Raw genomic sequence first — 93,796 nt, forward strand, 5'->3', positions numbered from 1 at the left:
GCGGTGGACTCGTAACGGCCGTTGTTGAAGACCTGCGTGTTCTTGTGGACGCTGTCGCCTTCGGTTTCGAGGAGGTGGCGGATGCGTTCGGCTTTCCGCTGGCGGGTATCGACGCTCATCTATCTGTCCTCCAGGAGAACGACGGTGACTTCCACCGGACCGTGCGCACCCTTCACGAGCGCGCCCATGTCCGCCGTAGCGCTCGGTCCGGTCGCGATGATGGCTTGCCCGGCGCCGCTACGAATATCCTCGGCGAGCCGATCGAACGTCGCGTCCATGTCCGGGAGGACGTCGCTGCCGGCGACGACGGCGACGTGTTCGTCGGCGTAGAGGCTCGCCGGTTCCTCGCCGTCGGGGCCGCCCTGGATAATCACGGACCCGTAGTCGGCGATACCGTATCCGGCGACGGTGACGCCGGTTTTGGCGGCCTCGAGTTCCGCTACCTCCGGATCGGTCTCTACGGCGTCCGGTAGCGAGACGTTCTCGAACGGGAGCGGAGCGCCGACTGCGGGTGCGTCGAGAAGCGGCGTCAGCGCGGACTCGAACTGATCCGCACTCGTCCGGACGAGTTCGACCCCGACTTCGTCGAGAGACGATTCGAAGGTCGCGATTGGCTCGGCTGACATAGAACAACAGTTTCTGAAACAGTCTAATGGGTGTTTCCATCCATGCACTTTTTCGAATTCACACATCACTAATATTAGTCGATATTGCTGAACATTCGAGACCTCAGGCCGGCGGCGTTTTGGAGAGCCGTCTATTCGATACCGGTTGACGACGACACCCGCTATCGGTCGTCTTCTGGTGCTCGGCCCCGTCGACTCGACGTAACCGGCACGTGGTTCGCAGGAGAGCGATCGAACGCGGAAAACGCGTTTTTGACCTCCTCGCGACGAGCGGTTCGCACCGCTACGCGACGCTCACCGGTTTGGTACTGCAAAAGCACCGAGAGATTTGAACCACGGTCGTTTCGCTCGCTGGGCTCGCTTCACTCCCTGATTCAAATCCCATCGTCGTTTTCCGCTCGCGGGTGTCGAGCACACGCTACGTGGTGCTCGACGACGTAGTTCGCGGAAAAGCGCCGAGAGGGAGATTTGAACCACGCGAAGACGGTCATCCTCTCTTCGCGGATGCTGCGTCTTCTCTCGTTCAAACTCCCTTGTATCGTTTTCAGCAGCACGGACGACTCGCTACGCTCGCCGTTTTGTGCTGCTGAAAAGCGCCGAGAGGGAGATTTGAACTCCCGAGTCCGTGAGGACAGCAGATTTCGAATCTGCCGCCTTGGCCGGGCTAGGCTATCTCGGCTCAGCTCAACCTACCGCGGTGACGTTTTTATCGGTTTCGAATCGTCGTTCGGTCTGGGAAGCGATCCCGCACTGCCGCGACAACCCGACTCGAAGCGTTACACTCGAGCCGTCGAGGCCGACGCAGGACGGTACCCACGAACCGCGCGGGAGGCTGTTATCCCGTATTCTTCATCCCCGCGGCGATCCCCTTCACCGTCAGCCGCAGGGTTCGCTCCTCGATGTCGGTGCGGTGAGTGCGATCGAGCAGGTAGACCTGCAGCAGGTTCAGCGGATCGACGTAGGGGTTCCGTCGCTCGAGGTTCTCGCCGAGCCAGTCGCGGGTGTGGAGCTCCTCGCGCTGGCCGATGGTCTTGACGAGCTTCGCGGCCCGCTCGTACTCCTCGCTGACCCGCGGGAAGAACCGCTCGCGGAGGTCGGCGTCGGCCATCCCCGCGTAGGTCTCGGCGATCTCGAGTTCGGTCCGGGACAGCGAGAGCGCGGCGTTGTCCAGCGTCGATCGGAAGAACGCCCACTCGTCGTACATCTCCTGGAGGGTTTCCGTCGAGCCGCCGTCCTCGAGGTAGGCGTCGATCCCGCTGGCCAGGGCGTACCAGCCCGGCAGGATACACCGCGACTGGGTCCAGGAGAACACCCACGGGATCGCCCGCAGGTCCTCGACGGTGCGCTCGCCCGACCGCGAGGCGGGCCGGGAGCCCAGATCGAGGTCCTCGATGACGGTGATCGGCGTCGCCTGCTCGAAGTACCGGACGAACCCCTCGCTCTCGAGCAGATCGCGGTACTCCCGGCGGGCGGCGTCGGCCATCGTCTCCATCGCCTCGACCCACTCCTCGTCGACGTCCTCCTCCGGCTGGTCCTCGGCGTAGAGTCGGGCCCGAAGCTGGGCGTTCAGCATCTGCTCGATGTTGCGCTCGGCGATGCGGGGGTTGCCGTACTTCTCGGCGATCGCCTCGCCCTGCTCGGTGAACTTCACCTGGCCCGTGACGGTGGAGTTTGGCAAGGCGAGCAGCGCCTGGTTCATCGGGCCGCCGCCACGCGAGATCGAGCCCCCGCGGCCGTGGAACAGCCGCATCGTCACGTCGTGGTCGTCGCAGATCTCGCCCAGCCGGCGCTGGTTCTTGTACAGCGACCAGTTCGCCGCGAGGAAGCCGTTCTCCTTGTTCGAGTCGGAGTACCCCAGCATGATCTCCTGGGTGTCGTCGCGGGCAGCGAGCGCCTGCGCGTAGGCCTCGTTCTCGAACAGCGTCCCCATGATCCGGCGGGCCCCCGAGAGGGCGTACTCGGTCTCGAGCAGCGGGACGATGTCGATCCCGCAGTGTTCGGGCAGGGAGACGACGTCGGCCTGGTCGGCGAGGAACAGCACCTCGAGGACGTGGCTGGGCTCCTCGGTCATCGAGATCGCGTAGGTGTCGATCGCCTCGACGCCGTACTCGGTCTGCCAGTCGCCGAGCTCGTCGAACAGCGTTAGCACGCGGGCCGAATCCTCCGAGAGTCCCTCGGTGTCGGCGAGGTCGATCACGGGCTCGTCCTGGAGGACTGCGTCGGTCAGGAGTTCGACGCGTTCGTCCTCGCTCAGGCCGTGGTAGTCGATCCCCTCCCGCTCCAGCGCCGCGGCGATGGCGTCGGTGTGTTTCTGCTGGTGGTCCCGCAGGTCCATGCTCGCGAGCGAGAAGCCGAAGGTGGCGACCTGACGACGGATCGGATCGACGTGGGCGTCGACGACGCTCTCGGCGCCGTTGTTCCGCAGGCTCTTGGCGACGACCTCGAGGTCGTCGAGCAGCTCGTCGACCTCGTCGTAGCCGCCGGGGCGGACGTCGCCGACCCGCGCGAGGCGCTCGCGCATCAGCTTGAGCTTCTGGCGGTAGGGCTCGCCCGGATAGCGGTTCTCGGCGGTGCGGGCGCTGCCGGGCAGCAGCTCCCGGTCGTCCTCGAGTCCGGCCTCGAACTCCGGACCGACGTCGATCCGGCTGCCGTCCTGGCTCAGCACGCCCGAGAGGCGTTTGAGCTGGGTACGGTACTGCTCTAAGACGACCTCCCGCTGGCGCTCGAGGGTGTTCGCGGTCACCTCCGGGGTGACGTAGGGGTTGCCGTCCCGGTCGCTGCCGGCCCACGAGCGGAACTCGAACAGCTTCGGGATCTCGAGGCTGTGACCGACCTCCTCGTCGATGGCGTCTGCGAGCTCGTCGTAGACCTCGCCGACGACGTCGAACAGCGTGTTCTCCAAGTACCACTGGACGTTGCGGGCCTCGTCGGCGACCTCCGGCTGGCGCTTGCGGACCTGGGGGGTCTGCCAGAGGCTCGTCACCTCGGCGTCGACGTCCCGCCAGACCTGGTCGCGCTCCTTGTCGGTCAGCAGTCGCTCGTCGAGGGTCTCGAGGTGGGTCGCGATCGTTCGCAGCTTCGATTTGACCGTCTTGCGCCGGGCCTCCGTCGGGTGGGCGGTGAACGTCGGCTCGATCAGGACGTCCTCGAGGACCTGCTGGACCGTCTCGACGTCGGTCTCGGCGAGTTCGGCCGCGGCCGTCTCGAGGCTGTCCTCGAGGGTCCCCTCCTGGGAACCGGTTCGAATCGAGCGTACGCGCTCGCGCTCCTCGGCGAGATTGATGAGCTCGAAGTACGTCGTGAAAGCCCTGGCGACGACCCGCTGCTGGTGGGGCGAGAGGTTGTTGAGCTCGGTCGCGAGCGGGTCGCGGGACTCCAGCTCGCCCGAGCGGTAGTCGATCGCCGTCGTCCGGCAGGACTCGACCGTCTCGAACGCCCGTCGCGAGGTCTGGTCCTCGAGGACGTCGCCGAGGAGCGCGCCCAGCTCGCGGACGTCCTGGCGGACCGTTCTGTTATGCAGTGTCATACGACCCCGTACGCACTACGGATTAAAAAGGTCCGTACAGCCCCGAAGCCTTGCCTCACACATCTTTTTCCCTGATAGTCCGGGCGCGATTCCGATCCGACGATCGGCGTCCGCGGCTCGTCGGTCGCCCCCTCGCGCTCCGCCCGCGACCGAGAACGCTCGGGTTTCCTACGGGTTGCGGATCGGACGGCGGACCCGCGACGTGAACCGAGCGTCGGTCCTCGGCGACCGTCCGCTCGGCGCGGACGGTCAGTCGGCCTCCCGGAGCGCGTCGTTCAGCGCCGGCACGACCTCGTGGAGGTCGCCGATCACGGCCCAGTCGGCCTTCTGGATGATCGCGGCCTCGGGATCGGTGTTGATCGCGAGCAGCGTCTCCGCACCCTTGCAGCCGACCATGTGCTGGACGGCGCCGCTGATCCCGCAGGCGATGTAGATGTCCGGACTGATCTTCGCACCTGTCTGACCGACCTGGTCGTCGTGGGGGCGCCACCCCTCGTTGACCGCGGCCCGGGAGGCGCCGACGGTTCCGCCCAGCAGCTCCGCCAGCTCCTCGAGCTGGTCGTAGTCCGCGGCGCTGCCGACACCTCGGCCGCCGCCGACGACGACCCGGGCCTCGCCCAGCGGGATCCCCTCCTCGTCGCCCGTCTCGACGCGGTCGACCCGTACTTCGAGGTCGTCGTCCTCGAGGTCGGGTTCGAACGCGGAGACGGTCGGTTCCGTCGGTGACGGGGCGGGCTCGGCGGGAAACTCGTGTTCCGCCGCCGTCAGCAGCTTGTGCTCGCCCTCGAGGCGGGCGTGCTCGATCAGGCTGCCGCCCCAGCGGTTCCGCCGCAGCTCGTAGGCGCCGTCCGCGGCGACGTCGACCCCGAGACAGTCCGTCGCCAGCGGCGCGTCGAGTTTCGCGCCGACCCGTGCGAGGACGTCGCGCCCGCGGTCCGTGCCCGGCCCCGTGATCGTCGTCGCCCCGCGCTCGTCGGCGAGCTGCACGATCCCCTCGGCCCAGGCGTCGGGCGCGTAGCGCTCGAGGCGGTTGTGAGTGACGCGGTGGACCGCCTCGACGCCGTGGTCGCCGAGGATATCAGTCAGCTCGTCGGCCTCGTCGCCGACGGCGACGGCCTCAAGCGAGTCCCCCTCGGCGGTCGCCAGCTCGCGGGCCATCGCGACTCCCTCGAGCGACGCCTCGTCGGGCATTCCCTCGTCGTGCTCGACCAGCGCGAGGATCATCGCACCTCGACCTCCTCCTCGAGCACGTCGACGATCTCGGGCACCGCTTCCGGCCCCTCGCCCAGGATCTCCGCGGGCGAGTCGTCGGTCTCGGGCGCCTCGAGACGGACCTTCTCGAGTCCGCCTCCCCTCGTCTCGGCCCGTGGCTCCACGCTCTCGATCTCCTGCTGGCGGGCCTGCATCTTGGCCCGCATCGAGGCGTAGCGGGGCTCGTTGAGCCCCTCCTTGACGGTGACGACGGCCGGCAGGTCGACCTCGTACACCTCCTCGCCGCCGGAGATTTCGCGTCTCGCGACCGCGGTGCCGTCCTCAACCTCGAGGTCCTTGATCCCGGTGACGCAGGGGTAGCCGAGTTCGCTCGCGACGCGGACCCCGACCTGGTAGTTGGCCGCGTCGGCGGACTCGTTGCCGAACAGCAGCAGGTCGAACCCCTCGTCGTCGGCGAGGCGCTCGATTCCGTCCGTGAGCGCATCGGCGGTCGCCCGCGGCGACCACTCCTCGCCGTCGGTCTCGAGCAGCGTCGCCTCGTCGGCCTGCATGGCCAGCCCGGTCCGGAGCTGCTCGTCCGCTTCGGGCGGGCCGAGGGTGAGCAGGTGCGCGGAGCCGCCGTGGGTCTCGACCTGCGCGACGGCCTCCTCGATCGCACACTCTTCGTGGGGACTCATCGTAAACCCCAGCCCGCTCGTGTCGATCCGCTGCTCGTCCTCCGTGAGGACGATCCTGGCGCCCGTGTTCGGGACGCGTTTGAGACAGGCGAGTACCTTCATGGTTAGCTCCGGATGCGGTCGTTCTCGGGGTCGAACAGCGGTTCGCTGCCGACGACCTCGACCTCGACGGGGTACCGCTGGCCCATGTACTCGACCGCGAGCTCGCGGCCCTCCTCGGCGTGTTCGGGTGGGAGATAGGCCATCAGCAGGTGCTTGCCGACCGTCGGGCCGGTTCCCGCGCTGGTGACGTAGGACTCCCGGCCCTCCCCGTCGACGATCACCTCGCCGTCGTCGTCCAGTACGGGCTCGCCGCCCAGCATGAACCGGGGCTCGCCCCCCTCGGGGGCGTGGTCGGCCACGGAGAGGGTACACAGCGTCGCCGCGTCCTCGGTCTCGAGGGCCTCCGCGTACGCTTCCTTCCCGACGAAGTCGGCGTCCTTGACCCCGTGGAAGGTCAGGCCCGCCTCCGAGGGATCGTACTCGAGTTCGAGCTCGTGGCCGTAGAGGCGGTACCCCTTCTCCATGCGGCCGGTGGTGCCGTAGACGCCCATCCCGGCCGGGCGAATATCGTGGTCCTTGCCGGCCTCCTCGAGCAGTTCCCAGAGCCGTCGGCCCTGGCCCATCGGGGCGTAGAGCTCCCAGCCTCGTTCGCCGACGTAGGAGAGCCGCATCGCCCAAGCGTCGACCTCGCCGACGGTGAGCTCCTGAGCGGTATAGGGAGGAAAGGCCTCGTGGGAGACGTCCTCCTCGGCGACCGACTCGAGGACCTCGCGGGCCGCTGGCCCCCAGACGCCGAGCGTACACAGCGACTCGGAGTTGTCGATCATTGTCACGTCGGCGTCCTCGGGGAGGTGTCCCTTGAACCAGGCTCGGTCCGAGCCCGCGGCCGCCCCGCCCGTGATCAACCGGAAGCGCTCGGGGCCGGGGCGGGCGATCGTCAGGTCGGAGACGAAGCCGCCGTTTTCCGCCAGGATCGGCGTGTACACCGTCTTCCCGACGTCGACGTCGATCTGACCGACGGCCATCCCCTCGAGGAACTCGCGGGCGTCCGCACCCACGAAATCGAAGATGCCGAAGCCCATGTCGCCGACCATCGCCACGTTGTCGCGCATGTGGAGGTGTTCGGCCAGGATTATCGGGGACCACCACCGCGAGTCCCACTCGTTGGGTCGCTCGAGCCCCTCGAGTTCGTCGTCGTAGCGCTCGAGGAGGTCCTCGTTGGAGTCGTACCACTGGGGTCGTTCCCAGCCCGCGGCCTCGAAAAACTGCGCGTCGAGGTCGTCCTGGCGGTCGTAGAACGGACTCGTGCGCAGCGGCCGCGAACTCTGCCACTGCTCGTGGGGGTGGACGATGCCGTAGATCTTCTGGAACCCCTCGCGGGCGCGGTTCTCGACGAACCGTCTGGAGTTGCCGTACTCGTAGAAGCGGTTGACGTTCGAGCCGTGGAGGTCGATGTCGGACCAGCCGCGGGTCATCCACTGGGCGACGGCCTCGCCGACGGCGGGGGCCTCCTTGATCCAGACCGCGGCACAGGACCACAGTCCATCGACGTCCTGCAGCGGCCCCAGCAGGGGCGCGCCGTCGGGGGTCACCGACAGCAGCCCGTCGATCTCGTGGCGAACCCCGGCCTCGGGGTCGTCCAGCAGGTCGGGCACCATCTCGAGGGCGTCGCGCATCGACTGCTCGAAGGCGTCGTCGGTCAGCGGCGGCTGGGTCGGCGACAGCGGCGCCTCGTCGATCGAGGGGATCTCCTCGACGTCCCAGAGGATCGGGCGGTGCTGGTAGGAGCCGACCTCGAGGTCGTTGCCGTGCTGGCGCTCGTACATCTGGGTGTCCATGTCCCGGACGACGGGGAAGGAGATCTCGCCCTCGTAGTCCTCGAAAAAGGAGATCGGGCCGACGCTGACCATCTGGTGGACCGCCGGCGTCAGGGGGATCTCGACGCCGGCCATCGCGGCGATCTTCGGGCTCCACAGGCCGCAGGCGATCGCGACCTCGTCGGCCTCGACGGTTCCGCGATCGGTCTCGACCGCACTGATCGCGCCGTCCTCGAGGTGGAGGTCCAGCACCGTCGTGTTCGGCGACACCGTTAGCCCGCCGTCGGTGTACTCGTCGGCGCGGGCCCGCATCACCTCGCCGGCACGCAGCGGGTCGCAGGTTCCCGCACCCGGGCTGTAGAAGCCGCCCCTGATCAGATCGGTGTTGACGTAGGGGACCATCTCTTCGACCTCCTCGACCGAGAGCATGCGTCCGGGCTCCCCCCAGGCCTTCGCGGACTGGACGCGCCGTCTCAGCTCCGCCATCCGTTCGTCGGTCCGGGCCACCTCGATCCCGCCGCTGTTGGTGAAGGTGTCCATGTCCTCGTACTGCTCGATGCTCCGGCGGGTGAGGTGGGTCATCTCCTTGGAGTGCTCGACCGGCATCAGGAAGTTCGACGCGTGACCCGTCGAACCGCCGGGATCCGGCAGCGGTCCCTTGTCGAGCAACAGGATGTCCTCCCGGCCCTGCTCCGCGAGGTGGTACGCGAGGCTGTTGCCGACGATCCCCGCCCCGATGACGACGGTGCCCGCACTCGAGGGGAACGCGTCGCTCATCCGCGATCGCCTCCCTCGAGACCGTCCCTCGGACTCTTGTTCGGATACTGCCCGTTCGGCACGTGAATGTTGTTATCTATCATACTACGTCCTAGTATCCTGTCAACGATACCCAGGATATTAAATTCCCGTAGTAGGCGCGAGTACGCCGAGTTACGGGCGAACCGATTCGGTCGGCACCCCCACGATTAAGTAGTGAGCGGCAGGTCGCCGCGTCGGCCGACCCCGGTTCGGGTCGGGACCTCGTCGTATCCGGAACGCTATAGGTGAGCTAACACTTATCACTGTTTCGGGAAAACGGACACTAGATGACGGGTTCGAATCAGGACGGGTCGATTCCGACCGACTACGAGATCGCACAGGATGCCGAGAAGCGTCCGATCGCCGACGTCGTCGAGCCGTTCGGGCTCGCGGCCGACGACCTCGAGCCGATCGGCGACTACAAGGCGAAGGTCTCCTTCGACGCGATCGAGCGCCTGCGGGGCGAGCGCTCCGAGGACGGAAAGCTGATCCTCGTCACCGGGATGACGCCGACGCCGCTGGGCGAGGGGAAGACGGTGACGACGGTCGGGCTCGGCCAGGCGTTCAACCGGATCGATCGGGACGCGCTGGTCGCGATCCGGGAGCCGTCGCTGGGACCGGTCTTCGGCGTGAAAGGCGGCGCCGCGGGCGGGGGCTACTCCCAGGTGCTCCCGATGGAGGACATCAACCTCCACTTCACGGGCGACCTGCACGCGCTGACCTCGGCGCACAACCTGATCTCGACGATGCTCGACAACCACATCAAGCAGGGCAACGAGCTCGATATCGCGGTCAACTGGGTGAACTGGCCCCGCGCGATCGACATGAACGACCGGGTCCTCCGGGAGACGGTGGTCGGCCTGGGCGGCGAGGTCACCGGGGTTCCACGGGAGGACGGGTTCATCCTGACGGCGGCCTCCGAGATGATGGCGGTGCTCTGTCTTGCCGACAGCCTCGAGGACCTCAAGGCCCGCATCGGGCGGATCATCGTCGCCTACGCCGAGGACGGCGAGCCGGTCACGGTCGACGACATCGGCGCGACCGACGCGGCCGCGATCCTGCTGAAGGACGCGCTCAAGCCAAACGTCGTCCAGACGCTCGAGGGGACGCCCGCGTTCGTTCACGGCGGTCCGTTCGCCAACATCGCCCACGGCACCAACTCGCTGATCGCCGACGAGGTCGCGGCCCACCTCTCGGAGTACCTCGTCACCGAGGCCGGCTTCGGCTCCGATCTGGGCGCCGAGAAGTTCATGAACATCGTCTGTCGGTTCGGCGAGATGGAGCCCGACGCGGTCACGCTCGTGGCGTCGGTGCGGGCGCTGAAGTACCACGGCCAAGACATGTGGCCGCCGAACCTCGACGAGTTGGAAGACGAGGACGTCGCGGCCGTCGAGCGCGGCCTCGAGAACCTCGACAAACACGCCGAGAACCTCCGGAAGTTCGGCGTCCCCGTCGTCGTCGCGCTCAATCGGTTCCCCGACGACACCGACGCCGAGGTCGAGGCGGTCCTCGAGCACTGCCGGGAGGAACTGGAGGTGCGGGTCGCCGAATCGACGGTGTTCAGCGACGGCGGCGAGGGCGGGGTCGCCCTCGCCAAGAACCTCGTCGACGCGGCCGAAACCGAGTCGTCGTTCGAGCCGCTGTACGACCTCGAGATGTCGATCGAAGAGAAGATCGAGGTCGTCGCGACCGAGATCTACGGGGCCGAGGGCGTCGAGTACCACAGCGACGCCCAGAGCGACATCGAACGGCTCACCGAGCACGGGTTCGACGACGTGCCGATCTGCATGTCCAAGACGTTCCACTCGCTGAGCGACGACGCGAGCCGCAAGGGCGTCCCCGAGGACTGGACCCTCGAGGTCAACGAGGTCTACCCCTCCGCAGGCGCGGGCTTTCTCGTCGTGTTGACCGCCGACGTCCTCACCCTGCCCGGCCTCCCCGAGGAGCCCGCGGCCGCGAACATGGAGCTGCGGCCGGACGGGAGCATCGACGGGCTGTTCTGAGCCCGCTCACGGCCCGCCTTCGGATCGGTGGCCCAGCAGCCACAGCGCCCGGTAGCAGTCCCAGAGATCGCGGTCACACCGCCGCGCGAGCTCGCGACAGCGCTCGAGGTAGCGCTCGTAGTCCTCGACGGTCGGTTCGTCCGGATAGGTTTCTTCGAGTTCCCCCTGTTCGCGCAACACGCCCCACTCGCGGGCGCTCATGGCCAGGTACCGCTCTGGCTCGAGGAACTGCAGGAACGCCGTCCCGACCGAGCGGTCGACCCCCGCGAGCGTCATCAGCGCCTCGAGTTTCGCGCGTGTCGTCTCGGCCTCGAGCGCGCCGTCGATCGCCGTCTCGAGGGCCTCGTACTCGTTGTCGCTGAAGCGCTCCTCGACGGCCCGTCGCTCGGCGTCGGGGTACCGACCGAGGAGGCGCCGGAAGTACCACTGGACGATCCACTCGACGTCGCGCCGGCCGTACGCTCCCTTCCGGAGGGTCGCAGGCAACAGCTCGCGGTGTTCGTCCTCGACGGCCGCGAGGGGTTGTTCGTCGGGGTACTCGTCGGCGAGGGTCGCGACCGTGTCCGGGGCGAGCGCCATCGTCGGTCGGTTGGACGCCCGGTACTGTGAACGTTTCTCCCACCGTTTCGAACGGGACGGGAGAAACGTTCATACCTCGTCGGGTGAAACGCTACGGTATACCATGGCCACACTCCGCACAGGTGATTCCGATGGCGACTGAGGAATCCGAGCCCGTCAAGACGATCTGTCCGTACTGCGGCGTCGGCTGCGGAATTCAGGTCAATCAGGGCGAGGAACCCGGCGACGTCCAGTTCATGCCGTGGGGCGACGCCCCGGTCAACGAGGGCCGAATCTGCATCAAGGGCGGCGCGGCGACGGAGGTCGTCGACCACGAGGACCGACTCACCGAGCCGCTGATCAAGGAAGACGGCGAGTTCCGCGAGGCGACGTGGGAGGAGGCCTACGACCGCATCGTCGACGAACTCAAGCGCATCCGCGAGGAGTACGAGGCCGACGCGATGGGCTTTTTCGGCTCCTCGAAGACGATGAACGAGGAGAACTACCTCCTCCAGAAGCTCGCGCGCCGGTACGGCACCAACAACGTCGACAACTGCACCCGGATGTGTCACGCCTCGACGGTGTGGGCGCTGCGGACCAGCCTCGGCGCGGGCGCGATGACCAACAGCATGGCCGACTTAGAGGAGTCGGCCGACGTCTTCTGGATCCAGGGGGCAAACCCCGGCGAACAGCACCCGATCGCCAACAGCCAGTACTTCCGCCAGGCCGTCCTCGAGGGGGCGACGGTGATCCAGGTCGATCCCCACGCCAACAAGACGACCTCGTCGTTCCAGATCGACGAGACCGATCGCCACCAGCACCTCCAGCTCGAGCCGGGGACCGACATCCCGCTGTTGAACGTCGTCATCAAGACGATCCTCGAGAACCACGAGGAAGAGCCCGACGCGGGCTGGATCGACGAGGAGTTCATCGAGGAGCGCACGGAAGGGTTCGACCACCTGAAGGAAACGCTCGAGGACTTCGACAAGGAGGAGGCCGCCGAGCAGTGTGGCGTCCCGCTCGAGGAGATCGAAATGGCCGCCGAGAAGTACGCGATGGCGAACAACGCGGCCATCTTCACCGGGATGGGGATGAGCCAGCACACCTGCGGGGTCGACAACGTTCAAAACGAGATCAACCTCGCGCTGATCACGGGCAACCTCGGCAAGCCGGGAACGGGCGTCAACCCGCTTCGCGGCCAGAACAACGTCCAGGGGACCTGCGACGTCGGCGCGATGCCGAACGTCCTGCCGGGCTACCAGCTGGTCGACGACGACGAGGCCCGCCAGTCCGTCGAGGAGGAGTGGGGCTTCGAGGTGCCCGACGAGCCCGGACTGACAAACGTCGAGCTCTCCCACGAGTTCGGCAACTCGGTCAAGGGGCTGTACGTGATGGGCGAGAACCCGGTCGTGAGCGAACCCGACGCTAACCGGGTTATCGAGCGGATCCAGGACCTCGAGTTCATGGTCGCCCAGGACATCTTCATGACCGAGACGGCCGAGTACGCCGACGTCGTCCTCCCGGCGACGACCTGGGCCGAACGCGGCGGCACCGTCACCAACACCGACCGCCGGGTTCAACGGATGCGCGGCGTCGAGAAGGTTCACGAGAACACGAAACACGACCTCGAGATCCTCATGGAGGTCGGCAGCCGGCTGTTCAGCGAGGAGAAGTTCCGCTTCGAGGACGAGGAGGCCGTCTTCGAGGAGCTCCGGCAGGTCTGTCCGAGCTACTACGGGATGACCTACGACATCCTCGGCGAGGAGGGGATCCAGTGGCCCTGCTACGAACTCGGTGACGAGGGCGACCGGTTCCTCTACGAGGACAGCTTTGACACCGACAACGGTCTCGGACGGATCGAGGGCGTGACTCACCAGCCGCCCAGGGAGACCCCCGACGAGGAGTACCCGCTAATCTTGACGACCGCCCGGCTCGAGGAACACTACAACACGGGGACGATGAGCCGTCGGTCGCCGACGCTGAACCGCCAGACCCCCGAGAACTTCGTCGACGTCCACCCCGACGACGCCGAGCGCTACGGGGTCGAGGACGGTCAGGACGTCGTGCTCAAATCCCGACGGGGCGAGATCACCGTCGAGGCCCAGGTCACCGACGCGATCAAGGAGGGATCGGTGTGGACGACGCCGCACTTCGCGGCCGCCTCCGCCAACCGGCTGACCAACGACGTCCTCGACGAACGCGCGAAGATCCCCGAGTACAAGGCCGCCGCGACCGAGATCGAGGTCGGCCTCGAGCCCGCCGACGCCGAGACGCCGGCAGACGACTGACGACCCGGTTCGGTTTCGGCTCGTCGCTCTCAGTTCCCTCGCGTCCCCGGTATCGCCGCCCAGCCGTGAGCGCGCGGTACCGACGAGTCATCGGTGCCCGCGCTCGTGGCGGCCCAGTGTCGCGACGGAAGCCGACCAGCGCGATCAGGACGAGGACGGCGAGGGGAGCGCTGGTCAGCACGGCCGTCGCCTGCAACGCCTCGGCGCTGTCGGTGAGCACCACCGCGACGGCTCCGGGACCGTGTCGTGTGGTAACAAAAGCAAGGACTATATGAGTGACCCGCCATGTTTCGGACGGGAGAGGACGAGTACACATGTACGACAACGTTCTGATCGCGACGGACGGGAGCGACGAGGCCGAGGGGTGTATCGAACACGGTCTCGACGTCGCCGAAGCGGTGGGTGCGAGGGTACACGTGCTATACGTGGTCGAGACCAAGGCGAACTACATCCTGACGGTCGGCCTCACCGACGACGAGCTCCGCTCCTACAGGGAGTACGGCGAGGAGGTCGTCAGCGAGGTCGTCGACCGCATCTCCGAGCGCGGCCTCAGCGGCGAGGGCGCGATCAGAACCGGTCGTCCGGCCGAGGAGATCGTCGACTACGCCGCGGAGAACGACGCCGACCTCGTCGTGATGGGAAAGCAGGGCCACGGGGCGGTCGAGCGCCACCTCGGGAGCACCTCCGAGAAGGTCATTCGGATGATCGACGCGCCGGTGACCGTCGTCGCCGGCCCCCAGTGGACGAGCTGATCGGTCTCATCGGCGTTCGCTCGTCCTCGAGCCGACGGGAATAAGTCGCGTCCTCGCGGTAACTCGGTATGTCCAGACGCGTCGCGCTCGCCGCCACGATCCTCGCGGTGGTGCTGGCTCTCGCCAGCGTCGGTCTCTTGCTGGCGGGGCGACACTTCGTCGCCGGCACGCTGCTGACGTTCGTCGCGTTCTCGATCTACGTCCGGGAGATCAACGCCCCGTGAGCCGTCCGACGGTGGCTCGACCCCGCCGCCGTGAGCGTGGCCCAAACTATTTGCGCGAGTCCGCCGAATCCCGGCGTGAACGGGTATGCTAGACCGGATACTGATCGCGACGGACGGGAGCCGGAAAGCCGAGGCCGCGGTCGAGCACGGGCTGGAGCTGGCGGCGACGTTCGACGCCGAGGTCCACGCTCTCTACGTCGTCGAGACGAAGGGGTCGTACGTCCGCAGCGTCGGCGCGAGCGAGGCGGGACTCGAGGAGTACCGCCAGTACGGCCACGGGGTCGTCGACGAGGTCGTCGATCGGGCCGAGGATCGGGGGCTCGAGGCCGTCGGCGCGGTCGAGTCGGGAGCGGTCGCCGGAGCGATCGTCGACTACGCCGACGCCGCGTCGATCGACGCGGTCGTCGTGGCCGAACGCGGCCGGGGAACCCTCGAGAAGTACCTCGGGTCCAACGTCGAGAAGGTCCTTCGGCGGTGTCCGCAGCCGGTGACCGTCGTCCGCTCGTAGGCGATCAGTCGTCGCCGACGTCGACGACGGTGCCGTCCCTGGTTCTGACGTGCGTGACGAGGTCGCCGGTCCGACTCCTGACGACGATCTCGTCGTCCTCCTGGAGGTCCTCGATCAGCTCGGTAAACTCGTCGGACTGGAGCGTCCTGTACTCCCGTCTGAGCCCCGTCAGTACGGCGTACATCATAAACAGCAGGATGAGGGTGAACGGAAGCCCGCTGGCGATAGCCGCCGCCTGCAGCGACTCGACGGCCGCGTCGCCGCCGGCGATCAGGAGCGTGGCGGCGACGAGCCCTTCCGAGACCGCCCAGAAGACCCGGCCGGCCGGGGGTGTCTCGTGTTTGCCGCCGGTGCTCAGGTGCTCGAGGACGAGCGATCCGGAGTCCGAGGAGGTCACGAAGAACGTCGTCACGAGAACGATCGCGAGCACCGAGAGGACCACCGTCCCCGGCATCAGTTCGAACATCGCGAACATCGCGACCTCCTCGCCGGTTTCGAAGACGGGGCCGCTGATGGTGCCCGCGGTCGCCTCGTTCAGCTCGAAGTTCAGCGCGCTCCCGCCCATCGTGGCGAACCAGGCGAACGAGAAGATGACGGGGATCAGGAGGACGCCGCCGACGAACTCCCGGACGGACCGTCCCTTCGAGATCCGCGCGATGAACATGCCGACGAACGGCGACCAGGAGATCCACCAGGCCCAGTAGAACACCGTCCAGTCGACGAGGAAGTTCCCCTCCCCCTCACCGCCGGGTCCGTAGAACTCCGAGCCCTGGAAGTAGTGGCTGTCGAAGGCGCCGCCGAAAAAGGACAGTTCGAAGAAGTTGCCGAGGTAGCCGCCGATCCCTTGGGGCAGGGCGCCGAGGATGAACAGCGTCGGTCCGAGGACGAACACCGAGCCGAGCAGGATCATCATCAGCGTGAGGTTGAGGTTGCTGAGCCGTCGGATCCCCTTATCGAGGCCGAGGTAGACGGAGATAGTCGCCAGCCCCGTGACGACCGCGATGATCGCGACGGCCACCCAGGTCGCGTCGGGGACGGCGGGGAACGCGGCGATCTCGTCGCCGACGAACGTCAACCCGGCGTTGATCTGTAGCGCGCCCAGTCCCAGCGAGGTGACGAGACCGAACAGCGTCGCGAAGATGGTGAAGACGTCGATGACGTGGCCCGGCCAGCCGTAGATCCGGTCTCCGAGCACCGGGTAGAACACCGATCGGAAGGTGAGCGGAAGTCCGCGGTTGAACGAGAAGAAGGCGAGTCCGAGCGCGACCAGCGCGTAGATCGCCCACGGGTGAAAGCCCCAGTGGAACAGCGACACCGCCATCGCCACCTCGCCGGCGCCGTCGGTTCCCGCCTCCGCGCCCAGGTGCGGATCGAAGAGGTGGAACACCGGCTCGGCGACGCCGAAGAACATGAGGCCGATCCCCATCCCGGCGCTGAACAGCATCGCGATCCAGGAGATGTCGCTGAACTCCTTCTCGCCGTCGACCCCGCCCAGCCGGATCGAACCGTACTTGCTGATGGCGAGGTAGACCATGAAGATGATGAAGGTGTTCGCCGCCAGGATGAACAGCCAGTCGAAGTAGTCCGACACCGCGACCCGGGTTTCCTGGTACGCCGTTCCCGCCTGGTCGGGAAACGCCAGCGAGAGCACGATAAACAGCACGATCAGCCCGCCTGCGGTGAGGAATACGGGTGGATTGATGTCGAACCCGTACCCCTGCCAGTTTCTGTCGCCCGGTTCTCGGTCGGTCTCCGCGTGGAAGAGTTGTCCCTGGATACCGCGCTTATCTTCGTCTGCCATAGTTTCCCTCCGTGTTCGTGTCGCCGTTGTCGCTCCGTCCGAAGTCGTCGATCGACCCTGTTTCGAGGTGACCGTTCGTGACACACCGTCTGGCCGATCGGGCCGCCCCCTCGGCTCCGACCGTTCGAGCCGCCGTTACGACGACCCGGGGTGGGAACGAATCACGAATGATACTCCCTGTCAATCACAGTATGTGGTTTGCCTGCAGTTCGGCATATAGTTTTGGTAACGATCCGTGTAGTTACCCGAGGCACACACCGCCGGATAGACCTTTCGACCTGCAGCGGGGCCGTCCCGACGGCGTCGCCGATTCAGGGCCGCACGAACAGGAATCCGAGCCGGGACGGCGTCGCGAGAAACGAAACCGCGAACGTCGCGACGGCGAGCCCGAACGAGACGGCCGCGAGCGCGAGGAGAACCGGCGCCAGTCCCGTCAGCAGGGGGATCGAGAGCGCGGTCATCGAACAGACGACGATCAGGAGAAACCCCATCGAGACGCGCAGCCCGATCTGGCGGGGATTGAACCCACAGCCGGGACAGCCCGCCTCGTCGCCCTCGAGTTCGTACCCGCAGCGCTCACAGCGGGGACTTACCCCCGTACCCGGTCGCATGGACCTCCCTCTCCGCTCGAGCCACTAAAAACCGCAGTCGCGTCGATCCCCCGACGGTTCCGGATCGGACCACCGCCGCACCGGCCCGACCGCTTCCACGACGTTCTCGAGAGTCGTCACGTTGCGGTTCGAACCCCCCTCGTCGTTCGATTTATGTGTTCTCGAGCGGACCTGTCTGATAATGTCTGCCAACCACGTGCGCTCCGGGCGACGCCCACACTCGCGATCGATCGACGGCGGGAGCCGCGCCAGGTGAACGAACCGACCCATGTCCAGTGACATCCAATCGATGCCGACCGCCGAGGGGATGGTCGAACTGCTCGAGAAGCCCCGCTTCGAGCTGATGCCGTTCGAGAGCATCGACGAGCAGCTCGGCCACCTCCCCGAGGGATCCGAGATCGCCATCACCACCTCCCCGACGCTGGGGCTCGAGGCGACGATCGAGTGGAGCGAACGGGCCAGCGAGCGCGGTTACGAGATCGTCCCCCACGTCGCCGCCCGCTACGTCGAGGACCGGGACCACCTCGCGGAGATCGCCCGCCGGCTCACCGACGCGGGCGTTACGGACGTCTTCGTGCCGGGTGGGGACCGCGAGGAACCGGCCGGGGAGTTCGAGTCCGCCTACGAGCTGCTGGTCGCCCTCGAGGAGCTTCCCTACGAGTTCGCGGAGGTCGGCATCACGGGGTACCCCGAGGGCCACGCCTTCCTCGACGACGAGACGCTGGCCGAGTCGATGGCCGCGAAAGAGCCCTACGCCACCTACATCGTGACCCAGCTGTGTTACGATCCCGACGCCGTCCTCGAGTGGATCGAGGAGATCCGCGACCGCGGCGTCGAGCTCCCCGTCGAGATCGGAATCCCGGGTGTGATGAAGTACCAGCGGCTGCTCGGTATCTCGCAGAAGGTCGGCGTCGGCGACTCCGTTCGCTTCCTCAAAAAGACCAGCGGGATCGTCGGCTTCGTTCGTCAGCTCGTCGGCTCCAGGGGCACGTACTCGCCGGACACGCTGCTCGAGGGGCTCGCCCCCTACGCGACCGACCCCTACTACGACATTCGCGGGGTTCACATCTACGCGTTCAACCAGGTGCCCGATCTCGAGTCCTGGCGGGCCGAAACGCTCGAGAAGCACCGCTGACGGCTCACCCGTTTCGCTTTCGCTCCTGCTCGGGGTGTTCGGAGACGAACACGCTCGTCTGGTCCGGGATGTCCTCCGTTACCCAGGAGTTAGCGCCGATGCTGACGTGGTCGCCGACGGTGATCGCGCCCAGTACCTTCGTGCCCGCGCCGATCACGACGTTGTCGCCGATGTCGGGGTGGCGCTTGTACCCCTTCTTCAGCGCCTTCTCGTCGTCCTCGGCCTCCTCGAAGTGCAACGCTCCCAGCGTCACGTCCTGGTAGAGCCGGACCCAGTCGCCGATCGTCGCCGTCTCCCCGATGACGACCCCGGTGCCGTGGTCGACGAAGAAGTAGTCGCCGATCCGGGCCCCCGGATGGATGTCGATCCCCGTGACCGACTTCGCGTACTCGGTCAGCTCCCTGGCGTACTCGGGGGCGCCGGCCTCGTAGAGACAGTGTGCGACCCGCTGCATCGTGATCGCCTGCAGCCCGGGATAGGACCGAACGACCTCGATGACCGACCGCGCGGCCGGATCGCCCTTGTAGGCGGCCTCGACGTCCTTCTCGAGCGTGCGGCGCAGCTCCGGCAGCCGATCGAGCACGTCGGTCGTCGTCGCCGCGGGGTCGGACCCCCCGTAGGCTCTGATCCCCCGCTCGTAGTGCGAGCCCAGTTCGGTGAGCGTCTCCCGGAGCGCCGCCTCGTCGGTCAGCAACTCGGCGGCGTTCCAGCAGCCCGGAAAGAGGAGCCGTCGCAGCAGGGACAGCTCCGGGCGCCTGTCGTCCCGCGGGAACTGCGACGACGCCGCGCCCGTCGCGGCGTCGGTGTCGTACGTCTCGAGCAGCCGTTCGGCGCCGTCCTCCGCGTACTCGTATGCCATGGTCGGGCTATCGAACGGGACGACCAAATGCTTTCCAGCCGTCCGGGCCCTCGACCCGAGGCGGCGAACCCTACAAGTCCTCGGTCGACGAAGGGAGGACGTGTCGCCAGAACTGCTCCGCGGGGATCCGGTCGCGACGCCGATCCTCGAGCGCGCCGGCGAGCGGGTCGAGCGTCTCCGAGAGGAGGGGACGGTGCCGACGCTCGGAACGGTGCTGATGAGCGACGACCCGGCCGACGAGCGGTTCGTCGAACTGAAACACGAGACGTGCGCCGACGTCGGGATCGCCACCCGCGACGTCCGCCTCGAGCCCGACGCGCCGGCCGAGCGACTGTACCGGGAGATCGAACGCCTGTCCGACGATTCCGGGGTCGACGCCGTCTTCGTCCAGGCGCCGCTCCCCGACCACGTCCCGCTGTCGGCGGCGCGGCGCCGGCTCGATCCCGCCGCGGACGTCGACTGCCTCCACCCGACGAATCTCGGACGGCTCGTCGCCGGGGAGCCGCGGTTCGTCCCGGCTACGACCGCGGCGGTGGATCGGCTGCTGTCGGCGTACGAGATCTCGGTCGCGGGCGCCGACGTCGTCGTCGTCGGCCGCTCGGGCGCGATCGGGCGACCGCTGGCCAATCGACTCCTGCAGGATCGTTCCGGGGGCAACGCGACGGTCACGGTCTGTCACTCGAAGACGGCCGACCTCGAGGCCCACACCCGCCGCGCGGACATCGTCGTTACCGCCGCGGGCGTCCCGGAGCTGGTCGACGGCTCGATGCTCGCCCCCGAGGCCGTCGTCGTCGACGTCAGCGCGAACCGCCGACCCGACGGGACGGTCGTCGGCGACGTCGACTTCGAGAGCGCGAGCGAACGAGTCCGCGCGATCACGCCCGTTCCCGGCGGGGTCGGTCCGGTGACGCTCGCGGCGCTCGTCGAGAACGTCGTTCGAGCCGCCGACCGGAGCGAGAGCGACTGACGCGTCGACCGAGGGCTACCGGTTCGGCTCCTCGAGCGTTCGGTCCGCCCGGATCCGCCCTCCGCTCGGAGTAGCCAACAGGTATTTGTACGGCCGAGTGTTGCACCCAGGAAAACGGTGCTCGACGTGATTCCGACAGTTCATCGCTCAAAACAGCGGTTACTCGCCGTCTCGCTCGTTCTCTTTGCCGGTGCCGGCGCGGCGACTGCGGGTGACGTGGGGCCCGCGACGACCGTCGGCGCGACCGCGCTCGCCGTCGGCGGCGTCTACTGCGTCGCGCAGTACGCCGATCGGGTGTCCCGCCCGGAGCTCGCTCGGCTCTCGCTCGGGCTCTGGATCGGCTTTCTCGGCGTCGCCGGACTCCACCTCGTCGGCCTCGAGACGGTCGCCGGCGCCGCCCCCGGAACGACGGCCGCCGGGGTTCGCTCGCTGTCGGCGCTGACGTGGACGGCGCTGTTGCTCTCCTGTTCGGCTACCGTCTTTCTCGGATTTCGGGAGTACGCCAGTGCGGGCGCCGACGTCGCCGAGGAGCAGGTCCTCGAGGGCGAGTCCGACTACTCCACGCGGTAGCTCACCGCGATCCCCTCGCCAAGCGGGAGCACGACCGTCTCGAAGGCCGGATCCCGAGTCACGCGCTCGAGGTAGGCCGCGATCCCGCGGGTGTGCTCGTTGGCCGACTCCGGGATCGACCACTCGCCGTCCCCGCCGGCCTCGCGCTCTGCGACCTCGAGCAGCGTCTCGAACTCGATCGGTCCGGCAGTGATCGCGTTGTCGGCGACGACGACGCCGCCGACGGGCACCTTCGACCGGACGGCCTCGAGGGCGTCGACGTAGCGGTCCTTCTGGTGGTCGATCAACACCACGTCGAACGGCCCCGCGTACCCCTCGATCGTCTCGAGGGCGTCGCCGAGTTCGTACCGGGCTACGGCGTCGTGACCGCCCGCGGCCATGTACTCGCGGGCCAGCTCGAGTTCGTCCGCGTCGACCTCGGTGAGGACGATCTCGCCGTCGGCGGGGAGTGCGTCGGCGAACCAGTACGCCGAGTAGCCGTAGCCCGAACCGAACTCGAAGATCCGCTCGGCGTCGACGGCGCGGGCGAGAAACCGCAGGAATCCGCCCACCTCGGGACCGACGTGGGGAAAGCCCGCCGAGTCCGCGTACTCGTCCATCTCACGGAGCGTCTCGTCGGGCGCCGGCCCGACCGCGCGAACGAACCTCGCCATCTCCTCGCTGAGGACGTCGACCATACCGAATCCTCGGGGAGGCGCCACCAAAGCCTTCGGGGAGTCCCCTCGAGCGGCATATTTTTTGCCGCTCGGGACCGTCGGTTCGACCGATATGAGCGACGACCACCCGCTCGCAAATGCCGTCGACAACCTGGTGTACCAGCCGACGCAGGTCCACGATCGCGGAATCGACCTGACGGTGAGCGCGATCTACGCGGTCGCCGCTCCCGGCAGCCTCGACTTCGGCGGGGACGAGCTGGCCGACGCCGACCTCGAGCCCGTCGAGACGACCCGCCGCGACCCCGACGACGAGTACGGCTGGTGGAACCTCGAGGGCGGCCGCTACGTCGTCCAGCACAACGAGTTCCTCACCGACCTCGAGGAGCCGCTGTTGCTCCAGCCGAACAACGAGCTGCTGGCCCGCGGGGGCGCTCACCCGACGGTCCAGGTCGACTCCCACCTCCCGTTGCTCCCGCTGTCGATCCCCGACGGGGGACTCGAGATCAAGGAGAACGCCCGGATCTCGACGCTCGCGCCCGTCGGCGGCTCGCTCGAGGAGGCCGGGTTCGAGGAGCCGTAGGCCCGAAGACACTTGCTTCGGCGTGGAGCGTATCGGCTATGAACCGACGGACGATCCTCGCTTCGCTCGGATCCGGTGTCGGCGTCGCCACCGCCGGCTGCGCCGCGGTTTTCGACGAGCAGGGTAAGAACGTCCACCTGGGTCGGGTCGTTCTCACGAACCAGACCGACCGGGAGCGAACCGCTCGCGTCGCGGTGTACCGCGGCGGGGACCGCGTGTTCTCGACGACCGAGACGGTCGCGGCGTACGATGACGGTGAGGGGGTCGTTCCGGGGACGGACGTCGACTGCGGGTGGCCGTCGGCGCCCGGACGGTACCGCGTCGACGTTCGATTCGACGGCCACGAGACGGCGTCGATCCGGGTGTCCGAGCCGGACTCGGCCAGGGACGCCGACGGGGAGGAGGAACGGTCGGACGACCGAGACGGCGCTCGAGGGGTCGACTGTTACGCCGCGGTCGCCGACCTGTTGCCGTACGACGAGCCGCGGACGTGGTTCGCGCGCTGTCGGTCGACGACCTCCGATCCGGAGGCGGAGCTGTGTCCGCTCGAGTCGGACGGTCCCGAGAAACGGTAGCGCGGATCCCGTTGTCGATCGCACCCTCGGCTCGGCTCGCTCAGTCGTCGGCGATCGGATCGGAGGCTGCGCCCCCGCCGCGGGACGGCCCGTACCCCTCGCCCGTTCCGACTCGAGCGCGCTCGACGGTCGGCTCCTCGAGGACGTACTCGTTGCCCCGGACCCGAACGGTTTCGGCCGCGGACGGACGGTGCTGCGGGCCGGGGAGGCCCCGAACGAGCCGCCAGAGGGGACGGATCTGACAGAGGGCGAACCCGACGGCGATGAGTCCGAAGCCGAGCACCATCGCACTCGTGATCGGCTCGCCGAGCACCGCGGCGCCGAACCCCGCCGCGACGATCGGCGTCGCGTAGCTGACGAGGCTCGCGTCGGTCGGCCCGACGCCCTCGAGCAGGCGGAAGTACAGCAGGAACCCGCCGACGCTGCAGACGATCCCGAGGTAGGCGATCGCCGCGAGCGCCCCGCCGTTCCAGTCGACCCTCGAGAGCGCTTCCGTCGGGTGAACGAGGCTGAGGGCGTGGAGGATCCCGGCGCCGACGAGCATCGACCAGGCCTGCAGCGAGACCAGCGGCAGGGTCCGCGAGAACCGACGGGTGAGGACGGAACCGAGTGCGAACGCGACAGCCGCCCCGGACAGGAGCGCGACGCCCGCGAGCCGACCGCCGAGCGAACCGCCGGCGGCGGCGATGGCGGCGACGCCGACGAATCCGACCAGCAGGCCGAGCACGTCCGTCGCCCGGACCTGGTGGGACGGCAGCGCCGCGAGCGCGATCGCGGGCGTGACGATCGGTGCGAAGCTCAGGACGATCGCCGCGACGGCGCTCGAGACGTAGTTCTGCCCGAGAAACAGCAGGGCGAAGTGGACGCCGATCAGGAAGACGCCCGTCGTCAGGATCAGTCGAACGTCGTCGCGAGTCCGCGGACGCAGCCGGGCGCCGCTCGCGACGACCAGCGCGAAGAAGACGAGCGCGGCGGCGTCGAAGCGAAACGCCGCGAACAGCACCGGCGGCAGTGACTCCAACCCGATCTCGATCGCAGTAAAGCCCGATCCCCACACGATAGCCAGCAGTCCGAATACGAGTACGTCTCTTGTGTTCGTCATTTGCACCTCGCGCCCACCCGCAGGAAAGGCGACGTACTACCTACCCGGTGATAAAATAAATGACTTTCGGGGTGCGTGATATCACCTCCCACCTGTTCGCGCGGATCGGTGTCGCGCTTCGACGGCAGGGTTCGAGCGTGAGCCCTCGAGGCGGCTACTCGGCGGCCGCCTCCTCGCGCTCGCGGAGCTTGAACTTCTGGACCTTCCCGGTAGTCGTCCGGGGGAGTTCCTCGACGAACTTGACCTCGCGGGGGTGTTTGTACTCGGCGAGGTTCGTCAGGCAGTACTCCCTGATCTCGTCGGGCGTGACGTCGGCCTCGGGAGTCAACACGAGGTAGGCCTTGACGGTCTCCCCGCGGCGCTCGTCGGGGATGCCGACGACGGCGGCATCGGCGACGGCCTCGTGTTCGAAGAGCAACTCCTCGACCTCGCGCGGGTAGACGTTGTACCCGCCCGTGACGATCGTGTGTTTCTCCCGGTCGACGACGTAGAAGAAGCCGTCCGCGTCGCGGTATCCCAGGTCGCCGGTGTGGAACCACGTCTTGCCGTCGGCCTCGGTGAACGCCTCCGCGGTCGCCTCGGGCAGCCCGTAGTACCCCTTCATCACGTTCGGCCCGGCGACGACGATCTCGCCGGTGACCTCGTCGAGGTCGGCCTCGTCCTCGTCGAGCGGCCCCTCCTCGACGGGCGGAATCTCCTCGAAGTCCCCGTCGACGACCCGGGAGTCGACGCCGGGCAGGGACTTGCCGATGCTGCCGACGCGCCGGCCCTCGGTCGGACTGTTGAAGTGGGTGACCGGGCTCGTCTCGGTCAGCCCGTACCCCTCGTAGACCCGCACGTCGTACAGCTCCTCGAACCGCCGGAGGACCTCGACGGGGATCCCGGAGCCCCCGACGCCACAGAGACGCAGCGAGGAGAGGTCGAACGACTCGGCGTCGGGCTGGTTGATGACGTCGTTGTACATCGCCGGCACGCCGTGCATCAGCGTCAGCTCCTCCTCCTCGACGAGCGAGACGGCCTCCTGGGCGTCCCACTGGGGCACCGCGTAGTAGGTCCCCCCGCTGAACAGCGTCGCGTTCATGACGACGGTCATCCCGTAGATGTGAAACAGCGGGAGGACGCCGAGCTGTTTGTCCTCCGGGCGGATCCCCTCCGGAACGAGCTCGTTCGCCATCCGGGCGTTAGACTCGAGGTTGCGGTGGGTGAGCTCGACGCCCTTCGGTTGCCCCGTCGTCCCGCTGGTGTAGGGCTGGACGGCGACGTCGTCGTCGTCGCGCTCGACGACCTCGGGGGCGCCCGGCTCGAGGAACTCCTCGAACGGAATCGCCCCGTCGGCCTCCCCCTCGCCGACGCCGACGACGTGCTCGACGTCGGTCTCGTCGCGTACCTCCTCGACGAACGGGACGAGGTCGGTCAGCGCGACGACGACCTCGGCCCCGCTGTCGGCGAGCAGGTGACCGATCTCGCGGGCCTTGTACTGTGGGTTCATCGGCACGACGACGCCGCCCGCCCGCAACGTCCCGTGGAACGCGACCAGAAACGGCGGGACGTTCGGCAGGTAGATCGCGACCCGGTCGTCCTCGCCGACCCCGCGCTCGGCGAGCGCGGCGGCGAACGCTCCCGTCTGTTCCCAGAACTCCTCGTAACTGGTCTCGTTCCCCCGGAACCCGACGGCCGCGGCGTCGCCGTGCTCGCGGGCGGTCTCCGCGACGGCGTTGACAAGGTTTGCCATGTCTCACGACAACGTTTTCGCCCGTAGTAAAAAGCGTTTACACTGTTCGTCGGAGACCTGTCACTCTTACAGACGCTAAACCGTGTCGGGCAGGGGAACCGCTCGGTCCGAGCGCCGGCCCGAGGTATTTACTCTCACCGCCCCAACCTCGAGACGATGTACCAGCACGTCCTCGTGCCGACCGACGGGAGCGACGGAACGCGACGAGCGATCGCCCATGCGTTGACGATCGCGAACCGATTCGACGCGACGGTACACGCGCTGTCGGTCGTCCCCGAGGGACCGCTGGGAGCCCTCGAGAACCGGGCGGACGCGACCGCGGGGGCCCGTCGGGCCGTCGAGCGCGTCGAGCGCGAGGCCGCGCGCGACGGTGTCCCGGTACGGACCGCCGTCGAGAGCGGCGTTCCCCACGAGGCGATCCTCGAGTACGTCGACGAGGAGGGGATCGACATGCTCGTCATGGGGACCCAGGGCCGAACGGGGCTGGATCGGGTGCTGGTTGGGAGCGTAGCCGAGCGGGTCGTTCGCCTGGCGGACGTCCCCGTCGTCACGGTCCGGCTGACCGACGAGATCGAGATCGAGGACTCGGCCGAGGCGGAACGGCTGGCCCGCGAGCGGGCGGCGACGGAGGGGTACGCGGAGCTCTCGCTCCGGGAGCCACCCTACCGAACCAGCGGCACCTGGACCGTGACCCTCGAGAGCGATCGCGGACCCGTCGCGGTCGACGTCGACGCGGTCACGGGCGCCGTTCGAATCGTCGAATGAAACCGAGCGGCGCCGTATCCGCCCTGCTCGCGCCGAGAGCCTCGCCGAGGAAGGGGATTCGCACCGTACTGTAGATACCGGAGAGACACACCCACCCGTCGTTCTCGAGCCTACTCCCCGGACCGAAGGAGCGACGGGACGCCCTCCGAGTCGAGCCCCAGCGCGAGCCGGGCGGTGGCGACCGTCCCGAGAACGAACCCGGGGAACGCGACCGCGCCGAGGGCGATCGCCAGCGGGAGGCTGGTCGCGGCGGCGCCGACCGCGGCGTAGGCGCCGATCGCCGAGGCCAACAGCAGGCTCGCGCTCGCCGCTGCGCGGACCGCGTCGGGCCGTTCCGCGGCGCCGCCGTCGGCCTCGCCGACGCCGGAGAGCTCGAGGTACGGCCGAAAGAGCTCGAGTTTCTCGGTCGGTCGAACGATCCCGCGGGACTTGTTGTACTCGATGATCCCCTCCGAGTCGAGCTTCGGGAGGTGGGACTGGTACAGCGGGATGTAAACGCGCTGGCGCTCCGTGGAGGTCAGTTTCGCGACTGAGGTATCGTTCTCGATCGCGGCGACGTATTCGGCGACGTCGCGCATCCGGACCGGTTCGTCCTGCTCGAGGAGGTATCGGATCGCGTCCCGGCGACGGTTCGTCTGCAGGATGTGGAACACGTCGTCGTCGGAGAGTGACGCCGCCTCCGTCTCGGCGTCGTTCGCGGGGCGTGGTGGGTGGTCTGTCTGGAGGGACATCGTCTGCACTCAGACACAGCGATTATCGGTACATAGTCTTTTTCTTCCTTCTCCTAGGCTAAAATACTGTTCATTACTTATTGACTGGCGGATGACCGTCAGAATTTTTGTAAAAACAGTCATACGGAAGCCGGGTCGATCCGCCTGGGGCGGCGACATCGTTCGGGGCGGACGACCGCGTCGGGAATCCTGGGCCGAACTTGTTCGGGACCGACCGTTTGTCTGCTCGGCCCGTCGAGTCGGCTATGACAGCGCAGACTACTGCCGCGGCCGACCAGCAGGTAGGAGTGACGACCGTCGACGTTCGCTGTACCGGCCACGTTCGCGACGCCGTCGGCGCCTACGCCCTCGAGTTCGCGTTCGAGGGGACGACGCTTCGGGAGTTCCTCGAGGCCTTCTTCGAGGAGTACGACGTCGAGGAGATGCTCATCGCCGAAACCGAGGCCGACGCGACCGCCCACGGGTGGGCCCCCGTCCCCGACGAACTGCCGGGCACCTGGCGGAAGAACCCCGAGGGCGACCAGACCCGTCCCTACGCCCGCGTCTGTATCAACGGCCGGTTCAACGAGCACTTCGAGGGGTTCGAGACCGAACTCGAGGACGGCGACCGGGTGGCGATGATCTACCCGTTCATGTTCTGTTGTTGAGACGGGACGCGGTTCCGGGTCGTGACCGACGGCGATCCGTCCGCGCCGTCCGTCAGCGCTCGCGCACCCGGGGTGTTCCCTCGGTCTCCTCGTAGACCCGCGGCTCCGTCCCGCCGCGTTCTCCGGGGACGGTATCGTCTCCGCCCGCCTCGGCCTCACGCCCCCGCGCCGAGTACCGCACGACGTCGGCGGCCGGACAGAGCCAGACGTCGACCGCGTACCAGCCGAACAGCCGCGAGGCGCGCTCGTGGGCGGTCTCCTCGTCGGGCGCGACCACGGTGCCGACGTAGCTCAGCGGCTCGGTCTCCGCGTCGCGAACGAACACCTCCCACCGGGGTGTCGCAGTCGTTCGCTTTGCTCCTTCGACCTTCGAACGGATCGTCTTCTCGACCATACGCAAGCGCTCCGGGGGAACCCCGAAGGTCGTTTCGTCCGTTCTCGGGATTCTGGAACACCGCTCGCGGAGGCGAACGTGTTCCGCCGAGTTCTCGGGTTCCGAGAACGGGCTGGAAGGAATTTGCCCCGGCCGACGGCAGATCCAGCCGATGTACCACGTCGACACCTCGGAGCGACCGGTCGTGCTCATCTGGGAAGTGACGCAGGCTTGTGACCTCTCCTGTGACCACTGCCGGGCCGACGCACAGCCCGACCGTCACCCCGACGAGCTCACGACCGCCGAGGGGAAGCGCCTGCTCGAGGACGCGGCCGCGTTCGGGGAGGGACAGCTCGTGGTCCTCTCGGGCGGGGACCCGCTCGTCAGGGACGATATCGCGGAGCTGGTAGCCTACGGAGACGAGCTGGGGCTGCGGATGACGATGACGCCGAGCGGGACCCGCTCGCTGTCGGCCGAGCGGATCGAAGCGCTCGCCGACGCGGGGCTCAGGCGACTCGCGGTCAGCCTCGACGGAGCGTCCGCCGAGAGCCACGACGCCTTCCGCGGGGAGACGGGCAGCTTCGCGGAGACGATCCGGGCCGTCGAGGACGCGCGCAACGTCGGGATTCCGGTCCAGGTCAACACGACCGTCTGCCGGGAGACCGTCGGCGAGCTCCCCGCGATCCGCACCCTGTTGACCGAACTCGGCGCCGTGATGTGGAGTGTCTTCTTCCTCGTCCCGATCGGTCGGGGACGGGTCCTCGAGCCGATCGACCCCGCCGAGGCCGACGCCGTGATGCGGTGGCTCGCCGCCGTCGCCGAGGAGGAGCCGTTCGGGCTCAAGACGACCGAGGCGCCCCACTACCGCCGCGTGCTCGCGCAGCGCAGCGCGGACGACGACTCGGACGCGGGCGGACGGGCGGGCGTCATCGCGGGCGACGGCTTCGCGTTCGTCAGCCACGCGGGCGAGGTCTTCCCCTCGGGCTTTCTCCCGCGGTCGGTCGGCTCCGTCCGGGAGCGGCCCGTCCACGAGCTGTACCGCGAGGCGCCCCTGTTCGGCAAGTTACGGGACCGCGAGGCCCTCGAGGGGAAGTGCGGCGCCTGCCCCTACCGAACGATCTGCGGCGGCAGCCGCTCGCGAGCGTACACTCACACCGGAAACCCGCTGGCGAGCGACCCGCTCTGTCCGTACGTTCCCGAGGGGTACGACGGCCCGCTCCCCTGGGAACGCGAGTCGCCCAACCCGACCGCGTAAGGTGAAAGGCATGTCCGTCTCCGGGCCCTCGCGACGGTATGGATCGACGAACCGACGTCCTCGTGGTCGGCGGGGGCGCCACCGGCACCGGAATCGCCAGGGACCTCGCGCTTCGGGGCGTCGACGTCACCCTCGCCGAGCGCGGCGGGCTCTCGGCGGGCACCTCGGGACGCTCCCACGGCCTGCTCCACAGCGGCGCCCGCTACGCCGAGGCCGACGGGCCCGAGGCCCGAGCCTGCCTCGAGGAGAACCGCACGCTCGCCGAGATCGCGGGCGCCTGCATCAGGGAGACAGGCGGCCTGTTCGTCCAGTTGAGCGAGGACGATCCGGCCTACTTCGAGGCCAAACGCGAGGCCTGTAAGGAGGTCGGCATCCCGACGGAGGTCGTCGACGGCGATACCGCGCGGGAGGTGGTTCCGGACCTGAGCGAGGACGTCGAACGGGCGCTGCGGGTTCCCGACGGCGTCGTCTACCCCTCGCGGCTGGTCGCGGCGAACGCGGCCGACGCCCGCGAACACGGCGCCGACGTGTTGACCCACGCGCCCGTGACGGATATGCGACGCGAGGGCGGGCGGATCACCGAGGTCGAACTCGGCGGCGAGGTCGACGGAACGATCGAGCCGACGTACGTCGTCAACGCCGCGGGGCCCTACGCGTCGTCGATCGCCGAGCTGGTCGGCGCGACCGTCGAGCTCCAGCCCACGCGGGGCGTGATGGTCTCGGTCGACTACGACCGCCTCGAGCCGGTTCTCAACCGCTGTCGCGATCCCGACGACGGCGACATCGTCGTCCCCCACGACGACGAGGTCGTCCTCGGGACGACCAGCGTCCCCGTCGACGACCCCGAGGAGTACGAGCGAGCCGACTGGGAGGTCGAACGTTCCGTCGAGGAGTGTGCGAAGATGCTGCCCGCGGTCGCCGACGCCGCCCACCTGCGGACCTGGTGGGGCGTTCGTCCCCTCTACGAGCCCGAGGAGGCCGCGATCGACGCGCGGGGGATCTCGAGGGGCTTTCACCTGCTCGAGCACGGCGAGGAGGGCGTCGACAACCTCGCGACGATCGTCGGCGGAAAGCTGACGACCTACCGGAAGATGGCCGAGGCGACGGCCGACCTGGTCTGTGCGGACCTCGGCGTCGACGCGGACTGCGAGACCGCGACCCGGCGGCTCACCGTCGCGGACGATCCCGCCCGTCTCGACGACCTGGTCGCCGAGTTCGACGGCCAGGGGCCGACCGACGAGGACGTCGTCGGGAGCTGAGCGCTCACCCGTCGAAAAGACGCCTCGAACCGCTACTCGAGGACGACCAGCGTATCGCCCATGTCGACGCTCTCGCCTTCCTCGACGGCGATCTGGGAAACGGTGCCGCCACGGGAGGCGACGACGTCGTTTTCCATCTTCATCGCCTCGAGGACGACCAGCACGTCGCCGGCGGCGACCTCGTCGCCGACCTCGACCTCGACGCCGAGGATCGTCCCCTGCATCTCGGCGTCGACGGTCTCGCCGTCGCCCTCGATCTCGGTTTCGCCGTCGTCGCTTCCGCCCGCCGGTTCGGGCGGGCCGCCGGCCTGGGGCTGGGCCTGGGCGCCGCCGTCGCCGGCTGCGATCGCGGGCGCGCCGTGTTCCTCGAGGTTGACCTCGAAGCGCTTGCCGTTGACCTCGACGGTGAACTCCCGTTCGACGGCGTCCTCCTCACCGTCGGCGTCGGCGCTCTCGGATCCCCACTGCTCCTGGGCCTCGGCGATCCGGCTCTCGTCGAGCTCCTCGTCCAAGTACTTCGTCGTGTGGGTGCTCTCGACGAACCGCTCGTCGGTGAGCATCAGCCGGTGGAACGGGACGATCGTCGGGATCCCCTCGATCTCGTACTCGCGCAGGGCCCGCAGCGAGCGCTCGATGCACTCGTCCCGGTCCTCGCCCCAGACGACCAGCTTCGCGATCATCGAGTCGTAGTCGGTGACGAGCTCGTCGCCCTGCCGGAGCGCGTCGTCCATGCGGACGCCGATCCCGCCCGGCGGGTCGTACGTCGTCAGCGTGCCGCCTGTCGCGGGCGCGAAGTCGTTCGCGGCGTTCTCGGCGTTGATCCGGAACTCGATGGCGTGACCGTCGATGTCGACGTCGTCCTGGTCGAAGTCGATCGTCTGGCCCGCGGCGATCCGGATCTGGCGCTTGACGATGTCGATCCCCGTGATCTCCTCGGTGACGGTGTGTTCGACCTGGATCCGGGTGTTGACCTCGAGGAAATAGAAGTTCGCGTCCGGCCCCAGGGGTTCGTCCCGGCCGAGCTCCTCCTCGACGAGGAACTCGACGGTGCCGGCGTTGGTGTAGTCGGCCGCCGAAACGCCGCGGCGGGCGGCCTCGCCGATCTTCTCGCGGAGCGCGTCGGTCAGCGCGGCGGAGGGACCCTCCTCGATGACCTTCTGGTGACGGCGCTGGAGCGAGCAGTCCCGCTCGCCGAGGTGGCGGACGTTGCCCTCGCCGTCGGCGAGGATCTGGACCTCGATGTGGCGGGGGTTCTCGAGGTAGCGCTCGAGGTAGACCGAGTCGTTGTCGAAGTAGGCCTCGCCCTCGCGTTTGGCGCTCTCGAGTTGGTCCTCGACCTCGCTTTCGTCCCAGACGACCTTCATCCCGCGGCCGCCGCCGCCGCCCTCAGCCTTGATGGCGATCGGATAGCCGTGCTCCTCGCCGAAAGCCTTGACCTCCTCGGGGTCGGTGACGGGGTCGGTCGTCCCGGGAACGATCGGCACGTCGGCCTCGCTCATGATCGAGCGGGCCTTGGTCTTCTCGCCCAGCGACTCCATGGCCGAACTCGACGGTCCGATCCAGGTGATCCCCTCGGCGTCCTCGACCTTGCTCGCGAACTCGGCGTTCTCCGCGAGGAAGCCGTACCCAGGATGGATCGCGTCGGCGTCGGCCTTGCGGGCGGCCTCGATGACCGCCTCGTGATCGAGGTAGGAGTCCGCGGCGCGGGCCGGGCCGACGTTGTAGGCCTCGTCGGCGTACCGGACGTGCCCCGAGTCCTTGTCGGCCTCAGAGTAGATCGCGACGGTTCCGACGTTCAACTCCTCGCAGGCCCGCATCACCCGAACGGCGATCTCCCCGCGGTTCGCGACGAGAACCTTCCTGAACATTTCTGTCAGAACCGTCACGGGGTGCCTACCTTACTTTTTCGCAACGAATCGGTTAACCGACGGGTCGGGGTCGGTTTACAGCCGTCGCTGGGAGCGGCCCTACGCGCCATCGGTCCGACGCCGGGGGCGACCGACCCTGACTGCGGAGCGTGCGATCGGCGTCGCGGGGTCGGGCCGCCGATCGTCCCGCGACGGGCAGCCTCCTCGCCGACGAGCCTGACCGCGAACGGAGCGAGCTCGAGCGCCGCTCAGAAGCGGTCCGTCCGTCCGGCGGCCGACCAGGGATCGGTCGGCGCGTCCAGCGGGACGCGGACGTCGCGGTGCTGCTGGGTGCGCACGCGGCCGGCGAACGCCCAGCGGCGGTCCTGCCAGGTCGCCTCCTCGTCGGCCGCAGCGGCTGCGGCGGCGAGCGCCTGGTCGTGGAGGTGGGCGCCGATAGCGGCGACGATGGCCGCGGCCTCCTCGCTGTCGGCATCGTCGGGCAACTCGAGGTCGACGCCCTCCGGAAGCGCGCTCAGCGGGTCGCCGGCGGCCGCCGGTTGGTGCTGTGCGGTCATCTCAGAGCGGGATGTTTCCGTGTTTCTTGTCGGGGTTGTCCTCGCGTTTCGTCTCGAGCATCTCGAGGTCGTCGATCAGCCGCGGGCGCGTCTCGGTCGGGAGGATGACGTCGTCGAGAAAGCCCTTGTCCGTCGCCGTGTAGGGGTTGGCGAACTCCTCGCGGTACTCCTCGATGAGCTCGTCCCGGAGCTCGTCGGGATTCTCGGCCTCGGCGAGCTCCTCGCGGTAGAGGATATTGACCGCGCCCTGGGGACCCATGACCGCGATCTCGGCGGTCGGCCAGGCGTAGTTGACGTCGGCGCCGAGATTTTTGGAGGCCATCACGCAGTAGGCGCCGCCGTAGGCCTTGCGCGTGATAACCGTCAGCAGCGGCACGCTCGCCTCGGAGTAGGCGTACAGCAGCTTCGCGCCGTGACGGATGATCCCGCGGTGTTCCTGGTCGGTCCCGGGCATGTAGCCGGGAACGTCGACGAAGGTGACGATCGGGATGTTAAAGGAATCGCAAAAGCGGACGAATCGCGAGCCCTTCATCGAGGCATCGACGGTGAGCGTGCCGGCGTTGACGCGGGGCTGGTTCGCCACGAGACCCACGGAGCGGCCGTCGAGTCGGCCGAAGCCGACGACGATGTTCTTCGCGAAGTTCTCCGCGACCTCGAAGAACGAACCCTCGTCGACCACGCTGTCGATGACGTCGGTCATGTCGTAGGGCTTCTGTGGGCTGTCGGGGACGATCGACTCGAGGGCCTCGTCGCGCCGATCCGGGTCGTCCCAGGGGTCGACCCGCGGCGGATCCTCGACGTTGTTCTGTGGGAGGTAGGAGAGCAGGCGCTTGATGTCGTCCAAGGCCTGCTCCTCGCTCTCGCAGGCGAACTCGGCGACTCCGGTCTTGTCGGCGTGGGTCATCGCCCCGCCGAGTTCCTCGTGGGTGACGTCCTCCCCGGTGACGGTCTTGGTGACGCCGGGGCCGGTGATGTACATGTGGCTCGTGTCCTTCACCATGAAGATGAAGTCGGTGATCGACGGAGAGTAGACCGCGCCGCCGGCGCAGGGGCCCATGATCCCCGAGACCTGGGGGACGACGCCGCTGGCCTCCTGGTTGCGCCGGAAGATCTCGGTAAAGCCCGCCAGGCTCTTGACGCCCTCCTGGATGCGGGCGCCCGCGGAGTCGTTGAGCCCGACGATGGGGGCGCCGACCTCCATCGCCATGTCCATCACCTTGCAGATCTTCTCGGCGAAGACCTCGCCCAGCGAGCCGCCGAAGACAGTGAAGTCGTGGGCGAAGACGAAGACGGTTCGGCCGTTGACCTCGCCGTACCCCGTGACGACGCCGTCGCCCGGAACCTTCTTCTCCTCCATCCCGAACTGGCTGGTCTGGTGGGTCCGGAGCTGGTCGAACTCCGTGAACGTGCCCTCGTCGAGGAAGTAGTCGATCCGCTCGCGGGCGGTCATCTTTCCTTTCTCGTGTTGCTTCTCGATGCGCTCCTCGCCGCCGCCCTTCCGGGCTTCCTCGCGGAACTCCTCGAGCTCCTCGATGCGATCCTCCATCGTCATGCCGAGAGCACCTCCGTCGGTTGCATACGCGGTTGTGTGACGACCATTATGAAAAGAATTCCGTAACCTGCCACAATTGATCGGGAACGAATGCCCGAGAGCGGCATTCTACAAAAGTTATATATAGCCGTCTTTTAAATAGTGACCCATGGTACAACGCGAAACATGGGCCACGAGAACGGGGTTCATCCTCGCCGCCGTCGGGAGCGCGGTGGGGTTGGGGAACATCTGGCGGTTCCCGTTCGTCACGGGCGAAGGCGGGGGTGCAGCCTTCCTGATCGTTTACTTGCTGTTCGTCGCGCTCGTCGGATTCCCGGCGATCCTCGTCGAGTTCGTCGTCGGACGGCGCACCGAGCGGAACCCGGTCGGCGCCCTGATGCAACTGGGGGGGAACGTCTGGAAGTACGTCGGCGGCGTGTTCATCGTCACCGGGTTCGTCATCCTGTCGTACTACAGCGTCGTCGCCGGCTGGTTCGTTCGGTACTTCCTCGAGGGCTTTCGCGACAGCTACGCCGGGCACCTCGCGGGCTACGAGAGCGCGGCAGCGGAGGCCGGCGAGCCCGCGGCCGCGATCATGTTCGCCGACTTCTCGACCGGAACCGGCGCGTTCCTGTTTCACACGCTGATCATGGCGCTTTCGATCGTGATCATCGCGCTCGGCATCCGTCGCGGGATCGAACTCGCGGTGAAGGCGATGGTGCCGGCGATCCTGCTGCTCCTCGGCGGGATGGCCGTCTGGGCGTTCACGCTTCCGGGCTCCGGGGCGGGGTACCAGTACTACCTGTCGCCGGATTTCGGCGTCATCCTCGAGAACTGGCAGAGCCTGCTGCCCGCGGCGGCCGGCCAGGCGTTCTTCACGCTCTCGCTCGGGATGGGCGTGATGATCACCTACGCGTCCTACCTCGGCGAGGATCGTAGTCTGACCAGAGACGCCGCCACCATCGTCGGGTTCGACACCGGAATCGCGTTCCTGGCCGGACTGGTCGTCTTCCCCGTCTTCTTCGCGGGCGGTATCACCGAACCCGGGGCAGGCGGCGCCGGCGCGATCTTCGTCTCGATGACGGACGCGTTCGCGGGCCTCCCGGGCGGTCGCCTCCTCGGGATCCTGTTTTTCGGAACCGTCGCCATCGCGGCGCTCTCGAGCGCGATCTCGCTGCTCGAGGTCGTGACCGCCTACGTCATCGACGAGAAGGGCGTCGAACGGTGGAAGGCCGCCCTCGGGATGGGGACGGTCGTCTACCTGCTCGGGGTGCCGGTGACCTTCGACCTGATCTTCCTGGACCTGCTGGATCTCTTCGCGAACGGGATCCTGCTGGTGTTCGGCGCGCTCGTCCTGATGGTGCTGGTCGGCTGGATCACCCCGTCGTTCGCCGTCGAGGAGCTCTCGAAGGGGATCGGCGACCTCGGGGTGTGGGGCCAGGCGTGGATCTGGGCGGTTCGCGTCCCGATCATCGTCGTCCTCGTCGTGACGCTGTACCTCGGGGTGACGGACTACGTCGACTTCCTGACCCAGGACTTCGCCGGCTGGATCGGCGAGAACCTCTAGCCGGTCGGCGCCGACTCGTTTTCTGCGAACGGACGTCGGTCGTCCCGGCTCCGGAGGCGACTCGGGATCGACCGCGCTAGGCCTCGCCGTAGACGGGGATCGCCGCGCCGCTCGTTACCGCAGCGCCGTCGCTACAGAGAAACGCCAGCACGTCGGCGATCTCGCCCGGATCGACCCACTTCTCGTGGTCGGCGTCGGGCATCATCTCCCGGTTCATCGGAGTGTCGATCACGCTGGGCATCACGCAGTTTGCCCGGACGATCCCCTCGTTTTCGGCCGCCAGCGTCTCCGTGAGCAGCCTGATCCCCGCCTTGGTGATCCGGTAGGGGCCGTCGCCCTCGCCACCCTCGAGCGACGAGCGGGCGCTGATACTGACGATCGACCCCTCCGAGTCCTGCAGGTGGGGCAGGGCGTGTTTCGAGGCCAGAAACGCCGTTTTCAGGTTGACGTCCACCAGGAGTTCGAACTCCTCGAGGTCGGTATCCTCGATCGGCTGCCCGCCCCGCCAGGTCCCCGCGACGTTACAGAGGTGATCGAGTCGTCCGTGGTCGTCGATCACCTCGTCGACGAGCCCCGAGACCGCCGCCTCGTCCGTCAGGTCCGTCTCGTAGAAGTGGGTTCGGTCGTCGGGCTCGAGCAGGCTGTCCTCGTCGTCGGGTTCGACGACGTCAACGGCACAGACGGTCGCGCCGGCGCTCCGGAAGCGATCGACGACCGCGCTGCCCAGGGCCCCGCTCGCGCCGGTGACGATCGCGACCGTGTCGGTGAACTCGACCTCGAACGACGTTTGCGGACACATGTCACCTCCCTCCACGCCCACGTAGATCAATCCCCCGCCGGAAGCGCCCGAGCGCGGTTCAGAACTCGCGGGGAGGGAGCGAAACCCGCCGAAACCAGAACTGCTCGATCGCGCTCGCGACCCGCTCGAACTCGCCGGGATCCGACGGCTTCGCCAGGTAGGCGTTCGCGGCCCGCCGGTAGCTCTCGGCGATGTCGTCGGTGGCGCTCGAGTCGGTCAACACGAGCACCGGGATTCGGACCAGCGCCTCGTCGCCGCGGACCGCCTCGAGGAACTCGAACCCGTCGACCGCCGGCAGATCCAGCGCCAGCAAGACGAGATCCGGGGCCGGCTTCGATCCGTCGGCTCGCTCCTCGAGGTACGCAAGCGCCGCCTCGCCGTCCGTCCGAACCTCGATCGTCGTGGTCGTCGAAACCGACTCGAACGCCTCCTGCGCTCGCCGAGCGTCGTTCGGGTCGTTCTCGATCAGCAACACCCGGACGCTCTCCTCGGAGCCGACCCCGTGTGTCGACCGTTTCAGCGCCGTGGACTTCCGGGCCGAGAACTGTTTACTCTCCATAACTTCAAACTATACTGACAGTATGCACAGTCCACCCATATAAGCTTGTATACCATTCAGACATAATATATAGTATACATTTATGAAATAATCTCTGAGCCCCGGTTCCAGCCGAACGGAAGCCGATCGTTCGAGCGGCGGACGTCCGCGAACCCGACCGCGGGTCGATCCGGTTCGAGACCGCTACGAGAGCTTTCCACAGGCCCACGCCGCTCGGTCCCGGACGGTCGACTCGGGGTCTCCGGTCGCGAGCGTCGAAAGCCGTTCGCGGGCCTCGGTGACGTTCCCGTGCCCGAGTGCAGTGCAGGCGCTCGCGCGAACGTACGGGTGGTCGTCCTCGAGCAGCGCGAACAGCCGCGAGCGCACGGGCTCGACGACCGACGGCTCGGCGGCGGCGACGCGGCCGAACGTCACCGCCGCGTTCGCGCGGGTCTCGGGGTCGTCGCTCTCGAGAGCCGGGTGGATCCGCCGACAGACCGGTTCGACGGCCTCCGGCCGTCGGTGGGCGACGTCGGCCAGACAGCCGACCGCGTTGCGCCGGAGCTTCGGGCCGTCGCGGTCGGCGAGGTCGACGGCGTGGTCGACGAACGCGAGCGAGGACAGGTCGGCCTCCGAGCGCCCGAGACGACCCAGCGCGGACAGCGCGGAGACGGCCCCGTCGTCGGGTTCGGGCGCCACCGTTTCGGTCAGCAGCCCGAGGGCAGGCTCGAGGGCTTCCGGGCGTGCCCGTGCGACGTGTGCCAGCGTTCTGATCCCCCGGACGTCGCCGTCCCGGGCTCGGGTCACGTCGACGATCGCGGGGACGTGCTCGGCGACCGCGGTCGGCCGCTCCTCGGCCACGGCGGCGAGACTCCGCAACAGCTCCCCCGTCGCCGACGTTCGCTCGTCGTCGACCGCGGCCGCGACGATCGCGTCGATCGACGGGGCGACGTCGGACGGGGCCTCGACGGCCAGCTCCGCCAGGGAGTACGCGACTTCCTCCCGCAGTTCGAATTCGGGATCGTCGAGCAGTTCCCGGAGCTTCGGTACCGTCGGCACGTACGTACACGGCACCTCGTCGACGCCGTCCCGAACCCGCAGGACGGCGTCCCGTCTGGTTTCCGGATCCGTAGCATCGAGCTGGCTCAACACCAGCGGCAGATCTACCGCATCGGATCGCCGTCGCTGTTCGACGGCGGGTCCCCCATCCCGATCCATCTCGTCTACCCTATCTCTGAAAATCAATAAAAGCGTTACGACTGTCCGCCGCTCGAGAGAGAGTTCTCAGGCGAGCCACTCCTCGGGTTTGGTGTCGTAGTCGACGTCGTCTGCTGCGAGGTGTTCGACCTCCTCCCAGGGGACGTCCTCGATCGTCGCCTCGTCGCCGTCGTAGCGGATGAGCTTTCCGCGCTCTTCGGGTTCCGGCTCGCGGTTGCGCCGCTTCGCGACCTCGACGTCGTGTTCGTCGACCTCTTTGACGATCGTCAGCAGGTTCACGGGCCGTCCCCAGAGTTCGAAGACCCGCTTGAGCGTCTCGCGGGCCTGCCCCAGATCGAGCACGACGCCGTTGTACTGGTGGCCCAACAGCAGTTCGTTGGCGTTGTTGTAGTTGCCGTCATAGACCGCAATCGTCGGCTTCCCGAAGTTGGTGAACTGCAACAGGAGCTTCTTTTTGACGTCCTCGGCGGCGTCGCTGGCGACGTGGAACTGGCCCGTCGCCTGGGAGTGCTCGTAGGTGAAGTAGTTGTTCTCCGTGATGAACTCCTGGGTGAGGAACTCGTCCAAGAAGGTGACGTCGTTGTGGCTCTCCCGGACGTCGTACATCCGATCCCAGCCCGCAGTGAAGTCGACGTCGGCCAGCGCCTCCTCGACCGAGGCGTAGCGGGCGTCGTCGAAGAGGTAGCGACCGATCCGCTCGAGTTCGTTCTGGTTCACGCGAGCGAGGAAGCCGCGGTGCTGGCGCTTGACCAGCGAGTAGTGCCGGCGAGCCAGCCCCTCGTAGGTGAGCAGCTTCCAGGGGTAGTTCTCCACGTCGACCTCGCCCGCGCGGGCGCGCTCGAGCGCCTCGCGGTCGACCCACTCCTCGGGCAGCTCGGCGAGCTCGTCGAGCCCGTCGGCGTCGACGCTCGCCAGCGCCGCGGGCGGCTCGAGGAACTCGAGCACCGCCTCGAAGTCGACGACGTCGGTCAGATTCCGCCAGGTGATCCCCTCGACCCGGAGCAACCGCTCGAGGACCTCCCGGCGGTTGGTCGTGTTCTCGACGTACTCCCACAGCTCCAGTCCGAGGCTGTAGGGGTTGAGCCCGCCCGAGGCGAGCACCTTCGCCATATGGTCGGCGTAGTTGACGAACTCGTCGTCGCCGGCGAACCCCTCGTCGGTCATCATCGCCGACTCCCAGTAGGCGGCCCACCCCTCGTTCATCACCTTCGTCATCTTCTGGGCGGCGAAGTAGTACGCCTCCGCCCGCATCATATCCAGCACGTCCCGTTGCCAGGGCACCATCTCGACGGCCCGCTCGGCGTCCTCGTCGTACTGCTTGCCGTGCTCGCGGACGAACGAGAGCAGGTCCTTCTGGGGTTCCTCGGGGAAGTTCGAGGGGACGTCCTCGCCCTCGAGTTTCTCGAGCCACTCCTCGTCGAACACCTCGCCTTTGATCTCCTCGGAGAGTCCCAGCTCGTCGAGCTTCGCGGCCACGTCCTCGTCGATCTCCTCGACGGGGCCGTCGCCGTCCAGCCGCCGGGTGAACACTTGGTGTTGGTCGATGTTGTCCTCCAGGGAGAGACAGTGGTCGATCCACTTCTCGACCTCGGCCCGGTCGATCTCGGGGTCGGACATGTACTCGTCGATCGCCCGGGCGTGGCGCTCGAGCATGGCCGCGGCGTCGACCTCCTCCTGGTCGGAGCGTCCGCTCGTAAAGAGGCCGAACCACTCGTTGTTCGCGAAGAAGTCGGAGTGGGCCTCGACGTGGGTGATGACGGCCTTCTGGTCGGCCAGCGTGTTCGACTCCTGGAGGAACGCGTGGGCCGGGTTGTCGTTGTTGACGATCTCGAAGGCCTTTCCGCCGCCGTACTGGCCCTGCTTTCGTTGCTTGTCGTACTGCATCCCCCACCGCCAGTGGGGGTATCGCGACTGGAACCCGCCGTAGGCGATGAGCTCGTTCATCTCGTCGTAGTCGACGATCCAGTAGTTGACCGGGTACGGCTCGAGGCCGAGCTTCCGGGCGAGGTTCCGGGCCTCGGTCACGGGCTCCTCGAGGTCGGTCGCGATCGCCTGCTTGCGGAATCTGTCGGCGTTCGAGTTCGAGTTACTCATTCGTATCGTCCTCCGTGCTGAGGATCTCGTAGATCGCGTCGGTCACGTCGTCGGCACCGTTGACGTACGCCACCGCGACGTCCTCGGCGTCGGTCCCGAAGTGACGCTCGAGCTCCTCGGCGTGGGTCGCGTTGATCGCGTTGCCCGACGGCTGGGTCTCGACGTAGGCGTGGAGGTTCGCCGGAATCGACTCCATCAGCGGGATCACCCGCTCCTCGGTGTCGTTCGAGGAGTTCTCGGAGTCGCCCGCGGCGAAGACGTAGCGGTTCCAGTCGCTCCAGGGGTACTCCTCGAGCAGCTCCTGGGCCAGTTCGTACGCGCTCGAAATCTTCGTCCCGCCGCCGGAGCGAATGCCGAAGAACTCCTCGCGCTCGACCGCCCAGGCCTCGGCGTCGTGGGCGATGTAGACGAACTCGGCGTTGTCGTACTTGCCCGTGAGATACCAGTCCAGCGGGGTGAAGGTGCGCTCGACGAGCTCGCGTTTCTTCTCGCGCATCGAGCCCGAGACGTCCCGGATGTTGACGACGACGACGTTCTTCTCTTTCTCCTCGATGATCTCGGGGTGGCGGTAGCGCTCGTCCTCCCGGCGGAACGGGACGTGTTTGATCCCCTCCCGGCGGATCTTCGCCTGGACGCTCTCGCGTTCGACCTCGTCCTCGAGTTCCTCGATCGAGGCCCACACGCCGCGTTCGGCCGGCGGGATGTCGTCGTAGGCGTCTTCGATCCAGGCCATCGACACCGGGATACGCTCGCCGCGGGCCCACTCGAAGACGTCCCGGGGACCGAAGCCGTCGACCTTGCAGACCTCCCGCAGAAAGTCCTCGTCGAAGTCCATCGCGAGCTTGCGCTTGAGCCCCTCCTTGAACATCCGCTCGAAGTCGAGCGTGCTGTCGGGACCGGTGCGCGTGAGGTCGGTGAACGGACCCTCCTTCTCCTCGACGACCTTCTTACCCTTCGGCTCGAGATCGAGCCCCAGCTCCTCGTCTAACTCCTGGGCGAACTCCTCGGGGTCCATCTCGTAGTACTCGTGGTCGCCGCCGTCCTCGCCGGGCTCGTCGCCGTCGCCGTCGTCGTCGCCCTCTCCCGGCTGGGGCTGGGGCTGGCCGACCGGTTGCCCGACGTCGGGCGTGTCGCCGTCGCCCTGGCCGACCCCGCCCTGATCGCGCTGATCGTACTCGAACTCCGGCAGCGAGACGATCTTGACGGGGATCTGGATCCGTCCGCGCCCGCCCGCGAGGTCGCCGTACTTGATGAAATCCGCCAGGTCCTCGCGGCGCTGTTCGCCCACCTCCCGGAACCGCTCGAGGTCGTCTCTCAGTCCCATCGGTAGCTCACCTGTCCCATGACGTGCCTGCTGGTCAGTTCGGCCGACGCCTCGGAGTAGTCGAAGCGGTCGACCATCGTCGCGATCGTCCGCCGCTTGATCGAGTCGGTCTCCGTGCCGCCGGGCGGATCGTCCCACTGGCGGGGATCGAAGTCCTCGAAGGTTCGCTCGACGTCGTCCCAGTCGTGGCTCTCGAGGACCGACTTGATCACCGGAATCGCGGTGAGGTCGACGTCCTGGACCGAGAAGTCCTCGTCGCGGTGTTCCCACGCGTGGCGGTTCAGCGACGTGATCACCTTCTCGCGCCGGAAGTCGCGGACGCTCTCCCGGGGCTCGTTGCCCTCGTACTCGGCCTCCGAGAAGCGTCCCAGGTGTTCGACCTCGAACAGCTTCATCTTCAGCGGGTCCGGCTCGACGCGCTCGCCCCGTTCGTTTTGCAGGGGCTCGTCCGTCTCCCAGGCGTAGACGTGTTCGACGTACTCGGCGACGGTCTCCTCGTCGACGCGTTTCTCGTGCATGATCGCCTCGATGACGTCGCTCTCCTGTCGGTCGAAGACGTAGTTCTTCACCGGGACGACTCGGTTCTCGAACTCCGAGCGCTCGCCCGCCGAGAACACCGGCGCCTCGGAGAGCCCCTCGGCCATCGCGTTGAGCACGTCCCGGGGCATGACGACGTCCTCGACGGCTAAGTCGGCGTGGTGGCGGTCGCGGTCGGTCTGGAGCAACTCGGCGAGGGTGTCCCGCGTGTAGGTGACGGGGATCCCGCCGTCGCCGTCGTCGCCGTCGTCGGCGAAGTCGAACTCCTCTTTCTCGCGTCGGGTGTCGCCCTCCTGGAGGTAGCCCTGATCGAAGATCAGGGCCTTGTCGACGAGGTCTAACCCGTTGGGGAGGTCCTCCTCGTCGAGCCGAGTGACGACCGCGTACAGCGCCGCGGCCTCGATCGCGTGCGGGGCAAACTCCCGCCGTCGGGGGTCGCCGTCGCGGTCCTTGACCGTCGCCGTCACCGGCTCGCGGATGCGATCGGCCAGATCGAGGTAGTTCTCCGCCTCCCAGACCGACGTCTCCGCGGTCAGCTCCCGGCGGATCAGCTCCGTCTCGAGGCTCAGATTCGTCAGGTAGCCGAACTGGTGGCGGTCGAGCCGGCGTTTGAGCGCCTTCAGCGGGTCCATCCCGTTGCGATCGGCGTGCTGGTTGAGCTGGGCCTCCAGATCGGGGTTCGAGATGATCAGCATCTGGGTGTCGAGGTCCATCCCGATCCCCTGGTCGAGTTTCACCGACTGCTCATCGGGGACGTTCAGCAGCTTCTGGAGCAGGTCGGCGTGCTGGGCCGCGTCCTCGACAATCGAGAGGACGCCGTTGCCCTGCGAGAGGACGCCGTCGTAGCTGAACGCCTGCGGGTTCTTCCGCCCTCTGGAGTCCAGCTCCTGGAGCATCCCGTGCATCCACGAGCCGACGAGTCGCTCCTTCGGCCGACCGTCGTCCTCGCTGTGGAGGACGCCGACGCCCTGGCCGACGTCGACGACGTAGTTTTTCACGCGGAGGTGCTGCTCGTCGGCGATCGCCGAGAACAGCTCGTCTTTCCCCTCGCGGCGGTAGTGCTCCTCGAGGTAGTCGTAGGCCTCCCGGGAGAACGGATCGAGTTCGGCGTCGACCCGGACGGGGACGTGGTCATCGAGGCCGTCGTTCAACTCCTCGAGCAGCGCCTCTCGAACCGCGTCGGGAAACACCGACAGCGGGTGGGCCTGGACCGGACTCTCGTACCAGTGGCTGTCGTCGGTCGTCGTCGGATCGGCGCCGTAGCTCAGCCCGCGCTCCTCGACGTCGGCGGTGGTGACGTTCCACTCGACGGTGTAGCGCCGGCCCTCGGGCGTCTTCGAGTACTCGCGCAGCCCGTTGACCAGACAGCGCTTGAGTTCGGACTTGCCCGTCGCCGTGGGTCCCTCGAACCAGATGATCTTCTCGTCTTTCGCCCGCCCCGCGGCGATCGCCCGGAGATCGTCGACGAACCGATTCAGGACCTCCGTGTTGCCCAGAATTGCGTGCTCGCCGTCGTTGTGCGGGTCGTCGAAGAAGCGGTAGCGCTCCTTCTCCTCGCCCTCCTCGACCACGGTGCGAGTGCCGGCCGCCTCGATGGCCTCGAGCAGGTACTTCGAGGCGTGGGAGGCGATCGTCGGGTTCTCGAAGACCCGGTCGACGTAGGTCTCGAGACCCATCGGCTCCTCGTAGGTCTCCTCGAGGGTGCGGTCGGCCGCGCTGACGTAGTCGCGTTCGGTCATGTTAGTCTTCCATCTCGGCTTTGGCGACCTCCGCGCCGGCGAACTCGAGCACTTCCTTGGCTCCCTCCTCGGAGTAGCCCTGTTCCATCAGCGCGTCGATCCAGGCCGAGCGCTCGTCGTCGTCGAACTCGTTGGCGCTGACAAGCGCGGAGAAGTTGATGTTGTGTTTCTTGTCCTCCCAGAGCTTGCGTTCCAGGGCGCGGCGCAGCCGCTCGTTGTCCTGGGGGTTGAAGGCCTCGCCCTCGCGGGCCCGCCGGGAGACCCAGTTCGAGACCTCCTGGCGGAACGACTCCTTGCGGTCCTCGGGAATGTCGAGTTTCTCCTCGACGCCCCGCAGGAAGGTTTCGTCGGGTTCCTGCTCGCGGCCCGTGAGTTCGTCCTCGATCGTGTCGTCGTCGATGTAGGCCATCACGTGGTCCATGTACTTCTCGCCCTGGCGCTGGATCTCGTCGATGTCGTAGGCTAAGGCGTGGCGGACGTCCTCGATGGCCCGCTCGCGGTACTCCTCGCGGACCGTCTCGAGGTAGCGGTAGTACGTCTCGAAGTTGTCCTCGGGGATCGAGCCGTGGTGTTCCAGGTTCTCCTCGAAGAAGTTGAACACCGTCAGCGGCGAGAGAAAGCCCCGCGAGCGGTGCTTGCTGTCCATGATCGCCTCGGCGATCTCGTCGCCGATAAAGCGCGGCGAGACGCCGACCATCCCCTCCCCGATCTCGGCTTTCCCCTCCGCCTCCTCGCGGAGCTTCTTGACGTCGATGTCGTCGCCCTCGTCGATCTCGCCGTTGTACGCCTTGGCCTTCGAGAGCAGGTCGACGGTCTCGGTGTCGGGCTCCTCGATCCGGGTGAGCACGCCGAACAGCCCCGCCATCTCGAGGGTGTGGGGCTCGACGTTGATGTCGGGAACGTCGGCGTTGTGCAGCATCTTCTCGTAGATCTGGGCCTCGTCCTCGTAGCTGAGGACGTACGGAAAGTCGATCCGCTTGGTGCGGTCGTTGAAGGCCTCCATCTTCTCGTCGCCCTTCTTGTCCTTGTACTCGGGCATGTTCGTCCGCCCGACGATCACCTGGTCGATGTCGATCCGCGGGTTGCTCTTGGGTTTGATCGTCTGCTCCTGGGTGGCGTGCAGGAAGTCGTAGAGGAATTCCCGCTGGAGTTTGAGCAGTTCCTCGCCGGAGAACACCCCGCGGTTGGCGTTACAGAACGCCCCGGAGTAGTCGAACGCGCGCGGGTCCGACTCGCCGTAGATGGCGATCTTCGAGTAGTTGACGTCGCCCGTGAGTTCGGTCTCGTCCTGGTTTTTCTTGTCCTTGGGCTCGAACGTCTCCAGCGCCTGGCGCTTGTTCTCGTCGGCGACCAGCCGGATCACCTCGACGTGGTTCTCTAAGACCTGCTGGAGGTCGTCCTCGTAGTACGCCAGCAGCTTGTCCATGTAGAACTCGCTTTCGGGATCCAGCGCCTGCTCGTTCTGGATGGTGTAGGGCGCCTCGAGCCCCTCGTTCAGGTCGTCGATCACCCGCTGGCGCTGCTCTACGGGCAGGAGGACCAGCGGGTCCTGGTTCATCGGCGAGCGGACGATGTCGTCGGCCGGATCCTGGTCCTGAACGACGTCACAGAGGTTCGTCCAGCGGAACGTGTACATCCGCCCCTCCTCGCGCAGCGTGTAGTCCTCGAAGTACTTGCGCACCTGTTTGTCGAAGTGGGACTTCCCCGACCCCACCGGGCCGAGCAGGAGCTTGATCCGTCGCTCCGGACCGAGCCGGCGAGCGCCCGATTTCACCTTGTTGACGAACTCGTGGATCGACTGGTGGATCACCTTCCCGTAGAAGGTGTTCTCGCCGTCGCCGAGCGGGTCCTCGGAGGCGAGTTTGTACTCCACGACGCCCTCGGTCTCGTCGTAGGTGGTACCGTAGTAGTCGAACATGTCCGCGACCCGCTGGTGGGCGTTGCGCGCGATCTTCGGATCCCTGTAACACTCCTCGAGGTACCAGCCGAAGGACTTGGTCTCCCGCAGGTCCGCGGGCATCGATTCCTTGTAATCCGTACTGAGCTTTTCGAGCGTCTCGATGTCACCGTTCATGGTATCATTGCCAGTTTCGGTCTCCCCCGTCGGTCGTCTCGGAATGGGCGTCGTTCGACCAACCCGTATCGTCGTGCAGCCGGACCACCGCTACCCGCCGTCTCGAGTCCGTTCGACGCCTCGCGGTCGAACCGCTCCGCGACGCGGCGTGCGGAGGGCGCGAACCGGTGTGAACGGCGGCGGTTCGTCGTGGCATGTGTGAGCTATCACCACCCCTCGCCGCCGAGGACCGCTGTTTCGGTCTCGGACGACGGCGCGCCGGGGACGGACGCGAAGTGGATCGGTCCGCCGATCGGATACCGATAGTATTTAATGAGTGAGCAATCCATCTACTTAAGCTTAGCCCCAAAAGGTATTTACCAGTAGATGGTTTCCGTATAGAGTCGCTGGAAAGTATGGGTGGTCGACGATACCACTTACCAAGGTAAGGCGGTATCGGCATAACGGCTATCCTTGCGACTGACGGGGACGACGGCGCGCGAACGTTCACGGCGACGACGAGGTCTCCCGGACGACGACCATTTACGGCGATCGCTCGTACCGCCGGTATGAGCGAACTCGAGTCGCTGCCCGAGGCCTGGGAGGTCTGGTCGGCCGGGGACGACGGACGGGTCGTGCTCGCGTACCGACCCGATGTCTTCGACGGCGAGGAGTTTCCCCCGGCCTGCATGCCGACGCTGTATCTGACACACGGGAGACGAACGCGCAGAACGGGCGCCAACCCGACGGACCGGTCGGGCGCGACCGACTGGTTCGTGACCTTCTACCTCGAGCCCGACGTCTCCCTGGACGAATCCGACCGGTTCGAGACGCGCGCCCAGGGCCTCGAGCACGCCGTCGAGCTCGCCCGCCGGTTCGACGACGGCGAGATCGACTACCGGGACCCGTACCAGGTTCCCCGCGAGGCGTACTTCGAACGGCTCGACGCGCTCGTCGGCGACGCCGACGATCGGTCGTCCGGACGCGGACGTGAGGCTTAACCGCCGTCCGCGACTACCGATCGGTATGTCCACCGTCACCCTCATCGGCTCCCGTCTGGCCGAGCCGGGAACCGAGTTCGTCTACGAGGGCGAGGCCGACGGCTGCGCGGGCTGTCCGTACCGCAGCCAGTGTCTCAACCTCTCGCGCGACACCAGATACCGCGTCACGTCGGTCCGCGAGAACGCACAGACCCTCGAGTGCGCGATGCACGACGAGGGGGTCCGCGCCGTCGAGGTCGAACCCGTTCCCGTGCGCGCGAACGTACCCTCGAAGGGCGCGTTCGCCGGCAGCAAGGCGAGCCTCCAGGGTCCGTGCCCGTACGTCGAGTGTCCGAGCCACGAGTTCTGCGAGCCCGACGGCGTCGAGTTCGACGAGGAGTACCGGGTCCGGAAGATCGTCGGCGATCCGCCCCACGACGTCTGTCACCTCGACCGATCCCTCCAGCTGGTCGAGCTCGAGACCGACGAGTGAGCTACGCGTCGACGGCCTCGCCCTCGAGCCAGCTGTCGGCCCAGCAGGAGATCTCCTCGAAGACCGGTTCGAGCGACTCGCCCTTCTCGGTCAGGCTGTAGTAGGTCGCGATCGGCGCGTCCTCCTCGAGGCGACGTTCGACGAAGCCCGTCTCGCCCAGGTCGTCGAGGACCCGCGAGAGGGTGCGGGCGTTGGCCCCGGTCTCGCGTTTGAGCTCGTTGAAGCGGTGTTCGCCCTCCAGTAGCGTGTGGAGGACCGCGAGCCGCCACTGGGAGCCGATCTGTTCGATCGACGCGACGACCGGACAGGCTTCCTCCTGCCGTTCGATCGAGTTCTGCGATTGGGGGGTTACCATCGTCGCTTCGTACGCGTCCCCGCAGTATAGGGGTTCGGATCCGAACCAGCTAACTCGAGGATACCGCGACGCGAGGCTACGGGGTCGGGACCTCGTCCTCGAGAACGGCCTCGATGCGCTCGAGGGCGCGCAGACAGACGGGTGCGTAGCCCGCCCCGCTCAGCGGGAGTTCGAAGGCGACCCGACAGCGGTTCTCGGCGAGCTCGTCGACCCGGTGGCCGGTCGCGGATATTCGGGCCACGCGCCACGTCCACCGGCGGTCCGTACAGTCGACGACCTCGAACGGCAGCCAGGCACCCGGAACTCGTACCTGACCCGTCGTTCCCGACCGAACGCGCGCGTCGGTCGCGTCGACACCGCTGATCAGCGGCGACCACTCCGGCCACCGTCGGGTGTCGACGAGCAGTTCCCAGGCCGCCGCCGGCGGGACCGCGAGGACGTGAGAGGCCTCGAGCCGACGGCCGTCCGGCGTCGATGCGAACTGGAGTCGTGTCATACTCGAAAGAGGCGAGCCAGTGACAAGGACGTTCTGCCCGGAGAATCGTTCGGGGTCCGATTCGGCGACCCCTCAGCGGTGCCGTCGGGTACCGACGCTGACAGTTATGGCGGTAGCACCGAATCGTGAACTCGTGCCATCCTCCACCACGCGCCGCGGGCTCCTTGCCGGCGCCCTCGCCGCCGGCGTCGGCGGACTCACGCTGACCGGGGCTCGAGAGCTACTCGAGGCGTTCGCCCCGCTCTCGGGAACCGCCTGGGACACGGCCGACAGGTCCCTCTCCGAGCGCGTCGCGAGTCCCCACGGCGAGGCGACGGTTCGGTACGACGAGAACGGCGTGCCCAGCATCGCCGCCGACACCGAGCCCGCGGCCTATTTCGCCGTCGGCTACGTCCAGGCGTTCGATCGCCTCGCCCAGCTCGACCTGCAGCGACGGGTCATGCGCGGGCGGGTGTCGGAGCTGGCCGGCGAGGGATCCCTCGAGGACGACGAGTTCCACGTCGCGATGGACTTCGCGGGCGCGGCCGAGGCGACCTGGGGGCACGTCGCGGAGACGCCTGCGGGACCGCTCGTCGAGGCCTACGCCGACGGCGTCAACGCGGCCATCGAGCGCGAGGGGCTGCCCCTCGAGTTCGAGCTGCTGGGGTACGAGCCCGAGCCCTGGACGCCCGTCGACTCGATGCTGATGGAAAAGCAGATCTCTTGGGACCTGACGGGGAACTTCGGCGAGCTCCGCCGCGCACTGGTCGCCGACCGACTCGGCGAGGACGTCACAGCGGAGCTGTTCCCCGAGCGACTGGACCACGACGTGCCGATCCTCCGGGAGTCCCTCGAGGATGCCGCGGACGTCGGCTCCGTCGCCGGCGCGGACGCCGTCGGGACCGCCCTGATCGACTGGCTCTCGCGGTTCGAGTCCCCGCCCGGCGTCGGCTCGAACAGCTGGGTCGTCTCGGGCGAGCACACCGAGAGCGGACTGCCGATCGTCGCCTACGAACCCCACCTAACGCTGATGGTGCCCCCGCTGTGGTACGAACAGCACGTCGAGACCCCCGAGGCCTCGGTTCGGGGCGCGACGTTTCCCGGCGTCCCGTTCGTCATCGCCGGCGCGAACGACCGGGGAGCGTGGTCCTTTACGAACGTCGGCGCGGACGTGCTGGACTGTTACACCTACGAGATCGACGCCGACGGCGAGCGCTACCGCTACGACGGGGAGTGGCGCGAGTTCGATCGCGAGGAGCGAGAGATCGCCGTCGCTGGCGGCGACGATCGGACCCTCGAGGTGAGAAAGACCGTCCACGGACCGGTTCTCGAGCGCGAGGACCGAACGGTCGGCGTCGCCTGGACGGGCCACACGGCTACGCGGACGACGGAGGCGATCTACGAGTTCGAGCGCAGCGACGGGCTCGAGGAGCTGCTCGAGGCCACCCGGAAGTTCGACCTGCCGACCCAGAACCTCGTCTACGCCGACGCCGACGGACGGACGCTGTACTACGCGACGGGGAAGCTCCCGATCCGCGAGGTAGACGGCGTGGCGGTCCCCGGAAATCGCATCTTCGACGGCTCCGCGGGCGAGGGCGAGTGGGAGGGGTTCGAGCCGTTCGGCGAATCGTCCTGGGAGGGGTTCGTCCCCTTCGCGGAGAAACCCCACGCGATCGACCCCGACGTCCTCGCGACGGCGAACCAGCGGGTCGTCGACGATCCCGACCACTATATCGGCGTCGCGTACGCGACCCCCTACCGCGGCGCGCGGATCTACGACCGCCTCGACGAGCGGATCGAGTCGGGCGAGCCCACCGACCTCGAGTTTCACCGGGAGCTACAGAACGACACCCACGACGGGCGGGCCGAACAACTGGTGCCGGAGCTGCTCGAGGCCCTCGAGGACCGAATCGAAGGCGGAGACGAATCCGAGGGCGGGAGTGACCTCGAGGACGCCCGCGAGACCCTCGCCGACTGGGAGTACGGGATGGACGCCGACTCTCGGGGTGCGCTCGTCTTCGCCCGCTGGATGGACCGCTTCCGCGAGCTCGTCGTCGAACCCGCGTTCGAGGAGGCGGGTCTCGACGAGTCGTACTACCCCGACGACTGGGTGATCGCGACGCTTTCCGCCGACAGCCGGTTCTTCGCGGACCGCTCGCGGGCCGAAACGATGGTCGCGGCCCTCGAGGACGCCCTCGCCGAGATCAACGAGGCGGGGTGGGAGACCTACGGCGACTGGAACTCGACGCGCGCGATCGACCACCCCTTCGGCGCCGAGGCGCCGTTCCTGAACTACCCCGAGCTGCCGGCCGACGGCTCGCGAGCGACGGTGAAAAACTACCGCGTCGAGTCGGCGGTCGGCTCGAGCTGGCGGATGGTCGTCGAGCCCGGTGGCGAAGCGACGGCGGTGCTTCCCGGCGGGAACTCGGGCGACTACTTCTCGGCCCACTACGACGACCAGCTCGAGGGCTGGCTCGCGAACGATCAGACGCCGATGGATCGAACGCTCGAGGGCGAGCCCGACGTCGTCTTCGAGGAGGGGGCGCCGTGACCGCGAGCGATCGGAGCGACGAGGACGCGAGCGGCGACCCCGGAATCGACGCCGCGCTCGAGCGCGTGCGCACCGAACCGCGGGCCCACTGGATCGCCGTCCTCGTCGTCGTTCCCGTCGGCCTGGTTCTGGCCTGGCTCCACTGGCTCGGACTGGTCGTCGCCGGCGCGCTCGTCGGATTCGTCTCGCCGACGGTGCGGCGCGGGCTCGCTGGCGCCCTCGGCTTCGGCGTTCTGGTTCTGGTGGCGTTCGCTGTCGGGCTCGGCGAGTCGGTCTGGCGCGTCCTCGAGATGACCCCCGCCGTCTACGTCACCGTCGCGAGCGCGCTCGGGTTGCCGGCGCTTGGCGCGCTCGCCCGCGGGCTGGTCTGACTCGAGCGCCGACGAACCCTCCCCCCCGCGGTTCCCACGTCGCTTGCCGATCCACGTACTGTTTTTTCGTCCCCCCGCGTACGGCCGGTATGGAGTACACGACCCTCGGTTCGACCGGGATGGAGGTCAGCCGACTCTGCCTGGGCTGTATGAGCTTCGGCTCGAGCGACTGGCGCGAGTGGGTCCTCGAAGAGGAGGAGAGCCGCGAGATCATCGACCGCGCGATCGATCTGGGGATCAACTTCTTCGACACGGCCAACATGTACTCGAAGGGCGAGTCCGAGCGCGTTCTCGGGAACGCGCTCGAGGGACGCCGGGGGGAGTCCGTCGTCGCGACGAAGGGCTACTTCCAGATGCGCGAGGACGATCCGAACTCCGGCGGCCTGTCCCGGAAGGCGATCGAGCAGGAGCTTTCGGCCAGCCGCGAACGGCTGGGGATGGAGACGATCGACCTCTACCAGATCCACCGCTGGGATTACGACACGCCGATCGAGACGACGATGCGAGCCCTCGACGACGCCGTCCGCCGGGGTCACGCCCGCCACGTCGGCGCCTCCTCGATGTGGACCCACCAGTTCGCCGACGCCTTACACACGAGCGATCGGTTGGGCCTCGAGCGCTTCGCGACGATGCAAAACCACTACAACCTCGTCTACCGCGAGGAGGAACGCGAGATGCTGCCCTTCTGCGAGCGGGAGGACGTCGGCGTGATGCCGTGGTCGCCGCTGGCGCGGGGCTACCTTACCCGCCCCCACGAGGAGATCGACGCGACGAAACGCGGCGAGGCGGAGGAACACATGTACGACCACCCCTACCGCGAGGGCGGCGGGCGGGAGGTGAACGAGCGCGTCGCCGAGATCGCCGCCCAGGAGGGCGCCACGATGGCCCAGATCGCGCTCGCGTGGCTCCTCCACAAGGAGTGGGTCGACGCCCCAATCGTCGGCACCACGAGCGTCGAACACTTAGAGCAGGCCGTCGAGGCCCTCGAGATATCGCTGTCGGCCTCGGATATCGCCTACCTCGAGGAGCCCTACGAGCCGGTTCCGGTGTCGGGACACAGCTGAGCGGGGTTCGGGAGTAACACGAGTTCTGTAGTTGGATTTGAGCGGAAGTCGTGGTACGTATAGGTCAAGAACAGATCGAAGGGGTGTTCGTCGGTCTTACCGATGATCCATAATAAGGGGAGATCTATCTTTTTTCGAGGAGAGAATCCCGCCGTGAACGGCGGGAGTGAATCCGACAATTCCACCAGAGACCTCGTTCTGACGCTAATACGGATATTTAAGTAAATACGTGTAGTAGCATGACGTACACCCGAGGCGATTCGTCGCCACCTCAAATGCACAACATCGGGACTCCGAGAACCAGAACGTTCGAGACACCCATCTCGAACCGCTGTGGTGTCTCGGCCAACAAGATAACTCCGAGTCCCCTTGCCGGGGATAGGAGTAACGGCGGCGTGACCCCGCCATCGGCCTGTCATGCCGACAGGCCGTCAACCAGCAAATATCCCAAATCAGCGGTGCGGTGCCGTGGGAAGCCCCGTCGTTTACGACGGGGAGGTGGTCACTTCAGCGTTTTAGATTTGACCAAGAAGTTTCGCAACGGTTTCTGGATCTTCCCATAGAACAACGTCACCATTGCGATGGTCGTAATCGACCAACATACCTTCATCAAGTTTGGGCAGATGATGATAGTGAAGTTCGGCTTCGAGGCGTTCTGCATCAGTATCTTGGATTGAATCGTCCTCAGAAAGTATCTCTGCTAGCCGTTCTCTCCGCATATTGTCATATTCAAGAAGTAATGACATTACTCGACGGCGGGTGACGTGTGCGAGTGCACCGACAGAGTGTAACGCAGAAGCAACTGCTTCATCAATTAGCGTGACGAAGGTAATAGTCTCCCCAATTAGCGTACATACGACCATATCTACCCATTATTCTACACTAATATAAGATATTTTCCCCATTATCTAGACACTCGTTACACTTGTTTCGACACACGAAGAGCGAAAATCGGCAGCAGTGAACGATCGGTAAAGGAGTGCACTCGCTGGTTACCGTCGCGTTCGTCGCTGTCGCTTCGATCTACCGTCGCTTAATTTCTTACCTCATTGCCACTGCTAAACCAGTATTAGATCGATACTCACGTCACCGAAATAGCCGTTAGATAGGCACGTTCTACGTAACGAATCGGCCGTCTCAGATCCAACAGCGGATCGAATAGTGGAACCGCGGTATCAACCACTGCTGCGCTGCCTGTAATGCCGATATCGGGGTTGCTCTGGATAAACTCGTCAGCGCTCGCGGGAATCGCGTCTTGGTCTACTGAGGCAGCGCTGTAGTTTGCTATCCGGAATCGCGACCAGCGTCTGCACGACGAGAACGAAGTTCAGAAAGGCCTCTCTACCTTGTGGCCAGAACTACCGAAAGAGCGAGCAGTGTGGACTCCGACTCAACCATGCAGTCGATTCGATCTCGAACCATCGTCGTTGAACTCGCGAACCGCTGCTCAGAGCAGTGACGAGTAACCGAACTTCGAGAAAATGACTCCCTGCTATATCTCTACCTTGTAGCCAGAAGCACTTAAATAGAACTCCCGAGTTCGAACAGCCCGAAACTGCGCTCAGCTCATAAACAGCCGGCGGCCGGCCCGTTCGTGACGCATGCCCATGATTTCGGCCATCGGCGCGAACGACGTCATCGCGGCGATGTCGTCGTCGACGTGGCGCTCGCAGACGGCTTCGATCACGGGCTGTACCTCGGCGAGGACGGTCTGAATCTCGGTATGGCCGAACCGACCGAGGCGCTGGGCCGCACCCAGCAACCCCGTGACGAACGAGTAGGCGTGGGTGAGACAGGCCTCGAGTCGCGACAGGCCGCGGTCGCCGGCGACGACGCCGAAGACGACCGGGTAGTGCCCCGGCGTCGCTCCCCGGTCGACCGCGTCGGCGACTGCCGTGGCGAATCCGTCGCAGTCCGCATCGGTGGGGTCATCGACCGGTTCGCCCACCTCGCGTTCGGCGCCGAGCAACAGCTCGCAGAGCTTCGCCCCCGCCTTCGTCGAACTCTCACGGAACTCGCGGGGCATCGTCACGGCGTGCAGACGCTCGTCGACGGCGAGCAGGCGACCGAGGTCGCCGTTCTGTCGAGCCTCGTAGGCGTTCGCCAGCGCGACGGTTTCACAGGGACCGACCACCCGTCGGAGATAGGCGTCGAGCAACGTTCGAAGGTCGTCACCGTCGTCGATCCGATCCTCGTTGAGGTACTGTTCGAGACCGTAGGAGGCCGTGTAGCCGCCGACGGGGAGGAACGAGTCTCCGAGTCGGAGAGCGGTCAGAAACGCGTCCGGGTCAGTTTCCATGGTCGTGGCCGTGTTCGTGATCGTGCCCGTGACTGTGGTGGTCGTGGTCGTGGCTGTGACCGTGGTCGTGACCGCCGTGGGGGTGGGCATGGTCGTGGTCGTCGTGGCCGTGGCCCGCCTCACCGTCTCGCCGATCGGGAACGAACAGATCCGCCTCGACGGTCGTCGCCTCGATCTCGGCGCCGGGGACGACGTCGTCGACGACGCGCTCGACGATGTGGCGGTCGGCCGCGAGCGGGACGTAGACGACGCCGTCCTCGATGGCGAGGTCCCAGTGCTGGTTGCCGACGCGGTGGCCGAGTTCGACCGCCGTCTCGAGCGTCGCGGGGGTCGCCTCGGGGAGTTTGACCGCCAGCGCCTCGCGGGGCTCGAAGGCGACGAGGACCATGCGCTCGTCCTCGACGAGCAGTACGTCCCCGACCGAGACAGCGGGCCGATCGAGGACGACGCCGACGTCGGTTCCCGCGTCGGTGGTCGCCCGGAACCGCGACCGTCGACGGTCGACGCCGTCGATCACGACCCGCTCGAGGGTGCCGTTCTCCCGGTGCTCGTCCCGCAGCGCCGCGAGTTCGTCGTCCGCGTGGACGTTGCCGACGACGCCGTCGATTCGCTCCATCAGTACCGGCGGTCGGCTGGCGCGCCGACCCCCAGAAGCTCCCGCCTCGTCTCGTCCCACGCCGCCCGGAGCATGCCCGTGACGTCGGCCTCGCGGTGGCCGAGCAGGCGGACGATGGCGCCGGCGTCGCGAGGGAGCGCCGAGACGCCGGCCTGTACTGATCGCCCCTCCTCGGTCTCGCTCTCGAGTGTCGCGAGCCGCTCGTGGACCGTCTCGACGAGCGTCTCGGTCGCGTTCTCGTCGCTTCTATCGTCCCGAGCGCGTCCGTCACCGCTGTCAGGAGCGAAGACGTACAGCGAGCCGACGGCGCCGTACTCGCCGACGCTGGCCGGGTCCCGCGGATCACGTTCCTCGGGCCGCAGATCGACCGCGTCCGCACAGATCAGTCGGCCGTCGTGGCGGGCCTCGATCCGCGAGTGGTAGTGGTCGAAGCTAAACGGCTCGTGGTCGCTCAGCCCGTCGGGAACGAGGACGTCCGCGACGATCGCCACCGCGCCGTCCGCGAGGTCGACTGACACCGTCTGCAGGCAGCGGGCGTCCTCGTTGACGATCGTCGGGCCGGGAACGGACTCGAGGAAACTTCCCGCTTCGGCGGTCAGCGATGCGTCGAGGTGGGCGTAGTTGGCGTCCATACTGTGGACCTTCGTCGCGCTCTGGGTCGTCACGTGCGCGCGGGCACCCGCTCGAGCCTCGAGGACCATCCGGTGGCGGTCGCCTTGGGCGACCCCGCCGGTGGGCTCCTGGGCGACCAGCGTCGCGAGGCCGGGCGCGGGGTCGGTGTCGAGGGTGCCGGTGTGGTGGTAGGGAACCTCCGTCCGATCGCGAACGAGCCGCGTCGGCCCCTCGCCCGCGCGAGCGAACGTCGCCTCGAGCAGTCCGTTCTTGCCCGGTCCCGCGGCGGGCGCCTGGGCCAGCGGTTCGCCCGCGTACTCCTCGAAGGCGGGCGGCAGTCGCGCCACCTCCTCGGTCGCGGCGTGGTCCACGCTCACGCGAACAGCACCTCCCGCTCGACGTGTGCGAGCACTTCCTCGACCCCGGTGCCGTCCTTGCAGTTGGTGAAGACGAACGGATCCTCGCCCCGCACGTCGCCCGCGTCGGCCTCGATCACCTCGAGGTCGGCGTCGACGTGGGGCGCGAGGTCGGTCTTGTTGACAACCAGCAGGTCGGCCTGGGTGACCCCGGGACCCCGTTTTCGGGGGATGTCCTCGCCCTCCGCGACGGAGATGACGAACAGGAAGTAGTCCGCCAGTTCGGGGTTGAAGGTGGCAGCGAGGTTGTCCCCGCCGCTCTCGACGAGGACGACGTCGAGTTCGGGATGACGTTCGGTGAACTCGTCGATCGCCGCGAGGTTCATCGAGGGGTCCTCGCGGATCCCCGTGTGTGGGCAGGCGCCGGTCTCGACGCCCTCGACGAGGTCCGCGGGCAGGAGGTCGGCAAAGGACTCCCGGAAGACGTCGGCGTCCTCCTGGGTCATGATGTCGTTGGCGATAACGCCGACCTCGTACCCCTCCGCGACGAGTTCGGGGACCAGCCGCTTCACGAGCGCCGTCTTCCCGGAGCCGACGGGACCGCCGAGGCCGACCTTCGCGACGTCGCGGTACCCCATCAGTCGTCACCCTCCGTGGGTTCCGGCCCCGCACCGCTTCCGCGGGCCTCGGCGTCCTCGCTCTCGCCCGGCTGGCCCGCCTCGTCGACCGCGAGCTCCTCGCCCGGCCCGGGGTCGACGGTCTCGAGCTGCTCCCGGCTGTCGGCTCGGATCGGGTCGTGAACGGTCACGAGCTTGGTACCGTCGGGAAAGACGGGCTCGACCTGGATCATCTCGACCAGTTCTGGAACGCCGTCCATCACGTCCTCGCGGGTGAGCAGCTGCGTCGCCTCCGAGCGGATCCGCGAGACGGACTTCCCCTCGCGGGCGGCCTCGCAACACCAGTCGGAGACGTACGCGACCGTCTCGGGGTGGTTGAGTTTCACGCCTCGATCCTTCCGCCGGCGAGCGAGTTCGGCGGCCATGAAGACCGTCAGCCGTTCCATCTCCTTCGGCGAGAGGTTCACTCGGGGGTCACCCCCGGTTCGACGGCGGGTGCGGTGTCGTTCGGTTCTCGAGTCGGTTCGGCGCGTGTCGTCGTCGTGGTTCGTTCGTACATGGGTTCAGAGCAGGTATCGCTGTGCGAGCGGGATCTCGTCGGCCGGCTCGCAGGTGACGTGTTCGCCCTCGACCTCGACCTCGAAGGTCTGGGCGTCGATCTCGATGTCGTCGGGACAGTGGTCGTTGTGCAGCATGTCGGACTTCCGCACCGATCGGGTGCCGCTGACGGGTCGAACGGGCGTTTTCAGATCGTAGGCGTCGCCGACCCCGTTCTCGGAGGCGGCCTCGCTGACGAAGCTGACCGAGAGGCCGTGTTTTGCCCGGCCCTGGGCGCCGGCTCGCTCGCGGCCGATCACCGGCTCGCAGGTCATCAGCGAGCCGTTTGCCTCGCCCATCTGGGACCAGACCGGGAACCCGCCCTTGATCACCGCCCGGGGCTTGATCCCGAAGAAGCCGGGATCCCACAGCGCGATGTCGGCGAGTTTTCCGGGCTCGAGCGAGCCGACGTAGTCGTCGATTCCGGCCGTGATCGCGGGGTTGATCGTGTACTTGGCGACGTAGCGCTCGATGCGGGAGTTGTCCGCGTCGGTCCCCTCGTCGGCCTCAAGGGGGCCCCGCTGGGCCTTCATCTTGTGGGCGGTCTGCCAGGTCCGGCTGATCACCTCAGCCATGCGTCCCATCGCCTGGGAGTCCGAGGTCATCATCGAGATCGCGCCCGTGTCGTGGAGGACGTCCTCGGCGCCCAGCGTCTCCGCGCGGATGCGCGACTCGGCGAAGGCGACGTCCTCGGGGACGTCGGGGTTGAGGTGGTGACAGACCATCACCATGTCGAGGTGCTCGTCGAACGTGTTCTCGGTGTAGGGCATCGACGGGTTCGTCGAGGAGGGGAGCATGTGCTCGTGGCCGATCAGCTCGAGGACGTCGGGCGCGTGGCCGCCGCCGGCGCCCTCGATGTGAAAGGTGTGGATCGCCCGCCCGTCGATGGCGTCGAAGGTGTCTTCGACGAACCCCGACTCGTTGAGCGTGTCGGTGTGGATACAGACCTGAACGTCCTCCTCGTCGGCCAACTCGAGGCAGGTGTCGATCGTCGCGGGGGTCGACCCCCAGTCCTCGTGGAGCTTGAGACCGCAGGCGCCGGCCTCGACCTGCTCGCGGAGCGCCTCGGGTCGACTGCTGTTGCCCTTCCCGTAGAAGCCGACGTTGACGGGCCAGTCCTCGGCGGCCTGCAGGAACCGCTTGATGTTCTCCGGACCCGGGGTACAGGTCGTCGCCCCGCCGCCGAACCCGCCGCCGAGCATCGTCGTAACCCCCGAGCCGAGCGCGTGCTCGACCAGCTGGGGACTGTTGAAGTGAACGTGGATGTCCAGCGCCCCGGGCGTCGCGATCAGGCCGTCGGCGGGGATCGTGTCGGTACTCGGTCCGATCACCATATCGACGCCGTCCATCGTATCGGGGTTGCCAGCCTTCCCGACGCCGACGATCCGTCCGTTCCGGACGCCGATGTCGCCCTTGCAAACGCCTAGCACGGGGTCGACGATCACGACGTTGGTAAAGACCCAGTCCAAGGCTCCCTCGGCCCGGGTGGTTCCCGACTGCATCCCCATCCCGTCGCGCATCGTCTTCCCGCCGCCGAAGACGGCCTCCTCGCCGGGCGTCCCGTAGTCGGTCTCGATCTTCGCCAGGAGGTTCGTGTCGCCCAGTCGGACCCGATCGCCCTCGGTCGCGCCGAACAGGTCGGTATACTCGCGTCGGGAGAGTTCCCGGGTCATCGCTCGTTCCCTCCAACCGCCGACTCCTCGGCGTCGATCCCGAGGAATCCCCGTTCGCGAGCCCGCTCCGTGGATCGCTCCCGAACCTCCTCGTCGTCCAGCGGTCCCTCGACCAGCCCGCTCATGCCGCGGACGATCCGATCGCCGCCGATCGCCACCAGTTCGACCTCGCGTTTCTGGCCAGGCTCGAACCGGACCGCCGTTCCGGCCGGCACGTTCAGCCGGAAGCCGTACGCTCGTTCCCGGTCGAAGCGCAGCCCGGGGTTGATCTCGAAGAAGTGGAAGTGCGACCCGACCTGTACCGGCCGATCCCCGGTGTTCTCGACCGTAACTGTCGTCGTCTCCCGTCCCCCGTTGATCCGAACCGGCTCGTCGGCCGGCAGCAACTCGCCCGGGACGATCCCGCTCATCGATCGATCACCGCGACGCTCGAGCGTTCGTTCATTACGCCGCCCTTCGAAAGGCGATGTCCTAATGGACGCTGTTACAACAATATTTGCAGTAATGAGTTATTCGAGGTAAACTCGAGTATATATCACTCCATTCGTTCCCCATATTGCCGACTATCGAAGCAAAACTTGACAATCATGAACGCGTCGGCCTCGGCGATCTCGGGAACGAAGTCGGCGGCGACTCTCAGACGTGGCCGTGTCGCCGTCGGGGACGGCGTTCTCGACCGTCGTCTCGTCGTCGGCGACCCCGTCGGTGAACTCCGCGAACGTCATCGACCCACGACTGAAGTCGTGGGCTTGTCCGTGGACTCCCGGTCTTCCTCCGTAGTGGAGTAGGCGGTGTAATCGCCGTTCCCGTTCAGCGTCCCGGACTTGAGGGCGAGATGACCGTCGCCCAACCCAGAGGGACGTTTGCCCTCCGGTAAAGTTAGCAGTTTCAGGCCGATGTTCTTCGAGGCGTTGTAGTCGCCATCAATCGAGTACCCACAGTCGTTACACTCGAACCATCCATCCGAGTTGCGGTTCGTGCTGGACTGATGCCCGCACCGCGAACAGGTCTGCGAGGTAAACGCGGGCGGTATCTGCTCGACACGAATACCGTACTCGCTGGCCTTGTACGCCAACATCTCTTGGAGTTCACGGAACGCCCAGTTGTGCATCTGACGTTTCACTTGGTCGTTGTTGTTGTCCATCCGCTCGCGGATGTGGGTCAATCGTTCGACGGCGATATACGAACAATCGTGGGCGTCTGCTTCCTCCACTATGCGTCGAGAAATCGTGTGCAGGCGATTCAGCACGAAGCGGTTTTCTCGCCCCGACAGTCGCCGGAGTACCTGCTTGGCGGAGCGAGTGCCTTTGTGCTGAAGGCTTCGGCGCACGCGGAAATAGTGGTTCTGACCCCACAACAGTTCGCCACCATCGTAGAACGACCCCGTACTGGTCACGGCGACGTTCTTCAGGTTCAAATCCACGCCCAGTACCTTGTTTCCGTCACGTTCTTCGACCTCTTTTTTGATGACAATGTGGAGGTAGAACGCTTCTTTGTCTTCGCGGTAGTGGAGCGTCCCCATCCGCTTCTCGTAGTCGTCATCATCGAGGTAGGATTTCTGATAGTCGCCGAGAATGTAGTCCACGGCGACTCGCCCGTTGATGGTTGAGAGAGTGGCCGACCTGTCCTTGATGGTCAACGTTCGTTTGTCGTAGACTGCGGACGGTTCGTTGAATCGTGGGAGTGGTCGGCTGTTGCCCTTCTTCCAGTCTGCAACGGTGGACTTCATCGCTTCGACTGCTTTCGAGTACGCTCGAACGCAGAGGTTCGCGGGTAAGTCTGTCTCATCTCTCAGGTCGTGGTACACTTTGTCGTGTATGGTGGACTTGTTGAGGATGAGGTAGCCGTCGTCGTTCCTACCGTTCTGGACGGAGTAGTTGCAGGCGCGGTTGAACTGTTCGATGGTCTGATGGAGGTCGTCCTCTCGGTCGGTTGGAACTGAGAGTTTGACTGGAATGCTTCGTTTAACCTCCATCTTCGACTTCACATACATGGTAGCGTTTTATAAATTCTACGACTGACGTTGGGGAGTCGGATTGCTATCGCTCGTGGATTGATACGAGGATTGTCGGATTCCTCCCACGAGTAAACTCGTGGGCTTCCTCCTTGCGTCTATGTGACGATCCTCACGCTCGTCGTCGCGCTGGTGTTGTACACCTTCATGGAGCCAGACCGCGGGCGGCGAGTGGGCGATCGGAGACGCCCGGCTGGGCGGCTTCAACGGCATGAGCGGAGTGCCCGATCTCGCGATCGGTGTCGGCTCGACCGGGGTCGAGATCGGACCGCTCGGCCACTACTACGTGACGCTGGGTGCGCTCGTGGCGACCTACCTCGGGCTGCGCGCGCTCGTCAACAGTCGGTTCGGCTACGCAATGGTCGCGACCCGCGAGGACGAGGATCGGACGGCGATGTTCGGCTACGACACGACGTTCATCAAGCTCGTCGTCTTTACGATCGGTGGCGCCATCGCCGGCCTCGGCGGCGTGCTCTTTACCACGCAGAACAACTACGTCGATCCGAGCGTCTTCGGCATCACCGCAGCGGCGCTGCCTGTCGTCTGGGCCAGCGTCGGCGGCCGGACCTCGCTGCTCGGCACCGTCGGTGCTGCGCTCGCGATCCAGTTCGTCGACTACCGCCTCGCGCTCTCGGGCAGCGAGTGGGCGCTGGTGTTGATCGGCTCGCTGCTGGTGTTCGTCGTGCTCGTGATGCCTGAAGGGGTCGCCCCGCGGCTCCACGAGTACGTCCTCGAGTACCGCGAGGACGCCGATCCGTCGCCCGTTCCACGGGACTCGCCCGCGGCCACCGAGGAGGTGAGCGACTGATGGCGACGAGCGACCCCACCGTCAAGACCACGGCGGCGGTCGACGAGACCGGTCTGGACTCCTCGCGGATCCTGCAAACCCGAGGGCTGCGCAAGGAGTTCGGCGGACTCACCGCAACCGACGACGTCGACTTCGCCCTCGAGGCGGGCGAACTGCGCTGTCTCATCGGTCCCAACGGGGCCGGTAAGAGCACGTTCCTCGATCTGCTCACGGGTCGGCTCGAGCCCACGGCCGGGGAGATCTACTACGATGGTGCCGACATCACGGGGCTGCCCTCCCACGAGCGGGTCGACCGCGGGATCAGCATGAAGTTCCAGGTGCCGAGCGTCTACGAGGGACTGACCGTGGCGGGGAACCTGCGGATCCCGCTCCAGCGGGTCGTCGAACCCGACGCCTTCGACGCCCGCACGCGCGAGATCCTCGAGCGCTTCGACCTGCTCGCCGAATGGGAGACCGTCGCCGGCGAACTCTCCCACGGCCAGCAACAACGACTCGAGATCGGGATGGCGATGGCGATGGAGCCGAACCTGCTGTTGCTGGACGAGCCCATTGCCGGTCTCTCGGTCGAGGAGACCGCAGACATCGCCGACCTGTTACGGGAGATCACCGACGACGACGGCGTCGCGGTGATCGTCATCGAACACGACATCGACTTCGTCGAAACGATCGCGGATCGCGTCACGGTCCTCGACGGGGGCTCGATCTTCCGGGAGGGCTCGATCGAGGAGATCAGGACCGATCCCGAAGTGAAGCGGATCTACCTGGGGGAGGATCGCTGATGCTCGAACTCACGGACCTGCACGCGTCGTACGGTAAGACACCGATCCTCCGCGGCGTCGACGTCGACGTCGACGAGGGAGAGATCGTCGGCATCATGGGGAAAAACGGCGTCGGCAAGACGACGCTCGTCAAGGCCGTCATGGGCCTGCTCGAGGTCGACGACGGACGGATTCGGTTCAACGGGACGGACGTCACCGACGAGCCGGCCGACGTCCGGGCCCGTCGCGGAATGGGCTACATCCCGCAGGGGCGGGACGTCTTCCCGGAGCTAACGGTCGCGGAGAACCTGCGGATCGGCGAGACGATCAACGAAGGCGACGACCGACTGCAGTACGAGGCCGTCTACGACTACTTCCCGATTCTCGAGGAACGTCGCGACCAGGAAGCCGGGACGATGAGCGGCGGCCAACAGCAGATGCTCGCGATCGGCCGCGCGCTCGTCGGCAACCCCGAACTCCTCCTGCTCGACGAACCGTCCGAGGGTGTCCAGCCCTCGATCGTCCAGGACATCACGCGGAATCTCCGACGGGTCAACGAGGAGCTGGGAACGACGATCCTGTTCGTCGAGCAGAACCTCCACGTCGTCCAGCACCTCGCCGAACGCTGTTACGCCATCGACAAGGGGACGATCGTCGACGAACTCGAGGGCGACCGGCTCGACTCGCGGGAAGCGGTCACCGAGTACCTCGCGGTCTGAGTCGGCTCGCTTCGAGTCGTCGGCCGAACCGTCGACTTAGGAGAATCGCGCGGCGACGTCGGCCTCGGTGATGATCCCGACCGTCTCGCCGGCCTCGGTGATCATCACGGCCTTGTAGTGTTCGAGCAGGTTGCTGATCTCGTCCAGGGTCGCGTCCTTCGAGACGGTCGGGAAGCTCTCGCTCATGTGACCCTCGATCGGCTCGTCGCGGGCTTCGGAGTCGAGGTGGACGAGGTCGCTCTGGCTGATCGAGCCGACCGGAATGCCGTCCTGGATCACCGCGAGCTGGGAGTAGGCCTCCTCCTCCATCTTGCGGGCGGCTTCAGCGACGGCGTCGTCGGGGGCGACGCTGACGACCGCCTCGTTCATCAGGTCCTCGGCGCGGACGACGTCGCTCTCGGCGGTCTCGAGGGCGTTGACGATCCGCCGCAGCGTCGAGAGCCGCGGGTCGACGTCGCCGCCCTCGATCCGGGCGATCAGGGGCTGGGAGACCTCGGCGGTCTCGGCGAGTTCGCTCTGGGTCAACCCGAGTTCGGTGCGGCGCTGGCGCAGGTCCGCGGGCGTCGGTAGCTCCATACGATCCAATAACTAAGGGTTATAGAAAGGTGTTTGGGTGGTGATCGGCGGACACGAGAGAGGAGACGCCCGCGACGTCGCTCGCGGACGCGGTCGCGGCTACTCGTCCTCGGGCGTCTCGACGATTTCGACGACCGACAGCGGGACGTCCCGCAGGGCGCCCCCGACCTCGCTCTTTGCGATCCGGGAGGCGTGTTCCTCGCTGTCGGCGTTGTACACTTCCATCTCGAGGGCGAGCCCGACGAGGGCGGTATCGGCCGCGACGAACGCCGAGTCGAACGGTTCGCCACAGGCCGGACAGCCCGTCGCGCCGACTTCGACCTCGACGTAGTCGAGCCCCTCGTTGTTGAGTCGCTTGCCCGCTTCGCTGACCGCGACGCCGATCGCGTCGTCGATCTCGTCGACGTCACGCACCAGCCACGCTGCTTCCATCGCGACGAGGTAGTTTCCCATACCGGATGGTCGGTCCGGGGGGTTTCTTGCTTTGCGGTTCCGGGTCGTCCGGGGTCGACGGCGCGCACGGGAAGCCGATAATCCCGATACGTTACGAGAATCGGCCGGATCGATTCGACCCAGGATAGTCGAATCCCGACCTCGAGGCACACTCGGTTGGTCGATATTCAAGTCAGCTTTAATCGCAAGACAGCGCCGACCCAATCGTGGATGAACGACCATTATACTCTCCGCTCGGCAGGAACGCTTATATACTGCCTCGGTCTCCCAACGGGTGAACGCCGATGAAAACCCGCGCGTACCACGCGACGCTGTTCGCACTGTACCAACTCAGCATCGTCGTCGGCATCTTCGTGATGCCGCTCGCGATGGCGACCCGCCAGGCCGGCTACACCCTCCCGATCCACCGCCTGATCGAAACCGTCGGCGAGGCCTACGACGACGTCAGCCAGGAGTGAACTGAGGATCGTTTTCCGCCCGTCGGCGCCGTCTCCCGTTCTCGAGCGGCGGCGCCGAGGAACCGCCGGTACCGGAAACGAGGGTTGTTACCGCCGATGTTTTATATGGTCCCGGCCGTAACTTTCGGTCAATGCGTACGCCTACTCACGACTCGGACTTTTCCCGAACGAGCGAGCAGCTATCGGCCGAGACGAACCCCTACGAGCCCGAAGTCGGCTCGCTACCGCGAAACGACCTCTCGACCGCCGACCTCGACAACGTCAACAAGACCGGGACGACGACGATCGGCATCACGACCGCCGACGGCGTCGTCATCGCGACGGACATGCGCGCCAGCCTCGGCGGCCGGTTCGTCTCGAACAAGAACGTCCAGAAGGTCGAGCAGATCCACCCCACGGCCGCGCTGACGATGGTCGGCAGCGTCGGCGGCGCCCAGTCGTTCATCTCGAGTCTCCGCGCCGAGGTCAACCTCTACGAGGCCCGCCGCGGCGAGCACATGAGCATGGACGCGCTCGCGACGCTCGCCGGGAACTTCGCCCGGGGCGGTCCGTTCTTCGCCATCCACCCGATCCTGGGCGGCGTCGACGCCGAGGGCAGCCACGTCTACAGCATCGACCCCGCCGGCGGCGTCATGGAGGACGACTACACCGTCACCGGCTCCGGGATGCAACTGGCCTACGGTCACTTAGAGCAGGCCTACGAGGACGACATGTCCAACGACGAGGCCAAGACCGTCGCCGCGCGCAGCATCAAGTCCGCTGCCGAACGCGACACCGGCTCCGGCAACGGCGTGTTCCTCTGTGAGATCACCGAGGAAGGCGTCGACATCCACGGCCACCACGACTTCGAGGAAGTCATATAAGCGAATCGCCGTTCGGTCCTGCCGTTTCCCGTTCTCCTCGCATTCTCGAGCCCCACCGACGACAGGAACCAGCCGCGGCTCCGTCCGTCGGATCGGGATAACAGTTATACTGTCAGTTGTTAGTTGATAACACATGGCGGAAGGCTACAATCTCGAGAGCTACGAGGCGGCCCGCGAATCGTTCGGCTGGAAGGACATCTACGCCGAGGCGGACTGGGACGCCCCCGAAGAGATCAACGTCGCCCACGAGGTCTGCGACCGCCACGTCGCGGGCGGGGATCGGATCGCGCTCCGGCAGGTCGGCGTCGACGGCGAGTCACGCACCCTCACGTTCGAGGAGTTGGCCGAGCGAACGAACCGGTTCGCGAACGTCCTCGAGGAGTGCGGAATCGAGCGGGGCGAACGGGTGTTCTCCTACATGCCTCGGATTCCCGAACACTACATCGCGCTGGTGGGAACGCTCAAGCGCGGCGCCGTCTTCGGCGGGGTCAACGAACGGTTCGGGCCCGACGGCATCTCCTACCGACTGGACGACTGCGACGCCTCGGCGATCGTCACGACCAGCGACAACTTAGAGACCGTCGAGGACGCCCTCTCCGAGGCGCCGTCAGTCGAGCACGTCCTCGTCGTCGACCGCGGCGAGGGGGTCGGCGAGCGGATCGACCTCGAGGACGCGCTGGCAGAGGCCGACCCCGGGTACGAGACGGCCCGGACGGGCGGCGAGGACGACGCCCTGTTGTACTACACGAGCGGGACGACGGGTCCGGCGAAGGGCGTCCTCCACAAACACCGCTGGGTAACGGGGGTCGCGGCGACCCAGCACTTTGCGGCCGACCTCCGCGAGGACGACGTTTATTGGTCGACCGGCGACCTGGGCTGGCTCACCGGGCCGATCAACACCCTGGGCGCGTGGTTCTGGGGGACCGAACTGTTTACCTACGAGGGCGAGTTCGACCCCGAGACCTGGGCAGACCTGCTCGACGAGTACCCGATCACGGTGCTGTTCAGCGTCCCGACTGCCTACCGGATGCTCCGAGAGAACGAGTCCGTCCTCGAGGGCTGCGATCTCGACCTGCGTCACGCGCTCTCGATCGGCGAACCGCTCTCGGCGGGCGTCGTCGAGTGGGGCGAGGACGTCCTCGGTGTGACCGTCCACGACACCTACGGCCAGACCGAGACGGGCAACATGATCATCAACAACTACCCGGCGATGGAGCTGCGGGCCGGCAGCATGGGAAAACCGCTGCCCGGAATCACCGCCGCCATCGTCGACCCGGAGACGGGCGAGGTGCTCGGACCGGGCGAGACCGGCGAGATCGCCCAGCGTGGCGACTACCCCTGTTTCTTCGCCGAGTACTGGCGGAAACCGGAGAAGACCCGAGACTGCTTCGTCGACGGACCCGATGGTGAGTGGTACCTCTCGGGCGATCTGGCCCACACGGACGAGGACGGCTACTTCTGGTTCGAGGGACGGGCCGACGACGTGATCATCTCCTCGGGGTACCGGATCGGTCCCTTCGAGGTCGAGAGCTCGCTGGGCGAACACGAGGCCGTCGCTGAAGGAGCGGTCGTTCCCAAACCCGACCGCCAGCGCGGGACGATCGTCAAGGCCTACGTCGTCCCCAGCGAGGGAACGGATCCCTCCGAGGCGGTAAAAGAGGACATCAAGACCTACGTCCGCGAGGAGCTCTCGGCCCACGAGTACCCCCGCGAGATCGAGTTCCGCGAGGAGCTCCCGAAGACGGTGACCGGAAAGATCCGACGGACCGAACTACAGGACGACGCAGCCGAGGAGGCAGACGCAACCGAAACGGCCTGAGAACGCTCGAGATCGACCCATCAGTCGGTTCGCTGGGTCGCCTCGAGTTCGGCCTCGCGTTCGTCGAGTTCGGGGGTCTCGATGCGCTGTGCGCGGCCCGTCTCGCTCGAGCGGTAGATCGCGTCGATCACGCGCTGGACGGTCAGAGCCTCCTCGATGGTGTTCGTCTCGGGCTCGACGCCCGCGACGACCGTCTCGAGGAATCGGGCGTCCTGTTCCTGGTGACCCGTCAGCGAGGCGTCGCCGGTGAGATTGACGTCGGCGTAGTGGTCACAGCCCGCGGTACCGGCCTCGAGGATCTCCATGTCGGTCGCGCCGATGTCGAACTGAGCGCCCGCGTCGGTGCCCCGCACGCGGAAGTCCATGCTCGGCTCGCGGTTGGTCGCCCAGGCGGCCTCGAGCGAGATCGTCCGTCCGTCCTCGCAGCGAACGAAGGCGCTGACGGAGTCGTCGACCTCGTAGGACTCGGCCGTTCCGTCCCAGGCGTCGCCGAACCCGTCGGGGTCGGCGTAGTCGTCGTCCATCCCGAACGTCGAGCGGGCGACGCCGCTGACCTCGACGACCTCGGGGAAGTCCATCGCGTACAGCGCGAGGTCGATCGCGTGGACGCCGATGTCGAGCAGCGAGCCGCCGCCGGCCAGGTCGGCGTCGGTGAACCACGAGCCGGGGCCGGGCACCCCGCGCCGTCGAACGTAGTTGGCCTCGACGTGAGTAAGCTCGCCGAAGCGGTCGCGTTGTTCGTCGAACATCGCCATCGAGGCGGCGTGGCGGTTGTGGAACCCGACCATGCAGATCCCCTCGGCCTCGGCCGCCGCGTCGGCGATCCGCTCGGCGCTCTCTACGGTGTGGGCGAGCGGTTTCTCCACGAGGACGTCCCGTCCCGCCTCGAGAGCGTCGACCGTGATCGGCTCGTGAAAGCGGTTCGGCGTCGTCACGATGACGGCGTCGACGTTCTCGTCGGCGACCAGCCCCTCGTGGGTCTCGTAGGTTGCGGCGTCGAACTCGGCAGCGAACCCCTCCCGTTGTCCCTCGACGAGGTCGGCGCCGGCGACCACGTCCGCGCCGAACTCCTCGACGTTTCGGGCGTGGAGGTGGCCCATCCCGCCGAGACCGACGACGCCGACGCCGACGTCCGCTTCGATCACCGAGAAACCCCCCGTTTCTCACCCGTCGTCTCAGTTTCTGTACCGAAAACCCCGAATTTCGCCGTCGTTTGCGCGCGGTTCCAATTCATACCGGAACGCGGGCAGCGATTGAGATAAGTATTGTGTCCCGGAAATCTGTACGGCGAGGTTCATGTACGCTTCGGTACAGTACCATCGGGTGTGACCACCGACAGATACTACGGGTATTCCGACGTTACTATCGAACGAGAGGTTCCATCGCGGGAAATCGTCCGTTGCTCGCGGCGGAGCCGGAACCGATCGGGCCAGCTAAGAACCTGTGGGCGGGAGCACCCGTCGATGGTCGCAGTCACGATCTGGAACGAGTTCCGACACGAACGCGAAGACGAGGCCGCCGCCGCGGTCTACCCCGACGGGATCCACGAGGCGCTCGCGGACGTCTTCGCGGACGCCCACGAGGTGCGGACGGCTACGCTCGACGAGCCCGACCACGGGCTCACCGAGGACGTCCTCGAGGCCACCGACGTCCTGCTGTGGTGGGGCCACATCGCCCACGACGAGGTCGCCGACGAGATCGTCGACCGCGTTCAGGAACGGGTTCTGGAGGGGATGGGGCTGATCGTCCTCCACTCGGGACACTTCTCGAAGGTATTCAAGCGCCTGATGGGGACGACCTGTAACCTCCAGTGGCGCGAGGACGGCGGTCGCGAACGGCTGTGGGTCGTCGATCCCGGCCACCCGATCGCCGACGGGCTCGAGGAGTCGATCGAACTCCCGACGACGGAGATGTACGGCGAGCCCTTCGACGTCCCCGAGCCCGACCGACTCGTCTTCACGAGCTGGTTCGAGGGCGGCGAGGTGTTCCGCAGCGGCTGCTGTTACCGGCGCGGGAACGGCCGGATCTTCTACTTCCGTCCCGGCCACGAGACGTACCCGATCTACGAGAACGAGGAGATCCAGCGGGTCCTGCACAACGCCGTCGAGTGGGCGAGTCCGCGCGCGGGCTCGCCGCGGACGTTCGGCGAGCGAGAATAGCAACACGGTTTCGTTATTCAGAATCCCGTCTGAAACTCGCGTTAGGTCCAGGTGAAGCAGATATCACGGCCAGCATCCGCGAGCGAAGCGAGCGGTTCCCCGCCGAAGCGGGCGAAGCCCGCGGAGGTGGCTTTTTAGCGTAGATTTTTGAGGAGTGGTGAGCGAGCCCTGCGAGCGAACCCGACGAGAAAAAGGTACATCTGTACTCTCGAGGTAATGGATATCGTGTTTGGCTGATGAGGAGGAGCATCGCTCCGTTCCGAACAGCCCTTAGCGGCCGACGTCCCGTCGGCATCCTCCCGAACGAGTGCGTCGTCGGACTGGACGAGCCCGTAGAGGACGACCGCTCAGCCGCTTCGACGGGTATCGACGAGCTCGACGGTGACCTCGAGATCCGTTCCGGTCGCGGACTCCAGGCGCTCGCGAACCGCGTCGGCGAACGCCGGCGGCTCCGTCTCGCCGGGCGGCCGCTCGACGAGGACGACCGCCGACGGTCGGTCCCCGGTGTAGACGTCGACGGGGTCGTAGTCGACGTCGACCTCGCGAAACGCCAGTTCGGCGACGGCGGGATCATCGCTCATTGCCTCGAGCTCGGTCCGGACGTCGTGTTCGACGGCCGCGGCCTGGTAGGTGCCGTAGGTGGTGCCGGCGAGGACGACCGAGAGCACCGCGATGGCGACGAGGAGGACGGCGACGCGGGACCGCAGTCGACCGTAGGCGGGGCCCACGCGGTCCGCGCGGCGGGGACGGTACCCCGAAACCCACAGCAGGAGCAACGCGGTAAGGTTAATCGAGAGCAGGTTGACGAGGACCAGCGCGCCGGCGGTGAGGACGACCGTCGGGTGTCCCCAGGCGATACCCAGCCCGACGGTCGCGGCGGGCGGAACGAGCGCGACCGCGATCGCGACGCCGACCAGCGCCGATCCGACGTCGCGGACGAGGCTGACGGCGCCGGCGATCCCGGATCCGAGGGCAAGAAACAACGCGAGCAGATTCGGCGTCGTCCGTTCGTCGATCTGCGGAATCGTCGTGATGTCGAGCCCGGGCGGGAGCAACATCGTCCCCCGGAGCGCCCACCCGATCGCGGCGGCCGTCAGGACCGCCAGCGCGAGCCCGGCCGTTTGCAGGACGATCCCGCGGGTGGCCAGGTGATCGTCGTCGACCACGACGCCGACGCTCGCCGAGAGCGCGGGCCCCATCAGCGGCGCCACGACCATCGCACCGATGATCGTCGCCGCCGAGTCGAGCAGTAATCCGGCGGTTGCGATGACGGCGCTCACCAGGAGCAACGCGAAGTACGTCGACGCGGCGGGTGCGAGGTCCGCCGCTCGCGACTGCAGCTCCTCCCGAGAGATTCTCGTCCCGTCGAACGCGGCGGTCAGCTCGTCGGTCCTGTTCGAGACGATCGCCTCCGCGGCCGTGACCACGGCGTACGCGTCCGGATCCAGCCCGGCGTCGCGAAGCGCCGAGAGCAACGGTTCGACGGCAGCCGGCGGGACGGGAATCGAGACGAGGGCCTCGAACTCTCCCCGGCTGCCCTCCTCGGAGACGGCGTAATCGAGACCCGTCGCGTCCGCCGTTTCGAGGACGACCTCCAGTTCGCCGCGAGGAACGAACACCTGTACGAGTCGCATACCCCACCCTACGTCGGTCTCGAGGATACCCTGTCCTCACGGAACGGTGACGGTTCGTGCGACGAGAACGGACCCCGGATCCGGCTACAGCTCCTGGCGCCCCTCGTCGGTGATCACGTCCTCGAGCAGGTCGACCGGCGTCGCGTCGTAGGAGGGGTTCTCGATCGCGAACCCCTCGGCGGGCTCGGACATCACCTCGCTGCCGGGGCGGTACTCGTTCTCGAAGACGAACCCCTCGCCGACGATCTTCGAGGCCGAGCCGACGACCGTGACCGGGACGTCGAGCTGGGCCGCCGTCGCGGCGATGGGGAACGTTCCGACCCGGTTGTACAGCGTCTCGTCGACGATGCAGTCCATCCCGACGACCACCCGATCGCAGTCCTCCAGGTAGAGCCCGTGGGCGCTGTCGGTGATCAGCGTCGCGTCGACGCCCTCGAGATCGGCCAGCGTCCGAGCCGTCTTCCGGCCGATGTACCGGGGTCGGGCCTCGGTGATGTAGACGTCGAACTCCTTGCCGGCCTCGACGGCTCGCTCTACGGCCTCGAGGACCGTCGAGGAGTAGTCGTGGGTCAGCAGGGTCGCACCGTCCTCGAGGTGGGAAACGGCGTTCTCGGCGGCCAGATCCTTCCCCGCTTCGACCCGGGAGACGACCGCGTCGATTCGCTCCCGGGTGAGCTCCTTGGCCTCCGCGACCGTGTCGACGTCGGCCTCGGTGACGTCGTCGACGACCTCCCGCACGGCGTTTTGCAGCGAGGCGTGGGAGGGGTTCGCCCGGCGCAGCACCGAGCCGTTGCGCTCGAGGGCGCGCTCGTACTCCTCGAGCGTGGCGAACTCCCGCTCGAGGAGTTCCTCGAGCGCTCGTGTCGCGTTTACCGCGACTACCGAGGAGCTGTGCGTCTGCAGGTCCTTGATCTCCTCGACCGTCTCGTCGATCATACCTCTACGGATTCCCGTAACGGCAAAAGGTGTTCCGGGTATTCCGCGAGACGACGACGGGACGAGCGCTGCTCCCGTCAGTCGAACTCGAAGCTCCGAACCAGTTCGTCCGCGATGCGCTCGCGAAACTCCGCGAGGACGGTGTCGAACTGCTTGGTGTCGTCGACCGCGGCCCGGACCGCCTCGACGCGTTCCTCGGGAAGGTCGATCCGGAACTCGCGGTCGCCGACGTAGACGGGCTCGCTCTCGTTCAGGACCTTTCGGTCGATCGCGCGGAGGATCTCGGAGTCGTACCTTCCGTGGAGCTGGTTGTACGCGTTCGAGTACGCCGCCTCGAGCTCCTCGAAGTAGTGGACGTACTTCTCCTCGAACTTCTCGGGGTCGAACTCGGTCACGGTCGGTCCTCGGGGAGCGAGCGAGTAAACGGTTCGGAACCGCGGCCCCGTCGGGCGTCCTCGAGCGGCGACCCCTCGAGGGCGAGTCGGGTCCGTCCCGCAGGCTTACGTCCGCGAGCGCCCTAGGACAGTCGATGACCGTCACCGTCCGTTACACCTGTCCCCACTGCGACGCGGTCCACAGCCTCGAGCGCCCGCCCGACCTCGCGGATCGATCGGTGACGACGGTCTCACAGCCGGGCTGGGAGTACGCCGCCCCGGACGACCCCGACCGCGAGGACGCCGACGGGATCGCCTTCATCTGTGGCGAGGACGACCCGACGACGGATCTCGAGGGCGAACCGATCGAGGGCTGTGGGCGTCCCTTCTACCTCAATTTCGTCAGGTGCGAGCAGGGGGTCGAGCTCGAGCCCGATCCGCCGACCTACGGCGGCCCGCGGTTCGATTTCAACGCGTGAATCGCCTCGGGATCGAGCCCCGTTCTAGACGGACGACGAGGGAGTCCGGTGAGTACACGGCGAACCTGAACCATCCGCCGCTCGGGATCTTCCCTGTTCATGCCGGGGAGGACATCACCCCTCTGCCGAGAACTCGATTAGAGTCTACGCTGAACTACCGCTTTAGCGGTGGGTCGTTTACCGGTCCTGGGAGTGAACAACCAGTTCGTCACCTTCGAACCGGATCCGATAGCGGTCGATAGTGAAAGAGACGGTAACTTCCTCGGATTGCTGGTCTCCGACGAGCGCGTCGAGTGCGTCCGGGTCGACGTACTCGTGCAGAGTGATTTCGAGCTCGGCTGCAAGTTCGGTGGGGTCGATACCCGTGACGGTCGCGAGGGCGGAGACTGCGGCGATACTCGGTGGCGTAACCGACCAATCGTACGCTCTCTGGAAGTGAATAGTGGCCGAATCAGACGCGGTCGAATCGGACTCACACCCGTCGCTCGACTGGGTGTCCTCATCCATAGCCGGCCTATGCTAGTGGCCCACATAAATGTACTGTGACTTTTCGAGTGAATGCTGGTGTGTATTTACGGCTCTCGTTTTCCGGGGAGTCGTCGCGTAAAGATCCCTTGAAGGACGACGGGGCTATTCGGCTCGCCTAACGCGTCCTCCTCGAGAGACGAACCTTCGGGCCGGGAACGACGAACACGGTCGCCCGAATCGAAACCGCAACACTTCTCGCATACGTAGGGTTCAAGGCGTCTTTTCCCGTAGCTGCGGGTAGTGACCCAGGATCTCATCGCGGTGTTGTTCGGCGACCCGTTCGCCGTGATGAACACGATCGGGTTGGTCGCGTTCGCGCTCGTCGGCTCGAGCAAGGCGATCCGGGAGCGGTTCGACCTGTTCGGCATCGCCGTCGTCGGACTGGCGATGGCGTTCGCCGGCGGGATGACGCGCGATATCTTCGTGGCTCGCGTTCCGTTGGCGCTGCAGTCGCCCCTCGAGATCGCGCTCGGACTGCTCGGCGTGGGCTTAGCGATCGCCCTGAGCGTCGTCCTGAACTCGCCGGACGAGCACCCCATCACGCTCGTTTCGGACGCGATCGGACTCGCCGCCTTCGCCACGACGGGTGCCATCGTCGCGACCGAGACGGGCGTTTCGGCGTTCGGCGTCGTCGCGATCGCGACGATCAACGCGGCGGGGGGTGGCGCGGTCGCCGACATCCTGCTCGATCGATCGCCCTTTATCCTCCTCGAGGACTTCTACGCGAGCTGTGCGGTGCTGGGCGGGAGCGCGTACTGGCTCGCTGAGACGGTGGGAGCGACCGAGGGAACCGCCGCCGCGGCGTGTGCGGCGGTGACGCTCGCGACCCGGTTAGTTGCGGTGTCGTACGACTGGCGCCTCCCGACGGCACAGAAGCTGGGGTCGCTTCGCAACTAGTCGCGCCTCTCCGGTCGGGGCGCCGACGCCCGTATCCGAACACAACCCTTTTCGACGGCGGACCGTTCCCTCCGGTATGGACGAAGCCGCCGTTCGCGACCGCCTCCGGACGGTCGAAGATCCGGAGCTCGAGGACGACATCGTCTCGCTCGGGCTCGTCAACGAGCTCTCGGTCGATGGCGAGGAGGTCGATATCGACCTCGCACTCGGGGCGCCGTACTCCCCGACCGAGACCGACATCGCCGGCGAGGTCCGGGAGTTGCTCCTCGAGGAGGGTCTCGAGCCGAACCTGTCGGCGAGCATCCCCGACCGGGACGCCAACGCCGCCTCGGCGGACGAGCAGGTGCTACCGGGAGTGAAAAACGTCATCGCGGTCGCCTCCGGGAAGGGCGGGGTCGGCAAGTCGACCGTCGCGACCAACCTCGCGGCCGGACTCTCCCAGTTGGGCGCCCGCGTCGGCCTGTTCGACGCCGACGTCTACGGACCGAACGTTCCGCGGATGTTCGACGCCGACGAGCCCCCGATGGCGACCGAAGAGGAAACCCTCGTTCCGCCCGAGAAGTACGGCGTGAAGCTGATGAGTATGGCCTTCCTCACCGGCGAGGACGACCCCGTCATCTGGCGAGGGCCGATGGTCCACAAGGTCATCACCCAGCTCACCGAGGACGTCGAGTGGGGATCGCTGGACTACCTGATCGTCGACCTGCCGCCGGGGACGGGCGACACCCAGCTGACGATGCTCCAGACGATGCCCGTCACGGGCGCGGTGATCGTCACGACTCCCCAGGACGTCGCCCTGGACGACGCCCGGAAGGGCCTCGAGATGTTCGCCAAACACGACACTGTCGTCCTCGGCATCGCCGAGAACATGTCGACGTTCGCCTGTCCCGACTGCGGCGGCGAACACGACATCTTCGGCTCGGGCGGGGGCGAGGAGTTCGCCGAGACCCACAACATGCCCTTTTTGGGGTCGATCCCGCTCGACCCGACCGTCCGCGAGGGCGGCGACGGCGGGGAGCCGACCGTCGTCTCGGACGACGGCGAGACCGGGGACGCGTTCCGGACGATCACCGAGAACGTCGCGAACAACACGGGAATCGTCCACCGGCGCGCCGTCTCGCAGTCGTCCGAGCGGGAGTCACACGCGCCGAACCGATGACCGACGACGAGTTCGAACCCGACCCCGAACGGGTCGCCGCGCTCCGCGAGATCGCCGACGAGATCCGCGGCGAGAGCAGCGAGCGCAAACAGCTCGCGAACATCCTCTACCGGACCAGCGACCTCTACGACGAGAGCGAGGACACCTCGCCCGAGGAGATCGTTCGCAACGTGAAGTTCATCCTCGAGGTCACGGAACGCGGCGGGCTGGGTCGCTGAAGGGTCCGACTCTCGAAAGTCGCCGAAACCGGCTGGCCGTTCTAGCGGACACGCCCTTTCCGACGTCTGTCGACACCCTTTGGAGGGACGCGTCTCGGACCGTTTGCTCTACTCCGCCTCCAGAATGCGGCGTAGATTCTCGCCCTCCTCTCGCATGTGCACCCGGACGGCGTCGAACTCCCGTCGGTTGAGCCGCGCGCCGATCGGTCCCGTTCGTACCTCGATTCGCTGCGTGAGTTCGCAGCCGGTCGGACGAGGATCGATGGTGAAACTGATATGCGGCATGAGAAGGCCGACCAGCCGCGACGTCGGTTTGAACTCGATGTACCGATCGGGGTCCACGTTCGTGAACCGAACCGTCTTCTGTTGGTGTTTCCCCGCGATTCGCTCCTCGAAGTAGGCTTCTCCGTCGCTTACGAGCCCGTCCGCGTCGACCCACCGAAATTCGATGTGGTCGGGGTGCCACCGTTCGTAATTCTCCGCCATCGTCTCGAAGAAGTGGAACACCTCTCGAGGCGACGCCTCCACCTCCGTGGACTCTTCCAGGATCATCCGTCACTCACCGATCGGTGGCCCTCGACCATAGCTGTGTCCGGCGTTCGATCGACTCGCGTCCGCTCCGCCGGGGTCCGCGAGCGAGCGCTTCGTCCGACGACCAGGCGCGTCGCTTTTGGTTCCCTGCACCGAGACTCCACCGTGGACGCGAATCAGCGAACCCGCTCGAACCCGTACGGAATGGACGAGGACTGTCGGAACTGCCCGGCGCTGTGCGAGACGCGCACACAGGTCGTCCACGGCTACGGCGACGTCGGCGCCGACTTCCTGTTCGTCGGCGAGCGACCGACGGCCAGGGCCGACGAGGTCGGCGTGCCGTTTCTCGCCGACGACTCCGAGGAAAGTGGCGACGGCACGTCTCTGCGACGACTCCTCGAGCGACTGGGCCTCTGCGACGCGACCTCGCCCGACGATCGCCCCGAGCTCGAGAACGTCTACCTGACGAACCTTACCAGGTGTCGCGACCCCGACCGAAAGCCGACGGACGAGGAGATCGGCAACTGCGAACCCTACCTCAACGCCGAGATCCGGATGATCAACCCCGAGATCATCGTCCCCGTCGGCGAGCGCGCCCTCGCCGAGATCGGCGTCGAGTACACGACGACGCCCGTCGAGGAGCTCGACCTCGAGGCCGACCACGCGACGACGATCCGCGGACGCGGGTTCGAGCTCGCGCCGATGATCGACCCCCGCGAGCAGACTGACGAGCAGACCCAGGCGTGGCTCGAGCGCTTCGCGGAGCTGATGGCCTCCGACTACAGGCAGACGAAGGGGCGACGGAGCCGGTAGTTCGACTACCAGTACGGGTTTCGCAGCGTCCGCGCCGACCGCGCGCCGACGAAAGCCAGCGCGCCGACGACGGCGACCGCCACGGCCAGCGAGCCGACGGTCGGCGCGAGCCACTCGCCGGGCGAGCCGACGACGTAGCCGGCGAGGAAACCGCCGACGCCGATTCCGACGACCAGTGCGACCGCGAGCGTTCCGACCAGTCCGGCGCTCGAACGCGAGTCCATACCGGTACACTGGCCCCGGTCCACATAGTTCTACGCCGGCGGCGCGACGACTCGAGCGGGAGCCGCCGCGTTCAAGGTCGGGCGCGACCGAGGATCGCGTATGATCGTCGTCGTCCCCGTCGACCCGCCCCGCGAGGGGCTCGTCCTGTCGTCGCTCGCCGACCGAACCGTCCTGACCGAGGCCGAGGTCCGCGAGCTCTACGAGGCGAGCGTCGTCGACGTCGTCCGCGCCGTCGCGGCGAGCGGCGGCGACCTGCTCGTGAACTACCGCGACGAGGACACCCTCCCCGACTCGATTGCGGCCGATCCCGAGGCTGAGGCCCGCGAGCTGGCCACCGCCGCGCTCGGCGACCTCGAGGACGTCCGATTCGAACGCCAGGTCGGCTCGACCCGTTCGGCCCGGATCGGGAACACGGTCACGCACCTCCTCGAGCGGGAAGAGGCCACCAGCGTCGGGGTCCTCGAGCCGACGGCGCCGCTGGTCGTCCGCACCGAGATCGACGGCGCGGCGATGTCGCTGCGGCGCCACGACGTCGTCCTCGGGCCGTCCTCGGGCGGCCGAACCTACTTCGCGGGCTTTTCGGAACCGATCGACTTCGCGGACGCCCACGCGGTCCCCGAACTGACGACCCTCGCCGAGCGGGCCGACGCGGACGGGCTCGACGTCGGATTCGCCCCGGCGGTGCCGACGATCGCGATCGAATCCGGACTGTGCGCGACGATCGCGGGCGGCCGGGCTCGAGCGGTCGCCGACCGCTCTCAGGGGGCGACGACGACGGCGATCGCCGACGACCTGGGGCTGCGCGTCGGCGAGGGAGGGCGGATCGAACGCGAGTAGACCGATAACCCTTTTTGAGCGGGTAGAGAAGGAGTGAGTGAGGTGGGGTGGCAGAGCGGCCTAACGCGCCTGCCTTGAGAGCAGGTGGCTGTCAAGCCTCATGGGTTCAAATCCCATCCCCACCGTTTTTCGGCGAACAACTGCGACGAGCCTCGCGAGGAGCACGTGAGCCGAAAAGCGAAACGGTGGGATTTGAACGAGAGAAGACGCAGCCCGCACAGCGAACGAAGTGAGCGAGCAGGACCATCTTCGCGTAGTTCAAATCTCATCCCCACCGCGTTATCCTGAGATCGACGAACCTAGCGAGGACGTCGATATAGACGGACCGGGTGCGTCGTCCGACTCATCGCACCGAGGACGCCGATTCGGAGTGGCGCAACAGCAAGAGCAGCCCCGGCGCGAACAGGATCGCCAGCGCGATTACGAACGGCAGGACTCCGAACGGGAAGATAGTGAACAGCTGAATCCCGAGGATGACGACCAGAAGTCCGATGATGGGTTCAGCCGAAGGAGGACGTCCTCGTCGGTCATTAGTTCCGAATTTCAGACAGCACGTCAAGTGTCTTTGGGGCGCCCCGTGGCGGCCCGTAGTCTGACCGTGGTTAGCGGTAGACGCTCCGATAGCGCTCGCGGTACTCGAGCACGCCGAGCCGGGCGCGGCGCCGCGAGCGGAACCCGAATCCGACCGCGACACAGTCCGGCTCCTCGCACTCCCAGCTGAACGTCCCCGTCTGTGGGTTCCGTGCAACCGCAACGTCCGTGTCGCACCGCGGACACCGCCACCCCCACTGGATGTTGCCTGCCGCCCTTCTCGAGTCCGTCATGCCAACCCGTCTCGAGGGAGGACGGCGGAACGGAAATCGTTCGGGCTGCACATGGTGTCGCTATTTACCACGGATGGGGGCATAGAACGGTAAGAACGAGTGAATGTATGTGTGTCTTGTGGGAAACCGGACTCGCTCGAGACGGAGGGTAAATGACCGGGGTCGACCTCGGGAACAGGATCCAGTACCGAACACCGAAGAACGGCCCTCGAGTTGCCACTCGCTACGATCCCCTCCGCTCGAGCTGAACGTCCGACGAAAATCTGGACGACGAACCGGCTGCTACCGGTAGGAGAGCTCGAGCTCGAGCGCCCGCTCCAGCAGCTCGTCGTCGTAGCGCTCGGCGGTCTGGTCGGGGCGGCGGTCGTGGATCGCCCGCACCGTTCGCACGGTGTTCCGGAAGTTCTTGAACGTCGCCTCGTCGACCATCTGCCCGTCGATCGTCACGGCGCCGGTGCCCTCGCGTTTGGCCTCGTTGAACCGCTCGATCTTGTGGACGTCGCGCTCGAGTTCCTCGGGCGTGGGCATGTGGATCGTGTTGGCCTGGATCGTCTGCTTGGGGTACAGCGACCAGGAGCCGTCCAGACCCAACTGGGCCTCGCGTTCGACCTGGTCGGCGTAGGCCTCGGCGTTGTAGTAGGTCAGCCCGGCCCGTTCCTTGAACAGGTCGTCGAAGGGGCCGCCGATCGCGAGCAGCCCGCCCGCGCTGGCCTCGTTCGACAGCGCCTCGAGCAGGCCGTCCCAGCGGGGCATCCCCTCGCCGAGGTCGCGACCGCCGAGTTCGGCCGCGTAGTCGACGGGCCCGAAGATCATGGCGGTGAGCCGGGAGTCGGCGCCGAACTTCGCGATCTCGCGCAGGTCCGAGCGGGCCCGCCCCGTCTCGACGATGATCGAGAGGTCGATCGAGCCGTCGGAGTAGCCGTGCTCGCGTTCGGCTTCGGCGACGACGCCGGCGGCCCGTTCGACGTCCTCGAGGCGACCGACCTTCGGGACGACCATGCCGTCGATCTCGTCGCCGAGCTCGGCGACCAGGCGGTCGATCTGCTCGCGGCCCTTCTCCCGATACTCGCCGTCGTCGTAGGCCCACTCGACGCGGGGGTGGATCTCGCCGGGGAACTCGTGCTCGGGCACGCGATCGATCGTGTTCTCGAGCCCCTCAGCTTTCATGTCGGGTGCGGTGCCGTCCTCCAGATCGGGCACCAGCCAGTCGGGCGCCTGGAACCCCTCCGCCTCGAGGGCGGAGACGAGGTACTTCGCCGTCTCCTCCTTGGGGACGGCGGCGGGTGCGGTCTGGAACGTGCGACAGAGTCGGATCTCGGTATCGTCGGTCATGGGTGTGTGGATGTGTCTGTTGCGACCGGGAACGGTAGTCGGCGGACGGTTCAACTCGAGCGCTTGCGGATCTCCGCGGTGCGGGTGCCGGAGTAGACCGGTTCGTCGTCCTGATTGAACGCGATGTGTTCGAAGCGGACGGCCCCAGCCTCTTGGCCGGTATCCTCGGCCTCGAGCACGCGGGTGAACGCGTAGACGGTATCACCGGGCGTGACGAACGTGTGGAACTTCTCGTCGTCGAAGCCCACCTCGCGGTAGGTGTCCTCGTCGGAGCGAGCGTGGCCCAGCGCCGTCGATCGGGTGACGTCGCCGTAGGTGACGATGTCGCCCGACGGCGAGTCGGCCATGACGTCGGCGTTATGGTGCTGTTTGGCGGTGTTCAGCGTCGCCAGCGGCAGCCCCGCGACGGTCGTGTCGTCCTGCGTGCGACCGCGCTCGTGGCGGTAGGCGACCGCGGCGTCGCGATCGTCGGCGCGCTCGAGGGCCTCACGGAAGTCCTCGAAGGAACCGCCCTCGGGAGTGACGAACTCGTCCGGGAGTGCGGGCTCGTCGCCGTCGGGCTCCTCCGCGGCCGCAGCACCGCTGCTCCCGCCGTCGGTCGCCACCGGCTCCCGGCGCGGGATCATGTTCGTCCGCTCGTAGGAGCATAGGACCTCGTCGGTCTCGGCGTCCCTGCCTCGAGTGCGCCAGGTGACGATCCCGTACTCGGGCCGGGAGCTCGAGGTCGCCGTGCTGACGACCTCGCTCTCGACGCGCAGTTCGGCGCCGGCGTAGACGGGGGCACCGGGGAACCGAACGTCGGTACGCCCGAGGAAGTAGCCGCCCTTCTCGCTCAGATCCTCGACGGTGATTCCCAGCGTGGCGGCGGTGAGGTAGTCGGGGTGGATCGGGGGCTCGTCGAACCCCCGCTCACGGGCGGCGTCGGTCCGCCAGTAGGCCGGGTCGTGGTTTAGCGTCTGGCTCATCCACGCCTCGTTGCCCCACCGCGTGAGCGTGAGTCCCGGATCGTGCTCGATCAGGTCGCCCTCCGCGAAGGCCTCGAAGTAGTTGCCTTTCTCGCGGGTATCGGCGCGCTCGAGCGCGCGCGAGAACGTCTCGGTGTCGGTCCAGTCGATCGATCGCGGCTCGCTTCGCTTGCCGCTCTCCGTTCCGGAGTCGCCTTGTGACTCCCTAGTCATCTGCGGCCACCTCGTCGGTGTTCGTCCGTCGTCGGTCTCTGTTCCGTCTGTTGACGGTTCGTCGCATCTCGTTTTCCACGATCATGTAGCCCTCGTCGAACCCCATGCCGGGCTTTGCCAACACCTGCGCGGCGTCGGTCGCGAGCGCGACGTGTGCGCAGGCGCGTGCGGAGGTTTCGGTTTCGTTGCAGGTGCCGCCCAGGTAGGCGCGGGTGTCGGTTCCCTCGCAGTACCGCACCGCCTGGCCGCTGCGGTGGATCCCGCCGAGGTCGGGCGTCTTGATCTGGACGACGTCGGCCGCGCCCCGATCGACGAACGCCCGCACGTCCTCGAAGGTGTTACACCACTCGTCGGCGACGACGTCGACGCCGACGCCGGCGTCGGCCAGTCCCTCGCGGAGTTCGACCATCGCCTCGATCTGTGCTTCGCGGTCGCCGACGTCCATCGGTCCCTCGATCTGGATCGGGAACGGCGCCGCGGCGTCCTCGAGCGCCCGGAAGTAGTCGACCACTTCGTCGCGGTCGTAGGAGGCGCCGAAGACCTCGCCGATCATGCCGTAGACATCGATGTGGAACCGGGGGTCGTAGCCGTCGGGGCCGAGTTCCTGCGAGCGCCGAGTGAGCCAGTCGACGTACTCGAGCAGGGTCTCGCCGTCCTCGCCGATCTTCTCGACGCTATTTATGAGGCCGTGGGGCAGGACGGGGACGCCCTTGACGAACATCTTCTCGGTGTTGACGTAGCGGTTGTCGCCGGACTGTCCGAAAACGGGAACGGGTTCGGTCGCCGGCTCCGTGCCGAGCTCGTCCGCGAGGACGTCGGTTCGAGTCGTTCCCGAATCGTGGGCGGCCGCGGCAAGCAGCGCCTGGGAGACGCCGTAGCGGATCGCCGTGTGGAGCCGGCTGCCCTCGAACTCGCCGTTCTCGAGCAGGTCGGCGTTCGCGAGGAAATCGCTCGCCTCCCGACCGATCAGCTCCTCGGCGACGGGACCCTCGACGACGGGGGCGTACTCCTCGGCGCGGAACAGCGGATCGCGTCCGCCCGCGCCCGAGTACTGGACCGCCGCGCAGTCGCCGCGGTGGACGCTGCCGTCCTCGAGTTCGACGTCGACGATCAGCGTCTCGCCGGCCTGGCGGATCTCGTCGAATCCCTCGGTGACGGGGTCGCCGTCGTAGGTAAAGCCGTCCTGTCTGGCGCCCTCCTTGATCGCGCGCTGGTCGTCGAAGAAGAACCCGCTGTAGCCCGGCGTGGCGTGGATCGCCTCAATCCGCACTGCCGACACCTCCCTTTCCCTGCGGGCGGCCGATGAGTTTCCCGTCGCTGATCGCGTCGACGTCGTCGGCGACCATCCGGAACGACTCCTCGCGGCCCTCGGTGTCGGCCCGCTGGGAGAGCCGGGCCTTGTGGATCTCCTTGATGTCGTCGTCCATCTCGAGGTCGGCCCACTCGAAGATCCGCACGCGACCGTCGTCGTCGCGTGCGGGCAACACCGCGCCCTTCGCGCTGTCGCTCGGGGCGAAGGGGACGTCGAGCGCCCCCGAGTCGAAGGCCTCGATCGTTCCCCGAACGACGTCGCCGTCGCCGTGGGCGAAGATCGTGTCCATGAGACACCGGGTCTCCCGTTCGATCAGCTCCTGTTCCTCCGCGATACCGTCGATGTCGATGTTTTGCTCGATCGCCATGTCGATGACCTGTCGCGTCGTGCGGAGTCCGGAGGCGTTTGCCTCCTTCGTCGGCACGCCCTGGAACTCCTGGGGCGATTTCGTGATAACCTTGTCCGGCTGTGCGATGGCGGCGGTCATCCCGCCGAGGCTGATGACGCCGTTGGCGCGGGCCTCGTCGGGCGGGAACCCGCCCATCCACTCGTGGAAGACCGTCGTCACGCACACCTCGTCGGGGAGGTACTCGTCGCCGAGCTTCTGGAGGGCGTTCAGGGCGGCGACGTCCTGGACGACGTTGCCGACCTGTCCGTACCCCAGCGTGATCGAGCGCACCCCCTGGGTGGCGGCGAGCTGGCCCTCGACGATCATGATCGCGATCGCGATCGACGGGGGAACGAGGGTTCCCGTCAACGGGCCGAACGGCTCGCGGTTGATCCGCACGCCGCGTTCGGTGTAGGCGCCCGCCAGTCGATCCACGAACTGCCACTTCTCGATGGTCTCCTCGAGTCCGTGGCGCTTCGTGTAGGGGATGTTGTAGGATATCGGGCCGCCCTCGAAGCTCTGGAATCCGCCCGCGAAGGTGATCGCCGCCAGCAGGCGGGCGTCGGGGGTGCCGTGGCGGACCTCGATCGGAGCGTCGAGGGCCTCGATCAGCTCGCGACAGCCCTCGATCCCGTGGTTGACCGCGGGGAAGCCGTTGAGGGTGTCCTCGCCGGTCTCGCGGGCCTTCTCGAGGCCCTCCTGGGCCTTTCCGTACTCGTTGTCGCGCGTGTAGGAGTCGATCGTCGTCGGGAGCAGATCTGCCTTCCCGTCGTCCTGGAGGTACTCCAGCAGCTCGATCTGGTCGTCGAGCCGCGGGACACCAGCGCGCGGCTGCAGGAGGGGGTTGTCCGCGGATTCGAGTACGTCGGCGAAGCGTTTGCTCGCCGGCAGCGACTCGTGGTAGGCGATCGCCTCCTCGAAGTCGACGTCCTCACCGGTGGACCAGTCGGACCGAATCTCGTCGTCGATGCGCCGTAGCTCGTCGGACGGAATGCGTTCGTCGCGTATCATCGAGTGTGGACTATGACGTAACGGTGACCTGATCGGATTCGGAGGTGGTCACGTGGAGGTCGCGCTCGAGGGCGGCGATGGCCTCCTCGGGGTCGGTCTCGGAGTCGAAGACCCGATCGAACCCGAGTTCCTCGAAGGTCTCTCGGGTCTGCTCGAAATCGTCCTGCCCGACGGCGAGGTTGCCGCCGATGTAGGTCATCGCGTCGACGTCGGCCTCCTCGAGGACCTCGTGGAACCCCTGGCAGTCCTGCTCGGCGTGACCGTAGAGCGAGGAGACGAGTACAGCCTCCGCCGAGTGGGCTACCGCTGCCTCCGCGAACTCCTCCTGGGAGGTCTGGACGCCGAGGTTGACGACGTCGAAGCCAGCTGCGCTCAGGGCCTGCTCGAGGATCGTAATGCCAACGACGTGGGCGTCGGAGCCGATCACGCCGAGGACGACCGTTCGGGACATCGTATCCAGAACCATGAGGAATACCCGTATAAAGTTAATGGTTGATCATGATAATACTCCTTAAACAGCCTAACACCACCCCCTTGAGAGACAACCACACCTTCATGATCTATTGCAAAGGTTTTTGCGCCTGTCCCGAACACTCGCCTCCATGGGCGCACTGTCGAATTTGCGCGTGATCGATCTGACGCAGGTGCTGGCCGGCCCGTACTGTACGATGCTGCTCGCGGACATGGGCGCCGACGTCGTGAAGATCGAACGTCCCGGCGGCGACCTGATCAGGTCGAACCCGCCCTTCCTCGAGGACGCCGACGACGAGGCCTACGGCGGCTACTTCCAGAGCGTCAACCGCGGCAAGCGCAGCCTCGAGCTCGATTTCAACGACGAGTCCGACCGCGAGGACTTCCGCTCGCTGGTCGAGGAGGCCGACGTCGTCGTCGAGAACTACCGCTCGGGGACGATGGAGAAGTACGATCTGGGCTACGAGACCCTCACCGAGTACAATCCGGAGCTGATCTACTCCTCGATCCGCGGGTTCGGCGACCCGCGCACGGGCGAGACCCACCGTCAGGGCCAACCCTCCTTCGACCTCATCGCGCAGGCGCTTGGCGGCGTGATGGAGATCACCGGTCACGAGGACGGTCCCCCGACGAAGGTCGGCCCCGGAATCGGCGACCTCTTTACGGCGACGCTGAACTGCATCGGCATCCTCGCCGCGGTCAACCACCGCGAACAGACCGGCGAGGGCCAGTACGTCGACACCGCGATGTACGACGCGATGCTCAGCATGACCGAGCGCGCCATCTACCAGCACTCCTACACCGGGGAGGCGCCCTCCCGCCGCGGGAACTCCCACCCGACGCTGTTTCCCTACGACGCCTTCGAGACCGCCGATGGGTACGCCGTGGTCGCCGCCTTCGGCACCAACCACTGGCGGGAGGTCTGCGAGGCGATGGACCGACCCGACCTGGCCGCGGAGTACCCCGAAGCAGCCGACCGCCTCGAGCACCGCGAACGGTTGCGCGAGGAGATCGCCGCGTGGGCCGGGGAGATGGAGACGGAGACGCTCGTTGACACCCTCGAGGGACGGGTGCCGGTCGCTCCCGTCCAGAGTACCGACGAGATCTTCGACGATCCCCACGTCCGCGACAGGGAGATGCTCGTTCCCGTCGAACAGCCCGGTGCCGACGGAACCGTCGAGATCGCGGGCTCGCCGATCAAGATGACCGAGACCCCGCCCGAGCCCGGCGGACGGGCGCCGCTGCTCGACGAACACCGCGAGGAACTGCTCGAGGACGACGAGCCCGAGCGCACCGACGCCGGAACGGCCGCCGACGACTGATCGACGGCAGGTAGGCATCGCCCGCCGAACCGTCTCGCGGCGAGATCGGAGCGGAGAGTAATCCTTTTGCGGTCCCCACACACACCTCGGAGTATGGACTGGCCATTCGACCCCGACGGGGAGCGAGGCAGCGAGGGAATGCGAAAGTTCGACATGCGGATCATCGCCGACAAGGTCGACGAGGACGAGGACTTCCCGCTCGACCGCGACGAGTTCGTCGCCGAGCACGGCGACGACCCGATCCGGATCAACTACAAACGCGTCGTCCCGATGCGGGAGATCTTCGAGTACGTCGACGAAACGGAGTTCGAGACGATGGTCGACATGCACAAGGCCGTCGGCGCCGCGATGCGAGCCGGCGAGTTCTGGGAGTACCACCCCCAGGGCGCCGACCCCGAGAAGAAACACGCCTGAGCGGCGTCACGGATCTGGATTACGTACCACTTATACGACGCCGTTCGAAACCTTCGGGTACCGTGACGAACACGCAGGTTACGCTCCTCCAGATCGACAACTACGGGCCGTGGACCGTAACGCCCGAGCCGCGGCGGGAAGCGGACCTCCAGACGCTGCAGTCGCGGCTGTACGCCGACGTCTCCCAGTTTGTCGGCACCCGCGACGGCTACGTCTTCTTCACCCGCTTCGACAACATCATCGCCGTCACGAACGGACTCTCGCTCGAGGATCACGCGCTGCTCCAGGAATCCGTCGACAACCGCTATCCCGTCACGCTCAGCCTCGGCGTCGCGACCGGACGGACGCCGGCGCAAGCGCTCTCGGACGCGACCACGCTGCTCCAGGAGGCCGGCAGCGCACAGGACAAGAACCGTCGGGAGTGTCTCGAGGGACGAACCATCGACGACGCCCACCGTACCGACGGCGATGTCCAGATCGCTCACTTCGACGTCATCGACGCGACGGGCGAGTACACCGACGAACTCAACGCCTTCGATACGTTCATCGAGATCGAACAGGGCTACGCCTCGCTCATGCGATACATGCGACGGGCCCACGACAGCCTCGCCTTCTTCGTTGGCGGCGACAACGTCATCGTCGTCTGTCCCGACCTCGAGGCCGACGCCTACGAGGAGGCGATCCACCACGTCGAGGACGAGGCCGACGTCGAGCTCCAGGTCGGGGTCGGACGCGGCGACGTCGCCCACGAGGCGGGCATGGCCGCCAAACACGCACTCGAGGGCTGTCGGGCGAACGGGACCAGGGTCGAACTCGACTGGTAACGGCTCGAGCGGGCTCGATCGCCGAATCTCGACGACCGCTCTCGAATCACGTACGTTTGTCACGCGTTCACTTAACCGTGCCGGAGATAGTTTTTAGCCGGTCCGAGGGATGTGTACACATATGGAACAGGAACTGTCCGTCAGGGAGGTCCTGACGACCGAATACGTCGGCGTCAGCGAGTCGGATTCCGTCCTGGAGACCGTCCGCCTGATGCGCGAGGAGCGGGCGGGCTGTGTCCTGGTCGTTCGCGGCTCGGAACCGGTCGGCATCATGACCGAATGGGACGTACTCGGACTCGTCGCCGAGGAGGGCGATCCCGCCGACACGACCGTCGGCGAGGTGATGACCAGTCCGGTGATCACCGTCGGCGCGGGGTGGTCCCTGGCCGACGCCGCGACGACGATGGGACGACAGAACATTCGAAACCTGGTCGTCGAAAGCGACGACGGGATCGTCGGCGTGCTCACCCAGCGCGACGTCATCGCGGCGGCCGGCTCCTTCCAGGGCGCGACGAGCGGAACCGTCGAACCGCCACTCGAAACCGACCGACCGATCGACCAGTCCAGAAGCCCCGGTCCGGGCGAGGACCTCGACGCCGAACCGTTGCCCAACGGCGGCGACGAGTTCTCGACGCAGGGGGTCTGCGAGGCCTGCGGTTCGCTCGCGGATTCGCTGTGGGACGCCAACGGGCGGTTGGTCTGTTCGGACTGTCGCTCGGTGTGATAGCAAACCCTTTCTGACCCTGTCGCCGACCCGTCGACAATGCCTCCGGAGACACCGGTCGTCGAGCCGGCGACCCAGGCGGATCTCCCGGCGATCACCGAGCTGTGGGTCCGGCTCGCTCGCGGTCAGCGTACCCATGGCTCCTCGGTTCGCGCCGCGGAAAACCGGGAGACGATGCGGGAACTGCTCGCCGGCCATCTCCACACCGACGGCCTACTCGTCGCCCGCCTCGAGGACTCGATCGTCGGTTTCGTCTCGTTCTCGCTCGAGCGGGGCGCCCTCGAGCTCGAGGCGACCCGCGGGCTGATCTCAAACGTGTACGTCGAGCCCGCCGCCCGCGGGCATGGCGTCGGAACGGCGCTGCTCGAGGCCGCCGAGGACGCCCTCGCCGACCGGGGCGCGGCGGTCGTCGTGCTCGAGGTGCTGTCGGACAACGAGGCGGCCAGACGGTTCTACCGAGGGTGCGAGTACGAACCCTACCGGGTGTCGATGCGACGATCGCTCGAGGACCGATCGGAAAACGATACACACTCAAAGGAGGACGGGTAACTCTCCCCTGGGCCAGGGGAGCATGGGCGGTTCATGCACTCGACTTGTAATCGAGACTTCGTGGGTTCGAATCCCACCCCTGGCTTGGCGTCGCGAGCACTCCCGCGAGCGACGGACAGTCGCGTGGGTTTGAAGGAGAGAACGGCCTCGCCGTGACCGTCGTTCGAATCCCACCCCTGGCTTGCCGGGCGGACGCGGATCGCCGTTCCTCTCACTTTTCGTAGTAGATCAGCTCCCAGAGACGAGCGGGCCGGAGCAGTCGTCGTACCGCCGACACGAACTTTCAGTCGGCTCGAGTGGTCACGAGCGGCGGGTGGGTCGATCCGTTTCGATTGGTGCGCCGGTCGGCGTTGCGCTTCATCGCGGGCTAATTCGACGACAGCCGGATATAGTTCCGAAATCGATCCGCTGAACCGGGTGAAAATTCCGTAGTGTTCTGTTGCAGCCAGCACAACATCGCGGGACGTATAAGTTCTACGGGCGGGTCCGCGTGAAACTGTTCTATTTTGGTACTCGTCGGCGGTGACGGCGTTATTTCTGCGCTAAATCGAACCGCCAGTACGGGGTAACGGCCCCCACTTCGGCCGGAAAACAGTTGAATCGCGCCGTTCGTGAACTGATATCCTTTCATCTCAAATTACTTCGAGTATATGTATAACCGATCCGTTTCTACGGAAAGTCGTAATGTCGAACGACTCTGGTAGATGGCTGACAGGTAGACGGTCGTATCTGAAAGGATGCCTTGCTGGTCTCGGAACGCTTTCGGTCGCCGGGATGACGTCCGGGTCCACGGACGCGAGCGCGAGCGAAGACGACTACAGCAACGTCGTCGATATGGTCGAGGCGGGTGCGGACCCGAACGGGAACGAGTCGATCACCTCCGTCGTACAGCAGAACATCGCGGACGACACGCTGCTGCGGTTCCCGGAGGGGGAGTACTACATGGACTCCCAGGTGCGGTTTACCGGGTTCGACAACGTCGGTATCGTCGGTGACGGCGCGACGCTCGTCCCCGCGAACTACGGCTCGTTCGACGGACCGCAGTACCGACTGTTCCGTCTGGGAACGAGCGGATCCCCGGGTGGATCCCTCTGGTTCGAGGGGTTCGACGTCGATCAGACCGCCGCGAACACGGGGATTCGCGTCATCAGCGCCGAAGTGAGCGACGAGCTCGTCGTTCGAAACGTCTTCGTCCACGGCGTTCACGACAGCGGAACCTGGGGCCCGGCCCTGTTCAACATCACCGACTCCGACGGCGTCGGCCTCGTCGACTGCTTCCAGGCGTTCGACGGCGGAGAGCACGTCGACGAAACGCCCAACGGCGGCCGCTGGCGCGGTGCAACCGGGATCATTCTCAACGGCAACCACCGGGGCCACATTACGTTTAAGGAGTGCGTGCTCGGCGGATTCCCGGACAACGGGCTGTACGCCTCCGGCGGCAACGGCCGCATCGATATCGAGGGTGGCTGGTACGAGAACAGCGCGACCGCCTCGGTCCGCCTCAGCGGGAACGAGGGATCGATCTCCGAGACGATCCTCGCCGTCGACGACAATCCGACGGGCGCGGAGGGACAGCACGCGGTTCGTCTCGATCAGGGGAACTTCACGCTCTCGAACGTCACCGTCGACACGCCGAACCCGAACGGCGAGTCGATGCGTATCATGGACGGCGTCGACTCGGTCACCGTCGAGAACACGCTCGTCAAGTCCGGCGGGCAGTCAACGGCTGTTCGGATCGACGACGGCGCCGGCGACGTCACCTTCGAGAACTCCGAGGTCGATATCGACGGCGGCGGCTTCGCGTTCCGCGTCCTCGGCGGCGACGCGGGCGAGGTCACGCTCGAGGACGTAAACGTCGTCGGCGACGCCAGCGGCTCCCCCGTCCAGCCGGCGATCTTCTGTGAGCGCAGCAACTGCCGGTTCGACGGTCTCTCCGTCGAACAACTCGGCGGCAGTCGTCGGCGCGGGCTCGAGCTTCGCGGGAGCGACTACGAGATCACCGACAGCGAGTTCGAGACGAGCCACATCCCGATCATCGTCCACAACGCCAGCGACGTCGACATCCGGAACACGTACGCGCGCGCGGCCGACGGCAGCACGTCGGTTCACATCCGCAGCGGTTCCAGCGACGTCTCCCTGCAGGGCAATGACCTGCCCCAGGGCGTCGACGACCGCCGATAACTCGAGTCGAAGGGATTCGCATCGCCGCGATCGGAGGACGGTCGTTCTTTTGGTCCGGCGTCGCCGACGTGTTCGTCGCACAACCGTCACGGATAGCTATCAGTACGTCCCGGGACGACTCCTCCGGAAACGAGAGTATCTCAAATTCGGTCCGAATCCGATGCATAAATCTGGGCAATAGTAGCATTATCCGTGGTGTAACGCTCGATAGCGTCCACAGATATCGGCCTGAGGACAGTGGATTTATATATGCCGGCAGAAAGACTCCGGCCGATGCTACTCTCAGTCGATCGCCCGAACGCAGCTACCGGTACGTCGTTGAGCTACGAGGTCATCGCCGCCGTTGCCGAGCGAGAGGGCGTCGATCCGATCGATATCGAACCGCCGGAGTACGACGCCCTCTACGACGTCATCAATCCCGAGGCGCTCGACTCGCTGTTCGCTCCCCGAGAAAACGGGCTGTCTCGAGCGGGCGGACGCGTCGAGTTCGTCTACTGCGGGTACCGCGTAACCGTTACCAGCGGCGGCGACGTCGACGTCTCGGAGCTCGAGCGAACGAACGAGTAGCCCGAGCGGACCCGTGTGATCCTCTCGCGTGCCGTCGCCGGGAAGCGGCGGTGCTCGCCGCGGGAACGGATCACCCGTCCGAACACGCCGCCTCGAAGACTGACTCGTGGAGTCGATCCGCGACGAGCTCCAGCAGCGGTTTCATGTTCTCCGTATCCGCACGGTTGTACTCGACGAGTCGCTCGAGGGCGGCGTCGTCGCCGCGCTCGTACTCCCGCCAGAGCCGAACGGCGTCGCGACCGCTGAGGTCGGGCATCTCGCGGCCGATTCCCAGCTCGCGCTCGATCGCCTTCAGCCCGCCGTCGAGCCCGACCTTCTTGCAGGGGTACATGAGATCGACGTGCGGCGTCGTCACGTCGAGGTCGTAACAGGTTTCGAGGAAGGGAACGTCGAAGCGTTGCCCGTTGAACGTGACCAGCAGGGACGACTGCGCGAGCTCCTCGCGAAGTCGCCGGGCGGTCAGGTCGCGTCCCCGAACGAGCGTCTCGGTCTCGCCGCCGCGGTGGACCGACACCGTCGTCACGTCGTTCGTGGCGGCGTCTAACCCGGTCGTCTCGATGTCCAGAAAGGCCGTCTCCTCGCGGACGTTCTCGTAGAGGCGCCACCGGCTCGCGGCCGGGAGCGCCTCGGCGAACGTCGAGACGTCGCCGCGCTCGAGGTGGTCCCGCCCCTCGTCGATGAACCGCTCGATCCGATCCGCGAGCGTGTCGCCGACGACGCCGCCGTCGAACTCGTTCCAGTGGGTCACGCCGTTCTCCCAGAGGCGGCGCTCGGTGGCTTCGCCGACGCCGCGAACGGGGATGAAGCTGTTCTCGATTCGCACACCAGTGTAGGGGCGCCAGCCGGGCAAAAGCGCTTGGTTCCGCGCGGACGAACGGCGGTTCGAACGCCCGGCTTTTGGTCCCGGCCCGCGTAGGAGGGGTATGGTCGACTCCGACGAGGAACTCGCCGCGGCGATCCGCGAGCTCGCGCGAACGATCGAGGAGCTACGGACGGAACTCGAGGGCTCGTCCCGTCGGGGCCGTCGGTTTCCGGCGCCGCGACCGCCGACCCCCCGCGAGCTACTCCGGGTCGCAGACGAGGTCGCGATCCCGGCGCTGCTGGCGACGCTGGAGTCCAGCGTCCGCACCCTCGAGGCCCTCCAGCGGGGCCTCGAGATCGTCCGCACGGAACGGGAGATGCGCGATCGGGTCGGCGAGGAGGGCGATCGCGCCCGGTCGCGCGCGAGCGAGGTCCGCCGAACGACGCTCTCGCAGCTCGATACCGTCCTGGCGGAGCTCCAGCGGGCGGCTTCCGACGGCTCGCTGCCCGCCGACGAGGACGCTCGAGAGCTCCTTACCGAGGCCCGCGAACTCCGCGACGAGGTCGACGGCCGATTGCGAGACGCGATCGACGGGCAACGCGAAAGCGCCGTGGACGGGCCGATACGGATCGATATCGAGCAGTCCGACGAAACGGACTCGGACGACGACGCGGAGGCTGACGACGAGCCGGACTCGAGCGTCGACGTCGACGCGGAGCTCGAGACGCTCAAGGATCGGTATTCGGAAGAACACGAGAGCAACGGGGACGGAGACGACGCAGCCGGCGAGGAAACCGACGACTCCGGCGACGACGACCCTCAGACCGGTTCGAACCGGTAGCCGTCCCAGTCCTGGCTGGCGGGTTCCCTGATGCCCGCACCGGGTTCGCGCAGCTCCTCCGTGTAGACGGGTTCGACCTCGTCGCCGGTCTCGACGTCGCCGTCCGTCAGTTGAACGAGCGCGCGGACCGACGTTTCGGCGTCCTCGTCGGCGACGCCCTCGCGTTCCGAGGTCTCGAGGGCGTCGCCGACGTCGGACTCGACGATCGCGAGGGGGGTGGGGTCGCGGGCGCCCGGCGGGGGCGCGGGGCTGGGCCTCCCGGGGG

General features: G+C 66.9%; 92 protein-coding genes, 3 tRNA genes and 1 pseudogene. 43 read left to right on the plus strand and 53 right to left on the minus strand.

The features are described from left to right. Window positions 1-119: 119 nt before the first annotated feature. From GWG54_RS10055 to GWG54_RS10080, 6 genes are all read right to left on the minus strand, one after another. Window positions 120-626, minus strand: a complete 507-nt coding sequence (locus GWG54_RS10055) for a lactate utilization protein C (protein ID WP_167937642.1) — start codon at window positions 624-626, stop codon at window positions 120-122. A 594-nt stretch (window positions 627-1,220) separates the two neighbouring features. Next, window positions 1,221-1,305 (minus strand) — tRNA-Ser (locus GWG54_RS10060). 156 nt (window positions 1,306-1,461) lie between these two features. Then, a complete protein-coding gene (ppc, locus tag GWG54_RS10065) occupies window positions 1,462-4,152 on the minus strand; it encodes a phosphoenolpyruvate carboxylase (protein WP_167937643.1) in 2,691 nt (896 codons plus the stop codon). Between the two features lie 249 nt (window positions 4,153-4,401). Further along, a complete protein-coding gene (locus GWG54_RS10070; RefSeq protein ID WP_167937644.1) occupies window positions 4,402-5,376 on the minus strand; it encodes an electron transfer flavoprotein subunit alpha/FixB family protein in 975 nt (324 codons plus the stop codon). Continuing rightward, window positions 5,373-6,143: an electron transfer flavoprotein subunit beta/FixA family protein gene (locus GWG54_RS10075; protein ID WP_167937645.1), complete on the minus strand. Its 771-nt coding sequence runs from the start codon at window positions 6,141-6,143 to the stop codon at window positions 5,373-5,375. Before GWG54_RS10075 ends, GWG54_RS10070 begins: the two co-directional genes overlap by 4 nt. A gap of 2 nt (window positions 6,144-6,145) precedes the next feature. Beyond that, window positions 6,146-8,677, minus strand: coding sequence for an FAD-dependent oxidoreductase (locus GWG54_RS10080; protein WP_167937646.1), 2,532 nt, complete (start codon window positions 8,675-8,677; stop codon window positions 6,146-6,148). Window positions 8,678-8,985: 308 nt separating this feature from the next. Here GWG54_RS10080 and GWG54_RS10085 point away from each other — a divergent pair, with 308 nt between their 5' ends. Next, window positions 8,986-10,701 (plus strand): formate--tetrahydrofolate ligase, encoded by a 1,716-nt coding sequence (locus GWG54_RS10085; protein WP_167937647.1) that lies wholly within the window; start codon window positions 8,986-8,988, stop codon window positions 10,699-10,701. Between the two features lie 6 nt (window positions 10,702-10,707). Here the strand turns inward: GWG54_RS10085 and GWG54_RS10090 are convergent, their stop codons facing one another. After that, the gene (locus GWG54_RS10090; protein WP_167937648.1) at window positions 10,708-11,280 is read right to left on the minus strand and encodes a hypothetical protein; all 573 of its coding nucleotides are present in this window, start codon (window positions 11,278-11,280) and stop codon (window positions 10,708-10,710) included. Window positions 11,281-11,411: 131 nt separating this feature from the next. Between GWG54_RS10090 and fdhF the strand changes: the two genes are divergently transcribed. From fdhF to GWG54_RS10110, 4 genes are all read left to right on the plus strand, one after another. After that, window positions 11,412-13,547, plus strand: coding sequence for a formate dehydrogenase subunit alpha (gene fdhF, locus GWG54_RS10095; RefSeq protein ID WP_167937649.1), 2,136 nt, complete (start codon window positions 11,412-11,414; stop codon window positions 13,545-13,547). 314 nt (window positions 13,548-13,861) lie between these two features. Next, the gene (locus GWG54_RS10100; RefSeq protein WP_167937650.1) at window positions 13,862-14,299 is read left to right on the plus strand and encodes a universal stress protein; all 438 of its coding nucleotides are present in this window, start codon (window positions 13,862-13,864) and stop codon (window positions 14,297-14,299) included. 68 nt (window positions 14,300-14,367) lie between these two features. Beyond that, window positions 14,368-14,523, plus strand: a complete 156-nt coding sequence (locus GWG54_RS10105; protein ID WP_167937651.1) for a hypothetical protein — start codon at window positions 14,368-14,370, stop codon at window positions 14,521-14,523. An 85-nt stretch (window positions 14,524-14,608) separates the two neighbouring features. Further along, window positions 14,609-15,031: a universal stress protein gene (locus tag GWG54_RS10110; RefSeq protein WP_167937652.1), complete on the plus strand. Its 423-nt coding sequence runs from the start codon at window positions 14,609-14,611 to the stop codon at window positions 15,029-15,031. 4 nt (window positions 15,032-15,035) lie between these two features. On the opposite strand, the gene GWG54_RS10115 is transcribed toward GWG54_RS10110, so the two are convergent. Then, entirely contained in the window at window positions 15,036-16,832 is a 1,797-nt protein-coding gene (locus GWG54_RS10115) for a BCCT family transporter (RefSeq protein ID WP_167937653.1), read from the minus strand. A 311-nt stretch (window positions 16,833-17,143) separates the two neighbouring features. Further along, window positions 17,144-17,443 (minus strand): hypothetical protein, encoded by a 300-nt coding sequence (locus GWG54_RS10120; RefSeq protein WP_167937654.1) that lies wholly within the window; start codon window positions 17,441-17,443, stop codon window positions 17,144-17,146. 268 nt (window positions 17,444-17,711) lie between these two features. Between GWG54_RS10120 and GWG54_RS10125 the strand changes: the two genes are divergently transcribed. Then, window positions 17,712-18,578: a methylenetetrahydrofolate reductase gene (locus GWG54_RS10125; protein WP_167937655.1), complete on the plus strand. Its 867-nt coding sequence runs from the start codon at window positions 17,712-17,714 to the stop codon at window positions 18,576-18,578. A gap of 4 nt (window positions 18,579-18,582) precedes the next feature. Here GWG54_RS10125 and epsC read toward each other — a convergent pair whose 3' ends face one another. After that, window positions 18,583-19,437 (minus strand): serine O-acetyltransferase EpsC, encoded by an 855-nt coding sequence (epsC, locus tag GWG54_RS10130; RefSeq protein WP_167937656.1) that lies wholly within the window; start codon window positions 19,435-19,437, stop codon window positions 18,583-18,585. Between the two features lie 100 nt (window positions 19,438-19,537). Here epsC and GWG54_RS10135 point away from each other — a divergent pair, with 100 nt between their 5' ends. Further along, window positions 19,538-20,404 (plus strand): tetrahydrofolate dehydrogenase/cyclohydrolase catalytic domain-containing protein, encoded by an 867-nt coding sequence (locus GWG54_RS10135; protein ID WP_167937657.1) that lies wholly within the window; start codon window positions 19,538-19,540, stop codon window positions 20,402-20,404. A gap of 117 nt (window positions 20,405-20,521) precedes the next feature. Next, entirely contained in the window at window positions 20,522-20,974 is a 453-nt protein-coding gene (locus GWG54_RS10140) for a hypothetical protein (protein ID WP_167937658.1), read from the plus strand. Here GWG54_RS10140 and GWG54_RS10145 read toward each other — a convergent pair. Beyond that, window positions 20,959-21,651 carry an O-methyltransferase gene (locus GWG54_RS10145; protein ID WP_167937659.1) on the minus strand — a complete coding sequence of 231 codons (693 nt, stop codon included), beginning with the start codon at window positions 21,649-21,651 and terminating at the stop codon, window positions 20,959-20,961. The two genes, GWG54_RS10140 and GWG54_RS10145, sit on opposite strands and share 16 nt — an antisense overlap. Before the next feature lie 91 nt (window positions 21,652-21,742). Here GWG54_RS10145 and GWG54_RS10150 point away from each other — a divergent pair, with 91 nt between their 5' ends. Continuing rightward, entirely contained in the window at window positions 21,743-22,210 is a 468-nt protein-coding gene (locus GWG54_RS10150; RefSeq protein ID WP_167937660.1) for a dCTP deaminase, read from the plus strand. Between the two features lie 38 nt (window positions 22,211-22,248). Further along, window positions 22,249-22,785, plus strand: coding sequence for a hypothetical protein (locus GWG54_RS10155; protein WP_167937661.1), 537 nt, complete (start codon window positions 22,249-22,251; stop codon window positions 22,783-22,785). 40 nt (window positions 22,786-22,825) lie between these two features. Here the strand turns inward: GWG54_RS10155 and GWG54_RS10160 are convergent, their stop codons facing one another. Continuing rightward, window positions 22,826-23,887, minus strand: coding sequence for a DMT family transporter (locus GWG54_RS10160; protein WP_167937662.1), 1,062 nt, complete (start codon window positions 23,885-23,887; stop codon window positions 22,826-22,828). Between the two features lie 154 nt (window positions 23,888-24,041). Further along, the gene (locus GWG54_RS10165) at window positions 24,042-25,619 is read right to left on the minus strand and encodes a long-chain fatty acid--CoA ligase (protein WP_167937663.1); all 1,578 of its coding nucleotides are present in this window, start codon (window positions 25,617-25,619) and stop codon (window positions 24,042-24,044) included. Window positions 25,620-25,775: 156 nt separating this feature from the next. Here GWG54_RS10165 and GWG54_RS10170 point away from each other — a divergent pair, with 156 nt between their 5' ends. After that, window positions 25,776-26,384: a universal stress protein gene (locus GWG54_RS10170; RefSeq protein ID WP_167937664.1), complete on the plus strand. Its 609-nt coding sequence runs from the start codon at window positions 25,776-25,778 to the stop codon at window positions 26,382-26,384. Window positions 26,385-26,494: 110 nt separating this feature from the next. Here the strand turns inward: GWG54_RS10170 and GWG54_RS10175 are convergent, their stop codons facing one another. Then, window positions 26,495-27,115 (minus strand): hypothetical protein, encoded by a 621-nt coding sequence (locus GWG54_RS10175; protein ID WP_167937665.1) that lies wholly within the window; start codon window positions 27,113-27,115, stop codon window positions 26,495-26,497. Window positions 27,116-27,360: 245 nt separating this feature from the next. On the opposite strand from GWG54_RS10175, the gene GWG54_RS10180 reads away from it, so the two are divergent. After that, entirely contained in the window at window positions 27,361-27,762 is a 402-nt protein-coding gene (locus GWG54_RS10180) for a MoaD/ThiS family protein (RefSeq protein ID WP_167937666.1), read from the plus strand. Window positions 27,763-27,814: 52 nt separating this feature from the next. Here GWG54_RS10180 and GWG54_RS10185 read toward each other — a convergent pair whose 3' ends face one another. After that, on the minus strand, window positions 27,815-28,156 hold the full coding sequence (locus GWG54_RS10185; protein WP_167937667.1) for an Htur_1727 family rSAM-partnered candidate RiPP: 342 nt from the start codon (window positions 28,154-28,156) through the stop codon (window positions 27,815-27,817). Between the two features lie 151 nt (window positions 28,157-28,307). On the opposite strand from GWG54_RS10185, the gene GWG54_RS10190 reads away from it, so the two are divergent. Continuing rightward, window positions 28,308-29,390, plus strand: coding sequence for a radical SAM protein (locus GWG54_RS10190; RefSeq protein WP_209438382.1), 1,083 nt, complete (start codon window positions 28,308-28,310; stop codon window positions 29,388-29,390). Window positions 29,391-29,428: 38 nt separating this feature from the next. Beyond that, window positions 29,429-30,649: an FAD-dependent oxidoreductase gene (locus GWG54_RS10195; RefSeq protein WP_167937668.1), complete on the plus strand. Its 1,221-nt coding sequence runs from the start codon at window positions 29,429-29,431 to the stop codon at window positions 30,647-30,649. A gap of 32 nt (window positions 30,650-30,681) precedes the next feature. Here GWG54_RS10195 and GWG54_RS10200 read toward each other — a convergent pair whose 3' ends face one another. The 3 genes from GWG54_RS10200 to GWG54_RS10210 all read right to left on the minus strand — a co-directional run bounded on the left by GWG54_RS10200 (window position 30,682) and on the right by GWG54_RS10210 (window position 34,620). Further along, on the minus strand, window positions 30,682-32,517 hold the full coding sequence (locus GWG54_RS10200; RefSeq protein WP_167937726.1) for an acetyl-CoA carboxylase biotin carboxylase subunit: 1,836 nt from the start codon (window positions 32,515-32,517) through the stop codon (window positions 30,682-30,684). Window positions 32,518-32,765: 248 nt separating this feature from the next. After that, window positions 32,766-33,074, minus strand: a complete 309-nt coding sequence (locus tag GWG54_RS10205) for a hypothetical protein (protein WP_245242782.1) — start codon at window positions 33,072-33,074, stop codon at window positions 32,766-32,768. Window position 33,075: 1 nt separating this feature from the next. Beyond that, window positions 33,076-34,620: an acyl-CoA carboxylase subunit beta gene (locus GWG54_RS10210; RefSeq protein ID WP_167937727.1), complete on the minus strand. Its 1,545-nt coding sequence runs from the start codon at window positions 34,618-34,620 to the stop codon at window positions 33,076-33,078. A gap of 154 nt (window positions 34,621-34,774) precedes the next feature. On the opposite strand from GWG54_RS10210, the gene GWG54_RS10215 reads away from it, so the two are divergent. Then, window positions 34,775-36,172 carry a sodium-dependent transporter gene (locus GWG54_RS10215; protein ID WP_167937669.1) on the plus strand — a complete coding sequence of 466 codons (1,398 nt, stop codon included), beginning with the start codon at window positions 34,775-34,777 and terminating at the stop codon, window positions 36,170-36,172. A gap of 76 nt (window positions 36,173-36,248) precedes the next feature. On the opposite strand, the gene GWG54_RS10220 is transcribed toward GWG54_RS10215, so the two are convergent. From GWG54_RS10220 to GWG54_RS10250, 7 genes are all read right to left on the minus strand, one after another. Further along, entirely contained in the window at window positions 36,249-36,971 is a 723-nt protein-coding gene (locus tag GWG54_RS10220; RefSeq protein ID WP_167937670.1) for an SDR family oxidoreductase, read from the minus strand. Between the two features lie 58 nt (window positions 36,972-37,029). Next, on the minus strand, window positions 37,030-37,530 hold the full coding sequence (locus GWG54_RS10225; protein ID WP_209438383.1) for a response regulator: 501 nt from the start codon (window positions 37,528-37,530) through the stop codon (window positions 37,030-37,032). 183 nt (window positions 37,531-37,713) lie between these two features. Further along, on the minus strand, window positions 37,714-38,727 hold the full coding sequence (locus GWG54_RS10230) for a HEAT repeat domain-containing protein (RefSeq protein ID WP_167937671.1): 1,014 nt from the start codon (window positions 38,725-38,727) through the stop codon (window positions 37,714-37,716). A gap of 66 nt (window positions 38,728-38,793) precedes the next feature. Further along, window positions 38,794-40,821, minus strand: coding sequence for a SpoVR family protein (locus tag GWG54_RS10235; RefSeq protein ID WP_167937672.1), 2,028 nt, complete (start codon window positions 40,819-40,821; stop codon window positions 38,794-38,796). Continuing rightward, window positions 40,814-42,145, minus strand: a complete 1,332-nt coding sequence (locus tag GWG54_RS10240) for a YeaH/YhbH family protein (RefSeq protein WP_167937673.1) — start codon at window positions 42,143-42,145, stop codon at window positions 40,814-40,816. Before GWG54_RS10240 ends, GWG54_RS10235 begins: the two co-directional genes overlap by 8 nt. Beyond that, window positions 42,136-44,421 carry a PrkA family serine protein kinase gene (locus GWG54_RS10245; RefSeq protein WP_167937674.1) on the minus strand — a complete coding sequence of 762 codons (2,286 nt, stop codon included), beginning with the start codon at window positions 44,419-44,421 and terminating at the stop codon, window positions 42,136-42,138. Before GWG54_RS10245 ends, GWG54_RS10240 begins: the two co-directional genes overlap by 10 nt. 1 nt (window position 44,422) lies before the next feature. Continuing rightward, window positions 44,423-46,495 carry a PrkA family serine protein kinase gene (locus GWG54_RS10250; RefSeq protein WP_167937675.1) on the minus strand — a complete coding sequence of 691 codons (2,073 nt, stop codon included), beginning with the start codon at window positions 46,493-46,495 and terminating at the stop codon, window positions 44,423-44,425. A 548-nt stretch (window positions 46,496-47,043) separates the two neighbouring features. Here GWG54_RS10250 and GWG54_RS10255 point away from each other — a divergent pair. Together GWG54_RS10255 and GWG54_RS10260 are read left to right on the plus strand one after the other, a co-directional pair. Further along, window positions 47,044-47,475 carry a DUF5820 family protein gene (locus GWG54_RS10255; protein WP_167937676.1) on the plus strand — a complete coding sequence of 144 codons (432 nt, stop codon included), beginning with the start codon at window positions 47,044-47,046 and terminating at the stop codon, window positions 47,473-47,475. A gap of 25 nt (window positions 47,476-47,500) precedes the next feature. Continuing rightward, window positions 47,501-47,947 carry a UPF0179 family protein gene (locus GWG54_RS10260; protein WP_167937677.1) on the plus strand — a complete coding sequence of 149 codons (447 nt, stop codon included), beginning with the start codon at window positions 47,501-47,503 and terminating at the stop codon, window positions 47,945-47,947. Between the two features lies 1 nt (window position 47,948). On the opposite strand, the gene GWG54_RS10265 is transcribed toward GWG54_RS10260, so the two are convergent. After that, entirely contained in the window at window positions 47,949-48,302 is a 354-nt protein-coding gene (locus GWG54_RS10265; protein ID WP_167937678.1) for a helix-turn-helix domain-containing protein, read from the minus strand. A 76-nt stretch (window positions 48,303-48,378) separates the two neighbouring features. After that, window positions 48,379-48,798 (minus strand): SRPBCC family protein, encoded by a 420-nt coding sequence (locus tag GWG54_RS10270; RefSeq protein ID WP_167937679.1) that lies wholly within the window; start codon window positions 48,796-48,798, stop codon window positions 48,379-48,381. A 106-nt stretch (window positions 48,799-48,904) separates the two neighbouring features. On the opposite strand from GWG54_RS10270, the gene GWG54_RS10275 reads away from it, so the two are divergent. The 3 genes from GWG54_RS10275 to GWG54_RS10285 all read left to right on the plus strand — a co-directional run bounded on the left by GWG54_RS10275 (window position 48,905) and on the right by GWG54_RS10285 (window position 52,763). Continuing rightward, window positions 48,905-51,328 (plus strand): penicillin acylase family protein, encoded by a 2,424-nt coding sequence (locus GWG54_RS10275; protein WP_209438384.1) that lies wholly within the window; start codon window positions 48,905-48,907, stop codon window positions 51,326-51,328. Next, window positions 51,325-51,699: a hypothetical protein gene (locus GWG54_RS10280; protein WP_167937681.1), complete on the plus strand. Its 375-nt coding sequence runs from the start codon at window positions 51,325-51,327 to the stop codon at window positions 51,697-51,699. Before GWG54_RS10275 ends, GWG54_RS10280 begins: the two co-directional genes overlap by 4 nt. Window positions 51,700-51,788: 89 nt before the next feature. Beyond that, a complete protein-coding gene (locus GWG54_RS10285; RefSeq protein WP_167937682.1) occupies window positions 51,789-52,763 on the plus strand; it encodes an aldo/keto reductase in 975 nt (324 codons plus the stop codon). Window positions 52,764-53,278: 515 nt separating this feature from the next. On the opposite strand, the gene GWG54_RS10290 is transcribed toward GWG54_RS10285, so the two are convergent. From GWG54_RS10290 to GWG54_RS10330, 9 genes are all read right to left on the minus strand, one after another. Then, the gene (locus tag GWG54_RS10290) at window positions 53,279-53,626 is read right to left on the minus strand and encodes a hypothetical protein (protein ID WP_167937683.1); all 348 of its coding nucleotides are present in this window, start codon (window positions 53,624-53,626) and stop codon (window positions 53,279-53,281) included. A 698-nt stretch (window positions 53,627-54,324) separates the two neighbouring features. Beyond that, the gene (locus tag GWG54_RS10295; RefSeq protein ID WP_167937684.1) at window positions 54,325-55,062 is read right to left on the minus strand and encodes an urease accessory protein UreF; all 738 of its coding nucleotides are present in this window, start codon (window positions 55,060-55,062) and stop codon (window positions 54,325-54,327) included. After that, entirely contained in the window at window positions 55,052-55,678 is a 627-nt protein-coding gene (gene ureE / locus GWG54_RS10300; protein WP_167937685.1) for an urease accessory protein UreE, read from the minus strand. Before ureE ends, GWG54_RS10295 begins: the two co-directional genes overlap by 11 nt. Then, window positions 55,678-56,667, minus strand: coding sequence for an urease accessory protein UreD (locus GWG54_RS10305; protein WP_167937686.1), 990 nt, complete (start codon window positions 56,665-56,667; stop codon window positions 55,678-55,680). Before GWG54_RS10305 ends, ureE begins: the two co-directional genes overlap by 1 nt. Next, a complete protein-coding gene (gene ureG / locus GWG54_RS10310; RefSeq protein WP_167937687.1) occupies window positions 56,664-57,284 on the minus strand; it encodes an urease accessory protein UreG in 621 nt (206 codons plus the stop codon). The genes GWG54_RS10305 and ureG overlap by 4 nt, the downstream gene beginning before the upstream one ends. Next, complete coding sequence (locus GWG54_RS10315) at window positions 57,284-57,730, minus strand: urease subunit gamma (RefSeq protein ID WP_167937688.1); 447 nt, start codon at window positions 57,728-57,730, stop codon at window positions 57,284-57,286. The genes ureG and GWG54_RS10315 overlap by 1 nt, the downstream gene beginning before the upstream one ends. Window positions 57,731-57,826: 96 nt before the next feature. Continuing rightward, window positions 57,827-59,533 carry an urease subunit alpha gene (ureC, locus tag GWG54_RS10320; protein WP_167937689.1) on the minus strand — a complete coding sequence of 569 codons (1,707 nt, stop codon included), beginning with the start codon at window positions 59,531-59,533 and terminating at the stop codon, window positions 57,827-57,829. After that, window positions 59,530-59,943, minus strand: a complete 414-nt coding sequence (locus GWG54_RS10325; RefSeq protein ID WP_167937690.1) for an urease subunit beta — start codon at window positions 59,941-59,943, stop codon at window positions 59,530-59,532. The genes ureC and GWG54_RS10325 overlap by 4 nt, the downstream gene beginning before the upstream one ends. A gap of 311 nt (window positions 59,944-60,254) precedes the next feature. After that, window positions 60,255-61,508, minus strand: coding sequence for an RNA-guided endonuclease TnpB family protein (locus tag GWG54_RS10330; RefSeq protein WP_167937691.1), 1,254 nt, complete (start codon window positions 61,506-61,508; stop codon window positions 60,255-60,257). Window positions 61,509-61,643: 135 nt separating this feature from the next. Here GWG54_RS10330 and GWG54_RS10335 point away from each other — a divergent pair. The 3 genes and pseudogenes from GWG54_RS10335 to GWG54_RS10345 form a co-directional block, all read left to right on the plus strand. Next, window positions 61,644-62,355, plus strand: a pseudogene (locus GWG54_RS10335) (branched-chain amino acid ABC transporter permease); the annotation flags it as partial. Continuing rightward, window positions 62,355-63,134, plus strand: coding sequence for an ABC transporter ATP-binding protein (locus tag GWG54_RS10340; protein WP_167937692.1), 780 nt, complete (start codon window positions 62,355-62,357; stop codon window positions 63,132-63,134). The pseudogene GWG54_RS10335 and the gene GWG54_RS10340, both read left to right, overlap by 1 nt. Beyond that, window positions 63,134-63,832, plus strand: a complete 699-nt coding sequence (locus tag GWG54_RS10345; RefSeq protein ID WP_167937693.1) for an ABC transporter ATP-binding protein — start codon at window positions 63,134-63,136, stop codon at window positions 63,830-63,832. The genes GWG54_RS10340 and GWG54_RS10345 overlap by 1 nt, the downstream gene beginning before the upstream one ends. A gap of 36 nt (window positions 63,833-63,868) precedes the next feature. On the opposite strand, the gene GWG54_RS10350 is transcribed toward GWG54_RS10345, so the two are convergent. Together GWG54_RS10350 and GWG54_RS10355 are read right to left on the minus strand one after the other, a co-directional pair. Further along, complete coding sequence (locus GWG54_RS10350) at window positions 63,869-64,408, minus strand: CBS domain-containing protein (protein WP_167937694.1); 540 nt, start codon at window positions 64,406-64,408, stop codon at window positions 63,869-63,871. Between the two features lie 99 nt (window positions 64,409-64,507). Further along, on the minus strand, window positions 64,508-64,861 hold the full coding sequence (locus tag GWG54_RS10355) for a DUF555 domain-containing protein (RefSeq protein ID WP_008425994.1): 354 nt from the start codon (window positions 64,859-64,861) through the stop codon (window positions 64,508-64,510). A 284-nt stretch (window positions 64,862-65,145) separates the two neighbouring features. Between GWG54_RS10355 and GWG54_RS10360 the strand changes: the two genes are divergently transcribed. The 3 genes from GWG54_RS10360 to GWG54_RS10370 all read left to right on the plus strand — a co-directional run bounded on the left by GWG54_RS10360 (window position 65,146) and on the right by GWG54_RS10370 (window position 68,001). Continuing rightward, window positions 65,146-65,319: a hypothetical protein gene (locus GWG54_RS10360; protein ID WP_167937695.1), complete on the plus strand. Its 174-nt coding sequence runs from the start codon at window positions 65,146-65,148 to the stop codon at window positions 65,317-65,319. 131 nt (window positions 65,320-65,450) lie between these two features. After that, complete coding sequence (gene psmB, locus GWG54_RS10365) at window positions 65,451-66,182, plus strand: archaeal proteasome endopeptidase complex subunit beta (protein WP_008425991.1); 732 nt, start codon at window positions 65,451-65,453, stop codon at window positions 66,180-66,182. A 133-nt stretch (window positions 66,183-66,315) separates the two neighbouring features. Next, on the plus strand, window positions 66,316-68,001 hold the full coding sequence (locus tag GWG54_RS10370; RefSeq protein WP_167937696.1) for an acyl-CoA synthetase: 1,686 nt from the start codon (window positions 66,316-66,318) through the stop codon (window positions 67,999-68,001). A gap of 20 nt (window positions 68,002-68,021) precedes the next feature. Here the strand turns inward: GWG54_RS10370 and GWG54_RS10375 are convergent, their stop codons facing one another. Beyond that, window positions 68,022-69,146 (minus strand): Gfo/Idh/MocA family protein, encoded by a 1,125-nt coding sequence (locus GWG54_RS10375; protein ID WP_167937697.1) that lies wholly within the window; start codon window positions 69,144-69,146, stop codon window positions 68,022-68,024. Window positions 69,147-69,464: 318 nt separating this feature from the next. On the opposite strand from GWG54_RS10375, the gene GWG54_RS10380 reads away from it, so the two are divergent. Continuing rightward, a complete protein-coding gene (locus tag GWG54_RS10380; RefSeq protein ID WP_167937698.1) occupies window positions 69,465-70,160 on the plus strand; it encodes a ThuA domain-containing protein in 696 nt (231 codons plus the stop codon). A gap of 347 nt (window positions 70,161-70,507) precedes the next feature. On the opposite strand, the gene GWG54_RS10385 is transcribed toward GWG54_RS10380, so the two are convergent. The 3 genes from GWG54_RS10385 to GWG54_RS10395 form a co-directional block, all read right to left on the minus strand. After that, window positions 70,508-71,794 carry a TIGR00341 family protein gene (locus tag GWG54_RS10385; protein ID WP_167937699.1) on the minus strand — a complete coding sequence of 429 codons (1,287 nt, stop codon included), beginning with the start codon at window positions 71,792-71,794 and terminating at the stop codon, window positions 70,508-70,510. Between the two features lie 84 nt (window positions 71,795-71,878). Then, a complete protein-coding gene (locus GWG54_RS10390) occupies window positions 71,879-72,730 on the minus strand; it encodes a translation initiation factor eIF-2B (protein WP_167937700.1) in 852 nt (283 codons plus the stop codon). A gap of 77 nt (window positions 72,731-72,807) precedes the next feature. After that, window positions 72,808-73,125 carry a DUF5783 family protein gene (locus GWG54_RS10395; RefSeq protein WP_167937701.1) on the minus strand — a complete coding sequence of 106 codons (318 nt, stop codon included), beginning with the start codon at window positions 73,123-73,125 and terminating at the stop codon, window positions 72,808-72,810. 134 nt (window positions 73,126-73,259) lie between these two features. On the opposite strand from GWG54_RS10395, the gene GWG54_RS10400 reads away from it, so the two are divergent. Then, window positions 73,260-73,583 carry a hypothetical protein gene (locus GWG54_RS10400; protein ID WP_167937702.1) on the plus strand — a complete coding sequence of 108 codons (324 nt, stop codon included), beginning with the start codon at window positions 73,260-73,262 and terminating at the stop codon, window positions 73,581-73,583. Between the two features lie 177 nt (window positions 73,584-73,760). Here the strand turns inward: GWG54_RS10400 and GWG54_RS10405 are convergent, their stop codons facing one another. Beyond that, complete coding sequence (locus GWG54_RS10405; protein WP_209438385.1) at window positions 73,761-74,090, minus strand: HalOD1 output domain-containing protein; 330 nt, start codon at window positions 74,088-74,090, stop codon at window positions 73,761-73,763. A 261-nt stretch (window positions 74,091-74,351) separates the two neighbouring features. Between GWG54_RS10405 and GWG54_RS10410 the strand changes: the two genes are divergently transcribed. The 3 genes from GWG54_RS10410 to GWG54_RS10420 all read left to right on the plus strand — a co-directional run bounded on the left by GWG54_RS10410 (window position 74,352) and on the right by GWG54_RS10420 (window position 76,385). Beyond that, window positions 74,352-75,008, plus strand: a complete 657-nt coding sequence (locus tag GWG54_RS10410; RefSeq protein ID WP_167937703.1) for a TRIC cation channel family protein — start codon at window positions 74,352-74,354, stop codon at window positions 75,006-75,008. Window positions 75,009-75,084: 76 nt separating this feature from the next. Then, on the plus strand, window positions 75,085-76,167 hold the full coding sequence (locus tag GWG54_RS10415) for an Mrp/NBP35 family ATP-binding protein (RefSeq protein WP_167937704.1): 1,083 nt from the start codon (window positions 75,085-75,087) through the stop codon (window positions 76,165-76,167). Beyond that, window positions 76,164-76,385 carry a hypothetical protein gene (locus tag GWG54_RS10420; protein WP_167937705.1) on the plus strand — a complete coding sequence of 74 codons (222 nt, stop codon included), beginning with the start codon at window positions 76,164-76,166 and terminating at the stop codon, window positions 76,383-76,385. Before GWG54_RS10415 ends, GWG54_RS10420 begins: the two co-directional genes overlap by 4 nt. Window positions 76,386-76,493: 108 nt before the next feature. On the opposite strand, the gene GWG54_RS10425 is transcribed toward GWG54_RS10420, so the two are convergent. Continuing rightward, window positions 76,494-76,937, minus strand: a complete 444-nt coding sequence (locus GWG54_RS10425) for an SRPBCC family protein (RefSeq protein WP_167937706.1) — start codon at window positions 76,935-76,937, stop codon at window positions 76,494-76,496. 144 nt (window positions 76,938-77,081) lie between these two features. On the opposite strand from GWG54_RS10425, the gene GWG54_RS10430 reads away from it, so the two are divergent. Further along, window positions 77,082-77,729 carry a uracil-DNA glycosylase family protein gene (locus GWG54_RS10430; protein WP_312854274.1) on the plus strand — a complete coding sequence of 216 codons (648 nt, stop codon included), beginning with the start codon at window positions 77,082-77,084 and terminating at the stop codon, window positions 77,727-77,729. 5 nt (window positions 77,730-77,734) lie between these two features. On the opposite strand, the gene GWG54_RS10435 is transcribed toward GWG54_RS10430, so the two are convergent. Beyond that, window positions 77,735-77,953, minus strand: coding sequence for a hypothetical protein (locus tag GWG54_RS10435; RefSeq protein ID WP_167937707.1), 219 nt, complete (start codon window positions 77,951-77,953; stop codon window positions 77,735-77,737). Between the two features lie 100 nt (window positions 77,954-78,053). On the opposite strand from GWG54_RS10435, the gene GWG54_RS10440 reads away from it, so the two are divergent. Continuing rightward, window positions 78,054-78,791 carry a hypothetical protein gene (locus GWG54_RS10440; protein ID WP_167937708.1) on the plus strand — a complete coding sequence of 246 codons (738 nt, stop codon included), beginning with the start codon at window positions 78,054-78,056 and terminating at the stop codon, window positions 78,789-78,791. Window positions 78,792-78,832: 41 nt separating this feature from the next. Next, window positions 78,833-78,916: transfer RNA gene (locus GWG54_RS10445), tRNA-Ser, on the plus strand. A 477-nt stretch (window positions 78,917-79,393) separates the two neighbouring features. Here the strand turns inward: GWG54_RS10445 and GWG54_RS10450 are convergent. The 6 genes from GWG54_RS10450 to glmS all read right to left on the minus strand — a co-directional run bounded on the left by GWG54_RS10450 (window position 79,394) and on the right by glmS (window position 85,302). Next, window positions 79,394-79,615 (minus strand): hypothetical protein, encoded by a 222-nt coding sequence (locus GWG54_RS10450; RefSeq protein WP_167937709.1) that lies wholly within the window; start codon window positions 79,613-79,615, stop codon window positions 79,394-79,396. Between the two features lie 282 nt (window positions 79,616-79,897). Then, window positions 79,898-80,947 (minus strand): L-malyl-CoA/beta-methylmalyl-CoA lyase, encoded by a 1,050-nt coding sequence (gene citE / locus GWG54_RS10455; RefSeq protein ID WP_167937710.1) that lies wholly within the window; start codon window positions 80,945-80,947, stop codon window positions 79,898-79,900. A 50-nt stretch (window positions 80,948-80,997) separates the two neighbouring features. Beyond that, window positions 80,998-82,125 carry a 2-methylfumaryl-CoA hydratase gene (gene mch, locus GWG54_RS10460; RefSeq protein ID WP_167937711.1) on the minus strand — a complete coding sequence of 376 codons (1,128 nt, stop codon included), beginning with the start codon at window positions 82,123-82,125 and terminating at the stop codon, window positions 80,998-81,000. Continuing rightward, a complete protein-coding gene (locus GWG54_RS10465) occupies window positions 82,118-83,395 on the minus strand; it encodes a methylaspartate ammonia-lyase (protein ID WP_167937712.1) in 1,278 nt (425 codons plus the stop codon). The genes mch and GWG54_RS10465 overlap by 8 nt, the downstream gene beginning before the upstream one ends. Then, a complete protein-coding gene (locus GWG54_RS10470; protein WP_167937713.1) occupies window positions 83,385-84,836 on the minus strand; it encodes a methylaspartate mutase subunit E in 1,452 nt (483 codons plus the stop codon). Before GWG54_RS10470 ends, GWG54_RS10465 begins: the two co-directional genes overlap by 11 nt. A gap of 10 nt (window positions 84,837-84,846) precedes the next feature. Further along, complete coding sequence (glmS, locus tag GWG54_RS10475; protein WP_167937714.1) at window positions 84,847-85,302, minus strand: methylaspartate mutase subunit S; 456 nt, start codon at window positions 85,300-85,302, stop codon at window positions 84,847-84,849. Between the two features lie 136 nt (window positions 85,303-85,438). Here glmS and mct point away from each other — a divergent pair, with 136 nt between their 5' ends. The 8 genes from mct (at window position 85,439) to GWG54_RS10515 (ending at window position 91,888) form a co-directional block, all read left to right on the plus strand. Next, window positions 85,439-86,629, plus strand: a complete 1,191-nt coding sequence (gene mct / locus GWG54_RS10480; protein ID WP_167937715.1) for a succinyl-CoA:mesaconate CoA-transferase — start codon at window positions 85,439-85,441, stop codon at window positions 86,627-86,629. Window positions 86,630-86,722: 93 nt separating this feature from the next. Further along, window positions 86,723-87,043 carry a DUF5785 family protein gene (locus GWG54_RS10485; protein WP_167937716.1) on the plus strand — a complete coding sequence of 107 codons (321 nt, stop codon included), beginning with the start codon at window positions 86,723-86,725 and terminating at the stop codon, window positions 87,041-87,043. Between the two features lie 62 nt (window positions 87,044-87,105). Beyond that, the gene (locus GWG54_RS10490; RefSeq protein ID WP_167937717.1) at window positions 87,106-87,867 is read left to right on the plus strand and encodes a GTP cyclohydrolase III; all 762 of its coding nucleotides are present in this window, start codon (window positions 87,106-87,108) and stop codon (window positions 87,865-87,867) included. A gap of 121 nt (window positions 87,868-87,988) precedes the next feature. Further along, window positions 87,989-88,591: a cyclic nucleotide-binding/CBS domain-containing protein gene (locus GWG54_RS10495; RefSeq protein WP_167937718.1), complete on the plus strand. Its 603-nt coding sequence runs from the start codon at window positions 87,989-87,991 to the stop codon at window positions 88,589-88,591. A gap of 39 nt (window positions 88,592-88,630) precedes the next feature. After that, entirely contained in the window at window positions 88,631-89,140 is a 510-nt protein-coding gene (locus GWG54_RS10500; RefSeq protein WP_167937719.1) for a GNAT family N-acetyltransferase, read from the plus strand. Window positions 89,141-89,151: 11 nt separating this feature from the next. Beyond that, window positions 89,152-89,225: transfer RNA gene (locus GWG54_RS10505), tRNA-Thr, on the plus strand. Between the two features lie 689 nt (window positions 89,226-89,914). Then, window positions 89,915-91,321, plus strand: a complete 1,407-nt coding sequence (locus tag GWG54_RS10510; RefSeq protein ID WP_167937720.1) for a hypothetical protein — start codon at window positions 89,915-89,917, stop codon at window positions 91,319-91,321. 273 nt (window positions 91,322-91,594) lie between these two features. Continuing rightward, the gene (locus GWG54_RS10515; RefSeq protein WP_167937721.1) at window positions 91,595-91,888 is read left to right on the plus strand and encodes a HalOD1 output domain-containing protein; all 294 of its coding nucleotides are present in this window, start codon (window positions 91,595-91,597) and stop codon (window positions 91,886-91,888) included. 70 nt (window positions 91,889-91,958) lie between these two features. On the opposite strand, the gene GWG54_RS10520 is transcribed toward GWG54_RS10515, so the two are convergent. Then, window positions 91,959-92,711, minus strand: coding sequence for a ribonuclease H-like domain-containing protein (locus tag GWG54_RS10520; RefSeq protein ID WP_167937722.1), 753 nt, complete (start codon window positions 92,709-92,711; stop codon window positions 91,959-91,961). Between the two features lie 100 nt (window positions 92,712-92,811). On the opposite strand from GWG54_RS10520, the gene GWG54_RS10525 reads away from it, so the two are divergent. Then, complete coding sequence (locus tag GWG54_RS10525) at window positions 92,812-93,531, plus strand: hypothetical protein (protein ID WP_167937723.1); 720 nt, start codon at window positions 92,812-92,814, stop codon at window positions 93,529-93,531. Here GWG54_RS10525 and GWG54_RS10530 read toward each other — a convergent pair. Continuing rightward, window positions 93,510-93,796: nucleic acid-binding protein (locus tag GWG54_RS10530; protein ID WP_167937724.1), on the minus strand; the 287-nt coding region annotated here is incomplete at its 5' end. The genes GWG54_RS10525 and GWG54_RS10530 overlap by 22 nt on opposite strands.

It is taken from the genome of Natronococcus sp. JC468, assembly GCF_012163165.1.
In the GTDB taxonomy this organism is placed as follows: domain Archaea; phylum Halobacteriota; class Halobacteria; order Halobacteriales; family Natrialbaceae; genus Natronococcus; species Natronococcus jeotgali.

Coding starts and splice junctions, on each gene's coding strand:
- GWG54_RS10380 (WP_167937698.1), top strand. CDS start 69,465: ATGGTCGCAGTCACGATCTGGAACGAGTTCCGACACGAACGCGAAGAC.
- GWG54_RS10075 (WP_167937645.1), bottom strand. CDS start 6,143: ATGAAGGTACTCGCCTGTCTCAAACGCGTCCCGAACACGGGCGCCAGG.
- GWG54_RS10080 (WP_167937646.1), bottom strand. CDS start 8,677: ATGAGCGACGCGTTCCCCTCGAGTGCGGGCACCGTCGTCATCGGGGCG.
- GWG54_RS10510 (WP_167937720.1), top strand. CDS start 89,915: ATGACGTCCGGGTCCACGGACGCGAGCGCGAGCGAAGACGACTACAGC.
- GWG54_RS10215 (WP_167937669.1), top strand. CDS start 34,775: ATGGTACAACGCGAAACATGGGCCACGAGAACGGGGTTCATCCTCGCC.
- GWG54_RS10330 (WP_167937691.1), bottom strand. CDS start 61,508: ATGGAGGTTAAACGAAGCATTCCAGTCAAACTCTCAGTTCCAACCGAC.
- GWG54_RS10145 (WP_167937659.1), bottom strand. CDS start 21,651: ATGGTCGACGTCCTCAGCGAGGAGATGGCGAGGTTCGTTCGCGCGGTC.
- GWG54_RS10240 (WP_167937673.1), bottom strand. CDS start 42,145: ATGGGACTGAGAGACGACCTCGAGCGGTTCCGGGAGGTGGGCGAACAG.
- mct (WP_167937715.1), top strand. CDS start 85,439: ATGGGCGCACTGTCGAATTTGCGCGTGATCGATCTGACGCAGGTGCTG.
- GWG54_RS10085 (WP_167937647.1), top strand. CDS start 8,986: ATGACGGGTTCGAATCAGGACGGGTCGATTCCGACCGACTACGAGATC.
- GWG54_RS10160 (WP_167937662.1), bottom strand. CDS start 23,887: ATGACGAACACAAGAGACGTACTCGTATTCGGACTGCTGGCTATCGTG.
- GWG54_RS10400 (WP_167937702.1), top strand. CDS start 73,260: ATGACCGTCACCGTCCGTTACACCTGTCCCCACTGCGACGCGGTCCAC.
- GWG54_RS10290 (WP_167937683.1), bottom strand. CDS start 53,626: ATGGTCGTATGTACGCTAATTGGGGAGACTATTACCTTCGTCACGCTA.
- GWG54_RS10175 (WP_167937665.1), bottom strand. CDS start 27,115: ATGTCCCTCCAGACAGACCACCCACCACGCCCCGCGAACGACGCCGAG.
- GWG54_RS10195 (WP_167937668.1), top strand. CDS start 29,429: ATGGATCGACGAACCGACGTCCTCGTGGTCGGCGGGGGCGCCACCGGC.
- GWG54_RS10250 (WP_167937675.1), bottom strand. CDS start 46,495: ATGAACGGTGACATCGAGACGCTCGAAAAGCTCAGTACGGATTACAAG.
- GWG54_RS10425 (WP_167937706.1), bottom strand. CDS start 76,937: ATGATCCTGGAAGAGTCCACGGAGGTGGAGGCGTCGCCTCGAGAGGTG.
- fdhF (WP_167937649.1), top strand. CDS start 11,412: ATGGCGACTGAGGAATCCGAGCCCGTCAAGACGATCTGTCCGTACTGC.
- GWG54_RS10220 (WP_167937670.1), bottom strand. CDS start 36,971: ATGTGTCCGCAAACGTCGTTCGAGGTCGAGTTCACCGACACGGTCGCG.
- glmS (WP_167937714.1), bottom strand. CDS start 85,302: ATGGTTCTGGATACGATGTCCCGAACGGTCGTCCTCGGCGTGATCGGC.
- GWG54_RS10125 (WP_167937655.1), top strand. CDS start 17,712: ATGTCCAGTGACATCCAATCGATGCCGACCGCCGAGGGGATGGTCGAA.
- GWG54_RS10450 (WP_167937709.1), bottom strand. CDS start 79,615: ATGACGGACTCGAGAAGGGCGGCAGGCAACATCCAGTGGGGGTGGCGG.
- GWG54_RS10440 (WP_167937708.1), top strand. CDS start 78,054: ATGATCGTCGTCGTCCCCGTCGACCCGCCCCGCGAGGGGCTCGTCCTG.
- ppc (WP_167937643.1), bottom strand. CDS start 4,152: ATGACACTGCATAACAGAACGGTCCGCCAGGACGTCCGCGAGCTGGGC.
- citE (WP_167937710.1), bottom strand. CDS start 80,947: ATGACCGACGATACCGAGATCCGACTCTGTCGCACGTTCCAGACCGCA.
- GWG54_RS10185 (WP_167937667.1), bottom strand. CDS start 28,156: ATGGTCGAGAAGACGATCCGTTCGAAGGTCGAAGGAGCAAAGCGAACG.
- GWG54_RS10360 (WP_167937695.1), top strand. CDS start 65,146: ATGAAAACCCGCGCGTACCACGCGACGCTGTTCGCACTGTACCAACTC.
- GWG54_RS10090 (WP_167937648.1), bottom strand. CDS start 11,280: ATGGCGCTCGCCCCGGACACGGTCGCGACCCTCGCCGACGAGTACCCC.
- GWG54_RS10470 (WP_167937713.1), bottom strand. CDS start 84,836: ATGATACGCGACGAACGCATTCCGTCCGACGAGCTACGGCGCATCGAC.
- GWG54_RS10515 (WP_167937721.1), top strand. CDS start 91,595: ATGCTACTCTCAGTCGATCGCCCGAACGCAGCTACCGGTACGTCGTTG.
- GWG54_RS10485 (WP_167937716.1), top strand. CDS start 86,723: ATGGACTGGCCATTCGACCCCGACGGGGAGCGAGGCAGCGAGGGAATG.
- GWG54_RS10165 (WP_167937663.1), bottom strand. CDS start 25,619: ATGGCAAACCTTGTCAACGCCGTCGCGGAGACCGCCCGCGAGCACGGC.
- GWG54_RS10155 (WP_167937661.1), top strand. CDS start 22,249: ATGAACCGACGGACGATCCTCGCTTCGCTCGGATCCGGTGTCGGCGTC.
- GWG54_RS10255 (WP_167937676.1), top strand. CDS start 47,044: ATGAGCGAACTCGAGTCGCTGCCCGAGGCCTGGGAGGTCTGGTCGGCC.
- GWG54_RS10115 (WP_167937653.1), bottom strand. CDS start 16,832: ATGGCAGACGAAGATAAGCGCGGTATCCAGGGACAACTCTTCCACGCG.
- GWG54_RS10225 (WP_209438383.1), bottom strand. CDS start 37,530: ATGGAGAGTAAACAGTTCTCGGCCCGGAAGTCCACGGCGCTGAAACGG.
- GWG54_RS10385 (WP_167937699.1), bottom strand. CDS start 71,794: ATGCGACTCGTACAGGTGTTCGTTCCTCGCGGCGAACTGGAGGTCGTC.
- psmB (WP_008425991.1), top strand. CDS start 65,451: ATGCGTACGCCTACTCACGACTCGGACTTTTCCCGAACGAGCGAGCAG.
- epsC (WP_167937656.1), bottom strand. CDS start 19,437: ATGGCATACGAGTACGCGGAGGACGGCGCCGAACGGCTGCTCGAGACG.
- GWG54_RS10390 (WP_167937700.1), bottom strand. CDS start 72,730: ATGATCGACGAGACGGTCGAGGAGATCAAGGACCTGCAGACGCACAGC.
- GWG54_RS10500 (WP_167937719.1), top strand. CDS start 88,631: ATGCCTCCGGAGACACCGGTCGTCGAGCCGGCGACCCAGGCGGATCTC.
- GWG54_RS10295 (WP_167937684.1), bottom strand. CDS start 55,062: ATGGAAACTGACCCGGACGCGTTTCTGACCGCTCTCCGACTCGGAGAC.
- ureG (WP_167937687.1), bottom strand. CDS start 57,284: ATGGGGTACCGCGACGTCGCGAAGGTCGGCCTCGGCGGTCCCGTCGGC.
- GWG54_RS10245 (WP_167937674.1), bottom strand. CDS start 44,421: ATGACCGAACGCGACTACGTCAGCGCGGCCGACCGCACCCTCGAGGAG.
- GWG54_RS10435 (WP_167937707.1), bottom strand. CDS start 77,953: ATGGACTCGCGTTCGAGCGCCGGACTGGTCGGAACGCTCGCGGTCGCA.
- GWG54_RS10235 (WP_167937672.1), bottom strand. CDS start 40,821: ATGAGTAACTCGAACTCGAACGCCGACAGATTCCGCAAGCAGGCGATC.
- GWG54_RS10370 (WP_167937696.1), top strand. CDS start 66,316: ATGGCGGAAGGCTACAATCTCGAGAGCTACGAGGCGGCCCGCGAATCG.
- GWG54_RS10275 (WP_209438384.1), top strand. CDS start 48,905: ATGGCGGTAGCACCGAATCGTGAACTCGTGCCATCCTCCACCACGCGC.
- GWG54_RS10210 (WP_167937727.1), bottom strand. CDS start 34,620: ATGGAGGATCGCATCGAGGAGCTCGAGGAGTTCCGCGAGGAAGCCCGG.
- GWG54_RS10350 (WP_167937694.1), bottom strand. CDS start 64,408: ATGGAGCTACCGACGCCCGCGGACCTGCGCCAGCGCCGCACCGAACTC.
- GWG54_RS10180 (WP_167937666.1), top strand. CDS start 27,361: ATGACAGCGCAGACTACTGCCGCGGCCGACCAGCAGGTAGGAGTGACG.
- GWG54_RS10150 (WP_167937660.1), top strand. CDS start 21,743: ATGAGCGACGACCACCCGCTCGCAAATGCCGTCGACAACCTGGTGTAC.
- GWG54_RS10340 (WP_167937692.1), top strand. CDS start 62,355: ATGGCGACGAGCGACCCCACCGTCAAGACCACGGCGGCGGTCGACGAG.
- GWG54_RS10285 (WP_167937682.1), top strand. CDS start 51,789: ATGGAGTACACGACCCTCGGTTCGACCGGGATGGAGGTCAGCCGACTC.
- mch (WP_167937711.1), bottom strand. CDS start 82,125: ATGACTAGGGAGTCACAAGGCGACTCCGGAACGGAGAGCGGCAAGCGA.
- GWG54_RS10200 (WP_167937726.1), bottom strand. CDS start 32,517: ATGTTCAGGAAGGTTCTCGTCGCGAACCGCGGGGAGATCGCCGTTCGG.
- GWG54_RS10325 (WP_167937690.1), bottom strand. CDS start 59,943: ATGAGCGGGATCGTCCCGGGCGAGTTGCTGCCGGCCGACGAGCCGGTT.
- GWG54_RS10265 (WP_167937678.1), bottom strand. CDS start 48,302: ATGGTAACCCCCCAATCGCAGAACTCGATCGAACGGCAGGAGGAAGCC.
- GWG54_RS10405 (WP_209438385.1), bottom strand. CDS start 74,090: ATGGATGAGGACACCCAGTCGAGCGACGGGTGTGAGTCCGATTCGACC.
- GWG54_RS10055 (WP_167937642.1), bottom strand. CDS start 626: ATGTCAGCCGAGCCAATCGCGACCTTCGAATCGTCTCTCGACGAAGTC.
- GWG54_RS10205 (WP_245242782.1), bottom strand. CDS start 33,074: ATGACCGCACAGCACCAACCGGCGGCCGCCGGCGACCCGCTGAGCGCG.
- ureE (WP_167937685.1), bottom strand. CDS start 55,678: ATGGAGCGAATCGACGGCGTCGTCGGCAACGTCCACGCGGACGACGAA.
- GWG54_RS10260 (WP_167937677.1), top strand. CDS start 47,501: ATGTCCACCGTCACCCTCATCGGCTCCCGTCTGGCCGAGCCGGGAACC.
- GWG54_RS10495 (WP_167937718.1), top strand. CDS start 87,989: ATGGAACAGGAACTGTCCGTCAGGGAGGTCCTGACGACCGAATACGTC.
- GWG54_RS10190 (WP_209438382.1), top strand. CDS start 28,308: ATGTACCACGTCGACACCTCGGAGCGACCGGTCGTGCTCATCTGGGAA.
- GWG54_RS10170 (WP_167937664.1), top strand. CDS start 25,776: ATGTACCAGCACGTCCTCGTGCCGACCGACGGGAGCGACGGAACGCGA.
- GWG54_RS10355 (WP_008425994.1), bottom strand. CDS start 64,861: ATGGGAAACTACCTCGTCGCGATGGAAGCAGCGTGGCTGGTGCGTGAC.
- GWG54_RS10120 (WP_167937654.1), bottom strand. CDS start 17,443: ATGCGACCGGGTACGGGGGTAAGTCCCCGCTGTGAGCGCTGCGGGTAC.
- ureC (WP_167937689.1), bottom strand. CDS start 59,533: ATGACCCGGGAACTCTCCCGACGCGAGTATACCGACCTGTTCGGCGCG.
- GWG54_RS10100 (WP_167937650.1), top strand. CDS start 13,862: ATGTACGACAACGTTCTGATCGCGACGGACGGGAGCGACGAGGCCGAG.
- GWG54_RS10230 (WP_167937671.1), bottom strand. CDS start 38,727: ATGGATCGGGATGGGGGACCCGCCGTCGAACAGCGACGGCGATCCGAT.
- GWG54_RS10345 (WP_167937693.1), top strand. CDS start 63,134: ATGCTCGAACTCACGGACCTGCACGCGTCGTACGGTAAGACACCGATC.
- GWG54_RS10110 (WP_167937652.1), top strand. CDS start 14,609: ATGCTAGACCGGATACTGATCGCGACGGACGGGAGCCGGAAAGCCGAG.
- GWG54_RS10105 (WP_167937651.1), top strand. CDS start 14,368: ATGTCCAGACGCGTCGCGCTCGCCGCCACGATCCTCGCGGTGGTGCTG.
- GWG54_RS10415 (WP_167937704.1), top strand. CDS start 75,085: ATGGACGAAGCCGCCGTTCGCGACCGCCTCCGGACGGTCGAAGATCCG.
- GWG54_RS10270 (WP_167937679.1), bottom strand. CDS start 48,798: ATGACACGACTCCAGTTCGCATCGACGCCGGACGGCCGTCGGCTCGAG.
- GWG54_RS10525 (WP_167937723.1), top strand. CDS start 92,812: ATGGTCGACTCCGACGAGGAACTCGCCGCGGCGATCCGCGAGCTCGCG.
- GWG54_RS10420 (WP_167937705.1), top strand. CDS start 76,164: ATGACCGACGACGAGTTCGAACCCGACCCCGAACGGGTCGCCGCGCTC.
- GWG54_RS10070 (WP_167937644.1), bottom strand. CDS start 5,376: ATGATCCTCGCGCTGGTCGAGCACGACGAGGGAATGCCCGACGAGGCG.